At 54.0% G+C, this 89,835-nt stretch carries 99 protein-coding genes and 2 pseudogenes; 19 read left to right on the top strand and 82 right to left on the bottom strand.

Features of this window, described 5'->3' with window-relative positions; genetic code table 11:
- Positions 1-584 precede the first annotated feature (584 nt).
- The 36 genes from HV242_RS24135 to HV242_RS23960 all read right to left on the bottom strand — a co-directional run bounded on the left by HV242_RS24135 (position 585) and on the right by HV242_RS23960 (position 34,051).
- Entirely contained in the window at positions 585-1,373 is a 789-nt protein-coding gene (locus HV242_RS24135) for a DsbA family protein (protein ID WP_181616947.1), read from the bottom strand.
- A 28-nt stretch (positions 1,374-1,401) separates the two neighbouring features.
- Positions 1,402-6,819 (bottom strand): conjugative transfer relaxase/helicase TraI, encoded by a 5,418-nt coding sequence (gene traI, locus HV242_RS24130; RefSeq protein WP_111969582.1) that lies wholly within the window; start codon positions 6,817-6,819, stop codon positions 1,402-1,404.
- Entirely contained in the window at positions 6,816-9,416 is a 2,601-nt protein-coding gene (traD, locus tag HV242_RS24125; protein ID WP_111969583.1) for a type IV conjugative transfer system coupling protein TraD, read from the bottom strand. Before traD ends, traI begins: the two co-directional genes overlap by 4 nt.
- Positions 9,417-9,529: 113 nt before the next feature.
- Positions 9,530-9,838, bottom strand: coding sequence for a hypothetical protein (locus tag HV242_RS24120; protein ID WP_111969584.1), 309 nt, complete (start codon positions 9,836-9,838; stop codon positions 9,530-9,532).
- Between the two features lie 192 nt (positions 9,839-10,030).
- Positions 10,031-10,762, bottom strand: a complete 732-nt coding sequence (traT, locus tag HV242_RS24115) for a conjugal transfer complement resistance protein TraT (protein WP_111969585.1) — start codon at positions 10,760-10,762, stop codon at positions 10,031-10,033.
- A 152-nt stretch (positions 10,763-10,914) separates the two neighbouring features.
- Positions 10,915-11,472 carry a hypothetical protein gene (locus HV242_RS24110; RefSeq protein WP_111969586.1) on the bottom strand — a complete coding sequence of 186 codons (558 nt, stop codon included), beginning with the start codon at positions 11,470-11,472 and terminating at the stop codon, positions 10,915-10,917.
- A gap of 2 nt (positions 11,473-11,474) precedes the next feature.
- Positions 11,475-14,891: a conjugal transfer mating-pair stabilization protein TraG gene (traG, locus tag HV242_RS24105; protein ID WP_181616946.1), complete on the bottom strand. Its 3,417-nt coding sequence runs from the start codon at positions 14,889-14,891 to the stop codon at positions 11,475-11,477.
- Positions 14,891-16,255, bottom strand: coding sequence for a conjugal transfer pilus assembly protein TraH (gene traH, locus HV242_RS24100; protein ID WP_111969588.1), 1,365 nt, complete (start codon positions 16,253-16,255; stop codon positions 14,891-14,893). The genes traG and traH overlap by 1 nt, the downstream gene beginning before the upstream one ends.
- Positions 16,248-16,589 carry a hypothetical protein gene (locus HV242_RS24095; RefSeq protein ID WP_230682132.1) on the bottom strand — a complete coding sequence of 114 codons (342 nt, stop codon included), beginning with the start codon at positions 16,587-16,589 and terminating at the stop codon, positions 16,248-16,250. The genes traH and HV242_RS24095 overlap by 8 nt, the downstream gene beginning before the upstream one ends.
- A 47-nt stretch (positions 16,590-16,636) precedes the next feature.
- Positions 16,637-16,900, bottom strand: coding sequence for a hypothetical protein (locus HV242_RS24090; protein WP_045409422.1), 264 nt, complete (start codon positions 16,898-16,900; stop codon positions 16,637-16,639).
- A 17-nt stretch (positions 16,901-16,917) separates the two neighbouring features.
- Positions 16,918-17,529, bottom strand: coding sequence for an F-type conjugal transfer protein TrbB (trbB, locus tag HV242_RS24085; protein ID WP_045409419.1), 612 nt, complete (start codon positions 17,527-17,529; stop codon positions 16,918-16,920).
- Positions 17,519-17,737: a hypothetical protein gene (locus tag HV242_RS24080; protein ID WP_045409416.1), complete on the bottom strand. Its 219-nt coding sequence runs from the start codon at positions 17,735-17,737 to the stop codon at positions 17,519-17,521. Before HV242_RS24080 ends, trbB begins: the two co-directional genes overlap by 11 nt.
- A complete protein-coding gene (locus HV242_RS24075) occupies positions 17,734-18,225 on the bottom strand; it encodes a hypothetical protein (protein WP_181616945.1) in 492 nt (163 codons plus the stop codon). Before HV242_RS24075 ends, HV242_RS24080 begins: the two co-directional genes overlap by 4 nt.
- 9 nt (positions 18,226-18,234) lie before the next feature.
- Positions 18,235-19,017, bottom strand: coding sequence for a type-F conjugative transfer system pilin assembly protein TraF (traF, locus tag HV242_RS24070; protein ID WP_111969590.1), 783 nt, complete (start codon positions 19,015-19,017; stop codon positions 18,235-18,237).
- Entirely contained in the window at positions 19,014-20,867 is a 1,854-nt protein-coding gene (gene traN / locus HV242_RS24065; protein WP_111969591.1) for a type-F conjugative transfer system mating-pair stabilization protein TraN, read from the bottom strand. Before traN ends, traF begins: the two co-directional genes overlap by 4 nt.
- Positions 20,864-21,487: a type-F conjugative transfer system pilin assembly protein TrbC gene (gene trbC, locus HV242_RS24060; protein ID WP_047366166.1), complete on the bottom strand. Its 624-nt coding sequence runs from the start codon at positions 21,485-21,487 to the stop codon at positions 20,864-20,866. The genes traN and trbC overlap by 4 nt, the downstream gene beginning before the upstream one ends.
- A 10-nt stretch (positions 21,488-21,497) precedes the next feature.
- Positions 21,498-22,496 carry a conjugal transfer pilus assembly protein TraU gene (gene traU, locus HV242_RS24055; RefSeq protein WP_045409403.1) on the bottom strand — a complete coding sequence of 333 codons (999 nt, stop codon included), beginning with the start codon at positions 22,494-22,496 and terminating at the stop codon, positions 21,498-21,500.
- Entirely contained in the window at positions 22,493-22,816 is a 324-nt protein-coding gene (locus HV242_RS24050) for a hypothetical protein (protein WP_045409400.1), read from the bottom strand. Before HV242_RS24050 ends, traU begins: the two co-directional genes overlap by 4 nt.
- A gap of 56 nt (positions 22,817-22,872) precedes the next feature.
- On the bottom strand, positions 22,873-23,088 hold the full coding sequence (locus tag HV242_RS24045; protein WP_045409397.1) for a hypothetical protein: 216 nt from the start codon (positions 23,086-23,088) through the stop codon (positions 22,873-22,875).
- 103 nt (positions 23,089-23,191) lie between these two features.
- Positions 23,192-23,737 (bottom strand): hypothetical protein, encoded by a 546-nt coding sequence (locus HV242_RS24040; protein ID WP_074147105.1) that lies wholly within the window; start codon positions 23,735-23,737, stop codon positions 23,192-23,194.
- Entirely contained in the window at positions 23,728-23,964 is a 237-nt protein-coding gene (locus HV242_RS24035; protein WP_111969592.1) for a hypothetical protein, read from the bottom strand. The genes HV242_RS24040 and HV242_RS24035 overlap by 10 nt, the downstream gene beginning before the upstream one ends.
- On the bottom strand, positions 23,955-24,347 hold the full coding sequence (locus tag HV242_RS24030) for a hypothetical protein (protein WP_045409392.1): 393 nt from the start codon (positions 24,345-24,347) through the stop codon (positions 23,955-23,957). The genes HV242_RS24035 and HV242_RS24030 overlap by 10 nt, the downstream gene beginning before the upstream one ends.
- Positions 24,344-24,976: a type-F conjugative transfer system protein TraW gene (gene traW / locus HV242_RS24025; RefSeq protein ID WP_181616944.1), complete on the bottom strand. Its 633-nt coding sequence runs from the start codon at positions 24,974-24,976 to the stop codon at positions 24,344-24,346. Before traW ends, HV242_RS24030 begins: the two co-directional genes overlap by 4 nt.
- A complete protein-coding gene (trbI, locus tag HV242_RS24020; protein WP_045409385.1) occupies positions 24,973-25,386 on the bottom strand; it encodes a type-F conjugative transfer system protein TrbI in 414 nt (137 codons plus the stop codon). The genes traW and trbI overlap by 4 nt, the downstream gene beginning before the upstream one ends.
- Positions 25,383-27,989 (bottom strand): type IV secretion system protein TraC, encoded by a 2,607-nt coding sequence (gene traC / locus HV242_RS24015; protein ID WP_063854343.1) that lies wholly within the window; start codon positions 27,987-27,989, stop codon positions 25,383-25,385. The genes trbI and traC overlap by 4 nt, the downstream gene beginning before the upstream one ends.
- Positions 27,986-28,228 (bottom strand): hypothetical protein, encoded by a 243-nt coding sequence (locus tag HV242_RS24010; protein WP_181616943.1) that lies wholly within the window; start codon positions 28,226-28,228, stop codon positions 27,986-27,988. Before HV242_RS24010 ends, traC begins: the two co-directional genes overlap by 4 nt.
- Positions 28,225-28,764: a type IV conjugative transfer system lipoprotein TraV gene (traV, locus tag HV242_RS24005; RefSeq protein WP_181616942.1), complete on the bottom strand. Its 540-nt coding sequence runs from the start codon at positions 28,762-28,764 to the stop codon at positions 28,225-28,227. The genes HV242_RS24010 and traV overlap by 4 nt, the downstream gene beginning before the upstream one ends.
- 58 nt (positions 28,765-28,822) lie before the next feature.
- Positions 28,823-29,221, bottom strand: coding sequence for a hypothetical protein (locus HV242_RS24000; protein ID WP_047366163.1), 399 nt, complete (start codon positions 29,219-29,221; stop codon positions 28,823-28,825).
- Positions 29,222-29,312: 91 nt separating this feature from the next.
- Positions 29,313-29,777, bottom strand: coding sequence for a hypothetical protein (locus HV242_RS23995; protein ID WP_111969596.1), 465 nt, complete (start codon positions 29,775-29,777; stop codon positions 29,313-29,315).
- 10 nt (positions 29,778-29,787) lie between these two features.
- The gene (locus tag HV242_RS23990; RefSeq protein ID WP_047366161.1) at positions 29,788-30,192 is read right to left on the bottom strand and encodes a hypothetical protein; all 405 of its coding nucleotides are present in this window, start codon (positions 30,190-30,192) and stop codon (positions 29,788-29,790) included.
- The gene (locus tag HV242_RS23985; RefSeq protein WP_111969597.1) at positions 30,182-30,640 is read right to left on the bottom strand and encodes a hypothetical protein; all 459 of its coding nucleotides are present in this window, start codon (positions 30,638-30,640) and stop codon (positions 30,182-30,184) included. Before HV242_RS23985 ends, HV242_RS23990 begins: the two co-directional genes overlap by 11 nt.
- Positions 30,641-30,653: 13 nt before the next feature.
- Positions 30,654-32,057, bottom strand: coding sequence for an F-type conjugal transfer pilus assembly protein TraB (gene traB / locus HV242_RS23980; protein ID WP_045409372.1), 1,404 nt, complete (start codon positions 32,055-32,057; stop codon positions 30,654-30,656).
- Positions 32,054-32,794, bottom strand: a complete 741-nt coding sequence (gene traK / locus HV242_RS23975) for a type-F conjugative transfer system secretin TraK (protein ID WP_047366158.1) — start codon at positions 32,792-32,794, stop codon at positions 32,054-32,056. Before traK ends, traB begins: the two co-directional genes overlap by 4 nt.
- 11 nt (positions 32,795-32,805) lie before the next feature.
- A complete protein-coding gene (locus HV242_RS23970) occupies positions 32,806-33,387 on the bottom strand; it encodes a TraE/TraK family type IV conjugative transfer system protein (RefSeq protein ID WP_111969598.1) in 582 nt (193 codons plus the stop codon).
- Between the two features lie 5 nt (positions 33,388-33,392).
- On the bottom strand, positions 33,393-33,695 hold the full coding sequence (gene traL, locus HV242_RS23965) for a type IV conjugative transfer system protein TraL (protein ID WP_181616941.1): 303 nt from the start codon (positions 33,693-33,695) through the stop codon (positions 33,393-33,395).
- Positions 33,696-33,697: 2 nt separating this feature from the next.
- On the bottom strand, positions 33,698-34,051 hold the full coding sequence (locus tag HV242_RS23960) for a type IV conjugative transfer system pilin TraA (RefSeq protein ID WP_045343953.1): 354 nt from the start codon (positions 34,049-34,051) through the stop codon (positions 33,698-33,700).
- Positions 34,052-34,247: 196 nt separating this feature from the next.
- Between HV242_RS23960 and HV242_RS23955 the strand changes: the two genes are divergently transcribed.
- On the top strand, positions 34,248-34,889 hold the full coding sequence (locus tag HV242_RS23955; protein WP_111969600.1) for an Arc family DNA-binding protein: 642 nt from the start codon (positions 34,248-34,250) through the stop codon (positions 34,887-34,889).
- 38 nt (positions 34,890-34,927) lie between these two features.
- Here HV242_RS23955 and HV242_RS23950 read toward each other — a convergent pair whose 3' ends face one another.
- Positions 34,928-35,314 (bottom strand): relaxosome protein TraM, encoded by a 387-nt coding sequence (locus HV242_RS23950; protein ID WP_023338043.1) that lies wholly within the window; start codon positions 35,312-35,314, stop codon positions 34,928-34,930.
- A 598-nt stretch (positions 35,315-35,912) separates the two neighbouring features.
- On the opposite strand from HV242_RS23950, the gene HV242_RS23945 reads away from it, so the two are divergent.
- On the top strand, positions 35,913-36,452 hold the full coding sequence (locus HV242_RS23945; protein WP_111969601.1) for a lytic transglycosylase domain-containing protein: 540 nt from the start codon (positions 35,913-35,915) through the stop codon (positions 36,450-36,452).
- Positions 36,453-36,480: 28 nt separating this feature from the next.
- Here the strand turns inward: HV242_RS23945 and HV242_RS23940 are convergent, their stop codons facing one another.
- The 24 genes and pseudogenes from HV242_RS23940 to parM form a co-directional block, all read right to left on the bottom strand.
- Entirely contained in the window at positions 36,481-37,302 is an 822-nt protein-coding gene (locus tag HV242_RS23940) for a DUF932 domain-containing protein (protein WP_111969602.1), read from the bottom strand.
- Between the two features lie 16 nt (positions 37,303-37,318).
- Complete coding sequence (locus tag HV242_RS23935) at positions 37,319-37,612, bottom strand: hypothetical protein (protein ID WP_111969619.1); 294 nt, start codon at positions 37,610-37,612, stop codon at positions 37,319-37,321.
- A gap of 684 nt (positions 37,613-38,296) precedes the next feature.
- The gene (locus HV242_RS23930; RefSeq protein ID WP_111969603.1) at positions 38,297-38,632 is read right to left on the bottom strand and encodes a hypothetical protein; all 336 of its coding nucleotides are present in this window, start codon (positions 38,630-38,632) and stop codon (positions 38,297-38,299) included.
- A 41-nt stretch (positions 38,633-38,673) separates the two neighbouring features.
- The gene (locus HV242_RS23925) at positions 38,674-39,465 is read right to left on the bottom strand and encodes an N-6 DNA methylase (protein WP_111969604.1); all 792 of its coding nucleotides are present in this window, start codon (positions 39,463-39,465) and stop codon (positions 38,674-38,676) included.
- Between the two features lie 40 nt (positions 39,466-39,505).
- Positions 39,506-39,706, bottom strand: coding sequence for a hypothetical protein (locus tag HV242_RS23920; protein ID WP_111969605.1), 201 nt, complete (start codon positions 39,704-39,706; stop codon positions 39,506-39,508).
- 87 nt (positions 39,707-39,793) lie between these two features.
- Positions 39,794-40,195, bottom strand: coding sequence for a DUF1419 domain-containing protein (locus HV242_RS23915; RefSeq protein WP_111969620.1), 402 nt, complete (start codon positions 40,193-40,195; stop codon positions 39,794-39,796).
- An 873-nt stretch (positions 40,196-41,068) separates the two neighbouring features.
- Positions 41,069-41,191, bottom strand: a complete 123-nt coding sequence (locus HV242_RS23910; RefSeq protein WP_223256846.1) for a type I toxin-antitoxin system Hok family toxin — start codon at positions 41,189-41,191, stop codon at positions 41,069-41,071.
- Positions 41,136-41,288, bottom strand: a pseudogene (locus tag HV242_RS24375) (DUF5431 family protein); the annotation flags it as partial. The pseudogene HV242_RS24375 and the gene HV242_RS23910, both read right to left, overlap by 56 nt.
- A 175-nt stretch (positions 41,289-41,463) precedes the next feature.
- Positions 41,464-42,210 carry a plasmid SOS inhibition protein A gene (locus HV242_RS23905; RefSeq protein WP_181616940.1) on the bottom strand — a complete coding sequence of 249 codons (747 nt, stop codon included), beginning with the start codon at positions 42,208-42,210 and terminating at the stop codon, positions 41,464-41,466.
- Positions 42,207-42,641, bottom strand: coding sequence for a conjugation system SOS inhibitor PsiB (gene psiB, locus HV242_RS23900; RefSeq protein ID WP_047959945.1), 435 nt, complete (start codon positions 42,639-42,641; stop codon positions 42,207-42,209). Before psiB ends, HV242_RS23905 begins: the two co-directional genes overlap by 4 nt.
- A gap of 37 nt (positions 42,642-42,678) precedes the next feature.
- On the bottom strand, positions 42,679-44,691 hold the full coding sequence (locus HV242_RS23895) for a ParB/RepB/Spo0J family partition protein (RefSeq protein ID WP_111969607.1): 2,013 nt from the start codon (positions 44,689-44,691) through the stop codon (positions 42,679-42,681).
- Positions 44,692-44,758: 67 nt separating this feature from the next.
- Positions 44,759-45,124, bottom strand: coding sequence for a hypothetical protein (locus HV242_RS23890; protein WP_111969608.1), 366 nt, complete (start codon positions 45,122-45,124; stop codon positions 44,759-44,761).
- Between the two features lie 43 nt (positions 45,125-45,167).
- Positions 45,168-45,440, bottom strand: a complete 273-nt coding sequence (locus tag HV242_RS23885) for a DUF905 family protein (protein WP_111969622.1) — start codon at positions 45,438-45,440, stop codon at positions 45,168-45,170.
- Positions 45,441-45,935: 495 nt separating this feature from the next.
- Positions 45,936-46,070 (bottom strand): hypothetical protein, encoded by a 135-nt coding sequence (locus HV242_RS24400; protein WP_276569127.1) that lies wholly within the window; start codon positions 46,068-46,070, stop codon positions 45,936-45,938.
- Positions 46,071-46,207: 137 nt separating this feature from the next.
- Positions 46,208-46,405: a hypothetical protein gene (locus HV242_RS23880; protein WP_111969609.1), complete on the bottom strand. Its 198-nt coding sequence runs from the start codon at positions 46,403-46,405 to the stop codon at positions 46,208-46,210.
- A 42-nt stretch (positions 46,406-46,447) separates the two neighbouring features.
- The gene (locus tag HV242_RS23875) at positions 46,448-46,876 is read right to left on the bottom strand and encodes an antirestriction protein (RefSeq protein WP_111969610.1); all 429 of its coding nucleotides are present in this window, start codon (positions 46,874-46,876) and stop codon (positions 46,448-46,450) included.
- A gap of 354 nt (positions 46,877-47,230) precedes the next feature.
- Positions 47,231-47,653, bottom strand: coding sequence for a DUF1380 family protein (locus HV242_RS23870; RefSeq protein ID WP_111969611.1), 423 nt, complete (start codon positions 47,651-47,653; stop codon positions 47,231-47,233).
- A gap of 55 nt (positions 47,654-47,708) precedes the next feature.
- A complete protein-coding gene (locus HV242_RS23865) occupies positions 47,709-47,930 on the bottom strand; it encodes a hypothetical protein (RefSeq protein ID WP_032656181.1) in 222 nt (73 codons plus the stop codon).
- Positions 47,927-48,619: a DNA methylase gene (locus tag HV242_RS23860; RefSeq protein ID WP_111969612.1), complete on the bottom strand. Its 693-nt coding sequence runs from the start codon at positions 48,617-48,619 to the stop codon at positions 47,927-47,929. The genes HV242_RS23865 and HV242_RS23860 overlap by 4 nt, the downstream gene beginning before the upstream one ends.
- Positions 48,620-48,929: 310 nt before the next feature.
- Positions 48,930-49,397: a hypothetical protein gene (locus HV242_RS23855; protein ID WP_032655977.1), complete on the bottom strand. Its 468-nt coding sequence runs from the start codon at positions 49,395-49,397 to the stop codon at positions 48,930-48,932.
- A gap of 354 nt (positions 49,398-49,751) precedes the next feature.
- A complete protein-coding gene (locus HV242_RS23850; protein WP_244911506.1) occupies positions 49,752-49,991 on the bottom strand; it encodes a hypothetical protein in 240 nt (79 codons plus the stop codon).
- The gene (locus HV242_RS23845; protein WP_032655980.1) at positions 49,988-50,251 is read right to left on the bottom strand and encodes a hypothetical protein; all 264 of its coding nucleotides are present in this window, start codon (positions 50,249-50,251) and stop codon (positions 49,988-49,990) included. The genes HV242_RS23850 and HV242_RS23845 overlap by 4 nt, the downstream gene beginning before the upstream one ends.
- 3 nt (positions 50,252-50,254) lie before the next feature.
- Entirely contained in the window at positions 50,255-50,917 is a 663-nt protein-coding gene (locus HV242_RS23840) for a plasmid partitioning/stability family protein (protein ID WP_032655981.1), read from the bottom strand.
- Positions 50,918-50,919: 2 nt separating this feature from the next.
- Positions 50,920-51,891: a plasmid segregation protein ParM domain-containing protein gene (gene parM, locus HV242_RS23835; protein WP_181616956.1), complete on the bottom strand. Its 972-nt coding sequence runs from the start codon at positions 51,889-51,891 to the stop codon at positions 50,920-50,922.
- A gap of 231 nt (positions 51,892-52,122) precedes the next feature.
- On the opposite strand from parM, the gene umuD reads away from it, so the two are divergent.
- The 3 genes from umuD to repE all read left to right on the top strand — a co-directional run bounded on the left by umuD (position 52,123) and on the right by repE (position 55,024).
- On the top strand, positions 52,123-52,554 hold the full coding sequence (umuD, locus tag HV242_RS23830) for a translesion error-prone DNA polymerase V autoproteolytic subunit (RefSeq protein WP_111969545.1): 432 nt from the start codon (positions 52,123-52,125) through the stop codon (positions 52,552-52,554).
- Positions 52,554-53,825 (top strand): Y-family DNA polymerase, encoded by a 1,272-nt coding sequence (locus HV242_RS23825; RefSeq protein WP_111969546.1) that lies wholly within the window; start codon positions 52,554-52,556, stop codon positions 53,823-53,825. Before umuD ends, HV242_RS23825 begins: the two co-directional genes overlap by 1 nt.
- A 443-nt stretch (positions 53,826-54,268) precedes the next feature.
- Positions 54,269-55,024: a replication initiation protein RepE gene (repE, locus tag HV242_RS23820; RefSeq protein ID WP_111969547.1), complete on the top strand. Its 756-nt coding sequence runs from the start codon at positions 54,269-54,271 to the stop codon at positions 55,022-55,024.
- Between the two features lie 299 nt (positions 55,025-55,323).
- Here repE and HV242_RS23815 read toward each other — a convergent pair whose 3' ends face one another.
- The 7 genes from HV242_RS23815 to HV242_RS23785 all read right to left on the bottom strand — a co-directional run bounded on the left by HV242_RS23815 (position 55,324) and on the right by HV242_RS23785 (position 60,745).
- On the bottom strand, positions 55,324-56,682 hold the full coding sequence (locus HV242_RS23815) for a hypothetical protein (RefSeq protein WP_181616953.1): 1,359 nt from the start codon (positions 56,680-56,682) through the stop codon (positions 55,324-55,326).
- 105 nt (positions 56,683-56,787) lie between these two features.
- The gene (locus HV242_RS23810) at positions 56,788-57,150 is read right to left on the bottom strand and encodes a hypothetical protein (protein WP_111969549.1); all 363 of its coding nucleotides are present in this window, start codon (positions 57,148-57,150) and stop codon (positions 56,788-56,790) included.
- Complete coding sequence (locus HV242_RS23805; RefSeq protein WP_111969550.1) at positions 57,150-57,782, bottom strand: ParA family protein; 633 nt, start codon at positions 57,780-57,782, stop codon at positions 57,150-57,152. The genes HV242_RS23810 and HV242_RS23805 overlap by 1 nt, the downstream gene beginning before the upstream one ends.
- A 453-nt stretch (positions 57,783-58,235) precedes the next feature.
- Complete coding sequence (locus HV242_RS23800; protein ID WP_181616952.1) at positions 58,236-59,018, bottom strand: site-specific integrase; 783 nt, start codon at positions 59,016-59,018, stop codon at positions 58,236-58,238.
- Positions 59,015-59,362, bottom strand: coding sequence for a hypothetical protein (locus HV242_RS23795; protein WP_111969613.1), 348 nt, complete (start codon positions 59,360-59,362; stop codon positions 59,015-59,017). Before HV242_RS23795 ends, HV242_RS23800 begins: the two co-directional genes overlap by 4 nt.
- A 693-nt stretch (positions 59,363-60,055) precedes the next feature.
- A complete protein-coding gene (locus HV242_RS23790; protein ID WP_111969552.1) occupies positions 60,056-60,385 on the bottom strand; it encodes a hypothetical protein in 330 nt (109 codons plus the stop codon).
- Between the two features lie 33 nt (positions 60,386-60,418).
- The gene (locus tag HV242_RS23785; protein ID WP_111969553.1) at positions 60,419-60,745 is read right to left on the bottom strand and encodes a hypothetical protein; all 327 of its coding nucleotides are present in this window, start codon (positions 60,743-60,745) and stop codon (positions 60,419-60,421) included.
- A gap of 614 nt (positions 60,746-61,359) precedes the next feature.
- Between HV242_RS23785 and vapB the strand changes: the two genes are divergently transcribed.
- Positions 61,360-61,590, top strand: coding sequence for a type II toxin-antitoxin system VapB family antitoxin (gene vapB / locus HV242_RS23780; RefSeq protein WP_111969554.1), 231 nt, complete (start codon positions 61,360-61,362; stop codon positions 61,588-61,590).
- On the top strand, positions 61,587-61,997 hold the full coding sequence (locus tag HV242_RS23775; protein ID WP_111969555.1) for a type II toxin-antitoxin system VapC family toxin: 411 nt from the start codon (positions 61,587-61,589) through the stop codon (positions 61,995-61,997). The genes vapB and HV242_RS23775 overlap by 4 nt, the downstream gene beginning before the upstream one ends.
- A 509-nt stretch (positions 61,998-62,506) precedes the next feature.
- Here the strand turns inward: HV242_RS23775 and HV242_RS23770 are convergent.
- Positions 62,507-63,373, bottom strand: coding sequence for a winged helix-turn-helix domain-containing protein (locus HV242_RS23770; protein WP_111969556.1), 867 nt, complete (start codon positions 63,371-63,373; stop codon positions 62,507-62,509).
- Positions 63,374-64,034: 661 nt separating this feature from the next.
- On the opposite strand from HV242_RS23770, the gene HV242_RS23765 reads away from it, so the two are divergent.
- Positions 64,035-64,415: a winged helix-turn-helix domain-containing protein gene (locus tag HV242_RS23765; RefSeq protein WP_111969557.1), complete on the top strand. Its 381-nt coding sequence runs from the start codon at positions 64,035-64,037 to the stop codon at positions 64,413-64,415.
- Positions 64,416-64,775: 360 nt separating this feature from the next.
- A complete protein-coding gene (locus HV242_RS23760; protein ID WP_111969558.1) occupies positions 64,776-65,366 on the top strand; it encodes a helix-turn-helix domain-containing protein in 591 nt (196 codons plus the stop codon).
- A 256-nt stretch (positions 65,367-65,622) separates the two neighbouring features.
- Here the strand turns inward: HV242_RS23760 and HV242_RS23755 are convergent, their stop codons facing one another.
- Genes HV242_RS23755 through HV242_RS23725 form a run of 7 tightly spaced genes read right to left on the bottom strand, consistent with a single transcriptional unit; the run spans position 65,623 to position 72,655 of the window.
- Positions 65,623-66,729 (bottom strand): hypothetical protein, encoded by a 1,107-nt coding sequence (locus tag HV242_RS23755; RefSeq protein ID WP_249417875.1) that lies wholly within the window; start codon positions 66,727-66,729, stop codon positions 65,623-65,625.
- Between the two features lie 4 nt (positions 66,730-66,733).
- Positions 66,734-69,304, bottom strand: coding sequence for a fimbria/pilus outer membrane usher protein (locus HV242_RS23750; protein WP_111969559.1), 2,571 nt, complete (start codon positions 69,302-69,304; stop codon positions 66,734-66,736).
- Between the two features lie 60 nt (positions 69,305-69,364).
- A complete protein-coding gene (locus HV242_RS23745; RefSeq protein WP_111969560.1) occupies positions 69,365-70,093 on the bottom strand; it encodes a fimbrial biogenesis chaperone in 729 nt (242 codons plus the stop codon).
- Positions 70,090-70,797: a fimbrial biogenesis chaperone gene (locus HV242_RS23740; protein WP_181616951.1), complete on the bottom strand. Its 708-nt coding sequence runs from the start codon at positions 70,795-70,797 to the stop codon at positions 70,090-70,092. The genes HV242_RS23745 and HV242_RS23740 overlap by 4 nt, the downstream gene beginning before the upstream one ends.
- A gap of 7 nt (positions 70,798-70,804) precedes the next feature.
- Complete coding sequence (locus HV242_RS23735; RefSeq protein ID WP_181616950.1) at positions 70,805-71,362, bottom strand: fimbrial protein; 558 nt, start codon at positions 71,360-71,362, stop codon at positions 70,805-70,807.
- A complete protein-coding gene (locus HV242_RS23730; RefSeq protein ID WP_111969563.1) occupies positions 71,337-72,062 on the bottom strand; it encodes a fimbrial biogenesis chaperone in 726 nt (241 codons plus the stop codon). Before HV242_RS23730 ends, HV242_RS23735 begins: the two co-directional genes overlap by 26 nt.
- A 44-nt stretch (positions 72,063-72,106) precedes the next feature.
- On the bottom strand, positions 72,107-72,655 hold the full coding sequence (locus HV242_RS23725) for a fimbrial protein (RefSeq protein WP_111969564.1): 549 nt from the start codon (positions 72,653-72,655) through the stop codon (positions 72,107-72,109).
- Positions 72,656-74,135: 1,480 nt separating this feature from the next.
- Here HV242_RS23725 and HV242_RS23720 point away from each other — a divergent pair.
- On the top strand, positions 74,136-75,734 hold the full coding sequence (locus HV242_RS23720; RefSeq protein ID WP_249417874.1) for an EAL domain-containing protein: 1,599 nt from the start codon (positions 74,136-74,138) through the stop codon (positions 75,732-75,734).
- Positions 75,735-76,609: 875 nt separating this feature from the next.
- A complete protein-coding gene (locus HV242_RS23715; protein ID WP_111969566.1) occupies positions 76,610-77,833 on the top strand; it encodes a hypothetical protein in 1,224 nt (407 codons plus the stop codon).
- A gap of 71 nt (positions 77,834-77,904) precedes the next feature.
- Here HV242_RS23715 and HV242_RS23710 read toward each other — a convergent pair whose 3' ends face one another.
- Positions 77,905-78,090, bottom strand: a complete 186-nt coding sequence (locus HV242_RS23710; protein ID WP_111969567.1) for a hypothetical protein — start codon at positions 78,088-78,090, stop codon at positions 77,905-77,907.
- A gap of 573 nt (positions 78,091-78,663) precedes the next feature.
- On the opposite strand from HV242_RS23710, the gene HV242_RS23705 reads away from it, so the two are divergent.
- Positions 78,664-79,014: a hypothetical protein gene (locus HV242_RS23705; protein WP_111969568.1), complete on the top strand. Its 351-nt coding sequence runs from the start codon at positions 78,664-78,666 to the stop codon at positions 79,012-79,014.
- A 191-nt stretch (positions 79,015-79,205) separates the two neighbouring features.
- Here HV242_RS23705 and HV242_RS23700 read toward each other — a convergent pair whose 3' ends face one another.
- Complete coding sequence (locus tag HV242_RS23700; RefSeq protein ID WP_111969569.1) at positions 79,206-80,711, bottom strand: RES family NAD+ phosphorylase; 1,506 nt, start codon at positions 80,709-80,711, stop codon at positions 79,206-79,208.
- A gap of 269 nt (positions 80,712-80,980) precedes the next feature.
- Between HV242_RS23700 and HV242_RS23695 the strand changes: the two genes are divergently transcribed.
- The 4 genes from HV242_RS23695 to HV242_RS23680 are packed head-to-tail and all read left to right on the top strand — an operon-like array spanning position 80,981 to position 83,605.
- Positions 80,981-81,214 (top strand): hypothetical protein, encoded by a 234-nt coding sequence (locus tag HV242_RS23695; protein WP_139157192.1) that lies wholly within the window; start codon positions 80,981-80,983, stop codon positions 81,212-81,214.
- On the top strand, positions 81,211-82,434 hold the full coding sequence (locus HV242_RS23690) for a hypothetical protein (RefSeq protein ID WP_181616949.1): 1,224 nt from the start codon (positions 81,211-81,213) through the stop codon (positions 82,432-82,434). The genes HV242_RS23695 and HV242_RS23690 overlap by 4 nt, the downstream gene beginning before the upstream one ends.
- Positions 82,431-83,111 carry a DUF6884 domain-containing protein gene (locus tag HV242_RS23685; RefSeq protein ID WP_111969574.1) on the top strand — a complete coding sequence of 227 codons (681 nt, stop codon included), beginning with the start codon at positions 82,431-82,433 and terminating at the stop codon, positions 83,109-83,111. The genes HV242_RS23690 and HV242_RS23685 overlap by 4 nt, the downstream gene beginning before the upstream one ends.
- A complete protein-coding gene (locus HV242_RS23680; RefSeq protein WP_111969575.1) occupies positions 83,108-83,605 on the top strand; it encodes a thermonuclease family protein in 498 nt (165 codons plus the stop codon). The genes HV242_RS23685 and HV242_RS23680 overlap by 4 nt, the downstream gene beginning before the upstream one ends.
- Here HV242_RS23680 and HV242_RS23675 read toward each other — a convergent pair.
- Complete coding sequence (locus tag HV242_RS23675; RefSeq protein WP_181616948.1) at positions 83,572-84,243, bottom strand: SOS response-associated peptidase family protein; 672 nt, start codon at positions 84,241-84,243, stop codon at positions 83,572-83,574. The genes HV242_RS23680 and HV242_RS23675 overlap by 34 nt on opposite strands.
- Positions 84,244-84,398: 155 nt before the next feature.
- Here HV242_RS23675 and HV242_RS23670 point away from each other — a divergent pair, with 155 nt between their 5' ends.
- Complete coding sequence (locus HV242_RS23670) at positions 84,399-84,728, top strand: hypothetical protein (protein WP_047361365.1); 330 nt, start codon at positions 84,399-84,401, stop codon at positions 84,726-84,728.
- Here HV242_RS23670 and HV242_RS23665 read toward each other — a convergent pair.
- Positions 84,703-85,505, bottom strand: a pseudogene (locus HV242_RS23665) (DUF4225 domain-containing protein). The gene HV242_RS23670 and the pseudogene HV242_RS23665 sit on opposite strands and share 26 nt — an antisense overlap.
- 614 nt (positions 85,506-86,119) lie before the next feature.
- On the opposite strand from HV242_RS23665, the gene HV242_RS23660 reads away from it, so the two are divergent.
- Together HV242_RS23660 and HV242_RS23655 are read left to right on the top strand one after the other, a co-directional pair.
- Positions 86,120-86,506, top strand: a complete 387-nt coding sequence (locus tag HV242_RS23660) for a hypothetical protein (protein WP_133052143.1) — start codon at positions 86,120-86,122, stop codon at positions 86,504-86,506.
- A 450-nt stretch (positions 86,507-86,956) separates the two neighbouring features.
- A complete protein-coding gene (locus HV242_RS23655; protein WP_063418556.1) occupies positions 86,957-87,724 on the top strand; it encodes a TraX family protein in 768 nt (255 codons plus the stop codon).
- A gap of 20 nt (positions 87,725-87,744) precedes the next feature.
- Here HV242_RS23655 and HV242_RS23650 read toward each other — a convergent pair whose 3' ends face one another.
- Both HV242_RS23650 and repA read right to left on the bottom strand, forming a co-directional pair.
- Positions 87,745-87,975, bottom strand: coding sequence for a DUF2767 family protein (locus tag HV242_RS23650; protein ID WP_074167074.1), 231 nt, complete (start codon positions 87,973-87,975; stop codon positions 87,745-87,747).
- Between the two features lie 846 nt (positions 87,976-88,821).
- Positions 88,822-89,835 (bottom strand): plasmid replication initiator RepA, encoded by a 1,014-nt coding sequence (gene repA, locus HV242_RS23645; RefSeq protein ID WP_111969580.1) that lies wholly within the window; start codon positions 89,833-89,835, stop codon positions 88,822-88,824.

Below are 89,835 nucleotides of genomic sequence, written 5' to 3'. Positions count from 1 at the left end.
GGCGGCCTGTTCTTATGGCGGCCGGGTGTTGTTTTCTATGGTGCATGCGTTATAATCCTTCACAGGCAACGCGCCTGCTTTTGGACCCCCTGATACCTGTTTCTTCCGCCAAGATGATGACAGTTATCGGGGGGTTTGTGCATTCAGGCTCCGGGAAATATCCCGGAGCCTGCTCCTGAACGTTTTAACGGACACGTCCTGTCCCTGTCTGTTTCCGGAAGTCCGCATTTCTTCCGTAAAACCATCTTCTGCCACCTACCTGCCTCACCACAAAGCAGTCAAACCGTCAGTTTGAGTTAGGTCACAAAAGTAATCTGAATCAACAATCTGTCCCACCACAAGACGATCGCTGACGATCCGAATACTACCTTCTCGCAGGCAATATTTCCAGATGTCAGGCCAGATTAGCGTTCATTGTTTGCGTGCTAATTGTCCTGAAGGGACGTTTAACCGGCAGCGCTCGCCGCAGCATCAGGCCGGCAGGCCTGATCGAGGAAGCGCAGGGGAACGGAACGGGAAGATGGCATTTACGCGCGGAACATAAAAAAACAGTCTCTGGCGGGAGACGTTCTTCGGACTGAGGATCATTTCGCCCTGGTGGCTTTCCGGATTGCAGCCTGGAGTTTTTCAGCGGTAACGGCTTCCGGGAAAACCGTGATGGTGTCAGGAGTGGCTCCGCTAACGGGCATGACGATGATCCCCGGCGTTCCGGTGAGTCCCAGCGCCTCTGCCAGGTTACTGTTTTTCTCAAGGGACGCGGTATGGTCGCCAGGAGCTGGAGTGGCCAGCCCCGCCTTTGACGCTGCCCCGTGAATATCCTCCGCCGTCAGTTTGCCTTCATTATGACCTGTGCCGTAGATGGCATTGTGATAGGTGACATAGGCCTGCGGCCCTTTCTTTTGCCAGACCGTCAGCCCCTGCTGTGCTGCCTGAAGTGAAGCTTCCCAGCGACCACCAAATATTGGCCACTCCTTAAAGAGGTAGCGGACGTCCGGCTGCGCTTTCATGACCTTCTCCAGCTCCGGCGCGAAGCGACTGCAGAACACGCACTGGTAATCAAAGAATTCAATCACCGCGACCTTTGCATTATCAGGCCCGTAAGCCGGTGTGTCCGGATCATGCAGAAGGTTCGCCTGATTCTCCATCACGCTGAGTGCAAACATCTTCTGCTTACGTGCCTCCTGCTGTTCCTGCAGCTTATGAGTGACCGTCCCCAGTATCTCCGGGTGGGACACCAGGTAGTCTGCTGCGATTTCCCCGATACGGGCCTCCTGTTCCGTGCTGAATAAGGGCTGAGGAGCCGAAGCGTGTGCCGTTGAAATAAAGCCAATGTATGTTGTAACTATAAATACTGCTAATTTGTTTGCTTTCATCGTCTGATTCTCATTGTTAAATGGGGGATTAGCGTTCTTTCTGAATGGTACGGGTGGGGGTCTGTTCTTCACGCTCCGGCATGCGGCCGCGCTCACTATTTTCGGGTTGCCGGATAATATCCCGCTCGGTATTGGCCAGCTCATTCACAATGCGGCTGACTCCCGCACGTTCCGAAGCGACTTTGCTGGCCAATGGTTCCTTTTCTGCCCTGATATGACGGCTAATCTCATCGTGGCTAACGCTGTCCGAGCTGGCAACCTGAATGAGCACTTTTCCGTCAGGAATCGTCGGCTCATTCCGGTCGTCAACCTCGAGCATCCCGGGCATAATACGCACCGCGTCCTCCACCGGCACAACAATACGCTCCTGAGTCTCACTCTTTTCTTTTTCCGCTTTAGCGGCTTTGTTAAGCATATCTTTTTCTGTCTGTCGTGTGGTTTCCTCCTGGTCACGGATCAGTTTGTGTTCTGATGCGGCCTCCGTAACAATACTTCCGCTGACTTTCAGCAGATGTGCTGATGGTGGCTCATCGCCGGTCTGCCAGACCACGCCGTCCTTTGGATGATTTCGTACTGCATCAAGTGCGGCCGTCAGGTCGCTGGCCACAATCGTGTTTCCGGACTGACTCCGCTGCAGCACGGCTCCACGGGCACGCTCTGTCATGACCATTCGGGTCTCCCCCTGAGTCATCCGCCCCTCCGGGCTGGCGACCAGGGAAACCAGGGCCAGACCCGCACTCCTGCCATTGTTGTCATACACCGGCAGCGCCAGCGCCGGTTCAGGAAAGCGCCGGGTGGCCGGGATGATTTTTGCCGTCAGTGACGCCTCCTGCATACCCTGATGGCGCACCCAGGCGCGCCCGATGGCCGTTTTATTCACCGGCTGCCCCATTGCCCAGATGGCTTTCGCCTGTTTACGCTGCGTTTCTGGTGCCAGCGCATCGTGCGCCGTTTTAATATCACGCTCCGGCGTTTTTATCGCCTTAACCCAGTCCGCTTTCCCGTCGGTGTAAATCTGGACGTGCTCCTTGACGCGTGAGGTTGAGATGTAGAAGGCACGACGTGTGGCAAGTGCCTTACGCCCGCCTTCCGTGCCTTCAAGCGCAATGACGTAATCGGTACTGGCCCCCTGTGCACCGTACCCGGTGACGGCCCAGCCGTAGTCAATATGCTGCTGAGACCGGACGTTCTCCGGATTGATGGTGACGCGACCGTTCTCACCCTTCAGCCGGATAGTACCCGTCTCGCTGACCGACTCCACCGTGTAACGCTGGTTGGCCATCTGGCCCTGTTCCTTGTCAGTCGCCGTGAACTTGAGCAGATCGCCGGCGCGGACTTCCATTTCGCTGCGGCGAAACAGCTGCACGTCTCCGGTGATCAATTCCTTCGGGGAGTAGAGGCCAATCTTTCCCTCCTCATCACGTACCGTCACCGTGCTGCCGTTGCGGTCAACGGCCAGCACGTCCTGGTAGTGGTCACCGCGTTTAACCACCATGCCCGGCTGCCAGGCTGCTGTTTTGTTGAATTCATGGCGGGTGTGGGTGATTTTATCGAGCACGGGCACCGTAATCGCTTTCTCCCCCAGTTCTCCCCGCGCTGCAAGCGCGGCATGAATGCCGGCATTTATCGCCTTACGGTCGGCGTTCAGCTGCGCAATGATTAGCGTGCGGGACCGGGCCTCCGGTGTGCGGTCTGTCCAGTCGGCCACGATGTCGGTAACGGGCGTCTCCGTTTCCTGAATGGCACTCACGGGGAGCGTGGCTGACGCGCTACGCGCCACACGGTCCGCCGGCTGGGTTTCAAGACGCTGCAGGGCTGCATCGATCCGGTTATCAATGATGTCGTGAACCGCGCCGCGCAGCTGCACGTCCTTCTGGCGGACGATTTCCTTCATGATGGCCACATCCATCGGGCTGCGCTCCTGCATCAGCTTAAAGGGTGCGCCTACATCAACCGCTTCAAACTGGTCGATATCCCCCATCGAGACCGCGCGGCCGCCGCCGCTGGCAATGGCCTGGAAGAGTGCTGCAGTGTCCTGGTTGCCCGCCATCGAGGACTCATCGATAAGAAACACCTGTCCTTTATAGTCGGGCTTTTCGCCTGCTGCCGTGGCCTGGTCATGTTCAACGATAAAGGATTTAATGGTCTGCGCCCGGATACCGACGTCGCTCATCTCCTTCACCGCCTGGTGCGTTGGTGCAAGCCCCGTCATCACCGGACGAACGTCCGCCGGTAAGGTCTCCAGTGCAGCTGTCACCGCCTTCAGCTGCGTGGTTTTCCCCACGCCGGCATAGCCCTGAATCCCGATAAACTGGTCCGTGGTACCCAGCACCAGGGTGGTCGCCTTTTTCTGGCCATCCGTCAGACCGTTCAGCACGGCCTCCGGTACCTGTTCCAGAAACGGCTGCTGCGTCCCTTTTCCTTCCTCCACCACGCGCAGAATGGCTTTCTCCATCTCCCAGGTGGCACGGGAAACCAGCAACGGTTCACCGTCTGCCGATACCGTCATCAGCTCGCCGTTTTTCACCATTGCCCCGATTTCAGCCCCGATCGCTTCCAGGTCCGGATGATATTTCTCAGCTTCACTGGCCAGTTTCAGCTCGCTGAACACCACGGTGCGCTGATCGTTAATGGCACGCCAGACGGCCAGTCCGGCGTCCGTCCGGACGCGGTCATGCAGTGAATCAACCGCCTGACTGACATCTTCCTGGCCACTCAGTTTTCTGACCAGCTGCACGGGAGAGACACTGGTCTTCATACGCTGCAGTCTGGCTTCAGCCCGGTCCTGCACTTCGGCGGTAAACACTTCCGCCCGGTGGCCACTCTGTGCAAGCGAGTTCATGGTCTGGGTCGAAATGTCGCGGCTGTTCAGTGCGGCCAGCACCACGCCGGTGTCGTTATCCCGCCCGCCCGGCGCGGTCACGTAAGCATGTGACAGATAGAGCGGCTGGTCTTTTGGCAGCGTCAGGGTGTCTTCCCCCCGTTTCACCTCAATCCCCTTTTCACTTATCCCGGTTACCTCCAGACGATCTTTGGCCTTCAGGCTGTGTTCGCGGTCACCCGCCACGGCCAGCAGTTTTTCACCGGTGGCCACGCTGAGTGTTTCACGGCTGAAGAGACGCCAGTCGGCGCTGATATCCCCGATTTTCATCCTGGTCAGCACGCCGTCACCGTCGATGAGCGAGAGGACACGTGTGTCCTCATGCACCCGGTCAATCACATAGGACTTACGCTCTTTTGCATCCGTGCGATCTTCAAGCACCATACCGGGACGGTATGAACCGGGCATCCGGCGTGTTTTACTGTCGAGCCAGACCGGCTGGCGGGCTTCTATCGCCACACCGTCGCGTCCCAGCTGTCCTGCGTTCTGCAACGCCTCACGCACCAGGCCCGTCAGCTGTGCCTGCTCGCGCCTGCCGACCACGACGGCCGTGACGTTTTCACTGCCGCCGCTCAGCTCCGCAAACCGGTTGGCCAGCGCCTCGTAGCGGTCGCGTTTATTCGCGATGCTGACCACTTCGGCCTCAAGCCCGGGAGCCGGCTCCGTGCGCCGTGCGCGGGCAACGCCCGCGGATTCCAGCACGGACATGGCATTACCGTTTGCCTGACGGCCGGCGCTGTCAAGAAAGACCAGCTGTGCATCCTGCGCGCGCGCTTCGCTCAGCAGAACCAGCGTCTCCTTTAGTCCCAGGCGCTCTGCCCCTTCGATAATCAGCGTGCTCTGGGGTTTAAGGTGAAAATCACCGCTCAGAACGTGCTGTCGGCTGATGATCCGCTCCCGCAAATCGTCGGATTTCGCCAGCGAAATGGCGCGCTCGGCAGAGCTGGCCAGCACCTGCACGTCACGACCGTTCGCGCCGGAAATACCGGCCAGCTGCGCGGTCAGGTCACGGATGCCCGCCACGCCAGAAGGCGCATTCATCAGGACCAGGGCGTCTTTTTCCACGACTTCCAGCGCCGCCGGTGCGTACTGCGCCGGGCGGGTGAAACTGACGACTTTCGTGGATTTAAGGTGCTCCTGGCTCAGCGCCTGAATGGAGAGCTCATCCAGCAGGTGAATGCGGGAGGTGAATACTCCTTTTTCACTGTCCAGCGGCACAATCATGCCGTCCTTCAGCGCTGCATCGATGGCCACACGGATATCCTTGATCTCCGGCAGCCGGTCACTCAGTTCAGCCGTGGTCAGCATCAGCTCGCCAAAGGTGAAACGTGTCTTACTGTCACTTAACTGTGAGATGGCCAGCCGTACAGCTTCAGCCAGATCCGGCAGGGGAGTATCTGTATGCAAATGTGGTGCCCGGGAAAAGGTGCCGGCTGCCGGCATTTTTCCGGGGCCGGACAGTACCGGCTGACTCTGGCTGTCAGTCTGTTGTGGTACTGGCTGACGGGACAGGCTCTCCCGCTCTGCGGGTTGAGCTGGTGAGTCGACACTCTTTTCTGCACTGGACGACGTCCGGGGGTAATCCTGTTCAGGCCCGGTACGAACAGGCATCGCCTGATGATCTCGCTCCGGCTGAGGCGGTGCCTCACGAAGAGCTGCATCACGCGGGACGACGCTCTCCTGATACGCTTTCAGATCAAATCCCTTTTCCTTCATCTGACCCAGCCAGCGCTCCATCAGGCGCATACGTGACGGGTCGACTTTCGCCCTTCGGGTGTCTTTCGCGGCCACATCCCGGCTGCGCAGCGTGGCTTCAGCCCCCACGGCCCCCTGAATTTCCCGGCCCCGTGAGGAATATTCCTCCCTGACCTCTTCAGGAACGCCCTTGATCTCCCACATGCCATGCTTGCCAACTTCTTCCACTTCATGGCCGAGCGCTTCAACCCGCTCGCGCAGCGCGCTGCGATAGATTTTCCCGAGCGTGACCTGGTGCTTCATGACGGTCTCGATAAAGCCGGCGTTATGGATATAGTCCGTGGCCAGGGCTTTCCATTTGCCCGCATACTCCGTCATGTTGGCAATGAGCAGATGGGTGTGCAGCTGCGGGTCAAGATTGCGCGAGGTATCATGCGTATAGGCGGCGGCCACCATCTTGCCGGTGTGTACGATGGACGTGACGCCGTCTTTCGTGTCGCGGGCCGAGATGAGCTTCTCCACATAGCCGGCCGCCACGCGGACGGCATGGTTATGTGCTTCCACCATTTCTTTATCGTTACCGATGAGTGCAAGAATGGACACGCTCTTGGGCGCGGAAAAGGTCAGGTCGTGGCCGGGGCGATGGACGTGCTGTCCGTTAACCACCTTGCCAAGCCGTGATCCGTCCGGAAGACGCCCCTCGAGCACGGCCGTCAGATCATCGCCACGGACATTGCCCTCAAGACCCAGCTCTTTTGCACCTTCCCCCATCCAGAGGCTCTGCAGGCTGCCCAGAAAATAATAGTTATCGGAATTGCTGTAGTAGCCTGCAGCCTCGCCGGCTGACGCTACTGGGGCGACTGACATCATAGGTCATGCTCTCTGTCGTAATAGTGATGATCGTTTTCGTCGTAACCCGGGTCATCCGCGTCACGGTGAAGTAAAATGTTCTCTTCTTCCTGCGCCAGCTGCCGGTTCGTCCGGTGTGCATCTTCCGGTTTTTCCGGCATGACGGTTTTACCGGCCGTCGTCAGGTTCAGGCTGCCGTCTGGCAGTGCCGTCACCTTCATGTCAAGGTTCATGGACTCGCCGCCATTATCCTCCGCCTGTTGATCGGCTTCTGACGAAGCCGGGCGCTGACGTGCCCTGTGCAGCATGCTCAGAGGGGATGCTAAGGACGGTTCGGGGATGTGATGACGGTTTCGAAGGGCCCTGAGCGCATCCGGCATCAGCTGTGCTGACTCGGCTGCAGTCTGATTTCCGGGTAGCCCAGAGGGAACAGGTGGCTTGTCCGGTTCACCGGTGGTGCTTTTAACCGACACGGCAGACCTGAGAGAAACGACGTTGTCTTTTTTGTCTTCGGTGACAGGATCTGTCACCGTGCTGTGATTTTCAGTTACGGCTTCCGGGACCACTGGTGCTGTTTGCGATGTGACGTCCTCTCTGGACGGTACCGGCCTCAGTTCAAGAGTTGCGCTGCGCGAGGGTTTCGGTTCCTCCATTCGGGCACGAGCCACTTTTTCAACGGCCGGTGTTGCCGGTGATCCGGATGCCCCTGCAGAAGAAACCGGAGCAGGACCGTCATCTGCAGATGATGTCTCGCTCCCCTTCTCCAGCACTTCATCGCCGGTAGGGAACGTCAGACCTGCAGCAGCCGCTGCGCGCTCGTTCTCCTGAATAACCCTCTCCAGCTCCGGGCTGAGCGCATCGCGGATGTTGCGCTCGACCAGGCCTGCCTGACGTTTTTTCAAAGGGCGGTATTTCAGCTTCAGACGGACCACCGGATATTCACCCGGGAGGCGCACGTAGAAGTTGAGGTTTGGCAGACGCATGATTTGCTCGTAGTCGACAATCGGGTTATTCACCTCGTCCTTGCCGAGGGACACACCGTCACGCACCTGGTCCAGACCGTAGCTGTTCTGCTCACGGATTTTGCGCTTACGCTGGTTGCCCAGCTCCTCTTCCACCACTTTGGCCATCTCGGCACTCGGCGAACGGCCGTACATACGGGTGTTCATCAGGTCGAAGATACTTTTGGCCAGCTCGCGGCCGTAGACGTGAACCAGCTGCGCCATGTTCTGCATGCCCAGCACGAAGCAGCCGCCAAACTTACGCGCCTCGGCCAGCGTTTCGGCCAGCTCCGGGATGCGCTGCAGGCTGGGGGCTTCATCGATAATGAACCACACGCGCCGGTCGCTGTTTTCTCCCATGCTCTGCAGCATCAGCGTGGCCAGCGACACCCAGAGTGAGATCAGCGGTCGCACGCTCTTGCGGTGACGGGCCTGGGTCGAGATAAACAGCCAGCTATTGTCATAGCGTTCCTGTGTCATCCACTCACGGATGGTGAACGGAGGCTTCGTCCCGTCATCCAGCCCCTGCAGATAGCGAAGGGCTTTGGCGTAGTTGGTCACCACCGAGCGAATGGAGATGGCCGTTTTCTCGATTTTCTCTTCCACCAGGTTGGCTGAGGGCGTGTTGGCCAGATAGCCACGCAGGCTTTTCATGCTGAGAGAAAGCAGGGTTTTAAGGAACTTCTCTATGCTGCGTTCCGGGTCAACAGACATGCGTATCGCAAGGTCGGCAAAGATGGTGCGCGAGCTGGATACCCAGAACGGATCGGAATCCCCTTCTACAGGGATAAGGCTGGCGGCCAGGTTGTCATAGTCGACCGCGTCGACACACTCGCCCCACATTTGCCAGTTTGCACAGCGCTCGTCATGGGCGCAGAGAATAAAATCAGTGTCAGGGTTATAGTGGGTTTCGGTGAAGGTACAGCCGGAGTCGTAAATAATGGCCCGGTCACCGCGTTTGCGGATGAAGTCAAGAAGCCAGCGGATGAGGGTCGATTTACCCACTCCGATAGTGCCGTGCATCAGAAAGTTGAGCACTTCTGCCATCCGGACCATGTGCAGGTCACCCACACGCAGATCGGAGAGTTCATCGTTCTTTCGCAGCAGCCTGTTCACTTCCGCAGGCTTGTCGGTCAGCTCCATGCCGGAGATGTACTCGTCCTCACTTTCCTTACGACCGATATCCGCGATAAACCAGGTCACCGCCAGAAACACCACCAGGCTGAAGACGCCACTGGCACCGGCCGCCCACTGCAGCTCACTCAGACACAAATCGCCCATTGCCTGCATATACGGGTCGGCGTAAATCTGCGGCAGGGTCATTTTGAGTACCATTGCCGTCGCCGTTGGTGCATACCAGTAGTGAACGTCATAGATTTTTGGCGTGCCCGTTGCCGGCATCAGCTCGATAAAACTGCTGTTAAGGCTGGCAAACCACCACAGGGAGCCGTTATCAAGGGCTTCCTGGGGGATGCGCCAGAGAAAAATGGCGGTAGTCAGCACGGCGAACAGGATGAAGATCCAGAATCCTATCCAGTTGTTCACCTGAATGAACATGCGCCAGCGGTAGGCGGTCATCTGCCCGCCCTGGGTGAGGTTTTTTCCTGCGAAGCTCATAGAGTGTTGTCCGGCCGTTATCGCATCACCTGCGCGGTGATGTGTGTTATCAGGGGAGAAACGTTGAAAAACGTGATGAAAAAACGTGGTACCACGAGGGGGAAAGCGTCGGGTTATACCATCTGGCTCAGCTCATATCTGGCCTGCTGGCATCCGTCCTCCCAGTCCTGTTCATTTATGCCCGCAGCAACAGAGCGGACTGACGTGGCCACATCAGCATAAGCCGCTGAATGCCACTCACCGGGAGCCAGCCCATAGAGGGTGTATACATAGCCGGCCCAGTATGCAATGAGGGTCATACCCACGCCTTCCGGAAGTGAACCGAATACCCGAAGGTATGCCACCGCCATCACCAGCTCACTTTCCAGATGGATAAGGTGCAATAAACCGGCAAGATCGCCTTCTGTACTTTCAAAACGCATGATGTCCTCCCGTTAAAATGCCCCGGTGTGCAACGCTCGCCGCAGACAGGGCTGCGCCTGGCGCAGTCATGCGAGGAAGCGTCATTTCTGGGGATTAGACAAAAAGCACTGACGCACCCTGCTCCCGAAGGAACACGGTGAATATCAGTCTGACGGGGAAGAGGCTGTGACGGTTGCCACAGCCGCAGGGTATTACATGATGCCGGCGATCGATTTGGCCAGCTGCGCTTCCAGAGCAGGCTTAGCCTCTTCGAACTTGAGGTTTACCTTGTTGGCGTTAGATACCACGCGGGTCTGGTATTTGGCGCGGTTGCCCTGCTCGGAGCTGGTCTGCAGCTTAACGCCTGATGTCCCCTGCTTCAGGGCTGCGATATTATCAGTCGTGACGGTCGCTTTGCTGCGCTCGGAGATTTGCAGATCGGTCACCATGGTGTAGTTGATGTCCTCGACCATCGCATCTGCAGCCATACCAATCAGGCCAGTGGCCAGACCTACCCCCAGGGTCGCACCGGCAGAGCTGGAGTTGTAGGCAGTGATGCCAGCCCCCAGTGCGGCGCCCATTGCACCACCTTCATAGCCGGTTTTCAGGAAGCCCTGCGCATCACGCAGATCCATTTTTTCGGCTTTCAGTACGTTTGCCTGAATCCAGTAGTAGGCGGTATCCGGAGAGCTGGAGACACGGTAGCCTTTTGCGGCCAGTTCATTCGTAATTTGTGCCTGCAGACCTGACATATCCTTGTCGGAAGTGTTGCGGATCTGCAAATAGACTGTCTTCTCTGAGGATGGCTCCAGCCAGATGGTTTCACTCATCTGGGTTTTGACCTCGAGATTACGCTTCTTCACCGCAGTGGACATGGCCCCACAACCTGACAGCGCGAGAGCAGAAGCGACCAGACCAACAACGGCTAATTGTTTTAATTTCATGAATTCATCCTGTGCATAGAAAAACGTCCCCGTTAGCGAGATGTAGCTAACAGAGACGTTATCGGCTGATTTGAAAGGAAATTCAGGTTAAGAATTGAAAAACCCGCTTTCCTGAAATAGCGATGCGGGTTTTGTTTTGCGAAAAGCTAAGGCTATCTTAGGTTTTTCATGAGCTTATCGATTAATGCTCCAACTCCAAATTTACTCACCTGCAGATTAACGGTGATCGATGCAGCAATAATTGACATGATCATCACGATTGGTGTGGAGAACAAGTACATCGCATCGTAATAGGACATTAAGCATGTAAAGAGTAATGTAGCTATATAGAATACTGTTCCTTTAAATATAGCTCTCTTCATATGCGCGATCAGCGGGGTACTTTCCCTGACATTTTGTGGAATCGAATGGAAGAGGCTTACGTATGGTAATAACATAAGCCCTTGAATAAACCCGACAACAATAGCCATATATACCGGTATCGCATTTCCAGAAAGGATATAGCTGCTTAAAAGCCCAATACTAAATTCGCGATGGTTAGAGATTGCACAGACTACTCCGAAGGTTATGGCCGAGAGCACAACACCTATCAGTGGAAGAATAAACGCAACTTTAAGTGCATTGGATGTTGATGGTACAGGCCGATTAGTATCTGATATGCCTTCTAATATTGCTTTGAAATCTCGGTTTACATCGTTAAATGTCAGCATACTCACCCCACTCTTCTTCTTAAATCTTTAATGTTTTGTTTATGCCTCTCAATTTCATCCTCATGGAGGATAGGTAACGTTTTTTGCTTTAAGTCCTCAATCTGCTTACCTTCATGAAATTGAGATTTGATATTTTCATTTTCTCCTTTCAGGATATCACTGGATGCCTGAACAGTGGATTGTTTTTTAACGATTTCTCCAGAAGATTCGTTGATTTTATGCTCATTTTCAGATCTTTGTTCCGCTACACGTCGCTGGATGTCATTTTGCGGACCAAAACCCTGACCTGACTGTTCGTGCAGTTTTGCCTGGTTTTCTTTGAAAGACGTCTGCATAGCATTACCCTGAACCCGCTGCTCCTCAACATTTATGGTTGTATGGCTATGTCTCATTTCGTTCCCGTGGCCTGCTGCTCCCCCTGGTTCTCGTAAGGTTCCGGATTGGCGTAATTCCTGCTGCATCCCAGCGCTGGTGTCAGAGTGTTGCCTTTCAGCCGAATGTCTTGCTGTATCAGTATTACTGGCGGAAATGGAGAGGCTACCCTGTTCGCTTTTGTGAGTGCCTGTCTGGATTTCGGAGCGTTGTTCCTGTCCGCCGTAGTCAGAACGTAATTCGTTATGACTGATCCCACGCTGACCAGCTAAGTCCTGATTCTCCGTTTGATTTTGCGCTAACAATGACGGCTCATGGCTACCCGAAGCAGAGCCACCTGTTCGCACAGACACGTTTTCACCTCCAGATGAATCCTGTCCACCGTAATTACCCGCATGTTCCGTCACCTGAGACATTCCGTCTGTACGGTAGTTATCAGTGCTGTTCGAATTATAAGAGCCACTCTCGACAGGGCTGTAACGCATACCTCCATCATTACCTGCCGGGCCTGACCCCTGATGACTACCGTGGGCTGGCTGAACCACATGCTCACCGCTGAAGGCTGCATGTTCATTGCCGCTGGCCAGATCTGAACGTCCCTGCAGGTAATCGCCCATGATTTCAGGTTTAAGACGTTCATTCACGAATTCCATCGCCGCCTCGCGCGCTGAAGGGGCGCTTGTCAGCATGGATTGCGCCTTATCACCGTATTTGTTGGCAGCCCAGTCCACAAATTCCTGAGTATAATTTGTGTCGAGGCTTGCACTCTGATTCTGCGCCACCGTGGCCATACGGCTGAACTCATTACTCTGGGTCGAACTGGTGGTGTACTGATGGTACTGGCTTTCTGCATCATTGAGCGTTGTGGCCAGCTGCTGAACATTGCTGCTTGCAGCATTCTCCGTATGATTCGCACCATCGGTAATGCGGCTACTTTTAACCATATCCATACCCTGACGGAAATCATTAACCGCCTGACTGTTCTGGTCATGTCGCATATCCTGGTTGCTGGAGTGTGTTTCCTGGGTTCCATGAGAACTTCCACTTGAACCTTTAACTTCTGCGCCAGCATGCGCTTCAAAACTCACCCCTGTAGCCCACTTCCCTACTTTGCCAAATGCCTGATCGCCAGTGTTAAATTTACCGCTTGCACCAGCACTGACACTGCCTTCCACAGATTTCGACATCAGTTGATTATAAGCTTCCTGTGCGGAGATGTTATTTGCCTTAGCGTAGCTCTCTGCGGCAGACATCATCATGCTCGCACCGCGTGTCGCATTAGTGGCCTGGCTGTTTTCACTGCCTCTGATCAGGCTGTCGCTGCTACCGGTCTGATGAGAAAGCTGGGAAAGCTGCGACCAGCCACTGGTCACGCTGTGGTTGTAGCCATCGAGCGCCGTCTGGGCCTGGACCTGCGACTGGCGGGCAGATTCCTGGAATCCACTGCTGGCCAGCTGGCTGAGCTTCATGTTCACCGGCAGGTTCGACATCGCACCGGAGCCGTCGATAACCGTATGGCCACCGGCCGTCTGGGTCTGGGTTGAACCGTTATCCGCCTGCCACGTCTGCTGGCCCTGACGCTGCACCAGGTTCGTGTCCATCTTGTTCTGGCTGACGTTGTCCATCGACATATTGTTAAACGACCAGTTGCCGTCTGCCGTGGTCGCAGCCACGCCTGCGGACGTGAATGCCCCCGAACTGAGCACACTGCCTGCCACCTGAGAGCCGATTGCCGCCGCCCCTTTGGTCAGATAGAACGACAATACCGGAATGGACAGCGACAGATACCCCGCCAGATTGGCCACGTCCGAGTGCTGCAGCGCAACAATATCCTTGTTGGCCAGCACCAGGGGCGTCCCCCCGGACTGGCTCTGTAGCCAGTAGTTGGCGGCGTAGTTCAGGATGGCGAACATCACAGGCCACATCTGGAAGTAAATAAAGCCGCAGATGTAAATCTTCAGCGTGTTCAGCCCGAAAATGGAGTGGTTGGACGCTGCCAGCGCAATCATCAGCGGGAACAGACACACCAGGATGAGCATCAGCAGGGACTGCGCAAACGGCAGTGTGCGGGTGGCAAGTTCGTTACCCGCAGCCCAGCTTAGGCGCTGTTTGGTTGACGCGTTCTCGGTGGCCAGATTCAGCAGGTTGGCGGTATCAGATGAACGCGCCGCAAAGCCCTTAATCCCCTGTCGCACGGCACTGTTCGTGATGTTGTTCTTCATGATCTGCGCGGCCGTCATACCGCCGGAGTAGAAGTACCCGTAACTTTCCCCCATTGCGTTTGACAGCAGTGCTGCGCCGTTCAGCTTGTTTCCAAAGACCTTACGCGTCAGCCAGGTAAAAGTTGCACTGCCCGGATTCACGTCGGTATTAACCAGCGTCTTTATCTCCGTGGCGGCCTGCTGACAGGTCAGGAACTGCCGCGAGGTGGACGTCATTTTAAAGATCCCCCGCAACGGACTCGGGTTGCTCGTTATCAGCGTCAGCGGGTCGGTGGAGTTCAGCAGCTGGTTAATCGTGTATTTGCCGTTCAGCAGAATGTCGCCTATCACACAGTTTTCCACATAATCCGGCAGCATCTGTGCCAGCTCAGGGTTTTGCGTGGTGAAGTCACTCGTTTCCGCCACAATCCGGGAGCCGAACAGCATCCCTGACTTGCTGTAGGTGATTGAGTCAGGTCTGGCCATCAGCATGTCGTACACCGACGACATCTTGTAACCGATACTGGTGGTCAGTGACGCGATGGCCGCCAGTCCCACCGGCACGTTATCGGTTTTCCATACCGCAGCCGGATCTGAGAGGTCAATAACCTGCACAGAGCGTTTCGGTACCAGCAGAATAGAGGTCAGGATCATAAAGACTGCCAGCCACTGGACGAACACCATCGGGTTACGTTGTTTAATGAAGGTGAACAGTACGGCCAGCACCCCGAAGGTGCTGGCAATACGCATCAGGGTGTGGAAGGTATTCTGGCCGACGAGGGTGACAACGGCGTCGAGCGCCGTTTTCCACATCCCACCGCCATAAATGGTGTATATCTCAAGCATCAGCGATCACCCCAGTGATAGTTGCTCTGATAGGAGCCTGAAACGATGGTAGATACCTGCTGCTGCAGGTACTGCATGTTGCGGTCGATACCGTCCAGCGCATTCTGATCTGCAGCTGACTGCAGCTTCATGTCAGCCAGCAGTCCCTGCGCGTGAATGACGTTGTCACGCAGCTTCGCGGCGGCTTCTTCGGGGAAGTTCTTGCCGGCAAGCGACAGACTGGCCTGTTTCACCAGTTCCTGGAGGTACTGGATCATCAGGTCCTGCGCGATGAAGTCAGATACCTGGAGCAGATATGTTGCACTCATGCCCATACTCTGGGCGTTGGTCAGATATTTCAGCACCGGTACGGACGTGGTGTTAACAAACCCTTTTTCCTGATCGGTCAGCGGCTTGTCATCAACCAGCTTGTTCTGCATGGAGATCATCAGGTTTTTAACCAGCGTGACCAGGGCATTGGATTCAGAAACGGTCAGGTCTTTTACGGTCGGCCCCAGGCACAACGTTGCCTCATCACATCCGTAGACCTTCGCGGCCCCCCCGCGCATCAGAACCTTAATCAGGTCGCGGTTATCGACCAGCGGCGTCAGGATGGTGACATCCCCGCTTTTATTGAAGATGATTGAGCCGACTGTACTCATGACCAGCTCCTTCAGTGCCCGATCGTTAGCGAGAAGTCCGTTCTTACTGAGCGTGTCCCAGATAAGGTTTTTGTTTTTCAGGACCTGGTCTTTTTCACCATCACCCGCTTTGGCCGTGACCTTGTCGCCCTGCCCTCCGACGGTGCAACCCTGACGGGATGCCGCCCAGTCAGCAAACATGTTGGTTTCGCCGGCAATGTCCTGGCAGATTTTCTGCTGGGAAACCTGCGTCACTGGCCACAGCCCGCCGATGATGCCCTGCGCGGCCTGGCACGAACTCATGTTCATGGAGTTAACATCGCTGGCCAGCTTCTGCAGGAAGTCTTTCGCCTGCTTCAGCTCCGGCACCATTGTCTGCAGTGCCAGGTCGAAGGCATAGCCTGCGGCATTGCTCATGATTTGCTTCACGAATCGCTGAATTTCCTCACCGCTGATCATACTGAACGACCCGAGATAGGCGTCGATACCGCCGCAGCCGGCGTTCAGGGAAGGCAGTTGCATCGAGATCAGCTGGACGTTTTTGACGGGGTTGCGGAGGTAAACAGAGCCGCCGGAGAAGTACCCGGCCGCCTGTCCCTGCCAGGCCTGAGCCTGAGAGACGTTACCGCTGTAGCCCAGCTTGCCAAAGAAGCCGTTCAGGTCGCCGTTAACGTCAGCCTGTGCCGGCAGCGCGGCCAGGCCCGCGAAAAACACGGCACCCGCCGTTATCAGGGCCTTAATCATGTGTCACCTCCGCGCTGTCGGCTACAGGTCCCGGGCCATCAGTACGGGTCAGTCGCTGGTGCAGTTGGGTTGCCAGACTAAAGCACAGACCCAGCAGAAGATTCAGGGCAAACAGTGCAAACAGGCCTCCCGCAATAGCCCAAAGGAGATACTGCGGATAATGGATAAGGGCTGAGAGGACAAACTGTTCGGGACGATTAAGATCCATTGCGGTACGCAGCGTATTGCCTGCCCACCACACATAAATTCTTTCGACCACGAATGAAAAAATAATGCCGTAAAGCAATTTAAGGTTTAATGAATCAATCCATTCCCGGGTCTTTGTTTCTTCCACAATGCACTTCAGCTCGTTTCGGATATACGTCCTGAATCTGGCGAATGTCATGCGATATCCTCACAGGGTTGACGGCTCAGGGTCTGACGCAAGACGTACAGCCCGGTGGTGGTTGAAAAAAAACCGATACTCAGCGAGATAAGCAGAAGCACCGGAAAGTCCTGCAGACAGGTGGTCAGTTCAGGACGGTCCATGACGCTGACCACCCGATGGGCCAGCACGCCATAGAAGGCTGCGGACACAAGCAGCGTCACACTGAATAACAGCCATACGCGCTCGGTACGCGATAACGCATACGAATTTGTCGTCATTTTGTAGTCCGTTTGTATTACTGAGGGGTGACCTGCGCGCTTGCCGGCAGGGGTGGCAGCGTTCTGGGATCGACGTTATCCATGTCAGCCTGGATGAGGCTGGCCATCCGGCTTTCCAGCGCGGGAATGTCCATTACGCCCTGGGTGAGCGGGTAGGCCTTGAGGGTGTTAACGTTGACCATAAAGGCCGTTGGGGTCGCAATGGGCAGGCCGTTACCAAAGAAGGTGACAATCTCATCCGCGATGGGGGACTTCAGGTCGGTCTTACGCGGGATCATCGGGGTCGGGTAAGAGACATCGCCACCACCGTCGAGTGTGTACGGGTATACCCTGATCGCATGTTCATCGGCCCAGCCTTTCAGCAGCGGGTCAAACTTAGCGCTGTACTGGCAGTGCGCCTGCATAAAGAGCACCACGGCATACTCTTTCATATTCGCCCGACGTCCGTCCGGCAGCAGCATCAGACTGCCGGGAGCCGGGACCGCAGGTGTGGACGTGGTGATGGTCGCAGCGTCAGCAGTTGAAGTCGTTTTTGTCGCCTCAAGTGCCATTAACTCCTCACGCGCACCGGCGTTCGCCAGCAAAGGCAGGGATAACAGGAGTGCTGTGAGACCGGTTTTAATGTTCATGATCGGCCTCATTATGCTTCTGCGTTCTGTCCTGGCGCAGCCAGCGGCATAAGGCAAAAATCACCATGCCCCCCGCGCCAACCCACATGCCATTGCACAGCCACAGTAGCCCCTGCTGAGTGTGCTCCACTGACAGGGTCATCAGCTCGCTCAGTACGCGCGCCATCGTGCCCCAGAAAATCAGTCCTGCGAGAATGGATGGTTTCATTCGTCTTTCTCCTTGTTCTGCCGTACTAAAATCGAATGCGTGTCTGGTGAAATGCTTTTTGGGGCGGCCAGGGATCGGCGACGGGATACAAACCACACTCCAAAGCCCAACATCATCACCATCATCCAGACGTTGCGTAAGGTTGCATCAACCGAACGCGCCCATGAATCGATGTCCACGGGGCCTCTCTGACACAAGACTTCAGGTGGTTTTTTCTCTAAAGCAGAAGGCTCAGGCTTTAACGTTTCTCCGGGTTTCGGTGGCGAGAAGCTTCCTGCCATCACCTTTTCATTAACACACCCCATCACCTTGCCGGCAGGTGCGCCGTCAGTCAGGTCATGAAAGGTCGTCAGGAATTGCCGGGACAGTGAACCCTCTGACGCCGCCAGCATCACAAACACATACAGCACCAGGGCCGGGCCGAGGACGAAGGAATACAGGGCAACCCGCCCTGCATCACGGATGAGGGTGAAAAGCGTTTTTAGCATATGACTCTCTCAGGAATTGGGTTTAAAACCGGTGGCCACGTTCAGGAATCGTTTTGACAGGTCATCCTGGGTCATGAAGCCGTAGGACAGGGCGCGGTAGTTCTGGTTGCGCGGGTCAACCAGGAAGAGCGCCGGAAAGTGCATGATGTTCATCGACCGGGACTGCCCCGTATCCGGACGGCTTTGCGGCAGGGTGGCCGCCACCTGGCCGTCGACTGAGACCGGGATAAGCGATATCCCGTTGGTTTTCGCAAAGTCCGCCACCACCCCGGCCATCTGCACATCAATCGGGTCACTGCCCCGGTAGAAGTAGAACAGACCGTACTGCTGGGACAGTTGTTCAACAGCATTCTGTTGCGTCTGCTGATCACGCGTCTGTGTAAACGGCGCCATGCTGTTGTAGTGCGGGTATTCCAGGTTGTAATCGAGATCAGGATGACTCAGCTGTGCCGCCGCAAAGGACTGACTGAACATTGATGCCCGGTCCGTCCAGAACTTCTGCCAGCGCAGGAACGTCGCCGTGTTTTCCCGCGAGGGGTACAGGATGGCGCGGTTAAGCGCCTCCTGTGTGTACCCTTTCAGTACGCGGGCCTGCTCCACAGGAGACATTTTGCTGAGATCCGGGATCGCCTTTTGCGCAGGCTGCGGCGGTTTCGCTGGCTGTTCAGGCGGCTTCTTCGGTTCGTTGTACCAGGACCAGCCGGTGAACGGCTCCGCTGGCTTCACAATTTCCTCGGACTGCGCCGTATGGCTCGCCAGCACCATAAGCAGGCCACAGAGGACACGCTTCATTTGCCACCTCCCTGCTGGTTCACCTGGGCGGCGATCCGCTCCTTAATCTGCTGAACCTGCGCGCTGGTATCCGGGATTTTCTGGTTCTTCATCAAATCCTCGTAGAAGTCTGAGAAGTTGATTTTGTCGAAGTCGATACTCTGCAGTTCCGGGACCGTGATGCCCCGACAGTCCGGACTGTCGCCGCTGCCGAACTTTACACCCAGCTGGTCGCGACGCCCCTGCTCCTGAATAATGCGGGCAAGCTTGCCGTCAAACACACAGTACACCTGGCTTTTCTGGATACAGGCCCCGAGCACCTTACGGTCGCAACGTTCGCCCACGCTGACAGTGATTTTCTTCGCCTTCGCTTTTCCTATGGCCTTCTCTTCATCATCACATGCCGCCAGTCCGGCACTTTGCCCCCAGCCGGAGTCTTTGCAGCAGTTAGAGAAACCAGCAAAGGCTTTACGGCACCGCATGGCTTTACCGGTGAACGCTTTTACCTCAATCGAGCTGCTTGCGTCTTTGGCGTCTTCAGCTGCCGAGGCCAGACCGGCCAGTTTGGCCACAGCCGTATCAAAACCGCTGCTTCCGGCACCATTCGTGTCATCACACTCGCCTGATTTGCAGATATAGTCTCCTCCGCAGACCAGGCCTCCCGACTGATGCGTGGTCTGACACTGGTAGGTGTAGCTCATGTGGGTACAGTGTCCGTCAGTCGATTCGGTACAGGTTGTACCTGCTGCGGTGCAGGAAGGGTTCGTCATCAGCGTTCCGCAGGTTCCCTTCGAGTCTGACGGCACAACATAGTTATCGGTGTACTCCCAGCAGTCGCTGTAGACGTCATAGCTCTGGCCATTATTGATAATGGTCTTGTTTCCTCCCGGAGAGGTGCAGGTTGACGTTGTTTTTTGCGCCTTCGCCATATCCAGACCGCAGGATGAGGACCAGGTTACTTCGGGGGTAAAGGTGGTTTCGACCGCGTTCATAACGAGAAGCAGTCTGAAGCCTGAAGCACCGGACTGAAAATCCGCTATCTGTTCCCGGATATGCTTTTCGCAACGGTCCTTGTTCCCGCTGGTACACCCTGTACTGGTATAGGTACCCGCGGGTAAGGAGCCACCTTTTGACAGCGGCGTACCTGGCGCACCCGGCATTTCCCAGTCAAAATTCTTCCCCACCATCGTCTGACTGACGCCCCACCAGGAGATTTTCCCGGCATTCACTTCCCGGTCTGCCCAGTAAAAATGTGCGCTGATCACCGGCCCTGATGCAGGTGCATTAAAACTAAAGTTAAATGATGTACCGTTAATACTGAACACGACATCCGCAGCGGTCAGGGTGAAGGTTTTCTGAACCGTGGTGGTTGATGACCGTCCGCCAGGGGTTGCGGTCCGGGTGCAGGCCTCAACGGAGGCCACATCTTTGTCGCAGCTGTAATTTTCAAAGGTAGTTTTTGATACCGTCACCTCCTTACACTGGTTCGCGGTTCCGTTAAGCACACCGTCTGCACCGGCTTCCGCATTTTTCCCGATCGTGATGAAAGGTGCCTGCGGGTCGATGGCGGGAACCGGATTCGTTTTGCCGGAGTTGATAACTGACTGCGCTGCGTCATTACCCTGCAGTGCGGCCTGCCCTTTGTTGGCCAGCCCACCGTCTCCACCATCCACACCGCCGTAATACCCTTTCTCCGGTGGGTTAGCGGTATAGCCTGGTATTGCCCCTGTGACGGTACCAGGATTTTTCAGGGCCCCCGTACCGGCGGAGGCATTGCCCTTGCCAAAGCTCGCTCCCGCCTCAAACGCAGGATCGGCTGCCCCCGCCAGGAGCGGGAAAAGCATCAGCATCGCTGAAAGTCGTTTTTTCATTTCGCAGCCTCCAGAAGATGGCGCGCCGTCGCTGCACAATCACCGCTTTCAGCGACTTTCTCCAGCGCCTGCTGCAGGGGCAGGCTTCCCCGGATAACGTCATGATGACCCGGACAGGTGACCACCAGTGCCGGCACTGTCGTGATGTTGTACTGAGTGAACAACGTCGGATCGATTTGCACGCCGGCGTCCTTGTCCTCCTTACTCAGCTCAAACATGGCCGCCGCAGTCTGTCGCATATCGTTATTGACCAGGCCCCGCAGCGTGGGCGGAATGTTGTAACGACGGGCGTCCTTCAGCATGGGCAGAAGACCTTCACGCGGAATACCGAGGCTCACAAAGTAAATAGCCGGGAACGTGTCTTTTTCCCCCATAGAGGTGGTTTGCGCAGCGATATTGCCCTGCAGGCGGTGAATCAGGTCCTGCTGCGGCTGCGGCAACACGGACACACCCGCAGGGTGACTCTGCAGGTCTTCCTTCATGTTTGCCAGCGCGTCCTGCTGGCCTTTGATCCAGTTATGGTCGGAGACGGAGATATCTGTCTGGGCGCTCGCCAGAGCCAGCGGCGCGAAACCCACCATGACGCTGACCATCAGCGCCCGGAGATAAGCGTTTTTCATTGTCATGTCCTTAGAGGAAGACGCAGTTACGTTTGCGCCAGAAGAGGTAGCCGAAGTTCTTTTTGGAGGACGGGGAATTATGCGTTGTGCCCCAGAGCTGCGTGCTGGCCCCGAAGGGATGGCAGTTGCCCGGTTCGGGGTACATGTTCACCATCTGATACCGCCATCGCTCTTTCGGGATGATCGGGGATGGGTACTGGTTACATACGGCAACATCCGCGCCCACGGAGTTCCAGACCAGCCCCTCCCGATGCATTTTGAAGGCCATTCGCTCTCCGACCAGCAGAGAGGCCTCAAGCGGGGAAAACTCCCCGCTGGTATAGCCGGTTAGCGGGTAGATGGAGCCCTGGCTGCCCGCACACCAGAACAGTGGCGACAGCGGAAGACCCGCTGATGAAGCAGCTGCGTCAGCAGCACAGGCACCCTGAGCAATCAGGTTGCCGAACAGTGCTGCCTCGGGGTTAATCAGCATCGAGAGCGTACTGTCATTCCAGAGTGGATCAACTTCAGAGAGATACGCGATATCCATGTCGCCGGTCTGCAGACACCCCAGACTGGTGATGATGTTCAGCCAGAAAATCAGCGGGTATTTATACCAGTGAACATGGTAGAACGTGCCGGCAGCGGGTCGGTCACTCTGCCCTGCGGTTCCCGTTCCCGTTCGTCCGAGATCGATTTTAAAGCCTCCCATGTTGACCATCACGCCAGGCTCACGTGTTACATCCACCATCGCCATTGGCTCCCAGAACCCGATGGCCAGACCGATGCGATAAAACACACCGTATGGGCAAATCTGGATCGGCGAAGCCGGGTTGTTGGTATCCTTTTGCGGGCCGGCCGCCAGCTGAATATTGCCGAGCGTCATCGGGAACAGGCACTTCCAGCAGACATCACTTATCGGATTAACCCAGCGGCCGTCACCGGCGTTACTGGCTGCGGCCGTTGCCTGCAAAGGTAAAGAGGACAGCAGAAGCAGCACCATGCCGGAAAACCATGACACATGCTTCATTTCACCTCCCGCAGCCAGACACAGACCGGACCATCTTCAGTGTCATGAATGGAGCCGATAAACCAGCCCTCTCCGGCGGGGGCTGACGGCTGCCAGTCACTGATGTCCGACGCACCGTTTTCCCAGGCGGTAATCACCTGGGGAGGAGCATCGTTTTCCATCCAGCGGGTGGCGCAGGTGAGTTTATGCAGGCGCATCCAGTCGCCAAACTCTGTCTGCGTGGCTTCATCACTGGCAGGTGTAAAGTAGTGTGGGTGCGTCCAGAAGCCGTTGCGGTCACGGGTAACCGTCACCGGCCTGATTTTTTCAGGGTGAGTCATGGGGGTATCTCCGGGCATGCCGCAGCCACCGGACGGCGGGAGGGCTTAAATAAGGATCAGTGGTTTTTGCCTTTACCGGCGGCTTTCATGATGATGGCCAGTCGTTGTTCCTGGCTCATTTCGTACAGGGCAAGAATGGCACCGCGCAGAACATGCGAGGGCTTGTACAGCGGGTTGTCGTTGAGGATCTCATCCAGCTGTCGGGCCGAACCCTCATCGTGACGTACTGAGGTGACATTCCGGCCCTTTTCAGTAACAGGGTCTTTTTTCATGGCGTTACCTGGTCGGGATTAATCGTAAACCGGGGTGGCATTCAGGCTGAGGCGGAGCGCAACGCAGTGAGCACCGAACATCCTGAATGGCAGCGCGGTTGAATCAATGGCCTTTTTGCGGTCTGGTGATGTACCAGCCAGCGCACTCACTGCCACGTATAAGCACACTGAGCCACGTGCCGGCATACCCATCATTCACCGCTATATCTTCGCTGTCTTTCATCGTCTGCTCAGAGACTCTCGGTGTGGTATAACGCAGACGCGCCCGAAAAATCCTGCGACTGAGAGCCAGTCGGTCTGCTGTCGGTATCGTTACGCGCTGTGATTCATCATGCGTCAGTGCATAACCTGCCTCGGTCAGACCTTGCTCCAGCTCTGCGAGCAGCATCTGGTAATAGTCTCTGTTGGCAAAGCCATGTACCGCATCGGCATGTCGGGCACTGCCAAACTGTGCCTGCGGAACGGGTATTCCCGGTCTGCTCTCCCACGCCCGGCGTTCACGGCGTGCATCTGCAAGATGCTGAACAACAAGCCAGCCCGCGAGTAGTGTTACCACGACCAGAATACCGGTCATGCCCTCAGTATCGCGCAAACAGGTGAGCATCCCCTGCAAGCCCTGAGGTCCGGTGAAGCAGCTGATTAACGCCATGCGTTCATCTCCTCCATTCTGTTGCGGATAAGCCTGACGAGGTACAGGGGAAACGCCTCATCCCGTTCTTCCGGCGCTATCGGCTGACGCTGGTTTTCCGCGCACCACTGACGCCACGCACCGGTGACCAGCATCGGATGCCAGGATGCGATTTCAGGGTACAGCTGGCAGAGTTTTTTCAATTTTTCATCACAGCCTCTGGTTTCAGCATTGCACTTCAGTGACATTCGGCGTTCTCCTGCTCCTCGCCCGCGAACAACCTGTCGAGGCGCTCAGAAAGTGACATCGTCTGGCCTTTTTTACGTTTCGCGCTGTCCTCGGCCCGCATGTTCTCCAGTAAGAGGTGAATGATGTAGTCCGGAAAACGCTCATCACGTTTCGACGGCTCCCGGCTGTCCTGCTGGTTCTGAACACACCAGTGGAGCCAGGCTTTGGTCACCAGTACCGGATGCCAGGAATCCAGCTCCGGATACAGCGTCTTTAGCCGCTCTGCCGTACCCATGCGGGATGTAACGGCTGATGCTTTGCGGGGTTGTTTAGCGTAGCGGCGATGCGTTGTGACGGCCTCGTGCATGTGCGGAAACAGATCACCTAACGTGGTTGCGCTCATTTTTTTGCTCCTGATACCGGAATTTCTTCCACCTTCATCACGCGGCCATCGCGTGAGATGCGCGCGGGGATATGTTCAAAACCAAACTTACGGGTCAGTACGCCAGACTGATCGAAGAAGATGCGTTCGTTCAGTGCATCGCTGGTTTCCTTAATGTTGCCTTTCACCAGGATGACCTTCACGTTTGTCTGGCCTGCGATCTGCTGACGGATCCAGTTCATCTGCTCTTTATCATCACCGTCGATGAAATAAAGCACCTGGCTGAAGGGCACCCTATCCAGGGGGTTGACCGTGTCGCCCTTACGGGCGATCACGTTGCCCTGCATGTCAGTGATCGTTTCCTTCACGGTGAAGGTCGGGTCCCACGCAAAACTGCGGTATTCCTTCGCTTTTGTGAGGCCCTCCACCGGCATCGGGCGTACCGCATGCTCCTTCACCCTGTCCGTTGCTTCCCTGCGCAGCCGGTCCAGTTCGCCCGTCTGCTCCATCCCCTTCAGGCGGTTCTGGATAAAGGCCAGCATATCCTGCTCGGCCGGTTCGAAGACGTTTCCCCAGGTCCCCAGGTCTTTCGCCCCGCTGCTGGCAGAGAGCATCAGGAGCATGGCCATCAGCTTCAGTCGTCTTTTCACTGGCCCCCCTGGGTACGCCGTGCAATGTCGGCACGGATCTCATTCGTAATATCCCGCTGCGGGTTTATTACCGCCGGTTTCACCAGAATGATGGCGTTGTGTGAGGCCTGCCACGCATCCAGGCTGCCGCTCAACGCCGCGTTGAACTGCAGGGTCATCGCTTTTGCGCTGCCTTCATCGAGATGCAGCTGGGCGGACTGCTGCTTGAAGAGATCTATCGTGCCCTTCATGTCGAAGACCACCACCTCAGGTGTGACGACTTTCGCCGTTACGTACGCGACGCCTGTCATGACCAGAAGTCCCGCCAGCCCCAGCATCCCGACCTTAACCCATCGGGATGTCTTGCTTACGATTGTTACACCGTCGCGGACGGTATCGCCGTCATATGGCTTGTCCTGTTGTTCACTCATGCTGCGTTCACCCATTGTTCAAGTTCACGAAGTTCACTGCCGTATTTCTTCTCCGCCAGCAGATATGCCGCTTCTTCCGCAGTCGCTCCGGCTTTCTGAGCGTTCTGCATGTAGGCAAAGTCCTCGCCACGGGAGCTGAACATGGCGCGCGTGACGGGGTCGACAAACAGGCGGTGGAAGGAGCTGTATTCCCCGGCGCTTATCAGCAGGGAGCTGTAGCCGGTCTGCAGGGCGGGCTGGAAGCCGCGGATAACTTCTTTTTCCATGTCCGAGAACTGATCCGGGTTATCGGCAAGGTACTGTTTAAACGCCTTCGCATCCTGCAGCAGGGTGATTTTGGTGGAGCTGTTGTTCCAGGCGGCTTCCGCTTCCTTACTGGCGCTGAAGTCCTTGATGCCCTGTGTGATGGTGATAAACGCGCCACGGTGTCGACGCACCGTACGGTAGCCTGTTTCGATAAACCGGGCCGCATGTGGGTTTGAACCACCCAGCAGACGCCAGGCCTCGTCGATGATGCAGACTTTTTTGAGATCGCGCGGGCTGTGGTACATCTTTTCCTGAATTGCCAGGATGAGCGAGAACAGGATGGACGAGAGCAGCTTCGGCTTGTCCTCCAGGCTCAGCAGCTCCAGCACCGCGAAGCGGGTTTCACCGTCGAGCGTCGGGGTGTCGGCGTTGAAGTATTCGCCGTCCGGCCCCCAGGTGCAGTAGGTATCGAGCAGCATGGCCAGCTCAGCGAGACGCGCGATGATGGTCGGCTTGTCTGCGAACGCCTGATTCACATCCTCATTGGTCAGGTAATTATGAACATCGTCGATACGGGCTTTGTTTGCCTTCTTCTCCCACGCATCCATTACCGCTTTCTGCAGGATCGCTTCACAGACACCGTCCAGCGGCTGTGTAGGGCTGGCCAGCACCGTCAGCAGACGCACGATCCCTTCCGCAGAGTGATTGATGTCTTTGACATTGGCGAACGGGTTAAAGCGCAGCTTCGCACCGTCAAGGTAGACCCCGCCGGCCTGATGGCAGTAGTTCTTATATCCATCCCCCATGTCGATGACCCAGCCAAAACCTCCAGCATTCAGCACATCACGCAGAATCCCCTGAATAAGGAATGTCTTCCCTGCCCCTGAGGTACCGGTTACCGCAATGTTAAAGTTGGTACTGCCGTTCTCTTCGCCAAACATGTCGAAGAACGCTACCTGATTGCGATAGGTCGGCAGCGGCATCCCCACGTTGGACAGCTGGCGCTCGGCCACAACCGGCATCAGGCTTACTGCATTCCATGACTTGGCGCGTAGTGTTGCCCCCGTCATCTTCAGGTCTTCCCACATTCCTTCCTGCATGACGAACGGGAACCCGGCCAGCCAGTTACGCATCTGCTGGTACTGTATCGTGACCATCTCCAGCTCGTTCTTACGGAACACGTTCACGGCGGCCAGCTCGCAGGCCTGCGCGTCGGTGTTGTTGTCCGGCGCGAACAGGGTCAGGTTAAAGTAGGTTCTGCAGTGTGCAATTTCATTGCTGTTCAGCTGTTCACGCGCCCGACGCCACTCTTCGGCTGCTTTTTTGGTGCCAGGGAAAAGTGCCGCGTAGGCTGAGTTGGCCTTTTTGGACAGGTCCGTATCTTTACGAAACGCCTCACTCTGGCTTTTGGTCTGTTCTTCCAGCTCAGTGGTCCAGGTCAGCATAAACGGACAGGGAATGCCGAGGTCAGGAAAGCGCAGATTTTGCAGATTATCTGCGCCCTGCCAGAGCGCAAACCGACGAGGGTTTTTGGCGAGCTGCATATTGATGATGCGGCATGCCGATGCCGGCAGGCGCGTCCCGCGCGCGTCGATAGTCTCCGGCAGCACCATCCGGATATGCGATGGATGAACCTTAAGGTCAATCCCCGGATCAACCACCTGACGGTTGAGCCTCTCGTCCTCGCTGTAATCTCCGGAAGACATCAGCACCTGTTCCTGGCGGTAGTTCATGACTTCACGTACCGCAGACAGGAAGGCGTGAACATCAATGTTCATGCTGTCGATACGTGCGGCCCCCAGTGAGACGCGGATGGTGTTGCGTATCTGAATCAGCTCGTCAATGACCCGCTGCATCTGGGAAGAACGTTTTACCTCTTTGCCGTACACAAAAAAGATACGGTAGTTACGCAGGTAGAGCGGATATTCACGTTCGTTGGCCAGACCGTGGAGCGCGGAGCGCTGCCAGAAAGCGCGGGTGATTTTGTTGAGGTGCTCAGCCATCCCTCCTTTCCACATATCATTACTCACGCCGCGATCGATACGCTCTCCGACACATTTGCTTGCGACCAGAATAACGGTGACAGGCGTCTGGCGTGGCAGCTTCTTGCGGAGCATGTCATCGAGCGCGGCCATCACCTGCTCGTTCGCGCCGGGAAGCGGGGCCGCTTCCATAATGAAACCTGCGGAGCCGGCATTGACGAAAATCTCATTCGTATCGTCGTAATACCGGTAAGGCAGCGCGGCGACCAGAGAGGGATAGTCCCAGGTCTGAGAGAGGTTGTTGCGGGCCGTGGCGGCTCCGTCTTCCTGCTTCCCGTTTTTCAGCATATCCATCAGGCTGTCGACAAAACTCATTTTCGACCCTCCACAGCGGCCCGGATTAACTCCAGGCGACGCATCTTTTCTTCGTTCATTTGCCCGGCGTGCAGCGCGTCACCGGCAGTTTTAATCTGCCAGTCACAGTTCACACTCAGAACGGCCAGCGTTTCATCGTCGGTATCGACTGACGGTGTGGCGGTGATTTGTATCGTTCCTTTCCGTGAATGGACTAGCGGATCGAGACCACCGTTACTGTTGATGTAGAGGCTGTTCATTCACCCCCCTCCCCGATAACGCGGTAGCTCTCATCCCAGTGGGATTTGTTTTTCACGAACTCGACCACAGCCGGCTGATGGAAGTTGTCGTCCGTGTCCACCCAGGGGGCAATCCACAGGCGCTGCGTGGCATCAGGAATACGCTGAACCGGAACGCGGCCCGCCGTGTTAACCGGTACAGGTGCCACATGACTGGTCGTGGCCAGCGGCGTGACCAGTGAGCCGGACGCTTTCACCGGCGCAGTGTTCAGCGGCTTAGCGGCGGCAGTTCCGGTTGCTGCGACGGAAACAGGACGGAACGGATTCACGACCGGTGCCGAATTGCGCAGTGCCGGCAGGGTTTCACCCGCAGGCTTTTTTGCGGTTTTATCTGCCGTCAGGTCATCCAGACTTTTACCCTGAGCGGCCAGCTTGTTGGCTTCAGCGGTGGTCAGGCACTGGTCGGTCGCGGTCTTGTTGCAGTCGAAATCAGAATTGAGACCGGCGCAGCCGGTCACTGCGCTGCACAGCAGTGCAGCGCCCAGTAGTTTTTTCATGGGATAACTCCGGTTGGAATTTGAGGGTTTTATGTACAAGGGGGGAACGATTTGAGGCTTACACGAAAATTTCTCGCATGACATTGAGCATTACCTGCAGACCAAAGCTGCACAGTACGCAGGTAAAAAACCAGTCCATCGACAGAAAATGCAGGTTCATTTGAATGAAACCATAGACGATGATTGAAACAGACGCGCTGAGCCAGGGCGCGAGAGCCCCTGCAAACATCATCCATGCTTTATCAGTATCGCCATAAGCTGCAGCACTGGACGCGATGATGGCCACGCTTATGAGCAGAAAGATTCGCCATGTGGAAAAATCATCGTCACCGATTCCCTTCAGGTTCAGAATCGCCCATACCGTCATTTCAGTCGCATAAATAAGCACTAAAAAGACGACGTGGCGGTAGTCATACAGGATTTTGAGTAATGAAGAATGTGTCCTGATTGAAGGCATAGACACTCCAGTAAAAAGAACTTCAAGGTTGTAATGATGAGGTGATACAAACCGGTGAGAGTAATCAGCTATCCGAGTACCGCTTTGCTGTTCACTCGCTCCCGGACTCTTTCTCACGGTCTGGACTGTTGTTGAGAAATTTCAGGTCAGGTTTCTTTTCTGGCCAGGCGCTCATCGCTTCCAGCTGATACCAGTTTCTGACGTTGCTGGCCGTCAGCCCCTCTGTTTCAGCCTGACGCTTCAGGTGCTCCCAGGCAGGAAGGTTCAGGGGTTCATAAGCAGACAGCATCCTGTCGAATGCCTCCTCCCAGCTTTCGTTGTAGCGGGGGACAATTCGCCTGCATATCCATTGAGTCAGAAATAGCCAGACAATCAGGATACCCAGCGCCCACAGTGACGGGCAGTACGAAAGAACCGGTCCCCCTGCACAGAGAAAGATGACAAACCCCAAAAACATGTACTTGCTTCCTGCAGGGGTTGGCCGACCAGTCTCCCAGTCAGCAATATGCATCCGCATTTTCCTGAGCAGGTCGTTGTTACGTTTTTCTTCACGCATTCCGGCTACCTTACCTGGCGGTTCTGCAGGCGGAAACTAACGATGATCGGAGTATGCGAAACTCAATCACATCGTTACGTTCGAGGAGCCTGAGGGCGTCCGGCGAGCAGGCCATTGCAGCCTTCAGTGCCAGTGAAACCGCGAGGCTGCGGTAACGGTTTTGCAGCCCGGTGGGTGCATCATCAGGGACTGCATCAGACACCTGCTGATACGCTTTCCATGCATCTGGCTGGGCTAAAGCGTCACGCTCCATGCTCTCAAATTGAGCAGTGTCCTTAGCCGCTTTCTGAGCGTTTGAATCTGTAACAGCCCGTGCCGGAATGCCGTATTCAGATGAAGTCATAAAATTCAGCAGAAGCCCTGCAGGTACGCTCAGCGATAGCAAAAAAAGAACAATTCCGATTTCACGCTTCATGTTTGCCTCCGCCTTCACCTTTTGGTTTAGCGGTTCTCTCTTCTGGCCAGACAGACATTGCTTCTTCCTGAAACCAGCTTCTGACTGCAGTCAGCGTAAGTCCCTCTCTCTCAACCTGCAGTTTCAGTTTTTCCCAGGCCGCCTGATTAACCGGTTTGTAGGATGACAGCGTATCGTCAAACACGGCCTCCCACGATTCTGTCTTGCGTGGTATGAGCTTTCTGAGCAGCAGGTTGCTCAGGACGAACCAGACTGCCAGAAATATCCATCCCCATACTGGCCAGTAATGCAGGAAGAGACCGCCTCCTGTGAGAATCATGAATACCCATGCAGTTACGAAAAACCGCTGCACCGGCGTTGATCGACCGGCGCTCCAGTCACCGAGGTCCTCCCGGATTTTTGTCAGCGCGTTGTCTTTACGCTTTGCTTCACGGATAAAGGATTTCATCCTGGATTCCTCATTAGTTGATGGTGTCACCGAGGCGCAACTGACTGGCCTGGCGGAGAACGTCATCAGGGTTGATGTTACCGACAGAGGTGGTGCTGGATGTTGTGGTCTGGCTCGCAGGCTGCGGAGTCACAGCGTTCTGCGCGGCGTTGCCGGCTTTCTGCAGTTCCTCTTTCGCTTTCGCGTCATCGGCATCCTCGATGGTTTCAAGGCGGAAGCCCTTCTGGAAGACCACAGTTACCAGGTTGCCAGCGCCGATATCAATGACCGGGTGATACTGTTCGGCGCGCTTAATCCAGTACTGGCTCAGCGTGTCGGCTGCCTTACTGGCCCCGCCGCCAAAGCCCTGCTTAAACACGTCGCCGGCACCTACTTCCGCTGTGGCACCGAGGCCGACAGATGGTGTTGCCGCAGATTTGATACCTTCACCAAAGCCTGACAGGAGGCCTGCAGCCCCCGCGTAGCCGACAATCATGCCGTTTCGCATAACAGGCTTGCCACGAACACCGCCTTTACCCTGGTAGCTGACGTGGCCATCGAATTCCATATCGACGTGCTTGCCGTTTTTCAGTACGCAGCTGATTGATTTCGTCCGGACAATCCCGCGCTCGCTGGAGATGTCGCCCCAGATTTCACCCACCACAAAGCAGCCGTCAGCGCTGTATTCTTTGTTGTTCGGCATCTGGATATTGCCCAGCAGGCGGATGGTGACGGGCTGGGTGTTCTGCTGGCCGGTAACACTGGCGTTGGCGTCGGCACCTTCAATCATGATGGCGTCGGAGAAGGAGCCTGACGGAATCCAGGGGAGTTTCGTTGGCTTTTTCTTCAGGCTTTCATAGCTGAACTTTGTTGTCGACAGGCCGCCTGTCATTCTCTGGCCGGAGCCGCCCGGGTAGAACGCTGCGCCCTGCCCCATATTCACACCAGTGGCGGCCGGTGTGCCTGCGGGGGTCACAGTGTATTCGGGAGGCCGGGCCTGACCGGCAGCAACGGGACCGGGGAGTGGTGTTCCGTTCTGACCTGCAGGTGGTGTCTGCTGGCCAGTGGTCTGGTTGCTGCCGGGGGCTTTCGTAAGCTGGTCATTCAGACGCTGAATTTCTTCGTCCTTTTTGGCCAGCTGTTGCTCGGTGGTGAGCTTGTTCTGCGCGAACTGCTGCGTGAGCGTAGCGAGCTTGTCTTCAAGCTCTGATGTTTTGGCCTGCTGCTGCTGCAGTGCGGCATCGTTAACCTGCTGGTTAAACGCTGCGGTAACCACGCCGGTCATATTTGGCGTTGCGACCGGGGCGGGTTGCTTCTGCTCCTGCTGATGCTGCCCGTACCAGATAACGCCGCCCGTTGCGGCCGCGCCGCCGACTATAACGGCAGCGAGAATGGCCAGCTGCTTACGGCGGGTTTTCAGGTTTTCATTCAGGTTCATGGGCGGGTGTCTCCGTCATCTGAAAACACAATCCAGGCATACCCCTCTCCGCCGGCGTAGAGCTGGTTCTGCGACAGCATTACGGCCCGGACGCCCTTGCGCCAGAAATCACGCTCTCGCAGGCTGCGGGTGATGCTGCCCGGGTTGCTCATCCGGAAGCGCACAATGCGCAGGTGGTTACCTACAAACTGGCGTTCCGGCGTCAGGCGTACATCACTGGCGGGTGTGTATGCCGGCATGCGGCTGACCGGGTACTCCTGGTAGTCGTCCGGCACCTGGCCATTGACTACAGCGCGGGACAATGCGACCAGAGTTTTTTCGTAGGTCTGCCCTTCTTCCCATGCCTTCGCGTCATCGTTCTTGCGAAGTGGTGGTGACATTGGGGTGAAGCGCAGTGTTTTGCCGTTACCCGGCTGGGGTCTGACGTTCAGGCTCAGGGATGAGCCGCGGTCAGTCTGGATAAACAGCGTGAAGTTCTGGCCTACGAGTGGAGACAGAATTAGCGCTCCGTCGTCGGTTGTGCTCTGGTCATAGGCACCGGTTGGTCCGCTGATGCTGGTTATGAGTTCTCCGTCAACAACAACCTTGCTCGGGTTTGTGTTGCTGAGTGTGACGTTAAAGGCGGCGTCGTTCTCAAACGGAATGGCTGCGGGTGCGGAAGCGGCCCGGAGGCCGCTTGTAAATAGTCCCGCTGCCAGAAACACAGCAGCAGCTGCCGGTGAAATGCGAAATTTCATGGGCAGTCCTGTCAGTTGGTGGAAGATACCGGCTGGAGTTCTTCAAAGCTGTGGAGGTTAATCACACCATTGTCATAACTCAGTTTAAGTCGGTAGGTTTTTTCCTGGTCTTTCAGTGGCGTGGTGATTGCGCCGTTGGTGGTGGATGGTTTCAGTATTCCGCTGTACTGCACGGTGTTATCGTCAATAACGCGAATTTCTTTCGTGTCGAATCGGGTGGTGATGCCCCCGTTCTTGATTCGCTCAGCTTCAATATCCAGGGCTTTCTTGAGTGCGTCCCGTTCGGCGGAGGGGACGAATCCAAGAACCATTTTCTGGTTAGTGTCGACGTTTTCCGGACTAACATTCAGCCGCCAGTAAATAAAGGAAGCGGCGAACTGTGTCAGGCCGGTGGCGTCGACACTTTTTGAATCTGATGCAAATGGGCGGTTAAACGTTAATGGCGTGGTGATGATTTTCTGGGTGGTGGCGAAATGCCATGCCAGCGAACCTGTTAATACGTTTCCCACGCCCATAATTAAAGTTAACGCTGAAAGACCAATAAACGCATAACTAAGTTGTTTATCGCGCTCTCCTTTAATTTTCAGTTTCATAAAAACTATGCCCTCCAGTGCCGGAAACTTGAATCAGGTATCTGGCGAAAGGTTGCTTTGAATAAAAGTGATGGCAGGTGCCAGTAGCAGAAATTAAATAACCAGTACGACCCCTGCCCTTTCTTCAGATATCTGACGAGAAACCAGAGCAGGCCCGCTATGATGGAGAGTTCAATAGACATATTATTGAGGATGCCCAGTATAGCCAGCGGGGCAACAATAATAATTTCATCTAATGGCAAACCAAAATAGCGGTCCTGCTGGTTCAGTGTTTCCGGGAAGTAGTATTTATCCTCTTCCCCGCTCATGGTTAGCTCGCAATCGCAAAACCAATGCGTGTTGCAATGATTACCAGCGGCACGCCCAGGAATGTGAGTGGGGAGCGGGTTTTCATATAAATGAAGACACCGAAAAGAATTTCCCCGAGGTAAAACCATTTAACGATTGATGAGCCAGAACCAAAGGTTGAATTAACCGTTGTGTTCTGTGATGCGAGAAGGTCAGTACCGGATGCGAATGCCGGGTGTGTGACCAGGAATGCAAAAAGAAATGCGCCAACAGTCTTTAAGTAAAATTTAGTCAGACGATTTTCACGAGCTTTGCGGAATAAAGACGCTACCGCCCATCCCTTACCGACGTTAAGGGCACTGCCTTTGGTTAACATGCTTGTTTTCTCCGAAGTAAACAAAAGTGAATCGCGTAAGTGCTTGTTTACGCGGGCGCAATTGTCCCATGACCCTAAAAAAAAAAAACTGTGACGCATGTCACATTTTTAGAAGGTATTCAGATTTATCCGAATATGTAAGTGAGTAGGCTTTGTTGACCAGTAAGTTCAGAAATGGCCTCAGGGATCTATAGCTATGAAAGTTAAAGAGAAAATGTGGGATGGTCGCGGCCGTCCACGGAAGTTCCAGCCAGGGGAGGCTGTGGAATGGAGGTTGCGGGCGCCAGATAATTTGCTCATGGAGCTGAGAATATGTGCCAGGGCGGGTAACAGGAGCGTGAATGAGGAAATTATTGCCAGGCTTTTGTTGTCTCTGAATTATCAGCCGGGTAAGCCTGTCATTAAAACTGCGGAGGGTGAGCGGCTTATTGCGCTGGCGGTCAGGTTTGAGGAATGGCTTGGGAAATTACTTGATGGTGAATCCGTTGAGGTTGTGAGTGAAATTAAGACCCCACACAAACAGGAGCAATTGTGGGTGTGGCGGGAAGGTGAAAGAATTTTGCTTCCGGGTAAAACTACCGGCTATAGCATGCGTATTCCTGAGAATCTTGCAGATGAAATCAGGGCGATGGCGAAGGTGCATAACCGCAGTCTGAATGACGAAATGCTCACCCGGTTGATGAATACTCTCGGTTATTTTACTGAAAGGTTGCTTGACCAGAACGAAGATGCGCAGGCGCTTAAAGTTCTTTGTATGGAGTTCGAGGTGTTTCTGAAGGAAAAAATAAGAGAGGTGGAGAAAAGTGACCTCCCGTGGGATGAAAATCCATCCCGGTGATCGATTCTGGCCGGAGTGTTCCGGCCAAAGAAGCTAGTTTACCCTGCCAGGAAGTGGTCTTTTTCGGCTTTATCTTCCGCATCGTTAATTGCACTGATATTGGTGTTTATGAGCTCTTCCAGTTTCACGCCAGAGTCGGGGCCTTTGAGTGTAACGAAGATGTCAGAGACAAGGGCGGTCAGAATCATAATACCTTCTCGTGACCCGGAGACTTTCTTTATAAGGTCGCGCCTGAAGCCATCCAGGTCAAATGAGCTTCCTTCTTCTTTCGATTTGTAAACCATAAGCCCAAGGCGTACTAATTCGTTGACTATCGATGAGTAGTTCATCTCAGAAGATGTGGCCCCTTTCTGTAGCTCTATTTCAAGAATATCATGTATTTCTCGGTCAATTTTGTCTTTAAAGTAAATGTTCTTTCTTGGCATAATAATTTCTCGATATACTAATGCAGTGCCTGGTGCGGCACTGCAATGGCGAACTTTAACAACTGTCAGTGGTGCAGTGTTCTGGTAACCAACTGATTTTATATATAATCCATCCCTAAATATGTGTGCTAATCAGGCACTATGGTGTGTGTGTATTAGGCACTATGCTGTGTGTGGTTCAGGCACTATCTACTTTTAAGTTACTCTATTAATTGAATACACACAATCCCCACACTTCAGAGTGCTGTATTAGCACACATTGCGGTGCCTGATTAAGCACTGCAATGTGTGTTAGTCCACACACCTTAAGCGCACATACTCAAAAATTACGAAATAATACACACATCATGCCACTGAATTTAAAGAAAAAATCTGCAAGACGAAGTCTTGCGTGGGGTGTGATGTTTTAAAGGGTTAGTAAAGAGCGGCGTGTTAATACCGTCTACTGCTCTGACATGTTTATTTCGGACAGGTGTTAAATCCCCTCAGGAGAGCGCTCACGCGCGTTTGTAGTGAATTAACTTGATTACGACGATCGAGCGGGGTATTTTTTAAAGCGCCTCTCCTGAGTTCGTGTATTTCGTTAAAAGGTCAAACCATGAAAATAACGTTACTGCCTGTGGCATTGCTAACCCTTTCACTCTCTGCCGGAGCTGCACCCCAGATGTGCTTTGATCAGGCCGGGAAAGATTATCAAATTGATCCGCTTCTACTTATGTCAATTTCGATTAAAGAGAGCAGGCTGAAAGCGGGTGCGATAAATGGATCAAACAGGAATGGAACAGAAGATGTCTGCGGGATGCAGGTGAACAGTTCCCATTACGGTAAACTTAAAAACTTTAATATCACCCGTGAGCGCCTGTTAAATGATCCATGTATCTGTGTCTATACGGGGGCATGGGTTCTGGCGCACAACTTCCGGTCATACGGAAAAAACTGGGACAGTGTGGGGATGTATAATACGGGGCCGAGCAAAAAACTCGTTGTACAGCGCAAGGCCTACGCACAGAAAATCAAAAATATATACCGTGTCTTGCTGGCCAGGAAAATGTTACTTTCTGAACGTCCCGCGTTAGCTGCAGGAAAAGAGCAGGTGGGTAAAATTGCGGAAACGGCTTCGTTAAACTGCGGACAGTAAAAAGCCGCTCTGTTGAGCGGCTTAATTTTCAGGCCTTCAGTTTTGCGAACTCCTCCGCCATTTTCCAGAGCACCTGATTTAATTTGATGTCGCCATCAATTCCGGTGACTTCCCGCGTTCTGGTCATCTTTCCCTTTTCCGTTCTGCCACGAATCCCACCACGGATCACATTTTCCTGCACGACATTAAACGTGGTCCATAAATCCTGACCTTTGTCGAGGACGCGGCGAGGGTTAATAATTTGCTCCGGCGTAATCGGCGCGGGTTTTCCGTCGTACTTAAGTTCCAGAGCGGTCGCACCAAAAAGGCGTTGTTCAGGCAATGTGAGCTGGATACTTTTCATGAGGTCAATATTTTCATCAACCGCGTCAAAAGTTTTCAGTACCGTATAAGCACCTTCAATTACCTGGCCGACAATATCCCCTTTGTGGGGCACGCGGATTTCCCCAAAATCCTTCCATGCAACCAGACCATTACTGCAAACCTGACGGAACATGCCAGGGATCATTTTATAGCTGCTTGAACCATCATGGCTATTAAGCAGAATAATTTCCGGTACTTCTTTACCGTTAATCTGGTCATGACGACGCAGGCGAAGCATATGCTTTGTAAAGTCGCGTTTATCCTGGTCACGTGTACGTGACTGCGTTGCATAATAAGGCTGAAAACCTTCTTCGCGTAAACGATCAAGAATATTAATGGTCGGGATATAGGTATAACGTTCAGAGCGTGAATCGTGTTTATCCCCGGAGAACGCGCTCGGCACAATGCGCTGTAATTCTTCATTCGTCAGCGGGCGGTCTTTACGGATAGAGGTTGGCATACGATAGCGGCTTGCGAAACTGACCATTTTTGTTTACTCCTGATTATTTAGTTAGAAATGATGAAATAACGCGATGAAAATTATCCAGCGGCATTGCAGCTGCTACCGGGCGACCATCTACAACCCAGACAGAGATATAATCCGGGCATTCGTCATTAATTAACGTCAGCTCGGTGGCATTCTCTGGCGGCGTAAAAATTGCCGGTTGTGGCTCCCCTTCCGATGCTGCCAGGACCCAGCAAAACAGATCCGTGAACTGGGACGTGGTGAGGTTTGAATCACATCTTCCGGTAGATTCTTGAGCGGCGGTTTTGACGTTGACGTTTCGTGTGTGCATCCTGGTTTTCTCCTGTGGTGATGGCTGGCCATCTCCCTGGTGAGTTCTCTCGCGGCAAAGGGCAAAGGAGCAACGGCGGGGCGGCAGGAGAAGGGCGGAGACTAAAGTTTTTGCGGCACGCAAAAAGTTTTGGCGGAGTGCATTTCACCCTTCGGATGACGACACGACGGTGCTACGACAAGCCCTCCGCGTGAGGACGCACGGGGGATGGCCTCACCGGGCGAACAGGATGCACACACCCGACACGGCGGAACGGCGTGGCGACCTTAAAGCGACGGCTCCGCCGGCGCGGTCAGGGCAGCCCGGCCTCCGGCCGGTGCAAGCCAGGGGTTGACCTCAGCCATCAGACCCTAGCGTCAGCCCGAAACCCGGAGGGGTTCGGCGGAGCCTGGCGGGTGCGAAGCGGCCGCCCTGGCGGAGTGGGGCTCGACGACCGGACAGCAGCGCTGGCCGGGAGCCGAAGGGGGCCATCGCCCTGCCCTGCTTTCGGGTTATGGCCATAACAAAGCTGCAGCTGAGAAAGTTAACCAGCAGGACGCCGGTTCTGAAGGCAGGTACGGAGAGAAGTACGGTAGCGGGGAATGGCAGGAGCGCCGGAGGCGCTTTTGCCCTCCCCGTTTCCCCGAAGGGGAAGCGTTTTTTTGCGGTTGCCCTGATGGCATCCACCAGGGCACAGACTCCCGATCAAACTGGTTCTTCGCTGTCACCTCCGTTTTCCTGCTCATAATGCATCATGGCCATATTCAGCAGGGCTTTAAATCCATCGATACCTGTCCCGTCAGGATCGCACTGTTCGCACAGGTGCAGAAGATTGGCCAGAAAATCAGTGATGACGGTTTGCACGCTCTCGCTTTCCCTGTTCAGCCCGGTTTTTCGGGCAAACTGCCAGAGCACATCTGCAGCCAGTGCAGCGTGATCGTCGTTGTTGCGGATTTTTAGCGGTTCAGGCTGGCCGTTGAGGCGTTCTGCCATGGTCTCCAGCACGGTCGCCGGAACAGCGTTCAGTGTGTTGCTTGTCATTTTTATCTCCCTGCGGCAGGTCTGCCCTGCCGCTCTGTCAGTCAGGCGGCCACGGTGGCCAGAAATTTTTTCATTGCATCCAGACGACTGCGAAATGCCAGACGTCCCTGCCAGTCATTGAAGTAATACACGGGGGTATAACGCACACGGCTCGCTTTCAGGGTCAGCGTGTTGCCTGTCACGACTTTCGCGGGAATACCCAGCAGCGCCAGCTGGATAAAGGCCATATCAGCCACCATGGGATCGATATCGGTACAGGTGGCATACAGCTGTTCTGACGGGTTATATCCCGCTTCAGCCATCCAGAATGCAAAGGCGATGACCATTCCGGCGCTGCCGCAGGCTGGCTCATCGAGCGTCAACCATCCCTCACGCTTTATCGTCTCCTGAGCGCCGGGCATGAGTATTCCGGCCATCAGACGGGAGATACAGGACGGTGAAAAATACTGACCCATTTCATCCGCACCCAGCTCCTGCTCCATGTACAGGGCGCCGAGAAAATCATGAATGTCACCCGCCAGCCCCTCCACCAACAGGCTGAACAGCTGTTTCATGCCGTCTAAATCGTCCGGCTGATACCGCCCGCAGATGCGACGGCTGTTTTCAATATTCTCCGGCAAACGTATACGCGCCATATCCAGCTCACTGGCAGCCAGGGCGATAAAGTCGCGGAACACTTCCGAACGGCGCATATTTTTCGCCGTCTGACGGAAGACGCTGGCGAACTGTTTACGCGCCTCAGCTGGCGACAGCATCCGGACAGGCGCGGAAGCCCGCGGCTGCGGATCGGCCAGGTCTGCCAGGAACAGGGATTCAAAACTCAGTTGTGACATGGTTTCTCCTTACCGGCCGCCCGCAGGCGGCCGTCTCCTGTTAAGCCAGTCCAAGCGCCGGGTAGACGCTGACAGCCAGACCACAGTCAGCATCGGCGGCGTAGCCTGTTTCGGCATTTACCACGGACAGGAACGGCTGCCACTGTGAGAAGCGCAGCGCGGGTACGCGGGCGCGTCTTCCGGCACGGAGGGCATTTACAAATGCCTTCGCCTGTGCGACAGTTTGCGGGTCAAGATTCACGATTAATCTCCTTACATTGGTTGTGATTGCCGGTTCGCCGTTACAGCGGCTACCCGGCGTTGAGAAAGCAGGGGCAACCCTGCTTTTTTAATGCGCTGAATTCAGCGGCGCATCGAGACAGAAACGGGCGATCACGTCGCCAATCAGCTCCCGGTGATGGCGGGTGTGCAGGTCATGGCACTCAAAAAAACGCGCACCGTACCGGACAAAAATTGCGGTCACATCCCCGCCCGTAAACTCCATCGATTTGAACGACTCCCCGCCGTACCCTCTGCACCAGTCCACTGGCGGCAGCGTTTCCATCTGGTCGATGTACCGGGCCTCGGTGATTTCCACCCAGGGACGGCGATAGCCGTCATTCTGCTTTTCCTGTACCTGCGTTGCGGGGATCAGCTCCGCATCCGGATAGAGACGGCGCAGGGATTTTCCCCCCATCTTTCTGGAAGATTCTTGAGCGGCGGTTTTGACGTTGACGTTTTGTGTGTGCATCCTGGTTTTCTCCTGTGGTGATGGTTGTCCATCTCCCTGGTGAGTTCTCTCGCGGCAAAGGGCAAAGGAGCGACGGCGGGGCGGCAGGAGAAGGGCGCAGACAAAAGTTTTTGCGGCACGCAAAAAGTTTTGGCGGAGTGCATTTCACCCTTCGGATGACGACACGACGGTGCTACGACCAGCCCTCCGCGTGAGGACGCACGGGGGTGGCCTCACCGGGGGAACAGGATGCACGCACCCGACACGGCGGAACGGCGTGGCGGCCTTAAAGCGACGGCATCAGCCGGCGCGGTGAAGGCGTTCCGGACGGCACGGCCGGAGAAGCCGCGGCCCTTGACCCTAGCCATCAGACCCTAGCCGTATGGCCCGAAACCCGGAGGGGTTCGGCGGAGCCTGGCGGGTGCGCAGCGGCCGCACTGGCGGAGTGGGGCTCGACGACCGGACAGCAGCGCTGGCCGGGAGCCGAAGGGGGCCATCGCCCTGCCCTGCTTTCGGGGTATGGCCATGCAGCTGCAGCTGACAAAGTTAACCGGCAGGACACCGGATATGACGCCCGGGATAAAGAACATCGGGCACACCAGGCTGAAGCCAGATATGAGCAGGTAGCTCACGGAGTTTCGAATTCAACAAAATCAGGCAGGAAAGGCAGGAGGGAGGATCAGGCGGAGGGAGCAGAGGGGCAGCGCCGGAGGCGCGTCCCCCTTCCCCCGTTCCCCGCAGGGGAACAGCCCTTCCCGCAGGTTCAGGCGTGCGGTCGCGTCGGGAAGGAAAAAGGGGCTGACGGCGAACCGGCAACCCCTTCATAAAGGCGCTTCAGGCATATCAGAGCAACTCAGCTCCTGAAAAGGCGGGGTTTCCCCCGCCTCCAGGTTGCTACTTACCGTTGGATTCGTAAGCCAGGCTTGCCGCGACCTCCCTGTCCCCGTCCTTTAGCCGGAGTTCGCATAAGCGGTTCCGGGTCAGGCATGTGAATATTAAGAGCGTTATACACACGATTAATACGCACCAGATAAGGGCGTTTCGCGGCAGTTTCATGGTTTACTCCTCCTTGCAAATTGCACGGTAAGAGGCCATACTGTTGTTGTTGAGACATACAGGGGGCCTCGTGGGTTAATGAAAATTAACTACGGGGCTTTCTGCTTTCTGCCACACAACACGACAACAAACCACCTTCACGTCATGAGGCAAAAAGCCTCAAGCGCCATCGCCATTATATCCCGTTGTCGATCATCTGCCCAGGAATAACAGTCCGGAAACTGTATATATCCTCATAACTTCTGGTACGACCCCTCCCCCTGCTGATTTTGCAACTTATTCGGAACCTGCCAGCGTTCAGCGACACGAACATGCTCAGGTGTTTCCCGGACAATAAACGGAATTTCGTACATCACTGCATACAGCTGCTCACTGCTGATGCGAAGCCAGTCAAGTTCCTTCAGCGATGCGAATCGCGACTGCCAGCGCCAGAACGGTACGGCAAGCTCTGCCGCGTCAAACTCGTCGCTCCACCGGGTGTACCAGGTACAGACGGTTTCCGGTGACTGAAAATTCAGGTCGATTTTCGCCTGCTCCAGCAGGTTCTGGCGTAGTTTCCAGCGCTGTTCGTACTCACGGGACTGGCGGCGAAGCTGACGCGTAGTCTTAATGCCGGACCTGTGCAGCCGTCGCCCCGTGCGGGTGTGCATGACTTCAGGAAACAGTTCGGCCTGTACGTCAATCGTGAGCGGCAGCGGGCAGGTTTCGCCACTGGTGGCAATCATCGTGTTAAGCGCCTCCTCGACCTGTTTCAGGTTCGAATGACGGTTATCTGGCACCCAGTGCAGGCCAGGTATTTTATTAACCACCGTGGCGTTGAGGCGTCCGCTGCCCGTGAGAAGGCGAAGAAAGGTACGCACATACGGCATGGCGGGCAGCCGTGCACCGCGTTCGCGGGCAGACTCAACATGGCTGATAGCCTGTATTGCAGCCTGACGGGCTGGCTTCAGGGAAACGAGCGCGTGTGAGGACGGGATCATGCTGTCACCTCCCCGCTCATCAGGTTCGCCACGGTGCTGGCAGTGCAGTTAAAGCGGCGCATACCTGCCAGCTGCGCGATCAGCTGGTTTATCCGGTCAGGCTGGAGCGTGTCGCTCTGGTAAAGGGTACGCACCACTTCCCCGCCGGAGGAGAGCAGCACCAGAAGCCAGTAAGGCGAGACTTCGCCGGGGCTGCAGACGCACAGATGCCAGTCATCACTGCCGTCCGCGCTGAAGCGGCACTGGACGGGGAAGAAGCCGCCGAACTCGCTGCGGTATTCGGCGCAGACGCGCCATCCTTCAGGTGTCGACAGGAGACCGGTCACGGCATCGCTGAGGGCGCGGCGCGCGTCCTCGCCCTGCTGACGGATAAACTCCAGGTCGGAGGCGGTCAGGGTGTTGATTCGGTTCAGGTCATATTGCATGGTCATGTCTGTTCCCGCCGCCCGAAGGCGGCGGCCTCCGGTATTAAGCAGCGTGGTCAGTGGTATCAGCGTCAGATTCAGTGGCTTCTTCAGCCTCAGCGGCTGGCGCAGGGCGCACCATCCAGTCAGGCAGCCAGCCCTGAGCATTCAGATCCTGTTCGGCGGCCTTCGCCGCATCGCGGCGCCTGAGCTTCACAACTTCACCTGCACGGGCACTGAGTCCGGCTTCTTCATAGGCTTTGCCAATCTGGGCGATGGTGAGCTTTCCGAAGTAGCTCTCTGCATCAGGCTGCCACCATTTGCGCAGGTCAAAGTCCAGCGCCGCTTCCAGCCCGTCCAGTTCGCTTTTCTGCGTATGGTTATACATACGTTCCTGAATACCGTTGATACCGTGCGCCGCACAGAATCCCAGCAGGGTGTTCACCTGCTCTGCTGACCATGACAGCAGCCAGGTAAAATCAAGATGCCAGTTTTCGGGCAGCGTTGCCTGAAGCGCTTTTTTCTGTGCCCTGAGCGCCGTCAGCGCCTTCCCTTCTTCACCGGATGGAGCCAGTGATGCAAGGTGATACTGATTCGAGGACACGGAGGCTTTCAGCGGTTCATTGCGCTTGCCGTAGGTGCGATCAAAGAGCGCAAGACACAGCGTCCACGTCAGGAGCGCCACCGATACATCGGGGCGACCCGCCAGTTCCGCCTGAACGGCAAGAGTGCGCTCCGCAGACATGGCCTTAACCAGCGTTGCCGGATAGGCGTCAGCGGGAATGTCAGGCGTGGTGTGTCTGATCACATTGCTTTCACGCTCCTGACGCGCCTGTTCTTCAGCTGCCCGGTCTTCGTCGGTCAGCCTGCGGATACCAGGCTGAACCCGAAAATTGTTACCGTCCCATGACACCCAGATACCGTGCACGGCGCGAAATTCCGGCGTGGCTTCGCGATACTCTGCCTCGCAGTAAATGTCATCGATCTGCTGCTGAAGCTCGTAGTCGTCATCGTAGGTTTCAGTAGCTTCCCTTTGTTCTTCCAGCTCACTGACGCGCTTCTGTTCTTCTTCCGTCAGGACAGCTTTCGGCATGGCAAAACGGTACAGTTCACCGTCCTCACCGCTGGCGCGCAGTTCCGTCATACGGAACTCAGCCCATCCCCAGCCCTGCTCCTGCTTAACGCGGGCGGCGAGCACGGTGAGCTTGCCAGCCAGCAGGGATTTCACCAGCGCCGCATCGGCAAAGGTGCTGTCCCTGTCGCTGAACAGGTCGGCGGTCAGCGTACCGCCAGCGGCGGTATAGGCTTCCTCGCCCACATACTCAAACATCGGGTGACTGATGGCCATCTTGTCATCAGTCACCATTTTGCGCAGAGTCTGTACGGCTGGATCGCGCCACTGTTCAACAGCCTCTTTCCAGACCTGCTCCTGACGCTCATGGGTATCAGCAAGTGTCAGGACTTCACACTGTTCAAGGGAGATTTCATCCCGCGCCAGCGCATCCAGCAGAGAGGGGGCAAGATTCGCCAGTTTCAGGCAGCGCTGAACGTGGCGCGGGTGATAGCCCATCAGTGCGCCGATCTGAGAGGCCGTTTTACCTTCCTGCTGAAGGGTACGAAAACCGATAATCTGCTCGGCGGGATGCATGTTTTTACGTCGACCGTTCTCGATCATCGAGGCCGCCACCGCCATCTCCACGGGCAGGACTTTTACCGGAACAAACGGCGTGTCTGCATCGAGCACACCGCGCATCACCAGAATGCCTGTGCCTCTGCGACGACCTTCCCCGCCGACAATGCCGATCGTACCGTCCGGCAGTTCTGCACCGATCAGGTTCTGGAGGATGCCCATTGCCTGAATGCTGTCTGCCATCTCTTCCACTTCCTGATCGGTATGCGGAATGATGCGCGTGTTTAAGTCAGTGCGTGACAGGCGGGAGTACGGGAAGATTTGCACGGGCGTATCAGCGAGCAGCTGAACGAGCTTCTGCTCGGTAGACTGCGCGATTTTCTCCGCAGTCTTTTTCGCAGAGGTGGATTTCGCAGGTTTTTTTGCCGTAGTATTGGTGGCGGTCATGATTTTTACTCCTGTGTTTAAGTGATGGTCCGCCGTGGCCGGAGTGCGATCCGGTCACGGCACCTGGTTAACCGGTAATGCGTTTCGGGTGTGCTGCCAGTGCTGCAAAGGACGGATAGCCGTCGAGTACCTGCATCATGACTTTTGCCCCTTCCAGCATCGCTTTATCCGTTTCGCTGGCGCAGTTTTCACATACGTTGATCGTTGCCAGAATCCCCGATTTCACATCTGAAAAGCGCTCATACATGCGGTTGCTGAACAGGACGCGTTCGCTCCCTGCCATCACCTGCCAGTTGTTGCAGTCATTGAAACGGGTGTCCACGTTGTCAAACTCGACCACGTGGGTGTCGCTGGCCTGAATGCGCAGCAGCTTCACGATTTCATTGCTCTGCCCGACCTTACGGGTCGCCGGACGGGAATTAAGGTTCTGCATGTTTCCTCCTTCTCTGGGTTAAGGCCGTACATCCGGCCTCCGGTTAAAGCTGCACGTATTGCAGGTTGCGTTTCAGTTCAACGAGAAAATCCGGTTCAAATGACCAGGCGCGCCAGTTAAGCGTTCCGTTGGTGCGGATCTCCACCTGCACGTCGCCGTAGCGGGTCACGTCTGACAGGGTGACGGTGACACCCGCTTTCAGTGCAGTGGCCTGAGCCACCCACTCACGTGCGACAGAAACAGGGTTTTGCTCTTCCCCCATCTTCCTGGAAGATTCCTGAGCGGCGGTTTTGACGTTGACGTTTCGTGTGTGCATCCTGGTTTTCTCCTGTGGTGATGGTTGTCCATCTCCCTGGTGAGTTCTCTCGCGGCAAAGGGCAAAGGAGCAACGGCGGGACGGCAGGAGAAGGGCGCAGACGAAAGTTTTTGCGGCTCGCAAAAAGTTTTGGCGGCGTGCATTTCACCCTTCGGATGACGACCCGACGGTGCTACGACCAGCCCTCCGCGTGAGGACGCACGGGGGATGGCCTCACCGGGGGAACAGGATGCACGCACCCGACACGGCGGAACGGCGTGGCGCCATTAAAGCGACGGCTTCAGCCGGCGCGGTGAAGGCGTTCCGGACGGCACGGCCGGAGAAGCCGCAGCCTTTGACCTTCGCCATCAGACCCTAGCGTCAGCCCGAAACCCGGAGGGGTTCGGCGGAGCCCGGCGGGTGCGTCAGCAGCCGACCTGGCGGAGTGGGGCTCGACGACCGGACCGCCACGCGGGCCGGGAGCCGAAGGGGGCCAGAAGAAGGATTCAGGTGTTTTCAGAGGATTTGCTGATCGGGTTTCAGAGCTGACGACCACGCCACGCCACGCCACGCCACGCCACGCCACGCCACGCCACGCCACGCCACGCCACGCAGGACCGTATCCGTGACAATTTGCCGTAAAAATGCCATTCCTCTGCATTTCTCCTGACTTACATCAGGGCGGGAGGGGGCAGCGCCGCAGGCGCTGGCCTTACCGCCCGTCAGCCCGAAGGGATGACAGGGTTTTCGCGCGCGAACAGGCGGTGCCTATGCCCCGCCCGGATTATTTACTGTCCGTCGCCCTGACCGCCCTGGAGAATGAAGTGGCCGCAAAGATAGACCGCGCAGTGGCGGGTTGCGGATTCGCAGATCTCATCCAGCACTTTCGCTGTGGTTACGGGGCTGAGTCCTGATTCGCGACGTCGCTCGTTGATGAGCGTTTTATACTGGCGCAGGATGCTGCGGGTTTCCGGTGACAGTTGCATGTTTTTATCCTTTAATCGGGCGGCATCGCCGCCCGTGGTCAGTCAGTCAAGGGCACGCCAGATGGTGGCGCTTTCCGGATGGGTATCAGCAAATGCCATAAGCTGCTCATAACGGCGGTAGAAGTGGCGGCACAGCTCCTCATGGTCATGGTTACTGTGATGCCAGCTCCGGTGATTCAGTACCAGCGCCGTGAGGATGATCCCCGCCACTTCCCCGCTGACAGTCTGCTCAAACCAGTTTTCCCGATTGCACAGGGTCAGGCTCTCCACGTCAGGCGCCATATATCCGCCGCCTTCCGGCAGCCGGTAAAACTGCCAGAATCCCCCCTGATACTCAGGGCAATAACGCTGGGCGTAGGCGTACACGGATGCCTCGGACGTCATAAAATCGCCGCCAAACAAATCAGGCAGGAAAGTCAGGCGCTGCGCACCCTCAAGACGAACAGCATCACAGGTCACGGTCTGGTTCATAGATCCTCCACGGTTAAAATATTCTCGGTTCCGGCATCGCCGTGACGACACGACAGACCGGCGAAAAGCGGAGGACACAGGGGCGACGCCGCAAGCCGCAGCGCAAAGCCTTCACGGGCTGAATGCACCGTGAAGGGTGCGAACGGGTGAGGACGGAGGCGTCAGCGAACCCTTGTGGCCGATGCGGCCGGGCTACAGTGAAGTCACGGCGCATGCCGTCACCGCACGGAGCTTCAGGGGAGTTTCATTGTCCCGACGTGGCCCGGAGGGCGGCGGCGGATAAAAGCGGAAGATACTGACATCCTTTTCGCAGTGGATGGCCACCGGTTGCCGGGGCGTTACCCCGGCGTTCTCTCAGGCGGCCAGCGCCTCCTGTAGGGCGCGAACGTTATTCAGCTCCTTTCTGACGGATTCCGGCTCCTGCCGCCCGGCTTCCCAGGCTATACCGATCCGGTTTTCCAGCTCGCATTCATAGTTACGCAGGACGCGGGACAGGAGTACCGCCGGAACACTCACCTGACAGTTTGCCGCTTCGCGCTGGCGGGTCAGAAGCTCGCTGACGGTCTGATTATTTACCCCCTCCTGGCGGTATTGCGTCATTTTCATTTCACCGAGCGCCTTCATCACCTTCCGGATTTCAGCCCCGTCAGGTTCTGGCTGGGCTTCACGGCAGGCCACGCTAACCCCCTCCTCCGTCCAGACCAGCAGGACCAGGAGTTCGTCAGACGTGAACATGTTTTCAAGATCTTCACAAAGTTCTTCGCGGGTTCCGTACATTGTTTTTTCTCTCTTGTAAGGGATTACAGGCCGGGCCTCAGCCCGGCAGGGTCAGTCAGTCCTGAAAGGTCTCGTCCAGCACCAGGGCTTCGCGGTAGGCTTCCAGAAGCAGGGTGTTGATCCGGCGCAGGGTCTGCGCTGCCATACGTTCAGTAAGCGTTGCCGCGTCGTGCCGGTGCTGCGATTCGAGGCGGTTCAGAAGCATCCGCACATCACACATGGCATTGCTGACCGCGGCCACGTCCGCGCGCAGGTGTTCAAGGCCCGGGTAATTCATGCTGCCTCCGGATAGTCAGGGTAAAACGCGCCGTCATTGGCCGCCGGCATCCTTTTCGCCCGTTCAACCTGTGCCAGACGTCGGACGCCGGCGGCGTGGTACTGCTCAAGCATCTCGATCCCGATATAGCGGCGGCTGGCTTCGGCGGCGGCCACGCAGGTGGAGCCGCTGCCGGCGAACGGGTCAAGGACAATGGCCCCCGGACGCGTGAGCGATTCGATCAGCGGTCGCAGGCTCTGCACCGGCTTTTCCGTCGGATGGTGTCGGTTGCCCGTGTATTTCCAGGGGATCACGTCCGGGATGGGACGGTCCGGGGTTTGCGGCCTCCCCTTCGCCAGCAGGTAAGCGCTCTCGTGCGTGTAACCCACGAACGTCGATTTTGAGGCGTAGCTCTTGGCAAAGACGATATGGCCAACCACCCGGAAGCCGGCCGCTTTCCACGCATTCAGAAACAGATCCGCGCGATTCCAGGCATAGAAGCTCACCATAAGGCTGTCGTTTTTCAGCACGCGGTACATTTCATGACATGCGGGCTGGAGCCATTCGGAAGAGTTGTCCCCGGCCAGGGTGCGGCCGGTACGGTCTTTATAGCCAACCAGATACGGCGGATCGGTAAGAATAAAATCAACGGCACGCGCCGGAAAACGGGACATCACCTGCACGCAGTCACCCAGAATAAAACGGGACATAGACACACTCCTCTCTGATATGCGGCACCCTGTTGCGCCGTGCCGCCACAAAAACCCGGCGGAAAGCGGAGGGCGCAGGGGCGACGCCGCAAGCCGCAGCGCAAGCCTTTCACGGGCTGAATGCACCGTGAAAGGTGCGAACGGGTGAGGACGGAGACAACGTGAACCCTTGCGACCGCAGCGGCCGGGTTAGCGTGAAGGCACGGCGTTGAACACGCCGCCGGCTGGCGGCAATAAGGCGGAGGGAACCGACATCCTTAACGAATTGCATGGCTTCAGGACACCCCCTCCCCGGATGGTGTCCTTTTTTTCAGCGCCCCTTCACGTAGTCGATAGCGAACTGCAGCGTGTCCCAGTTAAAACCGATGCCTGCATCGTGGCTGTGGTCGCAGATACGCATGGCTTCTGCAATTTCCTCCTCTGTCAGACTGCCATCGAGCGACAGGAAATCATCTTCCAGCCAGAACGTCCCCAGACACAGTGCATCCGGTGGGTACTGCTTCAGCCTGGCGATGAGCCCTGCCACCGTCACATCATCACGACATGCCGCACGCGACGGCAGAACGCGATCGGCGATATCGTTCCAGCACCAGTCTTCCTCTTCCGGTACGGGTTCATGCAGGGTCTGTAATTCCACCCCCGGCAGCAGGGAGAGCTGCTCCAGAATCTCCCCCAGAGACAGCCGCTCTCCGCTGGCATCTTCACTCCCCAGGTAATGGTGGTTGATGTACACGGCAAACTCGCCGTTATCGAGTTCAATACAGGTCAGTCTGAACATGGTTGTGTCCTCAGCATCCGGCACCCTGTTGCGCCGTGCCGCCACAAAAACCCGGCGGAAAGCGGAGGGCGCAGGGGCGACGCCGCAAGCCGCAGCGCAAGCCTTTCACGGGCTGAATGCACCGTGAAAGGTGCGAACGGGTGAGGACGGAGACAACGTGAACCCTTGCGACCATAGCGGCCGGGTTAGCCTGAAGGCACGGCGTTGAACACGCCGCCGCTGGCGGCAATAAGGCGAAGGGAACCGAGTTCCTTTTTATTCAGGAGGAGGCAGAGGTTGAAACGAGGTAATGTCTGACGGCAGGTACAAGATATCAGCCTGCCGTTTTTAGTTCTGAAGTGAACGGGGCCGGATTTAATGATATTCTGGAGCCGCACCAATACGGCGCAGCGCCTCCTCTACTTCACGCACTCCAAAAATATCTTCCAGAGGAGCCTCCTTTCCCGTCAGGGAACAGACCGTTAAGGTCGAGTTCTTTGCAGTTACACGCTGTCGATAAAGCGCCTGCAGAGCCACAACGACCAGCGTGCGCTCATCACCAGTCAGTTCTTCAAGCTGCATACGGTTTTCCTTCAGGTTAATGTTCATATTCATCCCCGCCCCTTTGGTTTTTTGTCGTCAAACGCCAGGAGAACCCCGAGACCAATCAGCGAGGCGTAGCAGACCTGCATCATGATTGTCACCGGCAGGGATATGTTATCAGCCAGTACGCCAGGAATCACAACGGCGACACCAGCCAGTATCATTCCCCTGCCGGTCTTTTTGACCAGTTCCGGCCACTGAGATTCAGGCACGTTCCGGGCGCGCAGAAAGTTATGAATGCACTGCTCTGCCTTCTGTTTAATCACTGACATGTTTTAGTCTCCGAATGCCCGTCGCATATTTTTCTTTATCCTGGTCGCGTCACCGGATACCGGTGCGGCAGGCTCTGCTGGTTTCTTCGGTACTGCAGCCTTACTCACGCCAGCCGTACCGGCCATCTGCTGAACCAGAACCTGCAGCTCGCTGACCGTGCCGGGCGGTACCGGCATGCTGGCCAGCAGACGCGGCAGCTCCGGCGCGGTCGTATGCAGGGCCAGACCGGTGATAATCAGGTTTCTCAGCAGCTCTCCCCGCAGGCGGGATGACACGCCCGTCAGCACACGCTCAACCCGTTCACTGCTCCGGTCATCCTGAAGCGTCAGGGTGTAACGCCGGCGCTGGTATTCCGTCTCCGGTGACATGGCCAGAGCCGCCACGCCACCATCAGGCTCATCTGGAAGTCCTGAGAGTGAAGACCAGGTTCCGGATACCAGAGCCATCACGGCGCAAAGCCGGATGGCGCTCAGATGCCCGTCAAAGAACACCGGGATCAGCGCCGGTAAACGGGCATCCGTCTGGTACATCACCGCCCCGGCGGTGGCGGCGGTCCGGATGAAGTCACCGCGCAGGGGCTGTGAGATGGTGCTGATGGTCGCCATCGCCGCGATGTCGGTGCGATCGTCGCTGTGCAGATAGAAAGAATACTGGCCGTCCGGCACGTTTAGTCCTCTTTATTGTAAAGGGCAATCTCTCTGGCCAGCGCCAGCTGCGGATCGCCTATAACCTCAATACGGTCAGGAGCCAGAGGCCAGGCCTGACGGATAGCCTCTTCAATGAGGGATGCCCCTCCCCCGACCAGGAATACCCGGTTAACGTTCCTGAAGGCCGTCAGCTCACTGGTGACACGCGCACCCAGGGAAGTGATTGCCTCTGTAATTTTGTTCAGAACATCGTCGATTTTTCCGGCATCGTTGATCACACGCTGCAGATACTGACGATCATTGCGGTTGCGGATGACCGTGTCAGCAATAAGCGCGCTGGTTTCGCTGTCTGCAGCCCGCAGCGCGCCTGCAGCTGCGCGGGTGACCTGCGACACGCCGACAGACGGATTGCCGTGTACCGCACTGATATCGTCAAACTGTCCGACAATCACGCCGGCATCGAGCGTGGTTCCGCCGAGATCGATAATCAGGGTGGTCTCTGCGGGTCCGGGCTTCAGCTCCGCGAGACGGGAGAACGCCGCCGGCAGTGATTCCGGCATCACCTTCACGTCCGTTACGGTAAATGCCCTGCCCTTATTCAGAACCAGCTCACGCATCAGGTTTTCCCGTTTGCGTCGGATGTTCTCCTCGTTCCGCTGGCAGTCCCCGTCATAATACTCGCTCAGGGGCAGCGTCACGGTCAGGCTCACCGGCTGCGGCTCAAGCACGCTGTTCAGAAGCGCATGATGCACGGCCAGCAGGTTGAGATCACCATACTGATACTCCACGTTTGTTGTCGGGATGGCATCCCGGCTGACGCTGTCCCAGGTGTATTTCAGCGTGCCCACCTGATAGTTGAACGTTGCAGCACTGAACTCCGCCACTTTCCAGCCATGCCGGAAGGAGTTAGCAGAAACCCGGGTCTGCAGCTCGTTTCCTTCAAACCATGCCAGCTTAACATTAGTTGAACCATCATCGCAGTAAATATTCATCATTATGCTCCGTCAATTAAACTCAATTTGATACACATTATAAGAGCAAAATGGAAAAATAAAAGCCTTATTTCTCATTATGAGTAACACTAAAGAATCAAAATGATATTTACGAACATTTTGAGTAGCTTAGGTTACTCACTCTGTTCATGGCGCAGGCAATCTGGATTATCCTCACGCCGTTAAATATACTGTATAGATAACCAGTATATTTAGACGTCAGGAGGAAAGATGAAACTGCAGCTTTTCAGCACCGGGAAAGAACTCCCGCCACAGGCCCATCCGTTGTTTGCAGACCTTGCCAGCTGCGGTTTTCCCAGCCCTGCAGCTGATTATGTCGAGGCCGATCTGGATCTCCATGATTACTGCATACGGCATCCGAGCGCGACTTACTACCTTCGCGCCAGCGGAGACAGCATGGCCGACGGCAGCCTGTACAATGGCGATCTGCTGGTTGTGGACTGTGCCGAGAAGCCCCGGCATGGCGATATTGTTGTGGCCAGCGTGCAGGGGGAGTTTACGGTCAAACGGCTGCTGCTGACGCCACGACTGACGCTGCAGCCCATGAACGCCGCCTGGTCGCCGATTTATCCCGACCCGGACGATCTGGATATCTTTGGTGTCGTCACGCACATCATCCACCGCCCGAGGGAGATGTACTGATGTTTGCCCTGGCCGATGTGAACAGCTTTTATGCCAGCTGCGAACGTGTTTTCCGCCCGGATTTGAAAGGAAAGCCAATCGTCGTCCTGAGCAACAACGACGGAAATGTGATCGCGCGCAGCGCCGAGGCAAAGCCCTGGATCAAAATGGGCACCCCGTGGTTCCAGATAAAAAATGAGCCCTTCCCGGAACAAATATATAGTTTTTCAAGCAATTATGAGCTTTACGCTTCGATGTCGGCGCGCGTGATGAGCTGTCTGGAGGAGCTGACTCCCAGGGTGGAACAGTATTCGATTGACGAGATGTTCCTCGACCTGACCGGCGTGGAGCACTGCATGGCTCTGGAGGACTTCGGCCGGCAGCTGCGCCAGCACGTATATGACTGTACCCGACTGACCATCGGAGTGGGGGCTGCGCCTACAAAAACCCTTGCAAAATCAGCCCAGTGGGCCTCAAAGGAGTGGAAACAGTTTCGTGGTGTGCTCGCCCTGACCCGGGGGAATCCTCAGCGAACGCGGAAACTGCTTTCACTGCAGCCGGTCGAAGAGATCTGGGGCGTGGGAAACCGTATTGCACGCAAGCTCAATGTACTGGGCATTAAGACCGCGCTCGATCTGGCCCTGACGAACCCGGCCTTCATCCGGAAAAATTTCTCCGTCGTTCTCGAGCGAACAGTGCGCGAACTGAACGGGGAAAGCTGCATGTCGCTTGAAGAAGCCCCGCCAACAAAGCAGCAGATCGTGTGCAGCCGTAGCTTCGGCGAGAAGGTCACTGAATACGATTCGCTCCGCCAGGCTGTCTGTCAGTACGCAGAGCGGGCCTCAGAAAAGCTGCGTAAAGAGCGCCAGTATTGCCGGCATATTTCCGTTTTCATCAAAACGTCTCCGTTCGCCGTTAAAGAGCCTTACTATGGCAACGTGGCTACCGAGAAACTGCTTACCCCCACTCAGGACACCCGGGACATCATTGCAGCCGCTACAACGGCTCTGGAGCGTATCTGGAAGGATGGCCACCGATATGCCAAAGCCGGTGTGATGCTGAATGATTTCACCGGCTCCGGTGTTTCGCAGCTGCAGCTGTTCGACGAACGTCCGCCACGTCCTCACAGCGCGGAGCTGATGAAGGTTCTTGATGGCATTAATCATTCCGGTCTGGGACAGGTCTGGTTTGCCGGACGAGGGATTGCGCCCGCATGGCAAATGAAACGCGACATGCTCTCCCCTGCGTACACCACCCGCTGGAAAGATATCCCCATAGCGAGGATCTGTTAAATTTCGCTTTTCAGAGAGAGCCAGTAGTGCTCGCCGCAGCCGAACGACAGGGCGAAGCCCGCGAGTGAGCGAGGAAGCACCAGGGAACTGCACGGACAAATTCTGCTTACGCTCGAAGCCTAATATTTAGCCCGTTCCGGTTTATCCACTTATCCACGGCCATATTTTTATAAGATCTTTTTAAAGGGTTGTTAGGTTTACCTTTTTAGAGCACCTCTCAGCCTTTTATTCATGCGGGTTTGAGAAGGATCTATGTGACAATTTGCCCTTTCAGGGTGACAAATCACCCTCAAAACCCCTGTTTATCTGTGACAGATTGCCCTTAACCCTGTGACAAATTGCCCTCAGACACTGCGGCAATTCACAAAGTTATCCCTATCTGTTGACTCTTTTTTATTTAGTGTGACAATCTAAAATCCTGTCACACTTTACACGGACCTGTCATGACGGAAGTTGCGGTTATTAACCATAAAAAACGCAAGAATAGCCCGCGTATTGTCCAGTCAAACGAACTGACTGAAGCGGCATACAGTCTATCTCGCGATCAAAAGCGTATGCTTTATCTCTTTGTGGACCAGATCAGAAAATCTGACGGTACGCTGCAGGAGCATGACGGGATTTGTGAAATTCAGGTCGCCAAATATGCAGAAACCTTCGGTCTGACCTCCGCCGAGGCCAGTAAAGATATTCGTCAGGCACTGAAAGGATTCGCGGGTAAAGAAGTGGTCTTTTATCGCCCTGAAGAGGATGCAGGTGAAGAAAAGGGATATGAATCTTTTCCCTGGTTCATCAAACGTGCGCATAGTCCCTCCAGAGGACTTTACAGCGTACATATCAATCCTTACTTAATCCCTTTCTTCATCGGGCTTCAGAACCGTTTTACACAGTTCCGACTAAGTGAAACGAAAGAGATTACTAATCCTTATGCCATGCGTCTTTACGAGTCACTCTGTCAGTACCGTAAACCGGATGGTTCTGGCGTTGTATCGCTCAAAATCGAATGGATCATGGAGCGCTACCAGCTCCCTCAGAGCTATCAGCGTATGCCAGACTTCCGCCGTCGCTTCCTGCAGGCTAGCGTCGATGAGATCAACAGTCGAACGCCAATGCGTCTGTCTTATATTGAGAAAAAGAAAGGCCGACAGACAACACATATAGTCTTTTCTTTCAGTGATATAACCTCTATTCAATCTGCGTAATTTTGAGGGTTATCTGTCACAGTTAAGAGAGCGGTATGTCACACCTGGATTAAAGATCTCAGGGTGATTTGTCACAGAACAGACCACCTTCCTTTGTCCACGCTGGTTTTTAGGTACTAAATTGTGACAATTTTGCGCTTTAAAAACACGTAATGAGGGCAATTTGTCACAGTTACCTCAATGCAGCTTGTCACATATCCCCTCAGATCTGAGTGTAGTTTGTCACACTAAAGATAATCCTCTCCACTTCAGGCTGAGGGTTAATTGTCACTGTTTGAATTCAACGCTGCTACCTGTAACTACCGGTGCATTTTCCCTGCACTAAAAATGTGTTTGAGCAGGAAGCTGTTAAATGTCCTGTCTGAAGGCTCTGGCCAACTCGGAGGATCTGTTAATAGAACCCCCTCCTGCTCCATCCAGCTATGTGTATGTAGTTTACGTTCAACATATTCCTCGGATTCAGAGCCCATTGTTTCAATGATGAAAGTGGTAACGGTGTTTTCTTTGCTCGGTACCACATTCAGTATGAAATCAGGATGAATGACCTCTTCCACCCCATTCTTAATGCTTTTCGACGTGAATAGTGGCTTGCTGAGGCTGATCGCATCCGGATGATTTGCCTGACGGCCTGCATAGCTGCTGGCGTTTATTATTACCTTAAGGGTGTCGCGCTCTTTATTGCTATCCACAGGCACCGGATTATCAAGCGTATACGCGGCATGCGCATAGCCCTCATGACAGTAAACCTTGCCATCCCTACCTCTGCGGTATTCGAGGATTGCCCAGTAAGGGGCCCGACTGCCAGCGTTGTAGGTGTTTTCACCATTGATGCTTACCCGGGCTTCAGGCCTATGGACAAAATTATTACCCCGAACGTTAAAGATTACTTCTTCCCGATTAGCATCGGTAGCAATACCAATGATATACACGCAGGCCTCCTTATCACTGCTATCAGTCTCCTGCGAAACTTCCAGCTGGGTCAGCATGTCGTTAATCCGTTCGGGGGACAGCCAGGGCGCGCAACTGAAAAGCATATTCAGCAGTGTTCCATTGCGCATTGTATGTTCGTCCAGAACTTCTTTTATTCTGTTGATCGAACCGACTAGCCCCGGGGTTTGATATTCAGGTACCAGTTCAAGTTGGTTCAGGCCGGCTGCCTGAATGAGGGTCAGAAGTTTTCGGCCCAGAGCCGGAATGGGTTTAAGAGTTTTGCGTCGACGCTTACTGGACACCACCGGCCCTTCCACAGAGGAGATTCTGGTTTCTTTCTTCTTGTCAGGTAACCAGTCGTTTCCACCTACGGGGTTTAGTGGGCTGGTTTTTCCTTCCGTGACAGTGTTATCAGCATCCTTACTTTTCTTTAGCCTGAACAAAGGGCATTGTTCATCATGCAGTCTTGTCGTCTTGACGTGGCGTAACCTGGCAACATTAACCTCACAGTTAAACGGACCTTCGGTGTTCGGATCATGTTCGACACAATCACACTTTAGCCACAACTTACGGCGGTCCATTTCTTCAAGCACAGAGTTTGCTATACGTAAATCGGCTTGCGCTGGCTTACGACCGTTGCTGAAGACATGCAGCAATGCTTCTCTTTCAGCCAAGCTTAGTTTACGTACAAAACCTCCTCGTGGATCTGTTTTCCATACCAGCTCCATACGGACTCCTTTCATTTATATAGCTGCAAGATAGCAGCGAGATGGCTGCAATATAGAATCATTAAAAATATAGCTGCAAGATTGCATTTATCTTGCAGCTATCTATCAATATCCCTGCTGTTTTTTGTATGCGGCAATCGCATTTTCCAATACTTCAACTAGCCTGAGATCTTCACGTTCTGCTATGTCTCTAATCTCATTATCAAGTTCAGGAGTGATGCGTGTCGCAAATGCTAATGTCCGGTTTGTCTTTCTTGCTGACCGACCATCTCGCCGGGTGTAAGCCAGATTATTAGGTCTATCAACTTCCTGTTCAGGCTTAGATTCAGACACTGAGTCTGATACATGTTGAAGCTCAGCTGGCGCTATTTCGGGTGCATTTAAACTGGTAGCAACCTCATCTGGCCCAGGGGGAGTACCCAGCCCTCCGCGAGCTCGTTTAGCTTTAAGTTTCGATGCATCAGCCATTACTCATCTCCAATCTTATCTATGAGCGCCTGGATAAGTTCGTCAGCTCTCTCATTTAAACCTTTGTATCGTGTTTCCGTTACCGCAAGGCCAGAGTTCATAGCCTTTCTGTAAGCTGGTTTCTCAAAGAGGCAACCTGCTAATGTTTCATACCCTGCTTCGCTGATATACGCACGGGCATCCAGTTCCTCGGCTTCAGTCCCTACCCGGCTTAAAGCAAAAACCAGTTTGGAACGTGGAATTCCTTCTTTGACCAGTGCATTGAAAACCTTAATCGCAGGGATCAGGTCATCAAGGGATGCTCCTGTTGGTTGAACGATAAGATCAGCAACCTTAGCTATTTCGGAAGTACCTTTGCTTGCACGCGCAGGGCCATCAAGAATCAGGAGATCAAAATCACCTGCAGATTCTATCGCTTCCTTTGCTGTAGCAAAAACTTCGACTGAAGCAACAGCCGGTAGTCCAGCTGACAGACGCCTACGATGCCAGTCAGCACTCGTAGCCTGTTCTAAGTCGAGATCACCTAATTTTGTTTTGATGCCACAGGCAGAAGCTTCGCGCGCTAAAGCTCTTGCTTTGGTGCTTTTACCAACACCACCTTTCTGCGAAATAAAACCAACTATCCAGGCCATTTAGCCCCCTTTCTTGCTGCAATCTTGCAGCTAGCTGTATATTGGTAATGTAGTCGCTACTACTAAGTTAAGCAGCAATCTAGCTGCAAGATATCAGCCCCCATTACGAATTGCAAGATGTCTGCAATCTAACAGCAATCTAGCTGCAAGATTGTATGTTGATTGTTAGGTTGCATAGTATAAACACATAAGGAATCCCTGATGAGCTAGAGATTTCGTATTAGCTGCAATCTTGCAGCTAGCCGACTTTGGTATTGTATTTGCTGTCTCTAAATCAAACTACAATCTAGCTGCAAGATATCAGCTATCTTTGTATCTTGTGATATGTCTGCAGTCTAACAGCAAGATTTAATCTTGAAGGTAAAGATACAGAGTTTAAACACATCAGGAATCCCTGATGTGTTGAAGGTTTTTTGATTAGCTGCAATCTAGCAGCAAGATTAAATGCTGATATTACGATGAGCTATGCTTGATCATCGTTACAGCGTCTGCTTCGGACATATGAAATTGAACCCTATGACGCGCAGCGACATCGAGTGCAAACACCTTCGTGTACACCTCCGTCGAGCTGATGCTCTTATGTCCCATTAAACTCTGCAGCACCTTCAGCGGTATGCCTGCGTACAGCATGTGCATCGCGTAGGAATGGCGGAATGTATGGGGCGTTACCGGTACCGAGAACGTCACCCCGTCGGCCGCCGCGGCTTCCACCGCTTCGCTGATCCAGGTGCGGACAGTCCGGTCGGTAATCTCCCAGATGCGCGCTTTCTCGGTTCTGCCGCTGCGCTTGTTACGTCGTTCAAGAGGTATTTTCAGCGTGGCCACCATCATCTCCAGCTGACCGACATAGTTAGCATCGGAAAGCGGAACCAGCCGGTGAGCCTGACTGCCTGCAGGTGAGCGGCCGGCCGTTCGGGCCGCTTTCTCAGCCCGCTGCTTGAGTGTGGCCAGCTGCACGAACGGGTAGGGTGGCGCCAGGGAAAAATCACTCCGGGTCAGCGCCAGCGCCTCGTTAATGCGCGCGCCGGTGTTCCAGAGGGTTGCCAGCAACATCTTGCGGTGGAGATCGGGGACATAGTGGAGCAGGGCACTCACTTCCGGTGCCAGCAGATATTTCGGCAGTTCGTCCTGAACGAGCGCCATCTGGCGCAGTGCCAGTGCGGCAGGGTAGTCGATGGCCACCGGCAGCTGCGTGGCCGAAAAAGAAACGCCCTGGCCTGGAATTGCCGGCATCATTGTTTATTGTCCCCGGTGGACAGGTATTGCACTGTTAGTCGTGCCAGTGCTTTCTGCGCGTAATCCTCGCCCGGGAGCACACTGATTTCTCCCCGGCGTTCCATCCCGGCGCCGATGGCGCTGAGGGTCGTCGCTAACGGCAGCAGCCGGCGCAGCTGCAGGGCCTGCCCGCATGCGGAACGGATGCGATCGGCAAAATCATCCTCATCGCGGGAATATGTTCCGGGCGCCGGCCGTTCCCTGCCGTCCTTTTCTGACTGCAACTGCTGACACAGTTTCAGAAGGCTAATAATGTCATCGGCGGCTTCGTTTGCATGCGGACCGTTGAGATAATTGGGTTTCACTGGTGATCCTTTCTCATCAGGGGACAGGTAGCTCTGTATCTTCCGCTGGCGTTGCACATGCCGGCGCCACAGCGCGCGCCGGTTGCGCCACAGGATGGATCCGATCCGCCTGCACAGTTCCCCTTCGCGCGGGGGAGGAAGATCGCAGATCCGGCGAAGACGCCAGGCTGTCAGCAGCACTTTCAGCCCCAGACGGGCATACTGATACCGGGCGGATTCCGCGACGTCAGGTGGTGATTCGTACCGGAATACGCTTTCAATAACGTACCGGGCCTCCCTGTTCAGCGCCGGCAGGTTACGGAGACGAAAAAGCAGCCCGGGAGGAAGCGAACGCCAGTCTCCCTCGACTCCTTCCAGACTCAGGAGAGGCAGCGCCTTAACCGACCAGTTTTTTTTCACTGGCTCCGCATCGCAGGCCACATCACTGCACTGATCGGCAAAGTGCTCCAGCAGGCAGATCAGTTCCGTGCTGATAAAGAGGCGCTCGCGGACCAGTTTCTCTTCTGCCGCTCTTTCCTCACGCTTGCGGGTGAAGTAATGCGTCAGCGCTACACCGCCAAAAGCAGCTCCAACCGACGTAACAGCCGTGATAATTTGTGGTGCCAGGCCAATACTGTCCTTCACCACCTTCACGCCTTCGGTCGCAATAAACCAGTCAGCCATATTTGTTCCCTTACTGAAAAATCCCGCCGGTCATACTGACGCAGCGCCTCCACGGAACGGCTCAAAGGCAAGCAGGGCATCCGTCCTGGAGAGCAGCTCGATACAGTCCCCGCACTGCGGGTCGATCTGTTCGTCAGTGGCCTCGTTATACCGCATGCGCAGCCGCCATCCCTTCATCGGTGGCGCGTTCTGTATGGCCAGCACCATCCCCTCCGGCGACAGCAGTTCGCGGAGGGTGTAGCAGGCGCCGATCCGGGTCGAGTCCCGCAGCCACATCACGGGGTACTCACTGACCAGCTGGTCGTAAACGCATTCCGGCGTATGGAAGTAATTTCCGTCCGCCCTGCAAAAATCGCACATAATCCTTCCTCTACTGAGAAATCCCGCCTCCCATTATTTACACGTTCCTTCAATGAGAATGTAGGCCCCCTTAAAATAGTCATCTATCTGACAGGATTGCCAGGGCGGAGCACAGTGCTGGGACAGCGGTTTTTTGTAGTCACCAACAAGCTGCCATGAGTCCGAGTTTTCCATTTGTTCTGCAACAATGCTTCCGTTACGTTTCAGGATTTTTGGTGATTTCCAGTAATGTTTGGCGTTAATCACATCATCTACCGTTGCATCTGTCATTCCTGAATAGAGCCACAGCTCTTGATGGCCATATACATCCTCAAGCTCCCGGACCACATCGTAAAATGATCTAAATGTTGGTTTCCCCATACCTCGCCTCAAAAATAGTATCTGGTTCAATAGTCACTCAGAGTAATTATGACGTGCAGCACGATCAGCTGGGCACAACCCTGCGTCTGTCACCCTGATTATTTTCCCCTGCCGTCATCATATGCAGGCTTATAATAATCAGCCATATAACCACGCAGTTAAATTACCGGATGGTCGTTGCGGTATGATCCGACTTTTCCGTTATTTCACTATTTCCGGAAGTGTACCACGGTCAGGGAATAACCACACCGCCCTTTTCCTATGGTGAGCGGGCGGTCGCGGGGCAGGGGATAAACACTATATATAGAAGAAAACGCAGCTGACGGCGTGGCACATGTTGTGTTTCTGCGCCGCTGCGCCCCGTAGGGAACTGAGAAGATCCGGAACTGCTGATTTTCGGATCTCAGTGGAAAAAAAAGAGCTTTGGATATGTATCACATATCCATATGCCCGGCATCTGCATAGGCATGACATACGCATATCCTCACCATCTGCATATGCCGCATCTATACATATGCTGAGCATCTGCCTATACTGAGCATATGCACACACCCGGTGCAATTAACAACATTCCGGATATGCATCACATGTCCGCACTTACCCGGGAGAGAATCATGAGAACCGTATCCATTTTTAAAAACGGCAACAACCGCGCCATCCGCCTTCCCCGCGATCTGGATTTTGAGGGGGTGAGCGAGCTGGAGATCGTCCGGGAAGGGGACAGCATCATCCTGCGTCCCGTCCGGCCGACCTGGGGCTCGTTCGCGCAGATGGGAAAAGCAGACCCGGAGTTTATGGCGGAGCGCGAGGACGTTGTCAGCGACGAAGGACGGGTTAACCTGTGAACAGGATCTATATGCTCGACACGAACATCTGCTCGTTCATCATGCGCGAGCAGCCGGAAGCGGTGCTGAAGCGCCTGGAGCAGGCGGTGCTGCGCGGCCACCGTATCGTGGTCTCGGCCATCACCTGGGCCGAGCTGTCACAGGCAGCGAAGGAGTCCGGTCCCGGCACGCAGAATCTGGCTGACGCCTTCGCCGCCCGCCTCGATGCCATCCTGCCCTGGGATCGCGCCGCGGTGGATGCGACCACGGAAATTAAGGTCGCGCTGCGCCTCGCCGGCACGCCGATAGGCCCGAACGACACGGCGATCGCCGGGCACGCCATCGCCGCCGGTGCCGTGCTGGTGACGAATAATGTGCGGGAGTTTGAGCGGGTGCCGGGCCTGGTGCCGGAAGACTGGGTGAAATAAGTTTCGGGCTTTTTGAATACCCGCATACTTCCGGCACGTTACTTCAGCGTGCCGGGCGTTATTCTTGAGGGAGGCGGAATTTTACTTCACAGAGAACTACTCTGCCCGGGATCTGTATCTGCCCGCTGATTATGCCCGAGCTGTGGAAGCCGTACTGACAGACATGGAACAGCCTGTGACGCGCAGCCTGCCTACAATTGGCCCGGCCATTATCTGCACCGTAATGTGCTTCGGCACCCGCGGTCTGAGGGCCTCGCTGGACCATAGCTGCCGGCTGAATTGCTTCCCCTTTCCATCTCCACCTACATCCGGGGCGCGCTGATATCCGGACCAGACGACAACGCGGCTCCCGGGTATGTCAGCGCCGGCGGCGCTGTACAGGTGACGAATTATACGCGCAAGAGTGAGTGGATACCCGACCTGATGCCTGAAGACCACGAATAAAAGTATGATGTAGCGAATTTTTTAAATTTTCGCAGAGAGGTATATTACTGTTTAAGGCAGAACATTTATTCTTTTTGTCCCGGAATAACGCCTGAATCGGGTATAAGATACGAAGGTAGTTTCATTAAAAGATGGCAGTTTAAAACCTCATCTGTACTCCTGCAGCTCATGACGATGACCTGATTAACATATGGCGCTTTTGTTAAATACAGGAAATCATGTTCGATGCAGCTGGTTCCCTTTTCCCGCAGATAAGCCATGATTTTTGTCAGATCCACCTTATGGTTCCCACGATCAATATAAACAGGGCAATTATTTACTCTGCCTACAATTTTTTGTTCGACAGTAAATTCTGTATCTTTGCCGGAAGGCAGGAGCCACACAAGTGAGACGCACAACAGAGCCAACAAAGCGACTGTCATCAATACGGGCCAGTACCGCCGGGTGCACTCAGATAAAAGCCCCCTGGGTGGAAGACTTTGGGTATGAATTTCTGAAAAATTATCATTAAGCCTGTCAGAACCTTCCGGACCGGCTATATCAGCCTCTCTGCTCTGAAAAGGATTCGTCAGAGTCTGGTCATCCCGTGCATCATCTTCTTCACTCAGTTCAACCTTTCCGAAAAAACTGAAACCTGACTTCGGATGTGTTTTGATTGTTACAGCTATGAGGCCTGCTGTTTTCAGGGCCTTTCTCAGCAGGGAAACGTTCTGATAAAGCGTGTTAGGGGTGACTTTTTGTCCATAATTTTCCCACACCTCTTTATAGATATCCTCCTGAGAAACTATCGATCCGGCCTTGCTCAGCAACAAAAATAAAATTCGACTGACAGGAACGTGGAGTACAACGTCCCGGCCCCTTGCCCCCAGCGGCGTAAGCTTATTATCTTCAGGCGAAAAGATTACACGATCGTGTAAGATGAATTTTTTCATTTATTTCAATGACCTAAACATAATAAAAGGTTCGATTGTTCTTTTCTGTGTACCAGTATAATGCATCCACGGAAAAGATCTTAATTATAAAAAACATTTAATATCATATAGTTAAGTGAAGTTATGATTTCCACTGCGATTTGCAGAAGGTTTTAGCGGTCATAAATAATAAAAAATCATAACAAATTGATTTATAAGTACTAACAGTGACGTCACTTCAGAGGAGGTTAATTGAGTGTGATACATCATTAATGATCAGTAGTATGTTTGTAAGTTGGGTGAAATCTGGAGAATTTAATCTCTGATGGTCATTTGTTAAGAGGGGCTTTCGTACGCTAAGAAGTTTTTAAAACTATATTTATGATAAGTAACAGCTTATGTCGCCATAAAAACAAAGCTCTGCTTATAATGCAAATAAACTACAAATGACTACTTTTTTAAAAGGTAGCCATGATAAAACTTAACCCCCAGAAAAATTCAAAAGCCAGTATGATTCACCAGTTACATGGTGTCACATAGGTAATAATGTTGCAAAATGGTTGTTAACCATCTCAAAACTACATTTATATTAACATTGCTGAACGTTGAATTAAATCTATAATTGTTATGAATGAAACTTCTTGCCGGGGGCAGCATAATTCCTTAATCGAAGAGAATTAGAATGGAACGTAACTTATATGGATTTCTTATTGATGAGAGAATTTTATTCGACGTTCGTAGCAAGCGAATCGTCTACTATTGTTTCGATGAGTGTGATAAGCCTGTGATTTTCAAAGCCGCATCCCTGAATGAAACCCAGGCCAGGCTTTTCAGCTATTTGATGATGCACAGCCAGAAGGATCTGATAGAGAAATCTGAAATCCTGCAGCATGTCTGGGATTCGTACGGCCTGTCATCATCCAATCAAAGGCTCTGGCAGTCAATTAATGTCATCAGGAAAAAGTTGTCATATTTTGGACTGCATGATGATTTTATAAAAAATGTTCATGGAACAGGATACTGTGTTGATAAAGATAAGGTATCGCTTCTGTTAGTTCACTAGCCTGAGTGTATTAATTTAACAATGTAAGCTCAAAAATAACTGTATTGTCATTACATCCATCAGTTCAATTATGAGTCTGGCCAGTGATTGATCGGTTTTTGATATAACAACGCCAGGGTAAATTCATGCCTGTCCAGCCAGATAGTATAGCGCTGTGATTTTAATATTGAATTAATTGCAGTTTTATCTGGCCGGACAGGAAATGAAGCACTACAACCGCAATGACTCAGGGATATGAACAGTTTGTACGTGAGAGATTCAGATACTTGTTTTTAAACGTTATTACCGGCAGAGCATAGCCCCCCATCGTAACAGCTATTATTCCGCGTGCAATTTGACCAAAAGGATTGAGTTAATTAAATGATGTATTTATTCACTGATAATTTTTATCTTCGAACAGGCATTGAACATGCCATGCTCCCTACAGTAATAGAGTGCCTTGATGCTGTAAGCTTTATTTCTAAAATCACCAGCCCAACAACAGATGTGTTTCTTGTTGATGATAATATAATACATCGTGAGATTTTCAGCGTTCACCTTAGCATTGCTCATAACACCAGATTCATTTTTATAAACACAAACAGAAATATCAGTCCTGATTTCCTCAGGGCTAATCTCGGACATGTTTTTGTTAACAAAAAAACCACTCCCGGGGAATTAAGTCAAACTTTAGATGATATCCTCGTTAAAAATGACTGGTTAATCAATATCAGAGACTACAGAAAACTTACTCCTACAGAAAAACGGGTGCTATCAGGCACCATTAACGGAAAGAACATAAAAGAAATTGCCATGACAACGGGTCTTAATAATAAGACCATCTATGCACATCGTAAGAGAGTATGTCTGAAAATGGGGGTTAACCGTATTCAGGATATGCTCCCGTTCCCGGGCTTGCTGCTGATTGCTCTGTCAGTCAGGGAACAGGAGGAAGTACATCACGAGGTCTGAAATGTCAGAGCTTCGCTCAGTAACAGGTCAGCCGGGAAGGAATATACAACCTGCATGAATCTTTAAAAGTCTTTAAACGGACTGTTTCACCATGCACAAAGAATGGCTCAATGATATTCCTCACGCAATCCTTCTTACCCGGCAGCTTTAGCCTCATGAAAAAATACCCGGTAAGTTCATCACAGCCCGGGTATTTGTTTTGTCAGAGAAGTAAATTTACACTGTTGTTCTTTCTGCCGGTTGCATTACCATTGGTTCAGTTAAAAGTAACCAGCATTTCAGCCTGAGCGCTGACGGGTCCGGCCGGTTTAGACCCTGAACCTGAGCACATCCGCCAGGTGACCTGGTTGGTCAGGGTCTTACTACCCTCAGCTGAAGTTATGCTTCCTATTTTTACCGGAGTATTGTCAAAACGTAACCCTGTCGTTGCGTTACACGCACCACTCCCTGTGACGCCTTTATCAATCTCTCCGGTCAGATAAATAGCGCCGCCCTGAGCAAATGCAAGACGAGTTGACTGTCCATTATAATTGCCTGTCAGCGCCCGGAACTGGAGGTTGATATTAGCATTGATCCTGTCTGTTTGCTGTCCGCAGGTAGTCACTAAGGGCACCGATTTTATCGCCATCTGTGCATCGGGAGGATCATAACGGTTAACATTGCCGAAACTGACAGCTGTCGGGGTATTGACAGTACATTCCAGTGTGGAAATCCGCAGGGTTATATTCGAAGGCAGAATTGAAGTACTTCTGTCGCCTGACGATGATAGAGAAAAACTGCCAAAATACATGGGGGCAATTATAGCTTCTCCGGCTTGCTGAGTCCCGTCCGCCACCAGTACCCAGGTACCGCTTAACGATGCCGTGCGAGTAGCCGAAATATTATAAAACTGGGCGTTAACCCCCATCGCGGGTGGCAGGCACCAGGACTTTTCTGGTGGCGAGTTAACGCCGTTGCCAGTACTGACCCTTCCCTCGGTTTTTGGTAGCCCAATGGTTCCGGTCAATGTTTCTGTGGTGCCATTATATCGTACATAGGTAGCCGACCCGGTTGCGCGCGGGACGAGCCCGATTCCGGGTACACCTCCAAGAGGTAAGGCCCTGAACCCCGCAATGTCAGTCAAATTGGTACTTGCCATGCATACTGATGAGCTATTGGAAATAGCCAGAAGTCCGTAGATGGGATTTAACTGAGCGCTAACCATCGGGCCCGATAGTGTTTTATTGTACGGCATCCCTTCCCATAATATTCCGGTTCCTTTTCCGATAGTGATGGTTTCCGCCTGCAACGGTGCTGTCTGGGTCAATAAGAGCACCATGCTCATGGTGCTGCCGGACACAATATTAGTTAATTTTTTTTTCATACTTTTATTCCTCGCAGCGCACGGTCAGCATGCGCACCGGATTATTTGCTGATACCCTGGCGCTGGCCAGATTGAATGTCGCCCGGCACTGTTGCTCGGCACCACGTCCCCACACCGCGGTTAATTTACCCTGTTCCTGTAGCCCGCTCAGGTACACCTGTCCGCCATCACCCACAATAGCGCTGTTGCTTTCATTCTCATCCCCGTCAGGTGTGACAAGCGTACCAAAAGGTACCGGCTGACCCGCTCTGGTCAGGGTAAGTAACGCCTGATACCCGGTACGGGTTTTAAAGGTTGCCGCCACCACAGCCCCCTTGGTCGGGTAAACATTGCTGCTGCTTTGTGGCAGATCCACATCTTCCGGCAGGGTTGACGGGTTCAGGCTGACGGTGTTGTTCTCGTAAGGTGAAAGATAAGGCACCACCGCATATCCCCGGCTGTCAGTACGAATACCGCCCTGCATTACACTCGTCCCCGCAGCACCAGGGGCCTTAACGAGAGCCACCGACGTCCCCAGAGGCTGACTGAGGGTTAAGCCATCGGGATGTATCACCAGGCCGCCATTACCGCTCATGTTAAGTGTGCTGTAGCGGCTACTGTGGGCGTAACCCATGCTGGCCATTCCCTTACTCCCCTGCCATCCCAGATTCAGGGAGCTGCTGTCGTTTCCGCTCTGACTGTCATTACTCCATCCCTGCATCACACTGTATGACAGACGGTCTTCGGCAGCCGAACCGCTGATACCGGCTCGCTGCTGCACACGCCCCTGGCTGTCATGTGTCATCTGGTAACTGGCATAGCTGCGGTTAAGGGCTGCCGATGAACTGAACAGGCTGAACGGTACCTGCATGGTGAATACCAGCTGTCGATCCTGCGGCCAGTCTCCGCCCGACTTTATGCGGTCAATGCTGTATGCCAGACCGAAGTTCATCCCCCACCAGTTACCGTTGTAGCCCGCAGACAAGGTGTTATTGTCCGGCTGATTACCCCAGTAATCACTGCGTATCCCCGAGAGGTATACTGACCCCAGTTCATTGAGTTGCTGAGTGAGTCGCACCTGGATATCCGAACGCTGCCTGGCCAGAGCCCAGGGGACCTGTCCCTCCGAGAGCTGGTAGCCGCTGTTATTGAAGTCGGCAAAGCTGTAATAATGTCTCGTTGAATAGCGGTACGCCATTAAGTCCACGGAGGTACCGGTGCTGAGTAGACTCTTGGCGTAGCGAACCCGGTACGAACTGCCGCGCTGCGTTTCGCTGTTCATCCGGGCCGATGAGACGGTCACGTCTGCAGATAATGCCCCGAAATTTCCCAGCGATATTCCGTTACCCGCCACCAGGGAAGCATACCGCTCAGCGATCAGTGCACCGCCGTACAACGTAATATCACCGGGAAGGCCGTACATCAGCGTTGCCAGCGTAAAAGGCGCCTCCCTTGACGCAACGGTAATACCGCCATTGTAACGGCCTGCTGTCAGCTCATACTTCATCCCTCCTGGACGCAGCATCAGCGGCAGAGCCGAAAATGCCTGTGTCCAGGTACGTATGCTTCCGTCGGCTTCAGCAACGGTCACTGTCAGATCCCCGCCCTGGCCGGTCTGGTAAAGGTCGCTGATGCGGAAAGGCCCCGGGGCGACATAAGTCTGATAAACCACATTGCCGTTCTGGCTGACGGTAACCCGCGCGTTACTCTGCGCAATGCCGCTGATAACCGGCGCAAAGCCCCGCTGGCTGACCGGCAGCATCTCCTCGCTGGTGCTGAGCCTGACACCCCGGAAAGGGATGGTGTCGAAGACGTCATTGCCGGTGTTGTTCTCCCCGACCACAATGTCAGAGCGCCAGGCCTGAATATCGCGTTGCAGGTAAGTGTTGGAGAACTGTGTTTGCTGTTCGCGCTGCGTCCCGTAATTCCCGCTTCGGCTGTCATTACGCATATAGTTCATATCGCTGCGCAGGCGCCATGCCTGCCAGTTCAGCCCGCCGTGCAGCCCCACAAACAGGTTCGTCTGTTCGCTGGCAGGCTGGCCTGACTGGCCCTCCTGGCGGTTGCGTCCACCGTTGACGGTATAATTCAGTAAAAAGGCCGGAATACCCTGATCCCATAAAGCAGGATCGACCTGGTTGCTGGTATCCGGTTTCATCGCCACCTGCGGGATGCTTAATTCCAGACGCAGTTGTCTGAAATCAAAATGAACACGGGCATCCGGGATCAGTGAGCTCAGTTCACTGACCGGTTGATTCTCCGGCATCCCCGCAAAAGCCGGTAATGCAGTGGTATTTACCCCTGTTTCGTTCAGAAATGCAGGCGTCAGCTCTGGACTGACCTGCCCCTTTTCATCCGGCGTAAAGGTGACGTTGTGCTGCCCGTAATCATTGCCGTTAACCTGTACCGTTACCAGGTAGGTACCCGCCGGGATCTGCCCGGAATTTTCAAATGCGCTGAGATCGGTGACCGCGCTCTGTCCGCTGCCTAACGACAGCAGGGCCGGATCAAAGTAATCACGCCCCCAGGCGGTGGAAACAGACAGGCTGCACATGAGAAGTGAGTAATGTGCTGCTGCAACTGGATGTAATTTCATGTATTTATAATCCACAGAGATAAAGCACCTTCCTGCAGCGAGTCAGGAAGGAAAAATAAATTAACCCTGCCGGGAAACAGGCGTGTCCCAGCCATCCTCATCAATCAGTTGCCATGTGATCCCGCCGGCAGCACCGGCAGGCACAGGGTAGCTCTGCTGACCGAATGGCGGCACCATCAGACGCAGCGATGATTTATCCAGGGCTTTGTTACCCACCGACAGACGTGAAAACGTGAGCCAGTAGGGTGTCGGATTGATCGCCGTCAGCTGGTCGCCTGTCCGTTTAAAGGACAGCCTGGGTGCCATATCTGCGACAGCGCGTTTTGCCAGACTTTCCGGGCGGTAGAACAGCTTCATGTTGCTGACGACCGTCATCACCATCAGTTCCCCGCCCGGTTGCTGGGCGGGCAACGCTTTCATCGAGATAAAAAATACCGACTCCCGGTCAGCGGGCAGCTGGACGTCATTACGACGAATACGCAGCGTCAGTTCTCCACCCGACTCAAGACGCGCCAGCGGGGGGGTGACAATAAACGGCATCGCCGGCGTGCCCTGCCAGTCCATATTCACGCCGCCGCTGGACGGTTCTACGGGACGCACCGTAGACTGAATAAGGTAAGGTGCCTGGCTTTTGTTATAGGCGGTAAGCGTTACGCCCTGTTTCTCACTCTCCGGGTAAATAACCCGAAGTACGTAAAAAGAGATCCCCGGAGTGGAAACCCGGGCCTGTGCCGGACTGACACCGCCAGCCAGCAACAGAGTCAGGAGCATGTAAATCAGGTGCTTCATGGTGAGGTTTCTCCGGCGACTGAACTCTTTTGCTCGCAACGGGGCGAAAGGCCGCCGTGGTCGGTAATCGTCTGCCAGACTATATTCCTGAACGGCCCGTCAACAGCCAGACTGAAACTGCTTTCAGGTGCGACCATCACCGGCTGCTGGTCCAGCGGAACAGAACGCCCGTTAATGCTGAGCGCGCCAAGCGTATGGTAATAGGCCCCGGGATTCGCGATCCGTAAACCCTGCGCATCCTTACTGAATGTAAGACTGCAGGCATCTGCTTCCGGGAGTCCCTGGGGGCGATAAAACAGCTTCAGCAAAAAGCGGACACCAACCGACACCCGGTCGTCCGACATCACGGGTTCCGTGCGGGCCGGAATAGCAGAGACTGAAAGATAAAACAGGGATTCCCGATCTGCAGGCAGAGCAGAGTTCTGCGGCAGGATGCGCAGGATCTGACTACTTTTCCCTTTCAGTGAAAAAAGTGGCGGAGTCGTAATAAAAGGCGCAGCTGCGGTATCTTCAGGACCTTTCTGGACACGAGACTGTATGAGATAGGCACTCTGGCCACTGTTACTCAGGGTAATAGTCTGCGCCTTATCTGAAGAAGAAAAAATAACGCGCGTCTGCCCCAGTCGAATTCCACCGTCTCCGGCATGCGAAGAGAGGCAAATAAACAACAAAGTGAATGCAAGTCTGTTAAATCGCGTTTTCATTACGTACTCACATATAAGCAAAGCTGAACATCAGATTAGCTGTCACGTTACCTGTACCCGTTGTGGCGCAACCAGTGATGCCACCACAACTTACTCCGGCATAAAAATTGATCTTCCTATCAGACGGGGTTGTCCCTGTCGGACCCACGCTAATATGAGTGCCATTAATGAGTTCTTGAGCGTTGTATTCCGGCACAGAATTACTAATGAACACTAGAATCCCGGTACCGGTAGCAGAACCTGCATTACGGAACAAATATTTATTGTCCTGACGGATCCCATTACCAGTGACAGTAACGACAGGCGTAAGGGTTGGCCCACCACCACTACAGCCCTGCACAGAGAGAACGAAAGGCTGCGGTGCGACGACCTGGCCTGCACGCAACTGAGATTTGGTAATGGTGCCTAAATCAAGTGTGCTTTTATCAAGACTGATGGTGCATGTTCCTTGAACCAGTACTGCCGAGAAATCAAGCGTGACTGACTGCACTGGTGCGGATAAAAATGCAGAGGCAGCGATGAGAGCCGCAAGCGAGGACTTACGGGAGCATTGCATTATGCGCATCGATGCCCCCCGAATCATTGATGGTTTGCCACTGCACCTTACTGCCGGCAGCCAGGGCTGACTTTACAGACCAGGTGTGGTTGCCGTACGGCGCCAGCATGAGCGCTTCCGGCGTATCCAGAGCCAGTTTTTGCCCGCCAGCATTTATTTCAGACAGACTGATAAAATAGGGGGAAGGGTTACTGACCTTCACGCCACCTGCCACACGTGTGAACTGCAACCCCTTCTGGGCCGCGGCTGAAGAACCACTCAGGCTGGCAGGGCGGTAGAACAATTTGATGATGCTACCCACGCCAAAGCGCATCTGAGCCTGAATGTCATTACCCTGCTGAGCAGGATCCGGTTGCGTGCTTGTCGGAATAGCGGTGGCATGAAAATAAAACACTGACTCCCGATCTGACGGCAGGGATGCACCGCTGAATGAAATACGGATCTGATTGGTGCTCTGGGGCTCCAGGCGGAACAGTGGTGGCGTCACGGAAAACGGGGCGACAGTGTGTTCATCCTGTTTACCACTCAGGGTGGCGCGGACAAGATATGGTCCCTGGGTGAGGGTGTTACGTACCGTAACGTCGATACTGGACTTCCCTTCCGGATAAATCAGACGGGTGGCGTTAATACCAAATCCCGCAGACCAGCCCGACAGAGGTGAACCCAGAAGGGTCAGCATCAGTGTAAAAAGGGGAATAAAACGTTTCATACTACTGCTCCGGAAAGGTGGGCCACAGGCCCACCCCATTAACATCAGTTATAGGCAAAGCTGAACAGAACAGGCGCGTTGACCATGCCAATGTCAGGAGTCGCAGAGCTGGAAGCCAGGCCAGCCTGGAGTCTGATGGATTTACCATTGAAATCCCCGACGGCAGGCGTGGTACCCGCCGTTGCGATGTTCAGTTTCTGCCCCGCACTGATGTAAGCGGTTGGTGTGGCCACCGGACTTAACATGACGCCGGTATTTGTGCCGGTGCTGTTAAAGATGTTCGGGTTACCGCCCAGGGTCTGACCGCTGACGATAATGCCAGCTTTATCACCTGCCGCCAGCGGCGTGCCGCAGTTACTTAAACCCACGGTAAAGGTTTTGATGCTTGCAGGAACCGGGGTGGCAACACCAGTAAATGCTGCTTTAGCAAAGTTGCCCAGGTCCAGATTTGGATTGGAGACGGAAACGTCACATGTCGACGCTACCACATTACCCGTTATGGTAATTTCGGCGTTTGAGGCCGCATGAGAAATACCGGTCCCTGCAAACAAAATTGCTGCAACCGGAGCTAACATCATCATAGACTTACGCATGTATATAATTCCTTAATTGATTTAAAATATTGCCTTTTGAACCAGTCCGTACCGGCAATAAATACGGCACCCCCCAAGGCAGATCCTTAAGGGTGTGGGAGAATAGTTTGTCGTGAATGTCTCGCATTGGTTTAATAAAAACAGAAACCTGAAATCAAATTAACCAACAAGATTTTTCCTGGGCACATTATAAATTTATAAAACCAGCAATCAACTCAAAACAAAATAAAGTTTTCGCTTCTATTCCAGCAGGCAAAAGCATTTAACACTCCACGCCCTCGCGCTGACTGGTTTTTACAACTACAAAGCACTGTTAAAAACAGTTAAATACCACCAAAAACCCTACCTCAAATATAAGTAGCATAATACTTCAAATTTTCTGCTCACCCGATATTTACTAACCACAAAGTGCAGCGGTAGAAAACGGTGCTGTAACTATGCCTGCAATCAGCAGTCAGATATTCGCACCTGGCTAACGAAGGACAATATTAAACTTCAGCCAGGATTTTTCGTAGTCAATTAAAATCATCTAAACATTAAGTTAAAAATATCATTACTTATCATATGGTTACATGGAAATCTCATTCAAAAAACCTCTGGTATTTAGTTATCTCTTGTATGATGACAGGTATGATGGCTTATCGCGAAAGATGCTCGTAATAACTGTAACTTGCTGATTGGCATCATTAATAAAACCAAATGATGTTATGCGGGTTTTCTTTGACATCATGGAAGGAATGGGTATTAATGAACGACTGCAAATGTGTTTTCACGCATAACGTGCTAAAAAAAATCTATAGTTATAAATAATTTTATCTTTAAATAGGAAGGCTTCATCAGCAGTCAGACCCGGTTAATTCTAGGTATCCCACGGGTCGAGATGGATGTTGGGATAGCCATAAACGTAGCCAGACTACAGTCAGAACTGCTTAATCTTCCCAGTCTGGTGTAGTGGCCTCCGTGAGACTATGTTGAATGAGGTTACCCCACTCGGATTAATATCCAGGTCCAGGCCAATGCAGACGGACAGGCCTACGTTGGTTGTTGTCTCTGGTAATGGTTACCTTAGTCTGACGGCTTTGAGAACTGCGACGCAGCATTTTAATTTTTTCCGTTCGCAATCACCTGCTTCAGCACTTTCTGAGCCTTTCGGATATCAACCTGAGCATCTGAATAAACATTATTGGTGACAGAAACAGAATCATAAGTCTTTATCCCGGCATAATAACTGTGGGTGGCAATAAAGAGACATGTTGCAGGCTGCAAACAGAATGACTGCCAACAACAATTTGTTTTACCGCTTCAAATTTAAACTCTTCAGTAAACAGCTATACCGCTTTTTATAAATCATCTTAAATGACTCCAGGGGGTCTGTTAGATCAGTGGAAAATCAGCAGGGATCAGACTTGAACAATGAGTATGGCCTGCGGCAGTATTTCTGTGAGGTACTATACAGACTGGAAACCTTCGCTTGAGGTGGATGCATTCATTGTTTAGCCTGGTACCAGTCAATGCCAGAAAATCATATGGCTTTCCGTCCAGGTACATCTTTATGACAAGAACACCGACGTATCATCGCCTCCTGCTGCCAGCATTCTTCCTGCTGGTAATGGGCCTCGGTACTGCACTCTGCTATCTGCAGATGCAGAATGCTGTCGATAAAGAAATCCATTTGCGTCTGAAACAGGCTACTGCCAGTCTGGATGTGACGCTTGGCCACGCCAAACAGGCTGCTACTCGTGCAAGAGGTTATCTGGGAGAAAGCTGCAGCGAAGAAGTTCTGACCAGTATCCGGACCATTGTAGCCACTATCCCTGATATCAGAACAGTGAGCATGGTACGGCATAATGAGATTTACTGCACGTCTGTTTTTGGCGGAAAAACCTTCAGTCTTAACCAGGCAGATTATCCCGATGATTCCCTGATCCTGATGGGAGGCAACCAGATCACACCTTCCAAATCTCTGCTTGTCTATACCCTGCAGGACGGTCGCGGTAACAGCGTGTTAATCGGTATCGACGGCTACTATCTGTACAATGTGCTTAGAGTGCTGGATGGGGATTCTCATCTGTACCTGCAGGTAGGGGAACGCTACCTGGATCGTCATGGCCATGTTTCCTTAACTCCGGATATCAGGCTTCCCGTCGCGTTGTCATCAGACCATTTTCGTTACACTGTGATTGCCGATCGCGCAGGACACGCTGGGTTCTTCACTTTTATTCACTATCAACGGAACCTGCTTATAGCCATTCTGGTTGTGTCGTTACTGCTGAGCTGGTTATTCCGAAGCTACCTGGGCTATCGTGAAACAATAGAATTTATGCTTCGGTCAGCCATAAAGTACAAACAGTTGAAACCCTGGATTCAGCCTATTGTGAAAGGTGAAGAGGGACAGATCGTGGGCGGGGAGGTTCTGGTTCGCTGGGAGCATCCGAAGCTCGGTTTTATCCCCCCGGACAAATTCATTTCCGTGGCTGAGCAATCCGGTCTGATTAAGGAAGTGACGGCAATCTGTTTTGACGAAGTGATTCAGCAGATGAAGGACCAGGAAAAATACCTGCCTGAAGGGTTGTTTATCTGCTTTAATACCAGCGCTGTCAATTTTGAGAATGATGAAATAGTCACGCTTTGCACGCGGTTCCAGTCCAGTCTTGAAAGTTTGAAAGCCCGTGTAGTCCTCGAAATCACCGAGCGGGAGTCCATAGAGCATACCCTGCAGACACGCACCGTGACGGAAAAACTCCGGCAGCTTGGCGTTCAGTTCTCTTTAGATGACTTTGGTACCGGGTATGCAAACTACAGCTACCTGCAGCAGTTCCAGCCGGAGTTTATCAAGGCGGATAAAATGTTCACGTCAAACGTGAGTACGAATGCGGCGTCAGCGCTGGTTGTGAAGAACATGGTCAGTCTGGCACATAAATTTAATTGCCGCATTATTGCTGAAGGAGTGGAAGATGATACGCAATTTCAGGCTCTTCAGGAAATGGGTATAGATACATTTCAGGGCTATTATTTTTACCGTCCCGTACCGATTGATGACTATATACAGTCATTAAGCAGGCCATCAGAAAGCAGATGAAAGGTCGAAAATATGGATGCCACTGTCTGACTATCCTCTCAACTATACCCTGAACCCGAGTTTATCAGCTCATACTGACTTTCAGAGTTATTAATCCAAGTTACTGTTATTTAGAATAAAAAAACACCGGGATAATTCCAAAAAATCTTTACTGAAAAACTTATGCCTAAGCCCATAGTGAATCCAGACAGTTTTTTGCAGAGCAGCCCGTGACAACGTCATAGCGCTACGCTCACCCGGGACTTGAAGACGAAACTCATCCGAAGTGCGTGCAGTTATTTTGTACCATTTTCCCCGATAAAAAATACGATTCATTATATCCGAATAAGGCCTGTCCGATTACTCAGAATTGTAGCGTCAGAATGCGCAACGATAAACCGCCCGTATCCGCCGGGAATATTAACGGGTGAAAAGAAATTATGTCGGACTGAACCGGTATGTGGAAGTATGCCATGTGCAGAAGCAAAACTGACGCTGACCGGCCAGGTTAGAGGCATGAGCATACAGACAGTGCCCATCCGGCCGAATGCTGGGCTGCTGAAAAAGAGAAAACGTGAGAGTAAATGGACTGGCTTGCCAGACCCACTGTACGAGTACCCATCCGACTTCGGGAGTTTTCGGATCTCCGGTGAAGGAAATGAGGCATATTCATTTACGCATATAGAAATGCACCATCCATTCCAAAAATGAATATGAAAAATTTAACCAAAAGAGCATTGCTTAAATTTGAATGGATATATAAATTTGAAACAAACCGAACGCGAACGGTTTTTTATGTTTTTTTTTAAAACTACGTCAAAGAGGTATTTCCTATGAGCATTAAATCAGCCGTCGAACGAGCCAGGCGGAAGCGCACTTTCTCCAAGAACGCTGGGATGACAGAAAAGCGTGTCACGGTAAGAACAGAGCAGGACCAGCGCGAGCTGGACGCCCTGATCGAAAAACAACTGGCCCGTTTCGTCAAAACAGAACTCTCAGGGGCTGATGAAATGCAGGCCTTTTCGCCTCAGGTTCGTGAAGCTCTGGAGCATGCCCTGCTGCTGAAAGGATCGCCGGACTTCATTACCCCCCATGGTGCCTTCAGCACCTTTATCACCAAACTACTGGAAAATGGTCTGACGTCTGAAGTTGCCCCGGCCGTCGCCATTTATACCCGCGTGTACCCGACCAGCGTGGACTATGTACTTAAATCAGTGCCAGCAAAGGCGAGCAACTATCTCTGCCGGTATGCCAGCAGCCAGGCCGTGATGAAATGGACAGAAGAAAACCCCGGCTGGCACGAGAAGATCATCGACAGCCTGAAGGACGGGACCTTTGCCGGATATCTGCGACAGATCCGCGAGGCCATCGGGGCAGCAAACCTCAACTATCGTTTTCTGAAAATGCTGGAGCAGCTCTGTGAGGACGCGGGGGAGCTTTCTCCTGAGCTAAAGCAACAGACCCAGCAGATTCTGAGTCGAGCACCGGAAACGCTTGTTCTTTCCCCCCGTGAGTGGAATGAAGACTGTAATAATCTGCGAACTTTCGTTCTGTTTTTCATGCTCAGGGACCTGGAGACACGCTACGGAGAGAGGGCAAACCCGGACAGAACCTACATCACGCCGTTCTATAACCGTCAGCGTGAGGAGCAAGGCGTAATGAATTCCCAGATCATCACTTTTCATGAATCACAACCTATCGCCCGGAGCTATGACTATGGGGTCTGTATCGGCTGGCGTTACGACAGCTGGGAGCAGTTTTTTTATCAGGTCAGCCACGAGGCTGTCCATCTGCTCAATCCGAAGATCGCCCCGGACGGCATGCTCAGAACCAGTGCCCTTGATGAGGGTATGGCAGTCCGCTATGCCGAAGAAATGCTGGCGAAATACCTGCCATATGTCAGCCGGGCGTTTGTGGAAAGCCCGGTCGGTATGGACAGTCCTTATCATCACGCCTGGGAGGCGGCCAGAAAACTGCCGCATGATCTTCTTGCGCAAATCCGTGCGGAATTTGGCAGCTTCAGTACCATTGATGACCCGGTGCGATTCGCAGAAATGACTGCGCCGTGGCTGACAACAGCAGAAGCCACTCTGCTCAGCAGTGATTTTCGCTACAGCTAAGATCCAGGCCTTCTGAACTGACACGCCCGGACAATGCATAAGGCCCCAGCAGGGGCCTTTTTTGTACCCCTTCAGTTAATCAGCGTCCAGCGTATGGCGGCCATGACAAGTTCATAGTGAACGGCCGGACTGGCGGCCAGACGCAAACCGCCAGCCCAGCATTCGTCCGAGAAGATCACCGCCTCATTGCCGGTGCGCTGCGATGGTTGCCGGGTGTCCAGCCAGCGGATCTGTACTGTCTGACGTTTCTGGTTCATGTTTCTGTACCTCTTTCGCTGAGTCACAGCCCTGATTGTGGCGTCACGACACGACAGCCTCCCGGCTATTTTTATTCCCCAAACATGGGGCAGGCTCAGAAAATGCGTTATCCGGGCTGCTCTCCTATCCGGGCGATGATGGATAAAACAAAATAGCACTTTTTGCTAATGACCTTGATGTATTAATTGGAGTACAATTCAAGAGAGCGTTTTTGTTTACTTTTTACCACGTCAGGTATAACATTCCTACTGTGACCCGCTCTGGTCACGTCCAGGTATAAAAAAACTTAGCCATCCTTACACTGAATCCGCATCAGATAGTGCGTCATTCCGGTGAGGGATTTTTGCGCTTTTTTGCCGGGAAAGCAGAATGCTGAACGTAAAATAGAGAGATAAGGAGGTAATGCATGAACACAACTTAGACGGCAGTAAAACCAGAGTAGTACATACAGGGTAAGACTTATGCGGCCACTACGGGTGGAAAGCAGGGCACCCTATTTTCATAAACGAACCAGGAGATTGCGATGCGCAATTTTTCAGGAAATCAAACTTTTTTTATAAGGATAAATCTCAATGGATTCAAACATTATGGACGTGGTGGCACAAGCCCACCCTATTTATAGCATTGGCAGTATTATTTACGACATCATTTACGGGCGTACAGGCGGATTACTGAAGAAAGCCTACACCTGTGGCAAGGCTCGTAACTACCAGCAAATGGTGCTTTGCGGCTTACTTGCGGCAATCAACATCGCATTTGTGGTGGCTATGGCTTTCGCCTTCGCTCCGTGGGTCAAGGCAATAATAGTGGCGAAGTTAGCAGCTTCACCTTTTATTGCGATGACCATAACCGGTGTCGGTTCCAACGTTGTTAACTATGTCTTCGGCTGGATAGTTGACGCTATCAGCCGAAAGGTTCTCTGAACGAGAGATCCACAGTTTAACAGCTACCCCGGTCAGAAATCAACCACCTGTCCGGGGCTGAACGCGCGGTGCTTCTGCGGAGCACCGCCGTTTTGTCACGTCTGCCTTCCGGCGAAAGATAAATAGGTGATATCACGGGGCCGCTCCGTAATGTACATCGTGGCGGGTCGGGAAAGAGATGAAATTCCGTGCTAGAACGGATCGTTCTCCAGACCAGAGGCGGTTTCCCATGGTGGAGATACGGAGCCTGAAGGTTCTTTAATCTGCGGGGTATAGTGGTATGAGCTACGCCTGACGGCATCAGTGGAGTATTCAAACCGGGCAGCCCGTATACCGTGAACGCTGACCGAACCGAGATCTATCTCCAGGGATGGTGCCCGGCGATCGTCCTGAAGCGATAGGCCGGAAAGATCATGCCTGTCTGCCCGCGGAGAAAGGGTTTCCTGAGTCGAAATAACTTCTGTAACACAGATATCTGGCTCCCAGTCATCTTCGGCATACTGATGGCCATATCTGATTATGCAGTCTTCCTTTGCCGGTAGAGTCATAAAGGCAACACGGGAGGCCTTATGGAACAACACAACGTTATACCGTTCCTCCAGATCCGCCCCCGGCAGCTGCACGGAGGGATAAAGGATACCGTCAAGATTAAACCGGGAAGGATCCGCCAGGTATTCAGCTATGACCTGAGTCGGGATATAGCTGAAGTCTTCTTCACCGGGCAGAACCGGAGCGACAATCCTGCTGATAAGTGTGGACAGGAACGCGGCCTGCTCACGTCTTTTTATGTAGTCCGGGTCGAGTAGGCTTCCACTCTCCAGAACACTTTCCAGTGCTGGCAGGTTCAGAAGACGGAGCGGTCGGATAACGTTAAACTTAGCGCACACCACGTTGCAGCCTACCGGTGGACGTATCTCTGAAATAGCCGTATCGACTGAACTGGCGCCATAGAAGACCGAAATTCCTCTGGCGCTCATACGGTTGGCACCGCTGATCTGATGCGGCGGCGGCCCTAACTCTTTGTCCGGTGTCACAAGTATCTGTTCCATCTCATGATGATTACGGCACCACCGGGCACGGTACAGTGACGGGATAGCGGTACCCGGGCCGGCGTGAATAATCACAGGCTTTTTTCCACGGGCGCGCATTGTCTCTACCCCCCGGAATATGCCGTCCAGGGTGGAGCTCACGGCATTATTGATGAAACGTGATTCAGTTTTCAGTGAGGTAACAAAATTTATCCACATGGAATCGAGACGGCCAGTGCTGATCTGACTGCGTTCAGCATAACAGGACTCCCGGGCAAACTCGGTCTCCAGTCCCATCACATCGGAATCAAAATCAGAATGCCTGTATTCGAGCAACTGCTGAATATCGTCAGCAAGCTCACGACTTATCTGGAGTAAATCCTCAATGAGCTGCACGATTTCTTCCCCCTCGCGGAACCACTCATAACCGTCAATATGACGAAGACTGGCATATTCCATATCGTTCGGTTCAGTGGGGGTCCGGTAAAAATGAGCTTCAATGGCTGTTTCTGTCAGGTCACATACCTCCTCCAGGGAGAAACAGGGCTGGACTTCCGCGCAGTAATGACAGGTCTCTAAAGTTCCTTCCTTCTGAATCCTGTGGCGTAAAAATTCTTCGGCAATACAACCAGCACAAACCCAACTCTCATCTGACTTTTCTGCATTCATAAAAGGGCTATCTCCGAGGTATTACTCTGCTCAGGAAGTGTATCAGACGTAATCTGACTGACATTTCAGAATTAGACAATTTCAGGATCTGCGCGGCGGGAAACCGGAAAAGGATATGACAATTAAGCTACATGCTAAAAATCATATTAGGTGTGATATTTTTCATCAAGCACATAATCATATCTGATATGATATTTACAAATTTATGTATAAATCAAACCAAATATGATTATCCAGTTAACCGGGCATTATCAGACGGAGCGTGCAGGATGGATAGAGAAATAACGTTTTCACTCAGCTACCATCAACTGACAGCAAGAACGGCAGAGGTGATTAAAGCTATCAAAGAACGCAGGGGGCAGACTGCAGATACAAAGCTGGCATGCGTTGAGGCGGTCATACTTCTGTGGTCTGAACTTGCTACTGAAGGCGCATCCGACATCAGACAGGTACAGGATGACATCCGGCTTCTTCAGGAATTCGCAAACGGAATGAAGGCATGACTGACACGGTAAAAGGCCGCCGCCCGTCCCCGCTGCAGCGGCGGATACTGATTGTGCTGGCCGCCCTCGGTGCGAAACGTCCGGGACCGGTGGCGACAAGAGATATTGAGCGGGTGCTGGAGCAGGGCGGTTCGGCCCCGGTGTACGGGCCGAACCTCCGCGCCTCCTGCCGGCGCATGGAAGCCGCGGGCTGGCTGCGCACCTTGCGCGCCCCGAACATGCAACTGGCCGTTGAGCTGACGAACGCTGGCCGTGCGCTGGCCGCCCCGCTTCTCGCTGACGAACAGGCTCGCGTCCTGGCGGAGCAGCGAGCAACGGCGGTCCGGGTTCTGCCCCTGTTCCCGCGCAGCAAGGCAGAGGAAGCTGACGACCGCCCGGTGGAGCTCGACGGTCGCTGGCACCTGGCGTGCCGGGGCGACTACGTTATCCGTCTTGACGGTACCACCTGCCTGCAGCTGTGGAGCGCGGCCGGGCAGGTTACGCGCCTGGAAGGTGATCCCCTGCAGGTCGCCGCCTGGCTGCAGGCCTGCCACGATGCGGGGATTGCGGTCCGGATACAGGTTAATGAAAGCACCACGCCGGAGGCGGGTATACCGGACTGTAGCGCGCCGGCAGACCAGACGTCCTCCTGGTTACGCCAGCTGGAAGGCGCGCTGCAGGCGCAGGGGATCAGTGGTCTGAATGAGGAGATCAGGATGGCAATGATCATGCCTGGCGGGGCGCTCCGCGACCTGCCGGCACCGGCGCGCCTGCTGCACGTTCTGCGCGACAGTCCGGAGGCGTTCCCGCTCACGGCTGCCGGGTATGAAGAAGACACGCAGGCCACGCTGTCTGACCTGCTGGCCCGCGCAGGGTTCACCAGCGAACAGGCGCAGGAGCTGCGGCTGCACCGCATCCGCTGGGCTCAGGTGAGTCAGGAAGAAGCTGACCGGCGTGAGCTTAACAACCTGCTGGACGAACTCGAACAGCGCCAGCTGTACTGCAACCGCGAGCAGCTGACGGAGATAGTGTTTTCACCGGTCCGCAAACCCGGCGAGCGCTGGACAGAACGTCTGCAGTGGCTCCTGATGACGGACGGATTCGGGTTCAGCAGTCCGCTGTCCCGTGACGCAGGCGCCCGGGCGCTGGCGATCCTGGCCGGTTACACGGGGCGGGAGGTGGCGGAACATCTGGCCACGGTGATCGTCTGGAACGACGACAGCGCGGGGACGCCGTCATGAGCACAGGCAACGTACATTTGATTGTGACCTGCACGCGCCGCAAAACCTTGGCTGCAGGTGAAACAGTCTTTCCGGATGAACGCGATGCCGGAAAGGCTTACGGGCTCTGGCTGGAAAGACTGGCGCAGGCCCGTCGCGGATCGCCCCCCATGACCGCCGGCGAGCTGTATACGGGCCAGCACTGGAGCAGGGCAGCAGCATCTGCGGCGCGTAACGGTGCGGAGATGTGGGTGATTTCAGCGGGTCTGGGGCTACTGCATGCCTCTGATCCTGTGGTCCCGTATGAGGCAACGTTTTCCTCGATGCCATTCTGCCATCGCACTCACTGGGAACGACTGACAATGCGTCCACCTTCGGAACGACGGTGTACCTCCCTGAGGGCGCTGATGCAGGCGAGGCCTGACGATCGGTTTGTGGTGGCCGCCTCTCCGGTGTACCTGCGTGCCGTTGAAGAAGACCTGCTCGCGGGGAGGGACGCGTTACGTACGCCTGAACAGCTGCAGGTTGTCACCTCCAAAGGCTACCAGGGCGGCCTGAAGGACAGTGTCCGGTATACGAGCGCAGATATGATGAAAGAGCTGAATACCAACATGACCGGACTGAATGTCAGTTACGCCCTGCAGATCATTGGTAATGAAAAACTGAACAGCAGTACAGCAGGTGAGGTATATGCATGATCCGGCAACTCAGCGCCATGCTCCTGCTCGTGGTGACCTTCCCGGCCAGCGCAGATATCAGCGGCCGGATCGTTCGCGTGCTGGACGGGGATACCGTTGAGGTTCTTGAAACGGGGAACCGCCTGACGCGCGTTCGTCTTGCCGGCATCGATGCGCCGGAAAAGAACCAGCCCTTTGGCCAGCGGTCCAGGCAGGAACTCACATCAATGGTGGCGCAGCGTAACGTAACCATCACGGGTGAAGAAACGGATCGCTACGGGCGGCTGCTGGGCACCGTGTGGCTTGGCGCGACGGATGTGAATGCCGCGCAGATCCGCAAAGGGCTGGCCTGGGTATACCGGTACCACGGAAAACCGGCCCGGACTGACTACGCTCAGCTGGAAGCCGAAGCCCGCCGGCAGGGTATCGGGCTCTGGTCAGTTCCGGGTCAGACAGAACCCTGGCGCTGGCGGAGCCATCATCAGGAGAGAGGTTCTGTCAGAGACGCTCCCTGATTCCGCACGTTGCCGACCGCCGGGGAAACCGGATGCCAGGTGAATGCCTCAGCAGGCACCGCCCCCTGTCTGGCTGTCCTGCCCGCCTCGTCACCACTGAGACTCTCGCGCAGCCAGTCCCGGGCGTCCTCTGGCGTCAGCACCAGAGGACGACGATCGTGGATATCGAGAAGCCCTTTGTCCGCAGCTGCCGTGACAATAACAAACCCTTCCCCGTCATCCCTCAGTCCAAACGGCCGCGCACCAATGGCAGCCATGAACACGGGCTGACCGTCCCTGCGGTAAATAAAATACGGCTGTTTTTTGTTCCCCTGGCGCACCCACTCGTACCACCCGTCAGCAAACACAACGGCGCGGCCGCGTTCCCACAGCGGACGAAACATACGTCCCTCAGCTGCAGTTTCAGCACGGGCATTAATCAGGGGCGCTTTGTGCCACCACGGCGGGGAATATCCCCACAGAACAGGGTCGAGCTGCAGCTGGTTATTGCTTTCACTGAGCAACAGCACCCGGGTACCCGGCGCCACGTTGTAGCGTCCAATAGGCTCCGGTACTGCAGAAAACCCGGCATCAACCTCACCGGCCAGATAAGCCAGGTATTCGGCGCGGGTCTGTGACTGAGAAAAACGTCCACACATAAACGTTTCCTGCCGTTAAAGGGTAAGTATAGGAAAAATGGGATGCATGGATTGTTTAACGGCAACGGCACAACGATCCGGACAGGGGGGCAAAAGCAGGAAGGTACGGGACGTCTAAATAGTGTATTCTTTTTATCAGGTTAAAGGAGACGTGAATGACAGTGAAAAACCAGGAACTTATCGCGGCAGGATTCACCAGTAAGGATATCGAGCGAATCAAACGTCACCAGGCGACGGGGGACTCGCAGGAAAAGGTTCTGAAGGATCTGGCCGGCTATTTCCTGTCGGTAGCCTGGATCACCGGCGGGATGGCCATCATCACCCTGCTCACCGCGTTCTTTGGCAGCGCCAGCCATCTTATCTCCTGCGTGGTTGCCGTCGTCTTTCTGCTGATTGTGCTGCTTCTGGTGATGCCGGTCAGACTTGGCTATAAATCATGGAAGCTGATGAGATCACATATCAGCGATTCCGGTCATCACGGGTAAGGAGTTCCAGTACCACCTTTGCACTGACCCCCATCCCAGAACCTTCATCGTCAGTTTGCCCGGAGACATGGTTTCCACCTTGCGGTAATAGTCTCCGGGAAGATAACGGAAAAGACGCCAGGCCTCAGCTTTCCCGGTCAGACCAAACACACCATAAACGCTGGCTGCAAGCGTGGTTGCATTAAAGATCCCCAGGCCGACATCGCGGCTGAAGCCCATAAACTCCGCTACGGACATGGCACCGTCCGCAAGGATCCCCTCTGAAGCAGGTTCATTCAGGAACTGACGGGCTGCCTCCCGTGATACCGTATTAAGGGCATCACCGACCAGAACGGCACCGGCAAGCATACCAGCAGGCGTCATCGTTGCGATCATCACACCGCCAAACACAGCCTGAACGCCGGCGAGAACGACCTTAATCCCGGATATGAAGTATCCGACAATTTTATTCTGCTCTGTCACATACTGAATTTCAGCGTAGATCCGGGCATAACCGGTTTTCAGCATGCGCGACTGTTCAAGCAGGAACTCATTCTCAGCCCTGAGGTTCTTCAGGCAGGCAATGCATTCTTCATCGCTCCTTGCTCTTCTCGCCGCGTCAAACTGTTGCATGACAACCTGTCTTATTTCATCCACGAATTTCAGACGGGTCAGTGAATCACTGAGGTGCATGGACGCGACGGTATTTGCGGTATTTACAAGCTTTCGGGCTTCCAGATTAATCATTGTATCAGCCCACTGACGCCGGCTCTGCCCGGGAAAAATCGCGATATCCATTACATATTCCTTATCCGTTGTCAGAACGAAAGTACATTATACAAGGGGTAAATAAGAGAAACGTATAATATTGCAGCATTCACTAACTTTTCCTCAAATAAACACGCTTGCTGAAAACGACCTGACACAGATCCGCCGCTCGTCACCTTTCCTGACGTTACCCGTCTGGCCATCAGAGTAAACAGGTAAAGCCTGGTGGTATCCCCATTCAGGCACTGCTATTTAACGCAGCTACCCGGTCTCCCCCCTATTTAACAGCCCCGTTCCTCTTACGTACTCGCTGTCAAACGAGCCATCTGCGGATTTATCTGTCGATCGCTGTCGTCAGAGAATTGCGAATAAGGTCCCGGGCTTCAGGAGGGGCATACTGATTCAGGCGCAGAATTTTCATGCGGAGATGCACATCCTGTATCATATTCAGTGAAAGACTTTTATCCGCCTGTAATCTAACTTTATCTGTAGAACACGATGTACGGCTGCCAGACGAAAAGAAATTGCAGGCCGGGTAATTTTCACTGAATGATGCGCCGCAGGGGTTGATAATGGTCTTATAAAACGGCTAATGTTATAAATACTGATATTTAGTACATTCAATATATTGAGATTCAACAATTATGAAAAAGAGATCGGGAGACCCCCGTAAACGACAGGCTCTCAAAGATGCAGAACAGGCCATTAAATCAGAAGAAGCACGGCGAATGGCACTGATTATCTCCAGGGAAAAGGAAATAAAAGCGGAAACTCTCCGGTTGATCGAACTGTTCGAAGAACAGTACCCTGACTCACCAGGCTACCACTACGATGAGCAGCCCTATATAATGACTATCAGTGTCATTGTTATGCACCGGGCAGGCTGTGAGTTAAATGACGAACCAGAAAAATACGATCCTGCCGGGCAGCTTGATACGCTGGAACTGTTACCGGCAATGAGAGGAGAAGTTGATGCGTTTCTCATAAGGAATCAGCTGGATAAAGCTGATTCCTGGTCTGTATTCAGTTAATATTTTACAGAAAGAACATGTCAGGATGAATGTCCGGCAAAGAGATATTCGCTGAAAATTATAAAAAGGAAGTGTATTATACTGGTGTGGGCTAATTCTGGTTGCTGTCATTTAATGGCCGGTTATTTCGTAAATAAAGAAAGTGCCCTGCGAAACTGAAATAATTATTTACAGGTCAGTGCGTCCCCTAATCTAAATATGTTGTGGTTGTTGCCGATAACAATATAGTACGGACGGGGTGATACATGAACGATTTTCATATTTTAACTATTTGTATTCAGAATAAAGATGTGACCGGCGCCATGCGTGTGCTGCGGGATAAATCAGAATTTGCGGTGCGCAAAATTCTGGAAAAATTAAAAGTCAGGGTGACATCGCAAACCGGCAGAGTATTCTGGCATTCTGTTCAGGGCTGGCTGCTGACCGCATGTCGTCTGGGGAGTATTCAGCATGAATCTGTTCGTACCCGATGCATTTCACAACCTGCAGAAAACCGGCCAACCCAGCCCGGCAGCACTGGATATGATCAAGCTCGTGGCGCTTCTGGCCATGCTCATCGATCACATCAATACGCTGTTTCTGACGCCAGCCTGGCCGGTGATGTATGCGCTTGGCCGGATGGCCTTCCCCCTGTTCACGCTTATATGGGCGATGAACGTGCAGCGTTCGCCAGAACGTCTGCAGATAAGGGCAAACCGGCTGTGGATCTGGGCAGTCATCACGCAGCCGGTATTCAGCCTGGCCTTCCTGGAGCACCAGCCGTGGTGGGCGATGAACATCCTGTTCGTGTTCGCCGGCGTCACGCAGCTGCTCGCCCTGCGGTACCGGTATGGCCAGAAGGGAAACCTTGTCGGTGGACTGCTTCTGGCGCTCATGATATTTCCGCTTCAGCCCGCAAGTTATGGCCTGTCGGGCGTCATACTGGCCGTCAGCCTGGCAACCGTTACGGGAAGCTCTGCCCCCGAAATGAAGCGCAAGGCCGCCATTGTTGCCGTGCTGTCACTGCTCTGCTTAAACGGTATCACGCATCTGCTCAGCATGCCTGCAGAGACATTATTACTGGCCACACTGCCAACACTGGTATTCCCCCTGATAGCAATGTCCCTGTGCACGGACCTCTGCCCGGCAGGCCGTCAGCGTTTTATGCCGCGTCATTTCTTTTATATGGCCTATACCGGCCATCTGCTGGTCCTGCTCATACTTGAAAAGCTCTGGTAAACCTGACACCGTTTCCGGGGTCAGCCCGGTCCGGGTATGTAGCGGCCACGCTGCAGTAAATCAATGGCCAGCTGGAGGTACAGAAGCTGGTCCGGTTCCCATCTCTCGGTTTCGGCAAGCCCGTTGCGCAGCACGAGCACGATGTTTTCGCTTGTTGAGTCATGCCCGGCTTCGATAAGCGAAAACACAATACTGCCCACCACCTGGCACATTTCCTCATGCTGTCGCATGAAGGTATCTGAATAGTCCATCCGGTCACCCCCGCAGAGTGATATTCAAAATGAAGGCTCATGGCCATGATGCCGCGAAGCGGCATGGAGACGCCAGCCGGAGCTTAACCGGGTGATTCTGGTGAGGGGCGTCGTAACCGGCATCAGCCGTTACGGATTGATAGGTTCTGCCAATCCCATCCCTTTCCCTGCAAAGCCATACCCGCTTGAAGCTTTCCGATTGCTAATGTGCGCGGTCGGAGTGAGTCCGTCAAGGCCTCCGGCCGTTGACGGGCTGTATCTCCGCGTTAGCGCCGTCAGGCGCTTACGAGCGTGTATGAAGGGATTACCGCGACTTATCTGCACCTACTCTTAATACTAGTTACAACATCCCTCTTAAAGCGAGGGTGTTCCGGCCCTCCGGGCCGGGGCGGCGTCGGTTTAGCAGGGGTCAGGCCAGGAGACGGTGTCAGGTTCTGGCCAGAACGGGGCCCGGCGCGTGCGACGGGAGGTACTTTTGATTTTCATCTGAGCGCGCGGCCGTGAGGCCGCTGCATGCGAAGGCCTTTTTAATTATCCACAGAGTGGCGGAAGACAAAGATCCACTCTGGAATGAAATGAACAGAGCGATAAAAAAAGGGGGTTAGATTAAATTGCGGGTTCTGTTTTTTTCCTTTCCGGAAAAGGTGACTTATTCGTTTGCGGATTTCTGTGGAAAAAAGGATTCATCGGTATTCCAGGCCATCAGGGTAATGCGTTTGCGTCAGGAAATGCAGCCCGACCGGGTGACGAGAACAAAAAACGCTCAATTTTTCCGGGGAAAACCAGCACCAGAAGCCCCGGCGAGGGGCATGTGAACAGAGGGAGATGATGTGCCGTATGTCGTGGCTAGTCCGGCGGTGACAGCGCCAGGTCCAGCTGGTAAAGATGCTGAATCGCCAGCTGTGTCAGTCGTTCCGGCGTACACCAGTACGCCTCATCATGAGGAAGGGTTTTGAAAACCCATTTTTCCATGGCATGAAGACGTTCATCCACCGGCAGCTTTATCAGGTTATTGGCTCGTTTACGCTCAGCGCCTTTTTTACGACGGTAAGTCAGTGCTTCACGGCGCTTACGGGCAGACCAGCATTTACGCGCAGAGTGGGGCTGAACATCATCATGTTCGTTAATCACCCCGTCCCGGATCAGCTGCTCGCGCTCGGCGCTCTGACGGAGCTTCTTATCCTGCTCCTTAACCAGCTTGTCCATATTGACGCCCAGCATCTGGAATCCTAGGGGGGTGATATAGACGTAGGTCGGCAGCCAGGAGCGGGATTCCCGATCCCAGGTGCGCTCTTCCGCCAGCCCAAGCACACCAAAGCGTACCTGCTCTTCAATCAGGCGGGATAATCGTGACACTGTCACCTCCGTTTCCGGGACGACATTTCCTTTAGCGTCCTTCGGGCTTAACTCTCTGGCCAGCCTGGAGATACACATGCCGACGGTATGCTTGCCGCCATCACAGAAACTGATGAGCAGGGGCCAGAGGGAGTCGATGAGGCACCGGCGTTCCGGCCGGAAACCATATTTGCGTCCTGCCTTACGGCGACCCGTGACAAAAAGGGGATGACGGGAAACGTGAACGCGCAGTCTGGGGCGACCGGTCCGCTTGTCGAACATCACGAGACGGTTGTAGGCATGCCCCAGTTCCCCGGAGAGCTTTTTATAATGCTCAGGACGGAACCAGGACGGGTTTTCACATTTGGCTTTTGTGGAGTGTTCACCGCGCTTACGGCGGGTCCGCTTTTTGACCGGCTCAGTAAGAAAATTATCCTGTGTGCCGGCATCAACGTCCTGCCAGAAACGGATTAACTCTTCGGCCGGAAGCTCAGACCAGTGAACAGAAATCTGATTGTCATTCAC

The organism is Enterobacter sp. RHBSTW-00593 (assembly GCF_013784105.1).
In the GTDB taxonomy this organism is placed as follows: domain Bacteria; phylum Pseudomonadota; class Gammaproteobacteria; order Enterobacterales; family Enterobacteriaceae; genus Enterobacter; species Enterobacter ludwigii.
This window is presented reverse-complemented; position numbering and strand designations above follow the sequence as displayed.

Excerpts from the sequence above, each read along its gene's own strand:
- HV242_RS24135 (WP_181616947.1), bottom strand. The coding sequence starts at position 1,373 with ATGAAAGCAAACAAATTAGCAGTATTTATAGTTACAACATACATTGGC.
- traI (WP_111969582.1), bottom strand. The coding sequence starts at position 6,819 with ATGATGTCAGTCGCCCCAGTAGCGTCAGCCGGCGAGGCTGCAGGCTAC.
- traD (WP_111969583.1), bottom strand. The coding sequence starts at position 9,416 with ATGAGCTTCGCAGGAAAAAACCTCACCCAGGGCGGGCAGATGACCGCC.
- HV242_RS24120 (WP_111969584.1), bottom strand. The coding sequence starts at position 9,838 with ATGCGTTTTGAAAGTACAGAAGGCGATCTTGCCGGTTTATTGCACCTT.
- traT (WP_111969585.1), bottom strand. The coding sequence starts at position 10,762 with ATGAAATTAAAACAATTAGCCGTTGTTGGTCTGGTCGCTTCTGCTCTC.
- HV242_RS24110 (WP_111969586.1), bottom strand. The coding sequence starts at position 11,472 with ATGCTGACATTTAACGATGTAAACCGAGATTTCAAAGCAATATTAGAA.
- traG (WP_181616946.1), bottom strand. The coding sequence starts at position 14,891 with ATGCTTGAGATATACACCATTTATGGCGGTGGGATGTGGAAAACGGCG.
- traH (WP_111969588.1), bottom strand. The coding sequence starts at position 16,255 with ATGATTAAGGCCCTGATAACGGCGGGTGCCGTGTTTTTCGCGGGCCTG.
- HV242_RS24090 (WP_045409422.1), bottom strand. The coding sequence starts at position 16,900 with ATGACGACAAATTCGTATGCGTTATCGCGTACCGAGCGCGTATGGCTG.
- trbB (WP_045409419.1), bottom strand. The coding sequence starts at position 17,529 with ATGAACATTAAAACCGGTCTCACAGCACTCCTGTTATCCCTGCCTTTG.
- HV242_RS24080 (WP_045409416.1), bottom strand. The coding sequence starts at position 17,737 with ATGAAACCATCCATTCTCGCAGGACTGATTTTCTGGGGCACGATGGCG.
- HV242_RS24075 (WP_181616945.1), bottom strand. The coding sequence starts at position 18,225 with ATGCTAAAAACGCTTTTCACCCTCATCCGTGATGCAGGGCGGGTTGCC.
- traF (WP_111969590.1), bottom strand. The coding sequence starts at position 19,017 with ATGAAGCGTGTCCTCTGTGGCCTGCTTATGGTGCTGGCGAGCCATACG.
- traN (WP_111969591.1), bottom strand. The coding sequence starts at position 20,867 with ATGAAAAAACGACTTTCAGCGATGCTGATGCTTTTCCCGCTCCTGGCG.
- trbC (WP_047366166.1), bottom strand. The coding sequence starts at position 21,487 with ATGAAAAACGCTTATCTCCGGGCGCTGATGGTCAGCGTCATGGTGGGT.
- traU (WP_045409403.1), bottom strand. The coding sequence starts at position 22,496 with ATGAAGCATGTGTCATGGTTTTCCGGCATGGTGCTGCTTCTGCTGTCC.
- HV242_RS24050 (WP_045409400.1), bottom strand. The coding sequence starts at position 22,816 with ATGACTCACCCTGAAAAAATCAGGCCGGTGACGGTTACCCGTGACCGC.
- HV242_RS24045 (WP_045409397.1), bottom strand. The coding sequence starts at position 23,088 with ATGAAAAAAGACCCTGTTACTGAAAAGGGCCGGAATGTCACCTCAGTA.
- HV242_RS24040 (WP_074147105.1), bottom strand. The coding sequence starts at position 23,737 with ATGGCGTTAATCAGCTGCTTCACCGGACCTCAGGGCTTGCAGGGGATG.
- HV242_RS24035 (WP_111969592.1), bottom strand. The coding sequence starts at position 23,964 with ATGTCACTGAAGTGCAATGCTGAAACCAGAGGCTGTGATGAAAAATTG.
- HV242_RS24030 (WP_045409392.1), bottom strand. The coding sequence starts at position 24,347 with ATGAGCGCAACCACGTTAGGTGATCTGTTTCCGCACATGCACGAGGCC.
- trbI (WP_045409385.1), bottom strand. The coding sequence starts at position 25,386 with ATGAGTGAACAACAGGACAAGCCATATGACGGCGATACCGTCCGCGAC.
- traC (WP_063854343.1), bottom strand. The coding sequence starts at position 27,989 with ATGAGTTTTGTCGACAGCCTGATGGATATGCTGAAAAACGGGAAGCAG.
- HV242_RS24010 (WP_181616943.1), bottom strand. The coding sequence starts at position 28,228 with ATGAACAGCCTCTACATCAACAGTAACGGTGGTCTCGATCCGCTAGTC.
- traV (WP_181616942.1), bottom strand. The coding sequence starts at position 28,764 with ATGAAAAAACTACTGGGCGCTGCACTGCTGTGCAGCGCAGTGACCGGC.
- HV242_RS24000 (WP_047366163.1), bottom strand. The coding sequence starts at position 29,221 with ATGCCTTCAATCAGGACACATTCTTCATTACTCAAAATCCTGTATGAC.
- HV242_RS23995 (WP_111969596.1), bottom strand. The coding sequence starts at position 29,777 with ATGCGTGAAGAAAAACGTAACAACGACCTGCTCAGGAAAATGCGGATG.
- HV242_RS23990 (WP_047366161.1), bottom strand. The coding sequence starts at position 30,192 with ATGAAGCGTGAAATCGGAATTGTTCTTTTTTTGCTATCGCTGAGCGTA.
- HV242_RS23985 (WP_111969597.1), bottom strand. The coding sequence starts at position 30,640 with ATGAAATCCTTTATCCGTGAAGCAAAGCGTAAAGACAACGCGCTGACA.
- traB (WP_045409372.1), bottom strand. The coding sequence starts at position 32,057 with ATGAACCTGAATGAAAACCTGAAAACCCGCCGTAAGCAGCTGGCCATT.
- traK (WP_047366158.1), bottom strand. The coding sequence starts at position 32,794 with ATGAAATTTCGCATTTCACCGGCAGCTGCTGCTGTGTTTCTGGCAGCG.
- HV242_RS23970 (WP_111969598.1), bottom strand. The coding sequence starts at position 33,387 with ATGAAACTGAAAATTAAAGGAGAGCGCGATAAACAACTTAGTTATGCG.
- traL (WP_181616941.1), bottom strand. The coding sequence starts at position 33,695 with ATGAGCGGGGAAGAGGATAAATACTACTTCCCGGAAACACTGAACCAG.
- HV242_RS23960 (WP_045343953.1), bottom strand. The coding sequence starts at position 34,051 with ATGTTAACCAAAGGCAGTGCCCTTAACGTCGGTAAGGGATGGGCGGTA.
- HV242_RS23955 (WP_111969600.1), top strand. The coding sequence starts at position 34,248 with ATGAAAGTTAAAGAGAAAATGTGGGATGGTCGCGGCCGTCCACGGAAG.
- HV242_RS23950 (WP_023338043.1), bottom strand. The coding sequence starts at position 35,314 with ATGCCAAGAAAGAACATTTACTTTAAAGACAAAATTGACCGAGAAATA.
- HV242_RS23945 (WP_111969601.1), top strand. The coding sequence starts at position 35,913 with ATGAAAATAACGTTACTGCCTGTGGCATTGCTAACCCTTTCACTCTCT.
- HV242_RS23940 (WP_111969602.1), bottom strand. The coding sequence starts at position 37,302 with ATGGTCAGTTTCGCAAGCCGCTATCGTATGCCAACCTCTATCCGTAAA.
- HV242_RS23935 (WP_111969619.1), bottom strand. The coding sequence starts at position 37,612 with ATGCACACACGAAACGTCAACGTCAAAACCGCCGCTCAAGAATCTACC.
- HV242_RS23930 (WP_111969603.1), bottom strand. The coding sequence starts at position 38,632 with ATGACAAGCAACACACTGAACGCTGTTCCGGCGACCGTGCTGGAGACC.
- HV242_RS23925 (WP_111969604.1), bottom strand. The coding sequence starts at position 39,465 with ATGTCACAACTGAGTTTTGAATCCCTGTTCCTGGCAGACCTGGCCGAT.
- HV242_RS23915 (WP_111969620.1), bottom strand. The coding sequence starts at position 40,195 with ATGCACACACAAAACGTCAACGTCAAAACCGCCGCTCAAGAATCTTCC.
- HV242_RS23905 (WP_181616940.1), bottom strand. The coding sequence starts at position 42,210 with ATGATCCCGTCCTCACACGCGCTCGTTTCCCTGAAGCCAGCCCGTCAG.
- psiB (WP_047959945.1), bottom strand. The coding sequence starts at position 42,641 with ATGACCATGCAATATGACCTGAACCGAATCAACACCCTGACCGCCTCC.
- HV242_RS23895 (WP_111969607.1), bottom strand. The coding sequence starts at position 44,691 with ATGACCGCCACCAATACTACGGCAAAAAAACCTGCGAAATCCACCTCT.
- HV242_RS23890 (WP_111969608.1), bottom strand. The coding sequence starts at position 45,124 with ATGCAGAACCTTAATTCCCGTCCGGCGACCCGTAAGGTCGGGCAGAGC.
- HV242_RS23885 (WP_111969622.1), bottom strand. The coding sequence starts at position 45,440 with ATGCACACACGAAACGTCAACGTCAAAACCGCCGCTCAGGAATCTTCC.
- HV242_RS24400 (WP_276569127.1), bottom strand. The coding sequence starts at position 46,070 with ATGGCATTTTTACGGCAAATTGTCACGGATACGGTCCTGCGTGGCGTG.
- HV242_RS23880 (WP_111969609.1), bottom strand. The coding sequence starts at position 46,405 with ATGCAACTGTCACCGGAAACCCGCAGCATCCTGCGCCAGTATAAAACG.
- HV242_RS23875 (WP_111969610.1), bottom strand. The coding sequence starts at position 46,876 with ATGAACCAGACCGTGACCTGTGATGCTGTTCGTCTTGAGGGTGCGCAG.
- HV242_RS23870 (WP_111969611.1), bottom strand. The coding sequence starts at position 47,653 with ATGTACGGAACCCGCGAAGAACTTTGTGAAGATCTTGAAAACATGTTC.
- HV242_RS23865 (WP_032656181.1), bottom strand. The coding sequence starts at position 47,930 with ATGAATTACCCGGGCCTTGAACACCTGCGCGCGGACGTGGCCGCGGTC.
- HV242_RS23860 (WP_111969612.1), bottom strand. The coding sequence starts at position 48,619 with ATGTCCCGTTTTATTCTGGGTGACTGCGTGCAGGTGATGTCCCGTTTT.
- HV242_RS23855 (WP_032655977.1), bottom strand. The coding sequence starts at position 49,397 with ATGTTCAGACTGACCTGTATTGAACTCGATAACGGCGAGTTTGCCGTG.
- HV242_RS23850 (WP_244911506.1), bottom strand. The coding sequence starts at position 49,991 with ATGAATATGAACATTAACCTGAAGGAAAACCGTATGCAGCTTGAAGAA.
- HV242_RS23845 (WP_032655980.1), bottom strand. The coding sequence starts at position 50,251 with ATGTCAGTGATTAAACAGAAGGCAGAGCAGTGCATTCATAACTTTCTG.
- parM (WP_181616956.1), bottom strand. The coding sequence starts at position 51,891 with ATGAATATTTACTGCGATGATGGTTCAACTAATGTTAAGCTGGCATGG.
- umuD (WP_111969545.1), top strand. The coding sequence starts at position 52,123 with ATGAAACTGCAGCTTTTCAGCACCGGGAAAGAACTCCCGCCACAGGCC.
- HV242_RS23825 (WP_111969546.1), top strand. The coding sequence starts at position 52,554 with ATGTTTGCCCTGGCCGATGTGAACAGCTTTTATGCCAGCTGCGAACGT.
- repE (WP_111969547.1), top strand. The coding sequence starts at position 54,269 with ATGACGGAAGTTGCGGTTATTAACCATAAAAAACGCAAGAATAGCCCG.
- HV242_RS23815 (WP_181616953.1), bottom strand. The coding sequence starts at position 56,682 with ATGGAGCTGGTATGGAAAACAGATCCACGAGGAGGTTTTGTACGTAAA.
- HV242_RS23810 (WP_111969549.1), bottom strand. The coding sequence starts at position 57,150 with ATGGCTGATGCATCGAAACTTAAAGCTAAACGAGCTCGCGGAGGGCTG.
- HV242_RS23805 (WP_111969550.1), bottom strand. The coding sequence starts at position 57,782 with ATGGCCTGGATAGTTGGTTTTATTTCGCAGAAAGGTGGTGTTGGTAAA.
- HV242_RS23800 (WP_181616952.1), bottom strand. The coding sequence starts at position 59,018 with ATGATGCCGGCAATTCCAGGCCAGGGCGTTTCTTTTTCGGCCACGCAG.
- HV242_RS23790 (WP_111969552.1), bottom strand. The coding sequence starts at position 60,385 with ATGTGCGATTTTTGCAGGGCGGACGGAAATTACTTCCATACGCCGGAA.
- HV242_RS23785 (WP_111969553.1), bottom strand. The coding sequence starts at position 60,745 with ATGGGGAAACCAACATTTAGATCATTTTACGATGTGGTCCGGGAGCTT.
- vapB (WP_111969554.1), top strand. The coding sequence starts at position 61,360 with ATGAGAACCGTATCCATTTTTAAAAACGGCAACAACCGCGCCATCCGC.
- HV242_RS23770 (WP_111969556.1), bottom strand. The coding sequence starts at position 63,373 with ATGAAAAAATTCATCTTACACGATCGTGTAATCTTTTCGCCTGAAGAT.
- HV242_RS23765 (WP_111969557.1), top strand. The coding sequence starts at position 64,035 with ATGGAACGTAACTTATATGGATTTCTTATTGATGAGAGAATTTTATTC.
- HV242_RS23760 (WP_111969558.1), top strand. The coding sequence starts at position 64,776 with ATGATGTATTTATTCACTGATAATTTTTATCTTCGAACAGGCATTGAA.
- HV242_RS23755 (WP_249417875.1), bottom strand. The coding sequence starts at position 66,729 with ATGAAAAAAAAATTAACTAATATTGTGTCCGGCAGCACCATGAGCATG.
- HV242_RS23750 (WP_111969559.1), bottom strand. The coding sequence starts at position 69,304 with ATGAAATTACATCCAGTTGCAGCAGCACATTACTCACTTCTCATGTGC.
- HV242_RS23745 (WP_111969560.1), bottom strand. The coding sequence starts at position 70,093 with ATGAAGCACCTGATTTACATGCTCCTGACTCTGTTGCTGGCTGGCGGT.
- HV242_RS23740 (WP_181616951.1), bottom strand. The coding sequence starts at position 70,797 with ATGAAAACGCGATTTAACAGACTTGCATTCACTTTGTTGTTTATTTGC.
- HV242_RS23735 (WP_181616950.1), bottom strand. The coding sequence starts at position 71,362 with ATGCGCATAATGCAATGCTCCCGTAAGTCCTCGCTTGCGGCTCTCATC.
- HV242_RS23730 (WP_111969563.1), bottom strand. The coding sequence starts at position 72,062 with ATGAAACGTTTTATTCCCCTTTTTACACTGATGCTGACCCTTCTGGGT.
- HV242_RS23725 (WP_111969564.1), bottom strand. The coding sequence starts at position 72,655 with ATGCGTAAGTCTATGATGATGTTAGCTCCGGTTGCAGCAATTTTGTTT.
- HV242_RS23720 (WP_249417874.1), top strand. The coding sequence starts at position 74,136 with ATGCATTCATTGTTTAGCCTGGTACCAGTCAATGCCAGAAAATCATAT.
- HV242_RS23715 (WP_111969566.1), top strand. The coding sequence starts at position 76,610 with ATGACAGAAAAGCGTGTCACGGTAAGAACAGAGCAGGACCAGCGCGAG.
- HV242_RS23710 (WP_111969567.1), bottom strand. The coding sequence starts at position 78,090 with ATGAACCAGAAACGTCAGACAGTACAGATCCGCTGGCTGGACACCCGG.
- HV242_RS23705 (WP_111969568.1), top strand. The coding sequence starts at position 78,664 with ATGGATTCAAACATTATGGACGTGGTGGCACAAGCCCACCCTATTTAT.
- HV242_RS23700 (WP_111969569.1), bottom strand. The coding sequence starts at position 80,711 with ATGAATGCAGAAAAGTCAGATGAGAGTTGGGTTTGTGCTGGTTGTATT.
- HV242_RS23695 (WP_139157192.1), top strand. The coding sequence starts at position 80,981 with ATGGATAGAGAAATAACGTTTTCACTCAGCTACCATCAACTGACAGCA.
- HV242_RS23690 (WP_181616949.1), top strand. The coding sequence starts at position 81,211 with ATGACTGACACGGTAAAAGGCCGCCGCCCGTCCCCGCTGCAGCGGCGG.
- HV242_RS23685 (WP_111969574.1), top strand. The coding sequence starts at position 82,431 with ATGAGCACAGGCAACGTACATTTGATTGTGACCTGCACGCGCCGCAAA.
- HV242_RS23680 (WP_111969575.1), top strand. The coding sequence starts at position 83,108 with ATGATCCGGCAACTCAGCGCCATGCTCCTGCTCGTGGTGACCTTCCCG.
- HV242_RS23675 (WP_181616948.1), bottom strand. The coding sequence starts at position 84,243 with ATGTGTGGACGTTTTTCTCAGTCACAGACCCGCGCCGAATACCTGGCT.
- HV242_RS23670 (WP_047361365.1), top strand. The coding sequence starts at position 84,399 with ATGACAGTGAAAAACCAGGAACTTATCGCGGCAGGATTCACCAGTAAG.
- HV242_RS23660 (WP_133052143.1), top strand. The coding sequence starts at position 86,120 with ATGAAAAAGAGATCGGGAGACCCCCGTAAACGACAGGCTCTCAAAGAT.
- HV242_RS23655 (WP_063418556.1), top strand. The coding sequence starts at position 86,957 with ATGAATCTGTTCGTACCCGATGCATTTCACAACCTGCAGAAAACCGGC.
- HV242_RS23650 (WP_074167074.1), bottom strand. The coding sequence starts at position 87,975 with ATGGACTATTCAGATACCTTCATGCGACAGCATGAGGAAATGTGCCAG.